Annotated in this window: 99 protein-coding genes and 2 pseudogenes (1 of these 101 cut by a window edge); 58 read left to right on the forward strand and 43 right to left on the reverse strand. The window is 73.1% G+C overall.

Going from position 1 to position 114,271, the window contains the following annotated elements; genetic code table 11:
* The 4 genes from JK361_RS30605 to JK361_RS30620 form a co-directional block, all read left to right on the forward strand.
* Positions 1-544: alpha-glucosidase C-terminal domain-containing protein (locus tag JK361_RS30605; protein ID WP_236053840.1), on the forward strand; the 544-nt coding region annotated here is incomplete at its 5' end.
* 32 nt (positions 545-576) lie between these two features.
* Positions 577-1,941 carry a maltokinase N-terminal cap-like domain-containing protein gene (locus tag JK361_RS30610; protein WP_201824352.1) on the forward strand — a complete coding sequence of 455 codons (1,365 nt, stop codon included), beginning with the start codon at positions 577-579 and terminating at the stop codon, positions 1,939-1,941.
* Positions 1,942-1,944: 3 nt separating this feature from the next.
* Positions 1,945-4,146 (forward strand): 1,4-alpha-glucan branching enzyme, encoded by a 2,202-nt coding sequence (gene glgB / locus JK361_RS30615; protein WP_201824354.1) that lies wholly within the window; start codon positions 1,945-1,947, stop codon positions 4,144-4,146.
* 92 nt (positions 4,147-4,238) lie between these two features.
* On the forward strand, positions 4,239-5,327 hold the full coding sequence (locus tag JK361_RS30620; protein WP_201824679.1) for a glutamate--cysteine ligase 2: 1,089 nt from the start codon (positions 4,239-4,241) through the stop codon (positions 5,325-5,327).
* A gap of 19 nt (positions 5,328-5,346) precedes the next feature.
* Here JK361_RS30620 and JK361_RS30625 read toward each other — a convergent pair whose 3' ends face one another.
* Positions 5,347-5,580 (reverse strand): DUF6480 family protein, encoded by a 234-nt coding sequence (locus tag JK361_RS30625; RefSeq protein ID WP_201824356.1) that lies wholly within the window; start codon positions 5,578-5,580, stop codon positions 5,347-5,349.
* A 149-nt stretch (positions 5,581-5,729) separates the two neighbouring features.
* Here JK361_RS30625 and JK361_RS30630 point away from each other — a divergent pair, with 149 nt between their 5' ends.
* The 5 genes from JK361_RS30630 (at position 5,730) to JK361_RS30650 (ending at position 12,456) form a co-directional block, all read left to right on the forward strand.
* A complete protein-coding gene (locus tag JK361_RS30630) occupies positions 5,730-7,628 on the forward strand; it encodes an AMP-dependent synthetase/ligase (protein ID WP_201824358.1) in 1,899 nt (632 codons plus the stop codon).
* Positions 7,629-7,777: 149 nt separating this feature from the next.
* A complete protein-coding gene (locus tag JK361_RS30635) occupies positions 7,778-8,212 on the forward strand; it encodes an ATP-binding protein (protein ID WP_201824359.1) in 435 nt (144 codons plus the stop codon).
* Between the two features lie 213 nt (positions 8,213-8,425).
* Entirely contained in the window at positions 8,426-9,802 is a 1,377-nt protein-coding gene (locus tag JK361_RS30640; protein WP_201824360.1) for an NAD(P)/FAD-dependent oxidoreductase, read from the forward strand.
* A 125-nt stretch (positions 9,803-9,927) separates the two neighbouring features.
* On the forward strand, positions 9,928-10,137 hold the full coding sequence (locus JK361_RS30645; RefSeq protein WP_201824362.1) for a DUF4287 domain-containing protein: 210 nt from the start codon (positions 9,928-9,930) through the stop codon (positions 10,135-10,137).
* Positions 10,138-10,233: 96 nt separating this feature from the next.
* The gene (locus JK361_RS30650; protein WP_201824681.1) at positions 10,234-12,456 is read left to right on the forward strand and encodes an FUSC family protein; all 2,223 of its coding nucleotides are present in this window, start codon (positions 10,234-10,236) and stop codon (positions 12,454-12,456) included.
* A 34-nt stretch (positions 12,457-12,490) separates the two neighbouring features.
* Here the strand turns inward: JK361_RS30650 and JK361_RS30655 are convergent, their stop codons facing one another.
* Positions 12,491-13,357: a SigB/SigF/SigG family RNA polymerase sigma factor gene (locus JK361_RS30655; protein WP_201824364.1), complete on the reverse strand. Its 867-nt coding sequence runs from the start codon at positions 13,355-13,357 to the stop codon at positions 12,491-12,493.
* Between the two features lie 232 nt (positions 13,358-13,589).
* Complete coding sequence (locus tag JK361_RS30660) at positions 13,590-14,024, reverse strand: ATP-binding protein (protein WP_201824366.1); 435 nt, start codon at positions 14,022-14,024, stop codon at positions 13,590-13,592.
* A gap of 126 nt (positions 14,025-14,150) precedes the next feature.
* Between JK361_RS30660 and JK361_RS30665 the strand changes: the two genes are divergently transcribed.
* Together JK361_RS30665 and JK361_RS30670 are read left to right on the forward strand one after the other, a co-directional pair.
* Positions 14,151-14,393 (forward strand): hypothetical protein, encoded by a 243-nt coding sequence (locus JK361_RS30665; protein ID WP_201824368.1) that lies wholly within the window; start codon positions 14,151-14,153, stop codon positions 14,391-14,393.
* A 268-nt stretch (positions 14,394-14,661) separates the two neighbouring features.
* Positions 14,662-15,120: a cyclic nucleotide-binding domain-containing protein gene (locus JK361_RS30670; protein WP_201824370.1), complete on the forward strand. Its 459-nt coding sequence runs from the start codon at positions 14,662-14,664 to the stop codon at positions 15,118-15,120.
* 38 nt (positions 15,121-15,158) lie between these two features.
* Here JK361_RS30670 and JK361_RS30675 read toward each other — a convergent pair whose 3' ends face one another.
* Together JK361_RS30675 and JK361_RS30680 are read right to left on the reverse strand one after the other, a co-directional pair.
* Positions 15,159-16,460: an MFS transporter gene (locus JK361_RS30675; RefSeq protein WP_201824372.1), complete on the reverse strand. Its 1,302-nt coding sequence runs from the start codon at positions 16,458-16,460 to the stop codon at positions 15,159-15,161.
* 82 nt (positions 16,461-16,542) lie between these two features.
* Positions 16,543-17,157, reverse strand: coding sequence for a LysE/ArgO family amino acid transporter (locus JK361_RS30680; protein WP_201824374.1), 615 nt, complete (start codon positions 17,155-17,157; stop codon positions 16,543-16,545).
* Between the two features lie 65 nt (positions 17,158-17,222).
* On the opposite strand from JK361_RS30680, the gene JK361_RS30685 reads away from it, so the two are divergent.
* A complete protein-coding gene (locus tag JK361_RS30685) occupies positions 17,223-18,110 on the forward strand; it encodes a LysR family transcriptional regulator ArgP (protein WP_201824376.1) in 888 nt (295 codons plus the stop codon).
* Between the two features lie 698 nt (positions 18,111-18,808).
* Positions 18,809-19,060, forward strand: coding sequence for a WhiB family transcriptional regulator (locus JK361_RS30690; RefSeq protein ID WP_201824378.1), 252 nt, complete (start codon positions 18,809-18,811; stop codon positions 19,058-19,060).
* Positions 19,061-19,366: 306 nt separating this feature from the next.
* On the opposite strand, the gene JK361_RS30695 is transcribed toward JK361_RS30690, so the two are convergent.
* The 4 genes from JK361_RS30695 to JK361_RS30710 form a co-directional block, all read right to left on the reverse strand.
* Complete coding sequence (locus JK361_RS30695) at positions 19,367-21,205, reverse strand: sensor histidine kinase (protein ID WP_201824683.1); 1,839 nt, start codon at positions 21,203-21,205, stop codon at positions 19,367-19,369.
* Between the two features lie 113 nt (positions 21,206-21,318).
* On the reverse strand, positions 21,319-22,026 hold the full coding sequence (locus JK361_RS30700) for a response regulator (RefSeq protein ID WP_201824380.1): 708 nt from the start codon (positions 22,024-22,026) through the stop codon (positions 21,319-21,321).
* Positions 22,027-22,179: 153 nt separating this feature from the next.
* Positions 22,180-22,914: a L,D-transpeptidase family protein gene (locus tag JK361_RS30705; RefSeq protein ID WP_201824381.1), complete on the reverse strand. Its 735-nt coding sequence runs from the start codon at positions 22,912-22,914 to the stop codon at positions 22,180-22,182.
* A 92-nt stretch (positions 22,915-23,006) separates the two neighbouring features.
* Positions 23,007-24,416 carry a M1 family metallopeptidase gene (locus tag JK361_RS30710; RefSeq protein ID WP_201824383.1) on the reverse strand — a complete coding sequence of 470 codons (1,410 nt, stop codon included), beginning with the start codon at positions 24,414-24,416 and terminating at the stop codon, positions 23,007-23,009.
* Between the two features lie 168 nt (positions 24,417-24,584).
* Here JK361_RS30710 and JK361_RS30715 point away from each other — a divergent pair, with 168 nt between their 5' ends.
* A complete protein-coding gene (locus JK361_RS30715; protein ID WP_201824385.1) occupies positions 24,585-24,932 on the forward strand; it encodes a DUF488 domain-containing protein in 348 nt (115 codons plus the stop codon).
* Between the two features lie 2 nt (positions 24,933-24,934).
* Here the strand turns inward: JK361_RS30715 and JK361_RS30720 are convergent, their stop codons facing one another.
* A complete protein-coding gene (locus JK361_RS30720) occupies positions 24,935-26,608 on the reverse strand; it encodes an FAD-binding dehydrogenase (RefSeq protein WP_201824387.1) in 1,674 nt (557 codons plus the stop codon).
* A 47-nt stretch (positions 26,609-26,655) separates the two neighbouring features.
* On the reverse strand, positions 26,656-27,285 hold the full coding sequence (locus JK361_RS30725) for a TetR/AcrR family transcriptional regulator (RefSeq protein ID WP_201824389.1): 630 nt from the start codon (positions 27,283-27,285) through the stop codon (positions 26,656-26,658).
* Between the two features lie 129 nt (positions 27,286-27,414).
* Here JK361_RS30725 and JK361_RS30730 point away from each other — a divergent pair, with 129 nt between their 5' ends.
* From JK361_RS30730 to JK361_RS30740, 3 genes are all read left to right on the forward strand, one after another.
* The gene (locus JK361_RS30730) at positions 27,415-28,047 is read left to right on the forward strand and encodes an alpha-ketoglutarate-dependent dioxygenase AlkB (protein WP_201824391.1); all 633 of its coding nucleotides are present in this window, start codon (positions 27,415-27,417) and stop codon (positions 28,045-28,047) included.
* A gap of 120 nt (positions 28,048-28,167) precedes the next feature.
* On the forward strand, positions 28,168-28,914 hold the full coding sequence (locus JK361_RS30735) for an MBL fold metallo-hydrolase (protein WP_201824393.1): 747 nt from the start codon (positions 28,168-28,170) through the stop codon (positions 28,912-28,914).
* Positions 28,915-29,074: 160 nt separating this feature from the next.
* The gene (locus tag JK361_RS30740) at positions 29,075-30,310 is read left to right on the forward strand and encodes a DUF4032 domain-containing protein (RefSeq protein WP_201824395.1); all 1,236 of its coding nucleotides are present in this window, start codon (positions 29,075-29,077) and stop codon (positions 30,308-30,310) included.
* 1 nt (position 30,311) lies between these two features.
* Here the strand turns inward: JK361_RS30740 and JK361_RS30745 are convergent, their stop codons facing one another.
* On the reverse strand, positions 30,312-31,178 hold the full coding sequence (locus JK361_RS30745) for a universal stress protein (RefSeq protein WP_201824397.1): 867 nt from the start codon (positions 31,176-31,178) through the stop codon (positions 30,312-30,314).
* Positions 31,179-31,529: 351 nt separating this feature from the next.
* On the opposite strand from JK361_RS30745, the gene JK361_RS30750 reads away from it, so the two are divergent.
* From JK361_RS30750 to JK361_RS30770, 5 genes are all read left to right on the forward strand, one after another.
* Positions 31,530-33,206, forward strand: coding sequence for an NAD(P)/FAD-dependent oxidoreductase (locus JK361_RS30750; protein WP_201824399.1), 1,677 nt, complete (start codon positions 31,530-31,532; stop codon positions 33,204-33,206).
* On the forward strand, positions 33,203-34,654 hold the full coding sequence (locus JK361_RS30755; RefSeq protein ID WP_201824400.1) for an ATP-binding protein: 1,452 nt from the start codon (positions 33,203-33,205) through the stop codon (positions 34,652-34,654). Before JK361_RS30750 ends, JK361_RS30755 begins: the two co-directional genes overlap by 4 nt.
* A complete protein-coding gene (locus tag JK361_RS30760) occupies positions 34,651-35,001 on the forward strand; it encodes a UBP-type zinc finger domain-containing protein (RefSeq protein ID WP_201824402.1) in 351 nt (116 codons plus the stop codon). Before JK361_RS30755 ends, JK361_RS30760 begins: the two co-directional genes overlap by 4 nt.
* A gap of 446 nt (positions 35,002-35,447) precedes the next feature.
* Positions 35,448-38,450, forward strand: a complete 3,003-nt coding sequence (locus JK361_RS30765) for a helix-turn-helix transcriptional regulator (RefSeq protein WP_201824404.1) — start codon at positions 35,448-35,450, stop codon at positions 38,448-38,450.
* 331 nt (positions 38,451-38,781) lie between these two features.
* Complete coding sequence (locus JK361_RS30770) at positions 38,782-40,647, forward strand: SpoIIE family protein phosphatase (RefSeq protein WP_201824406.1); 1,866 nt, start codon at positions 38,782-38,784, stop codon at positions 40,645-40,647.
* 64 nt (positions 40,648-40,711) lie between these two features.
* Here the strand turns inward: JK361_RS30770 and JK361_RS30775 are convergent, their stop codons facing one another.
* Positions 40,712-42,499, reverse strand: coding sequence for a M4 family metallopeptidase (locus JK361_RS30775; protein WP_201824408.1), 1,788 nt, complete (start codon positions 42,497-42,499; stop codon positions 40,712-40,714).
* A gap of 310 nt (positions 42,500-42,809) precedes the next feature.
* Between JK361_RS30775 and JK361_RS30780 the strand changes: the two genes are divergently transcribed.
* From JK361_RS30780 to JK361_RS30830, 11 genes are all read left to right on the forward strand, one after another.
* On the forward strand, positions 42,810-44,087 hold the full coding sequence (locus JK361_RS30780; protein ID WP_201824409.1) for a serine hydrolase domain-containing protein: 1,278 nt from the start codon (positions 42,810-42,812) through the stop codon (positions 44,085-44,087).
* Positions 44,088-44,458: 371 nt separating this feature from the next.
* On the forward strand, positions 44,459-45,994 hold the full coding sequence (locus JK361_RS30785) for a CAP domain-containing protein (RefSeq protein WP_201824417.1): 1,536 nt from the start codon (positions 44,459-44,461) through the stop codon (positions 45,992-45,994).
* A gap of 56 nt (positions 45,995-46,050) precedes the next feature.
* Positions 46,051-46,728: an AIM24 family protein gene (locus JK361_RS30790; protein WP_201824419.1), complete on the forward strand. Its 678-nt coding sequence runs from the start codon at positions 46,051-46,053 to the stop codon at positions 46,726-46,728.
* Positions 46,729-46,965: 237 nt separating this feature from the next.
* A complete protein-coding gene (locus JK361_RS30795) occupies positions 46,966-48,006 on the forward strand; it encodes a tetratricopeptide repeat protein (RefSeq protein WP_201824421.1) in 1,041 nt (346 codons plus the stop codon).
* Entirely contained in the window at positions 48,003-49,028 is a 1,026-nt protein-coding gene (locus tag JK361_RS30800; RefSeq protein ID WP_201824423.1) for a polyprenyl synthetase family protein, read from the forward strand. The genes JK361_RS30795 and JK361_RS30800 overlap by 4 nt, the downstream gene beginning before the upstream one ends.
* 98 nt (positions 49,029-49,126) lie before the next feature.
* Positions 49,127-50,086 carry a threonine/serine dehydratase family protein gene (locus JK361_RS30805; protein WP_201824426.1) on the forward strand — a complete coding sequence of 320 codons (960 nt, stop codon included), beginning with the start codon at positions 49,127-49,129 and terminating at the stop codon, positions 50,084-50,086.
* A 144-nt stretch (positions 50,087-50,230) separates the two neighbouring features.
* Positions 50,231-51,811, forward strand: coding sequence for a serine/threonine protein kinase (locus tag JK361_RS30810; protein ID WP_201824428.1), 1,581 nt, complete (start codon positions 50,231-50,233; stop codon positions 51,809-51,811).
* 49 nt (positions 51,812-51,860) lie between these two features.
* On the forward strand, positions 51,861-52,832 hold the full coding sequence (locus JK361_RS30815) for an LLM class F420-dependent oxidoreductase (protein WP_201824429.1): 972 nt from the start codon (positions 51,861-51,863) through the stop codon (positions 52,830-52,832).
* Positions 52,833-53,083: 251 nt separating this feature from the next.
* On the forward strand, positions 53,084-53,509 hold the full coding sequence (locus JK361_RS30820; RefSeq protein WP_201824432.1) for an SsgA family sporulation/cell division regulator: 426 nt from the start codon (positions 53,084-53,086) through the stop codon (positions 53,507-53,509).
* 121 nt (positions 53,510-53,630) lie between these two features.
* Entirely contained in the window at positions 53,631-54,254 is a 624-nt protein-coding gene (locus JK361_RS30825) for a DUF2238 domain-containing protein (protein ID WP_201824685.1), read from the forward strand.
* Between the two features lie 171 nt (positions 54,255-54,425).
* Positions 54,426-54,839, forward strand: coding sequence for a VOC family protein (locus JK361_RS30830; protein WP_201824434.1), 414 nt, complete (start codon positions 54,426-54,428; stop codon positions 54,837-54,839).
* A gap of 83 nt (positions 54,840-54,922) precedes the next feature.
* Here JK361_RS30830 and JK361_RS30835 read toward each other — a convergent pair whose 3' ends face one another.
* The 5 genes from JK361_RS30835 to JK361_RS30855 form a co-directional block, all read right to left on the reverse strand.
* Positions 54,923-55,417: a DUF6328 family protein gene (locus JK361_RS30835; protein ID WP_201824436.1), complete on the reverse strand. Its 495-nt coding sequence runs from the start codon at positions 55,415-55,417 to the stop codon at positions 54,923-54,925.
* 52 nt (positions 55,418-55,469) lie between these two features.
* Positions 55,470-56,453 (reverse strand): aldo/keto reductase, encoded by a 984-nt coding sequence (locus JK361_RS30840; RefSeq protein WP_201824438.1) that lies wholly within the window; start codon positions 56,451-56,453, stop codon positions 55,470-55,472.
* Positions 56,454-56,465: 12 nt separating this feature from the next.
* On the reverse strand, positions 56,466-57,080 hold the full coding sequence (locus tag JK361_RS30845) for a TetR/AcrR family transcriptional regulator (protein WP_201824687.1): 615 nt from the start codon (positions 57,078-57,080) through the stop codon (positions 56,466-56,468).
* 217 nt (positions 57,081-57,297) lie between these two features.
* Positions 57,298-58,791, reverse strand: a complete 1,494-nt coding sequence (locus JK361_RS30850; RefSeq protein ID WP_201824440.1) for an MFS transporter — start codon at positions 58,789-58,791, stop codon at positions 57,298-57,300.
* A 299-nt stretch (positions 58,792-59,090) separates the two neighbouring features.
* Positions 59,091-60,281: an FAD-dependent monooxygenase gene (locus JK361_RS30855; protein WP_201824442.1), complete on the reverse strand. Its 1,191-nt coding sequence runs from the start codon at positions 60,279-60,281 to the stop codon at positions 59,091-59,093.
* 332 nt (positions 60,282-60,613) lie between these two features.
* Here JK361_RS30855 and melC1 point away from each other — a divergent pair, with 332 nt between their 5' ends.
* On the forward strand, positions 60,614-61,000 hold the full coding sequence (gene melC1 / locus JK361_RS30860; protein ID WP_201824443.1) for an apotyrosinase chaperone MelC1: 387 nt from the start codon (positions 60,614-60,616) through the stop codon (positions 60,998-61,000).
* A 34-nt stretch (positions 61,001-61,034) separates the two neighbouring features.
* Positions 61,035-61,856 (forward strand): tyrosinase MelC2, encoded by an 822-nt coding sequence (gene melC2, locus JK361_RS30865; RefSeq protein WP_201824445.1) that lies wholly within the window; start codon positions 61,035-61,037, stop codon positions 61,854-61,856.
* Here melC2 and JK361_RS30870 read toward each other — a convergent pair whose 3' ends face one another.
* Both JK361_RS30870 and JK361_RS30875 read right to left on the reverse strand, forming a co-directional pair.
* Positions 61,857-62,552: a ribonuclease H family protein gene (locus JK361_RS30870; RefSeq protein ID WP_201824447.1), complete on the reverse strand. Its 696-nt coding sequence runs from the start codon at positions 62,550-62,552 to the stop codon at positions 61,857-61,859.
* 34 nt (positions 62,553-62,586) lie between these two features.
* Positions 62,587-63,381: a VOC family protein gene (locus JK361_RS30875; protein ID WP_201824449.1), complete on the reverse strand. Its 795-nt coding sequence runs from the start codon at positions 63,379-63,381 to the stop codon at positions 62,587-62,589.
* 316 nt (positions 63,382-63,697) lie between these two features.
* Between JK361_RS30875 and JK361_RS30880 the strand changes: the two genes are divergently transcribed.
* From JK361_RS30880 to JK361_RS30895, 4 genes are read left to right on the forward strand one after another with little or no spacing between them, the layout of a single operon-like run.
* Entirely contained in the window at positions 63,698-65,140 is a 1,443-nt protein-coding gene (locus JK361_RS30880) for a family 2B encapsulin nanocompartment shell protein (protein ID WP_201824451.1), read from the forward strand.
* A gap of 16 nt (positions 65,141-65,156) precedes the next feature.
* Positions 65,157-66,209, forward strand: coding sequence for a family 2 encapsulin nanocompartment cargo protein terpene cyclase (locus JK361_RS30885; protein ID WP_201824453.1), 1,053 nt, complete (start codon positions 65,157-65,159; stop codon positions 66,207-66,209).
* A 58-nt stretch (positions 66,210-66,267) separates the two neighbouring features.
* Positions 66,268-67,146 carry a geranyl diphosphate 2-C-methyltransferase gene (locus JK361_RS30890; protein ID WP_201824455.1) on the forward strand — a complete coding sequence of 293 codons (879 nt, stop codon included), beginning with the start codon at positions 66,268-66,270 and terminating at the stop codon, positions 67,144-67,146.
* A 55-nt stretch (positions 67,147-67,201) separates the two neighbouring features.
* Entirely contained in the window at positions 67,202-68,107 is a 906-nt protein-coding gene (locus tag JK361_RS30895; RefSeq protein WP_236053843.1) for an aminoglycoside phosphotransferase family protein, read from the forward strand.
* A gap of 60 nt (positions 68,108-68,167) precedes the next feature.
* On the opposite strand, the gene JK361_RS30900 is transcribed toward JK361_RS30895, so the two are convergent.
* Positions 68,168-68,650: a VOC family protein gene (locus JK361_RS30900; protein ID WP_201824457.1), complete on the reverse strand. Its 483-nt coding sequence runs from the start codon at positions 68,648-68,650 to the stop codon at positions 68,168-68,170.
* Between the two features lie 134 nt (positions 68,651-68,784).
* On the opposite strand from JK361_RS30900, the gene JK361_RS30905 reads away from it, so the two are divergent.
* A complete protein-coding gene (locus JK361_RS30905; protein WP_201824459.1) occupies positions 68,785-69,981 on the forward strand; it encodes an epoxide hydrolase family protein in 1,197 nt (398 codons plus the stop codon).
* 67 nt (positions 69,982-70,048) lie between these two features.
* Here the strand turns inward: JK361_RS30905 and JK361_RS30910 are convergent, their stop codons facing one another.
* The gene (locus tag JK361_RS30910) at positions 70,049-70,441 is read right to left on the reverse strand and encodes a helix-turn-helix domain-containing protein (RefSeq protein ID WP_201824461.1); all 393 of its coding nucleotides are present in this window, start codon (positions 70,439-70,441) and stop codon (positions 70,049-70,051) included.
* Positions 70,442-70,718: 277 nt separating this feature from the next.
* Here JK361_RS30910 and JK361_RS30915 point away from each other — a divergent pair, with 277 nt between their 5' ends.
* Positions 70,719-71,609 carry an RNA polymerase sigma factor SigF gene (locus JK361_RS30915; RefSeq protein WP_201824691.1) on the forward strand — a complete coding sequence of 297 codons (891 nt, stop codon included), beginning with the start codon at positions 70,719-70,721 and terminating at the stop codon, positions 71,607-71,609.
* A gap of 65 nt (positions 71,610-71,674) precedes the next feature.
* Here JK361_RS30915 and JK361_RS30920 read toward each other — a convergent pair whose 3' ends face one another.
* Together JK361_RS30920 and JK361_RS42705 are read right to left on the reverse strand one after the other, a co-directional pair.
* The gene (locus JK361_RS30920; protein ID WP_201824463.1) at positions 71,675-72,127 is read right to left on the reverse strand and encodes an ATP-binding protein; all 453 of its coding nucleotides are present in this window, start codon (positions 72,125-72,127) and stop codon (positions 71,675-71,677) included.
* A 940-nt stretch (positions 72,128-73,067) separates the two neighbouring features.
* Positions 73,068-74,390: pseudogene (locus tag JK361_RS42705) on the reverse strand (DUF6777 domain-containing protein); the annotation flags it as partial.
* Positions 74,391-74,567: 177 nt separating this feature from the next.
* Between JK361_RS42705 and JK361_RS30930 the strand changes: the two are divergent.
* Positions 74,568-75,857 carry a streptophobe family protein gene (locus JK361_RS30930; protein ID WP_201824467.1) on the forward strand — a complete coding sequence of 430 codons (1,290 nt, stop codon included), beginning with the start codon at positions 74,568-74,570 and terminating at the stop codon, positions 75,855-75,857.
* Here JK361_RS30930 and JK361_RS30935 read toward each other — a convergent pair.
* The 5 genes from JK361_RS30935 to mgrA form a co-directional block, all read right to left on the reverse strand.
* A complete protein-coding gene (locus tag JK361_RS30935) occupies positions 75,854-76,864 on the reverse strand; it encodes a serine/threonine-protein kinase (RefSeq protein ID WP_201824469.1) in 1,011 nt (336 codons plus the stop codon). The two genes, JK361_RS30930 and JK361_RS30935, sit on opposite strands and share 4 nt — an antisense overlap.
* Positions 76,861-77,409 carry an SH3 domain-containing protein gene (locus JK361_RS30940; protein ID WP_201824471.1) on the reverse strand — a complete coding sequence of 183 codons (549 nt, stop codon included), beginning with the start codon at positions 77,407-77,409 and terminating at the stop codon, positions 76,861-76,863. Before JK361_RS30940 ends, JK361_RS30935 begins: the two co-directional genes overlap by 4 nt.
* A 7-nt stretch (positions 77,410-77,416) precedes the next feature.
* The gene (locus JK361_RS30945; RefSeq protein WP_201824478.1) at positions 77,417-79,756 is read right to left on the reverse strand and encodes an FHA domain-containing protein; all 2,340 of its coding nucleotides are present in this window, start codon (positions 79,754-79,756) and stop codon (positions 77,417-77,419) included.
* 59 nt (positions 79,757-79,815) lie between these two features.
* Entirely contained in the window at positions 79,816-80,226 is a 411-nt protein-coding gene (locus JK361_RS30950) for a hypothetical protein (protein WP_201824480.1), read from the reverse strand.
* Between the two features lie 402 nt (positions 80,227-80,628).
* The gene (gene mgrA, locus JK361_RS30955; RefSeq protein WP_201824487.1) at positions 80,629-81,621 is read right to left on the reverse strand and encodes an L-glyceraldehyde 3-phosphate reductase; all 993 of its coding nucleotides are present in this window, start codon (positions 81,619-81,621) and stop codon (positions 80,629-80,631) included.
* A gap of 112 nt (positions 81,622-81,733) precedes the next feature.
* Here mgrA and JK361_RS30960 point away from each other — a divergent pair, with 112 nt between their 5' ends.
* On the forward strand, positions 81,734-82,660 hold the full coding sequence (locus tag JK361_RS30960) for a LysR family transcriptional regulator (protein WP_201824488.1): 927 nt from the start codon (positions 81,734-81,736) through the stop codon (positions 82,658-82,660).
* Between the two features lie 79 nt (positions 82,661-82,739).
* A complete protein-coding gene (locus tag JK361_RS30965) occupies positions 82,740-83,255 on the forward strand; it encodes a mycothiol transferase (RefSeq protein WP_201824491.1) in 516 nt (171 codons plus the stop codon).
* Here the strand turns inward: JK361_RS30965 and JK361_RS30970 are convergent.
* The 4 genes from JK361_RS30970 to JK361_RS30985 form a co-directional block, all read right to left on the reverse strand.
* Positions 83,237-84,307: an adenosine deaminase gene (locus JK361_RS30970; protein ID WP_201824493.1), complete on the reverse strand. Its 1,071-nt coding sequence runs from the start codon at positions 84,305-84,307 to the stop codon at positions 83,237-83,239. The two genes, JK361_RS30965 and JK361_RS30970, sit on opposite strands and share 19 nt — an antisense overlap.
* A 49-nt stretch (positions 84,308-84,356) precedes the next feature.
* Positions 84,357-84,749, reverse strand: a complete 393-nt coding sequence (locus tag JK361_RS30975; protein WP_201824495.1) for a VOC family protein — start codon at positions 84,747-84,749, stop codon at positions 84,357-84,359.
* A 108-nt stretch (positions 84,750-84,857) separates the two neighbouring features.
* The gene (locus tag JK361_RS30980) at positions 84,858-85,784 is read right to left on the reverse strand and encodes a M48 family metalloprotease (protein ID WP_201824502.1); all 927 of its coding nucleotides are present in this window, start codon (positions 85,782-85,784) and stop codon (positions 84,858-84,860) included.
* Complete coding sequence (locus JK361_RS30985; protein ID WP_201824504.1) at positions 85,781-86,161, reverse strand: BlaI/MecI/CopY family transcriptional regulator; 381 nt, start codon at positions 86,159-86,161, stop codon at positions 85,781-85,783. Before JK361_RS30985 ends, JK361_RS30980 begins: the two co-directional genes overlap by 4 nt.
* A gap of 170 nt (positions 86,162-86,331) precedes the next feature.
* Between JK361_RS30985 and JK361_RS42210 the strand changes: the two genes are divergently transcribed.
* Both JK361_RS42210 and JK361_RS30995 read left to right on the forward strand, forming a co-directional pair.
* On the forward strand, positions 86,332-86,859 hold the full coding sequence (locus JK361_RS42210) for a serine hydrolase domain-containing protein (protein ID WP_307787362.1): 528 nt from the start codon (positions 86,332-86,334) through the stop codon (positions 86,857-86,859).
* A 218-nt stretch (positions 86,860-87,077) separates the two neighbouring features.
* The gene (locus JK361_RS30995) at positions 87,078-87,809 is read left to right on the forward strand and encodes an alpha/beta fold hydrolase (RefSeq protein WP_201824506.1); all 732 of its coding nucleotides are present in this window, start codon (positions 87,078-87,080) and stop codon (positions 87,807-87,809) included.
* Positions 87,810-87,943: 134 nt separating this feature from the next.
* Here the strand turns inward: JK361_RS30995 and JK361_RS31000 are convergent, their stop codons facing one another.
* Together JK361_RS31000 and JK361_RS31005 are read right to left on the reverse strand one after the other, a co-directional pair.
* Positions 87,944-89,266 carry an aldehyde dehydrogenase family protein gene (locus tag JK361_RS31000; protein WP_201824508.1) on the reverse strand — a complete coding sequence of 441 codons (1,323 nt, stop codon included), beginning with the start codon at positions 89,264-89,266 and terminating at the stop codon, positions 87,944-87,946.
* Positions 89,267-89,538: 272 nt separating this feature from the next.
* Positions 89,539-89,715, reverse strand: a complete 177-nt coding sequence (locus JK361_RS31005) for a DUF8839 family protein (RefSeq protein ID WP_201824510.1) — start codon at positions 89,713-89,715, stop codon at positions 89,539-89,541.
* Between the two features lie 191 nt (positions 89,716-89,906).
* On the opposite strand from JK361_RS31005, the gene JK361_RS31010 reads away from it, so the two are divergent.
* Both JK361_RS31010 and JK361_RS31015 read left to right on the forward strand, forming a co-directional pair.
* Positions 89,907-91,418 carry an SDR family oxidoreductase gene (locus JK361_RS31010; RefSeq protein WP_201824513.1) on the forward strand — a complete coding sequence of 504 codons (1,512 nt, stop codon included), beginning with the start codon at positions 89,907-89,909 and terminating at the stop codon, positions 91,416-91,418.
* A gap of 404 nt (positions 91,419-91,822) precedes the next feature.
* On the forward strand, positions 91,823-93,199 hold the full coding sequence (locus JK361_RS31015; RefSeq protein WP_201824515.1) for a cryptochrome/photolyase family protein: 1,377 nt from the start codon (positions 91,823-91,825) through the stop codon (positions 93,197-93,199).
* A gap of 15 nt (positions 93,200-93,214) precedes the next feature.
* On the opposite strand, the gene JK361_RS31020 is transcribed toward JK361_RS31015, so the two are convergent.
* Entirely contained in the window at positions 93,215-94,246 is a 1,032-nt protein-coding gene (locus JK361_RS31020; protein WP_201824517.1) for a MerR family transcriptional regulator, read from the reverse strand.
* A 252-nt stretch (positions 94,247-94,498) separates the two neighbouring features.
* Here JK361_RS31020 and JK361_RS31025 point away from each other — a divergent pair, with 252 nt between their 5' ends.
* Together JK361_RS31025 and JK361_RS31030 are read left to right on the forward strand one after the other, a co-directional pair.
* Positions 94,499-95,149: a sigma-70 family RNA polymerase sigma factor gene (locus tag JK361_RS31025; protein ID WP_201824519.1), complete on the forward strand. Its 651-nt coding sequence runs from the start codon at positions 94,499-94,501 to the stop codon at positions 95,147-95,149.
* Between the two features lie 88 nt (positions 95,150-95,237).
* Positions 95,238-95,672 carry an SPW repeat protein gene (locus tag JK361_RS31030; protein ID WP_201824521.1) on the forward strand — a complete coding sequence of 145 codons (435 nt, stop codon included), beginning with the start codon at positions 95,238-95,240 and terminating at the stop codon, positions 95,670-95,672.
* Between the two features lie 228 nt (positions 95,673-95,900).
* Here JK361_RS31030 and JK361_RS31035 read toward each other — a convergent pair whose 3' ends face one another.
* The gene (locus JK361_RS31035) at positions 95,901-97,346 is read right to left on the reverse strand and encodes an APC family permease (protein ID WP_201824523.1); all 1,446 of its coding nucleotides are present in this window, start codon (positions 97,344-97,346) and stop codon (positions 95,901-95,903) included.
* A gap of 114 nt (positions 97,347-97,460) precedes the next feature.
* Here JK361_RS31035 and JK361_RS31040 point away from each other — a divergent pair, with 114 nt between their 5' ends.
* Entirely contained in the window at positions 97,461-98,645 is a 1,185-nt protein-coding gene (locus JK361_RS31040; protein WP_201824525.1) for an ROK family protein, read from the forward strand.
* 110 nt (positions 98,646-98,755) lie between these two features.
* Entirely contained in the window at positions 98,756-101,476 is a 2,721-nt protein-coding gene (locus JK361_RS31045) for a glycoside hydrolase family 2 protein (RefSeq protein ID WP_201824695.1), read from the forward strand.
* Positions 101,477-101,619: 143 nt separating this feature from the next.
* Here the strand turns inward: JK361_RS31045 and JK361_RS31050 are convergent, their stop codons facing one another.
* A complete protein-coding gene (locus JK361_RS31050) occupies positions 101,620-103,062 on the reverse strand; it encodes a hydrolase (protein WP_201824526.1) in 1,443 nt (480 codons plus the stop codon).
* Positions 103,063-103,292: 230 nt separating this feature from the next.
* On the opposite strand from JK361_RS31050, the gene JK361_RS31055 reads away from it, so the two are divergent.
* A complete protein-coding gene (locus tag JK361_RS31055) occupies positions 103,293-103,556 on the forward strand; it encodes a GlsB/YeaQ/YmgE family stress response membrane protein (RefSeq protein ID WP_201824528.1) in 264 nt (87 codons plus the stop codon).
* 31 nt (positions 103,557-103,587) lie between these two features.
* Here the strand turns inward: JK361_RS31055 and JK361_RS31060 are convergent, their stop codons facing one another.
* The gene (locus JK361_RS31060; RefSeq protein WP_201824530.1) at positions 103,588-103,959 is read right to left on the reverse strand and encodes a MerR family transcriptional regulator; all 372 of its coding nucleotides are present in this window, start codon (positions 103,957-103,959) and stop codon (positions 103,588-103,590) included.
* 60 nt (positions 103,960-104,019) lie between these two features.
* On the opposite strand from JK361_RS31060, the gene JK361_RS31065 reads away from it, so the two are divergent.
* Both JK361_RS31065 and JK361_RS31070 read left to right on the forward strand, forming a co-directional pair.
* Positions 104,020-105,315: an MFS transporter gene (locus JK361_RS31065; RefSeq protein WP_201824532.1), complete on the forward strand. Its 1,296-nt coding sequence runs from the start codon at positions 104,020-104,022 to the stop codon at positions 105,313-105,315.
* 46 nt (positions 105,316-105,361) lie between these two features.
* Positions 105,362-105,544 (forward strand): annotated as a pseudogene (locus JK361_RS31070) (hypothetical protein); the annotation flags it as partial.
* 3 nt (positions 105,545-105,547) lie between these two features.
* On the opposite strand, the gene JK361_RS31075 reads toward JK361_RS31070, so the two are convergent.
* Together JK361_RS31075 and JK361_RS42450 are read right to left on the reverse strand one after the other, a co-directional pair.
* Positions 105,548-106,402, reverse strand: coding sequence for a GNAT family N-acetyltransferase (locus JK361_RS31075; protein ID WP_201824534.1), 855 nt, complete (start codon positions 106,400-106,402; stop codon positions 105,548-105,550).
* Positions 106,403-106,962: 560 nt separating this feature from the next.
* Entirely contained in the window at positions 106,963-107,646 is a 684-nt protein-coding gene (locus JK361_RS42450; RefSeq protein ID WP_201824536.1) for a chaplin, read from the reverse strand.
* Between the two features lie 280 nt (positions 107,647-107,926).
* Here JK361_RS42450 and JK361_RS31085 point away from each other — a divergent pair, with 280 nt between their 5' ends.
* Positions 107,927-109,531 carry an alpha/beta hydrolase gene (locus tag JK361_RS31085; RefSeq protein ID WP_201824544.1) on the forward strand — a complete coding sequence of 535 codons (1,605 nt, stop codon included), beginning with the start codon at positions 107,927-107,929 and terminating at the stop codon, positions 109,529-109,531.
* 145 nt (positions 109,532-109,676) lie between these two features.
* A complete protein-coding gene (locus JK361_RS31090; RefSeq protein WP_201824546.1) occupies positions 109,677-110,201 on the forward strand; it encodes a DUF4232 domain-containing protein in 525 nt (174 codons plus the stop codon).
* An 8-nt stretch (positions 110,202-110,209) separates the two neighbouring features.
* Here JK361_RS31090 and asnB read toward each other — a convergent pair whose 3' ends face one another.
* Both asnB and JK361_RS31100 read right to left on the reverse strand, forming a co-directional pair.
* Positions 110,210-112,051: an asparagine synthase (glutamine-hydrolyzing) gene (gene asnB / locus JK361_RS31095; RefSeq protein WP_201824548.1), complete on the reverse strand. Its 1,842-nt coding sequence runs from the start codon at positions 112,049-112,051 to the stop codon at positions 110,210-110,212.
* 410 nt (positions 112,052-112,461) lie between these two features.
* Positions 112,462-113,241: an alpha/beta fold hydrolase gene (locus tag JK361_RS31100; RefSeq protein ID WP_201824556.1), complete on the reverse strand. Its 780-nt coding sequence runs from the start codon at positions 113,239-113,241 to the stop codon at positions 112,462-112,464.
* Between the two features lie 168 nt (positions 113,242-113,409).
* Between JK361_RS31100 and JK361_RS31105 the strand changes: the two genes are divergently transcribed.
* Positions 113,410-114,271 carry the 5' portion of a baeRF3 domain-containing protein gene (locus tag JK361_RS31105; protein WP_201824558.1) on the forward strand. Its footprint extends 233 nt past the window's final position, so the window shows 862 of its 1,095 coding nt (coding positions 1-862); the start codon lies at positions 113,410-113,412; the stop codon falls past the right edge of the window.

Genomic DNA, 114,271 nt, shown 5'->3' on the forward strand with positions numbered 1-114,271 from the left:
CTACTACGGCGACGAGATCGGCATGGGCGACAACATCTGGCTCGGCGACCGCGACGCCGTGCGCACCCCCATGCAGTGGACACCCGACCGCAACGCCGGCTTCTCGACGTGCGACCCGGGACGCCTGTACCTGCCCACCATCATGGACCCCGTCTACGGCTACCAGGTCACCAACGTGGAAGCGTCCATGTCCTCGCCCTCGTCGCTGCTGCACTGGACCCGCCGCATGATCGAGATCCGCAAGCAGAACCCCGCCTTCGGACTGGGCTCGTACACGGAACTCCAGTCCTCCAACCCGGCGGTCCTGGCGTTCCTGCGCGAGTACGGCGACGACCTGGTGCTGTGCGTGAACAACTTCTCCCGCTTCGCCCAGCCCACCGAACTCGATCTGCGGGCCTACGACGGACGGCACCCCGTCGAACTGATCGGCGGAGTGCGCTTCCCCGCCATCGGCGAACTGCCCTACCTGCTGACCCTCCAGAGCCACGGTTTCTACTGGTTCCGGCTCACCCGAGTCGCATCCCGCATCGGCCGCCGCCGCTGACCCGTCCGGCGCCGAGGAAAGGACGCGTCACCATGCCGAAGACCATCACCCCCCGCCCCCGCACCGCGACCGGCACCGACGGGCCCCTGGCCTCGTTGGGCGGTCTGCTGCGGGAATGGCTGCCGAGGCAACGCTGGTTCGCGGGCAAGGACCGGCCCGTCACCGATCTGACGGTGCTGTCCATGACCGAGCTGTTCCCGGGATGCCTGCACCTGCTGGTGAACGCCTCGCACGTGCCGGTGCCCACACCCGGCGGCACTCCCCCGCCCGGGGACTGCTACCAACTGCTCCTGGGCCTGCGCCGGCACCTCGCGCCGCGCCTGGAGCGGGCGTACATCGGGCGCGCCCAGGAGGGCCCGCTGGCCGGGCTCGCGGTGTACGACGCGCTGCACGACCCGCGCTCGGCCGACCTGCTGCTGGAGCGGCTGCGACAGCCCGGCACGGCGGGTCCGCTGCGGTTCGGGGCGGCCCCGGACGCCCAGGTGCCCGGCGGTCTGCCGCCGCGGCTGCTGGACGCCGAGCAGTCCAACACCTCGATCGTGTACGGCGACGCCTACATCCTGAAGGTGTTCCGGCGGATCCAGCCGGGCGTCAACCCGGACCTGGAGGTCCCGGCGGCGCTGGCCGCGCAGGGCTGCGCCCGGGTGCCCGCGCCGGTGGCCTGGTTCACCACGACCGCCCCGCGCCGGGCCACCCTCGGGGTGCTCCAGCCGTTCCTGCCGGACGCCACCGACGGCTGGTCGCTGGCGCTCAGCGCGCTCGCCGCGGGCGACGACTTCACCGCCGAGGCCCGCGCGCTGGGCCGGGCCATGGCCGAGGTGCACCTGGCGCTGGCCGAGGCCTTCCCGCCGGCCGGGCCGGGCGAGAACGGCCGAACGGCCGAGGCGATGTGCGCGCGGCTGGACGCCGCCGCGCACGCGGTACCCGGGCTGCTGCCCTTCGTGCCCGGCCTGAAGGCCGCGTTCGGGGCGCTCGCCACGTGCGACACCGGTCCGCCGGCCCAGCGCATCCACGGCGACCTGCACCTCGGGCAGGTGCTGCGGGCCGGCCGCGACTGGTTCGTCATCGACTTCGAGGGGGAACCGTCGCGTCCGCTCGCCGAGCGCCGCGCCCCGCAGTCACCCGTGCGCGACGTCGCCGGGATGCTGCGCTCCTTCGACTACGCGGCCCGGCAGCGCCGCCCCTGGCGACCCGAGTGGGCGCGCCGCTGCCGGGAGGCGTTCTGTGCGGGCTACGCGGCCCGCGCGGGCTGGGACCCACGCAAGAAGCACGCGCTGCTGCGCGCGCACGAGACGGACAGGGCGGTCTACGAGGTGCTGTACGAGGCGAGACACCGGCCGGACTGGCTGCCGGTTCCGATGGCGGCGATCAAGCGGCTCGCCGTGTGGGGAGGCTGATCCATGGCACTGCGTGACACCACAGGTCCCGAGAGCGCGGGCCCCGTGCCGCCCGCGACCGTACCGCTGGACCCCGCCGACCGCGGCCGGCTGCTGGCCGGCGCGCACCACGACCCGCACGGCCTGCTGGGCGCCCACCCGGTGCCGGGCGGCACGCTGTTCCGGGCGCTGCGCCCGAACGCCCGGGCGGTGAGCGTGGTCATCGACGGCACGCGCACCGAGATGTGGTCGGAAGGCGACGGTCTGTTCGCGACCGTCCTGCCCGGTACGGAGATCCCGTCGTACACCCTCCTCGTGGCGTACGGCGACACCGAGCAGGAGGTGCACGACCCGTACCGCTTCCTGCCCGCCCTCGGCGAGCTGGACCTGCATCTGATCCGGGAGGGCCGGCACGAGCAGCTGTGGCGGGCGCTCGGCGCCGAGCCGATGGTCCACCAGGGCGTGGCCGGCACCCGCTTCACCGTCTGGGCGCCGAACGCCCAAGGGGTGCGGGTGGCCGGTGACTTCACGTACTGGGACGGCACGCAGTACCCGATGCGCTCGCTCGGCGCGTCCGGGGTGTGGGAGCTGTTCCTGCCCGGTATCGGCGAGGGCACCCGGTACAAGTTCGAGATCACCTCCCGGTACGGTCACCGGTTCCTGAAGGCGGACCCGATGGCCCGGTGCACGGAGGTGCCGCCGGACACCGCGTCGGTCGTGACGGCCTCGCGCTACGAGTGGGGGGACGCCGAGTGGATGGCGCACCGCGGTGACACACCCGTGCACCAGGCCCCGCTCTCGGTGTACGAGGTCCACCTGCCGTCGTGGCGGCCGGGCCTGACGTACCGGCAGCTGGCCGACGAACTGCCGGCGTACGCCAGGCAGATGGGCTTCACGCACGTGGAGCTGATGCCGGTGGCCGGGCACCCCTTCAGCGGCTCCTGGGGGTACCAGGTCACCTCCTACTACGCGCCGACGCCCCGGCTCGGCTCACCGGACGACTTCCGGTACTTCGTGGACGCCTGTCACCGGGCCGGCCTGGGTGTGATCATGGACTGGGTGCCGGCCCACTTCCCGAAGGACGACTGGGCGCTGGGCCGGTTCGACGGGGACCCGCTGTACGAGCCCGGCAACGCCCTGCGGGCGGAGCACCCGGACTGGGGGACGTACGAGTTCGACTACGGCCGTACCGAGGTGCGCAATTTCCTCGTCGCCAACGCGGTGTACTGGTGCGAGGAGTTCCACATCGACGGGCTGCGCGTCGACGCCGTCGCCTCGATGCTCTACCTGGACTACTCGCGGGACTCGGGCCAGTGGGAGCCGAACGTGTTCGGCGGCCGGGAGGACCTGGACGCGGTGGCCTTCCTCCAGGAGATGAACGCCACCGTGTACCGGCGCTGCCCGGGCGTGGTGACCATCGCCGAGGAGTCCACCGCCTGGGACGGGGTGACCCGGCCGACGGACGGCGGCGGTCTGGGCTTCGGGCTGAAGTGGAACATGGGCTGGATGCACGACTCGCTGGAGTACATCCAGAAGGAGCCGGTGCACCGCAAGTACCACCACGACGAGATGACCTTCTCGATGGTGTACGCCTACAGCGAGAACTACGTCCTGCCCATCTCCCACGACGAGGTGGTGCACGGCAAGCAGGCGCTGGTGTCGAAGATGCCCGGCGACTGGTGGCAGCGGCGGGCCAACCACCGTGCCTATCTCGGCTTCATGTGGGCGCACCCGGGCAAGCAGCTGTTGTTCATGGGGCAGGAGTTCGCCCAGGGTGCGGAGTGGTCCGAGGCGCACGGTCCGGAGTGGTGGCTGCTCGGCGACGACTACCACTCCGCGGGCGACCACCGGGGCGTCCAGGACCTGGTGCGGGACCTGAACACGGTGTACCGCGGGACGCCGGCGCTGTGGCAGCGGGACACCGACCCGGCCGGTTTCCGGTGGGTGCTGTGCGACGGGGCCGACGACAACGTCCTGGCGTTCCTGCGGTTCGCCGCCGACGGCGGCCCGCTGCTGGCGGTGTCGAACTTCTCCCCCGTCGTGCGGCACGGCTACCGCCTGTGGGCGCCCGACGACGTCCCCGCCTGGCGGGAGGAACTGAACACCGATGACGTCCGCTACGGCGGCAGCGGGGTCGGCACCGGGGCGCCGGTCAAGCCCGAGGACGGTTTCCTGGAAGTGACCCTGCCGCCGCTCGCCACGGTCTGGCTGACGCCGGAGCGCTGAAAGCCGCGGGTGTCGGCGGCCCTCCGGGGGGCAGTCGGGGTCGTACAGATCCTCGACTGCCCCTCGTGGCACGGACAGAAGGGCGGCATCAGGTGCGCACCGTCGGAGTGGAGGAGGAACTCCTCCTGGTCGATCCGGACAGCGGCGAGCCGAAGGCTCTGGCGGCGGCCGTCCTCGCCCGCGCGGCCCAGGACGATCCCGGGCAGGACGTGTTCGAGAAGGAGCTGTTCGGGCAGATGCTGGAGTTCGCCACGCATCCGCAGTCGGACATGGGGGACCTCGGCGCGGAGATCGTCCGCTGCCGCAAGGAGGCGGCCCGGCACGCCGGGCAGATCGGCTGCGGCGTCGCCGCGCTGGCCACCTCGCCCCTGCCGGTCAGTCCCTCCCTCAGCGTGAACGAGCGCTACCAGTGGCTGGCCGAGCGGTACGGGATACCCACCTGGGACCAGTTGGTGTGCGGCTGCCATGTCCATGTGTCGGTGGAGTCCGACGAGGAGGGCATCGCGGTCCTCGACCGGCTCCGCCCGTGGCTGCCGATCCTGCGGGCGATCAGCGCGAACTCCCCGTTCTGGCAGGGCCGGAACACCGGGTACGCCAGCTATCGCAGCCGGGTGTGGGACCGCTGGCCGTCGACCGGGCCGACCGAACCCTTCGGGTCCGCCGAGCGGTACCACCGGCAGGTGGCCGACATGGTGGCGACCGGGGTCATCCTGGACGAGGGGATGGCCTACTTCGACGCGCGGCTGTCCGCCCGCTACCCGACGGTGGAGATCCGGGTGGCGGACGTCTGCCTGTGCGCGGACACCGCCGTGCTGATCGCGACGCTGGTCCGTGCCCTCGTGGAGACGGCCGCACGCGAGTGGCGGGCCGGACGGCCGGCGCCCGACCCCCGCGTGAGCCTGCTCAGGCTGGCCGACTGGCAGGCGGCCCGGTTCGGTCTGGAGGAGGACCTCCTGGACCCGGTCACCCTGCGGCCCCGGCCCGCCGCGCAGGTGCTGGACGCGGTGCTGGAGTACGCCGGGGACGCGCTCGCCGGCAGCGGCGACGCGGATCGCGCCGCGCGCACCGTCGAGGAGTTGCTGCGGCGGGGCAACGGCGCGCGGGAGCAGCGCCGGCTGCTGGAGCACACCGGCAGCCTGCGGGACGTCGTCACCGAGTGCGTGCGGCGTACGCAGGGGTGAGCATCTCGCCCGGCGGAGTTCAGAGGATCAGGATCAGGGCGTAGACCAGGAAGAACGCCGCTATCAGCACGGCCAGGAGCAGGATCAGCGTCATCGGTGCCTTGGCCCAGCCTCTGCGCTGGGCGTCCGGCTCGCGGGGTCCGGCTTCGGGCATGCTGCTCTCGGCGGGCGGGGTCTCACCGGGTGGAACTCCCCCGCCTGGCTCGAGTCCGGTCGTACGCTCTGGTTCCGGATCGGGGTTCACATGGCTCATGGCTACCGAGTCCCCAGGACACGCCCACATCATCAGCCGATCACGACTTCTCCGTTCCTCTCACCGAACGCGCTTACCTGGGCTACATTCGAGCACCGCCGACACCGAGCCGATCGGCGGAGTCACCCTCCGTAGACCAGGAGCAGCGCATGCGCAACGTCGCTTTCGCTCCGGCATTCACCACGCCGCTCACCGGCGGCCTCGCCGACAGCGTCTTCGCGACGGCGGACCGGGATCCGACGCTGCCGGTGCTGGCCCGCCGCGCGGGTCCCGCCGCGTCCGGATGGGAGGAGGTGACGGCGGTCGAGCTGCGGGACGAGGTGGTCGATCTGGCCAAGGGCCTGATCGCCGCCGGGATCTCGCCCGGCCACCGGGTGGCCCTGATGGCCCGGACCCGCTACGAGTGGACGGTGCTGGCCCACGCGCTGTGGGCCGTGGGCGCCGAGGTCGTGCCGATCCATCCGGCCTCCTCGCGGGACCAGGTCGAGTGGATCCTGCGGGACGCCGGCTGCGTGGCCGTGGTCGTGGAGGACGAGCAGGGCATCATGACCGTCGGCACCGTGTGCACCCGGCTGCCGCGGCTGCGGCACGTCTGGCAGCTGGACGCGGGGGCCGTGCCCGACCTCGTCGAACGGGGCACGGTGGTCCCCTACACCACGGTGGAGTCGCTGCGCCGGATCGTGCTGCCGGACTCCACGGCGGCCATCGTCTACACCTCCGGCACCTCGGGGCGTCCGATGGGCTGTGCGCTCAGCCACCGGGGCCTGGCCTACCCGTGCGACACCCTGCTGGCCGGCTGGGCGCACACCGCGGCGCCTGCGGGTGAACAGCCGTCCGTGCTGGCCTTCCTGCCGTTCTCGCACGTGTACGGCATGATGATCATGCTGATGTGTGTGCGCGGCGGAGTGCTGATGGCACATGAGCCGGAGCCGACCGAGACGGCGCTGGCATCGGCCCTGAGCACCTTCCGGCCGACGTACCTGTACGGCGTGCCGTCGGTGTTCGAGCGGCTGTACAAGAATTTCCTGCGCACCGCACAGCAGTCGGGCCGGGGCGCCCTGTTCGAGCGCGCGGCGCAGACGGCGCGGGACTTCGCCGAGGCCGAGGAGCGCCGGCGGCTGGGCACCGGACCGGGCCCGGGGCTCGAACTGCGGCTCCAGCACGCCCTCTACGAGCGGACGGTGTACCGCAGGCTCCGGGCCGCGCTGGGCGGCCGGGTGCTGCGGGGCACCTCCGGCGGCTCCGCGCTGGGCCGCGAACTGTGCCTCTTCTACGAGGGCATGGGCATCTACATCCACGACGGATACGGGCTCACCGAGGTCTCCGGCGGGATCACCATGCAGCCCCTCGGGCGGGAGAAGTCCGGGACCGTGGGGCTGCCGCTGCCGGGCACCGAGGTCCAGGTGGCCGACGACGGGGAGATCCTGGTGCACGGGCCCTCGGTGTTCCAGGGCTACATCAGCGACGAGCCGGCGACCCGGGCCGCGCTGCGCGGCGGCTGGCTGGCCACCGGGGACATCGGCCGGCTGGACTCCGAGGGCTATCTGACGATCACCGGGCGCAAGAAGGACATCATCGTCACCAGCGGCGGCAAGAGCGTGGCACCGGCGCCGCTGGAGCAGCGGCTGCGCATGCATCCGCTGGTCCACCAGGCGGTGGTGATCGGCGACGACCGGCCCTGCGTCGGCGCCCTGATCACGCTGGACCCGGACTTCCTCGCGCACTGGCGGGGCGCCCTGGCACTGCCGGGCGATCACGCCGGCCGGGAGGCCCGGGAGGAGAACGCGCTGCGCGACGAGATCGCGCGGGCCGTGGCCTCCGCGAACAGCGCGGTGTCCCGCGCGGAGTCCATCAGGGTCTACCGTGTCCTCCAAGAACCGTTCGCCCCCGACAACGGGCTGCTGACGCCGTCCCTGAAATTGCGCCGGGACGCCGTCGTGCGGCATTACGCGGCCGAGATCGAGGCGATGTACGAGGCGCGTTCCCGGTCGCGGCCGGTCGTGCCGGAGCCCGCCGAGTGGGACGAGGCGGACGACGTCTTCCGCTGAGGAGGTGCACCGAGTGACCGCCGGGCCCGGGGGAGCCGGATAGTCCGCGCGGCTGGGGGAACCCGCAGCGGTGCAAGAGATCAGCAACGACGACCGTCCTGGTCAAAAGGGCCGAGCGGCCCTCCACGGCCGGGGCCGGGGAATGCGAGATGGTGACGAAGCCGCGTGGGGACGACACACCACCCTCGGAGGAGAGCTACGAGCGCACGTTCTCCTTCCCCGGTGAGCTGCGCAACGTCACGGGAGCGCGGCTCGCGGCCGAGGACTTCCTGCGCTCGCTCGCCCGGCACGCCCCGCCCGGCGCCCACGAGTACTGGGACGACATCCTGCTGGTCGTGACGGAGCTGGCCGCGAACGCGATCCAGTACGCGCCGGGCCCGTTCGATCTGCGGCTGCGCCGCACCTTCGACGGGGTGCACGTGACGATGCGGGACACGAACCGGACGGAGCCGGAGCCGCGGCCCTTCCACCCGCGCACGGGCGGCGGCGGCATCGGCTGGCACCTGGTGCACACGCTGTGCACCCAGGTCAGTGTCGTCGTGCACGACACCGGCAAGGACATCCACGCGTTCCTGCCCTGGTGATGTCGCCGGTGATGTGACGGGTGTTCGACGTGTAGGTGTGCGTCAATCGGTTACTCCACCCGCCAGTGGGGGCATGCTGGTCCCCACGCGTTCGTCTGCCCGCCGCGCCCAGTCGGCGGGACGGCTGCGGGCACGGTGGGACCGGTGTGGGTGCTCAGCGATCCGGGGCAGGCGGACGGCGTCGATTCGGACCGCCTGGAGCCGCAGAGAGGGATGGACACCGTGACACGACCCAGGATCCTGGTGGTTGGCGCCGGCTTCGCCGGAGTCGGGTGCGTTCGCCGCCTGGAGCGGAAACTCGCCCCTGACGAAGCCGACGTCACGCTGGTGACGCCGTTCGCCTACCAGCTGTATCTGCCGCTGCTCCCCCAGGTCGCCTCCGGCGTGCTCACGCCGCAGTCGATCGCCCTGTCCCTGCGCCGGAGCAAGAAGTACCGCACGCGGATCATCCCGGGCGGCGCGATCGGCGTGGACCTGAAGTCCAAGGTGTGTGTCGTCCGCACCATCACCGACAAGATCGTCAACGAGCCCTACGACTACATCGTGCTGGCACCGGGCAGCGTGACCCGCACCTTCGACATCCCCGGGCTGACCGAGCACGCCTTCGGGATGAAGACGCTCGCCGAGGCCGCCTACATCCGCGACCACGTCATCTCGCAGCTCGACCTGGCGGACGCGAGCGACGACCCGGCCGAGCGGGCCGCGCGTCTCCAGTTCGTGGTGGTCGGCGGTGGGTACGCGGGCACCGAGACCGCGGCCTGCCTCCAGCGGGTGACGCACGCCGCCGTGAAGCGCTATCCGCGCCTGGACCCGGGCCTGATCAGGTGGCATCTGATCGACATCGCGCCCAAACTCATGCCCGAGCTGGGCGACAAACTCGGCCGCAGCGCGCAGGAGATCCTGAAGCGGCGCGGCATCGAGGTCTCGCTCGGCGTCTCGATCGACAAGGCCGGCGCGGAGGAGGTCACGTTCACCGACGGCCGGGTGGTGCCGACGCACACCCTGATCTGGACGGCCGGTGTGGTCGCCAGCCCGCTGATCGCCACGCTCGGCGCGGAGACGGTCAAGGGGCGGCTGGCGGTCACCGCCGAGATGTGCCTGCCGGGACACGACGGGGTGTTCGCGCTCGGCGACTCGGCCGCGGTGCCGGACCTGGCGAAGGGTCAGGAGGGCGCGGTCTGCCCGCCCACCGCGCAGCACGCCATGCGGCAGGGCAAGAAGGTCGCCGACAACGTCGTCTCCGCACTGCGCGGCCTGCCGCTCCAGCCGTACGAGCACAAGGATCTGGGGCTGGTGGTGGACCTGGGCGGCAAGGACGCGGTGTCCAAGCCGCTCGGTGTCGAGCTGCGCGGGGTGCCCGCACAGGCGGTCGCCCGCGGCTACCACTGGTCGGCGCTGCGCACCAACGTCGCCAAGACCCGTGTGATGACCAACTGGCTGCTCAACGCGGTCGCGGGCGACGATTTCGTCCGGACCGGCTTCCAGGCCCGAAAGCCCGCCCGGCTGAAGGACTTCGAGTACACCGACTCGTATCTGACGCCGGAACAGGTACGGGCGCAGGTGGAGGGCACGGCAGTTGAGCGGTCCTGACGTGACACGGACCGGAGCAGTCTCCTGATGTGACCGGCATCACCATGGGACCGCCGATCATTTCGCACGGGTCCGGCGGTCTCATCAGGTGATCGGCACACGTCACACGGATGGGACACACCACGATGACCGAGAAGACCGTGAAGGGCCCGGCGAGCTACTTCCCCTCGATCGAGAAGAAGTACGGCCGCCCGATCGCCGAGTGGCAGGAGCTGATCCGTTCCTCGCCGCTGACGAAGCACATGGAGCTGGTCGCCTGGCTGAAGTCGGAGCACGGTCTCGGTCACGGGCACGCCAACGCCCTGGTGGCCGCGACCCTGGCCGAGGCCCGGTAGCCCGCACCCTCGTGCGATGCTGGGGCGGAGATCGTTTTCCGGCACGGGAGAGAGCACGGCGGCGTGAGCGCAGCGGCACGGTCGGGACGGGTACGGATGTGGGACCGGCTCGCGGCGTCGGACCCGGGACTGCTCCGGCTCACGGCGGGACTGCGCACGGTCACCGCCATCGCCCTGACCCTCGCCGTCCTCGCCGCGCTGCGGGTCCCGGTGTCCCAGCTGGTCGCCGGGGCCATGGCGGCGATGGTCGCCACCTTCGCGATCCGGGAGAAGCAGCGGGGCCGGCAGGCCGTCACGCTCGCGCTCGGTCTGCCGGTGGCGCTGGCCTCGGTCTCGCTGGGCGCGCTGCTCAGCCAACGGGTCGTCGCCGGGGACCTGTTCTTCGTCGTCCTCATCTTCTGCGCCGTCTACGGCCGCCGGTTCGGCGACCGGGGCACGGCGCTGGGGCTGATCGGCTTCCAGGTCTATTTCCTGTCCCTGTTCGTGCGGGCGGCGGTCTCCGGGCTGCCGGAGCTGTACGACGTCATCTGCGTGGCGTTCGCGTGCAGCGCCGCCGCCCGGTTCGTACTGCTGCCCCAGACCCCGGCGGGCACCCTGGACCGGCTGCGGCGCGCCTTCCGCGCCCGCCTCGCGCAGCTGATCGCCGCTCAGACCGAGTTGCTGGACGCCGGGCCCGACGACGTGGAGAAGGTGCTGGAGGATCTGCGCACCGGCACCGCGCGGCTGCACGAGACGGCGCTGATGATCCAGGGCCGGCTGGAGGACGGCACCTCGGACCCTGCGGTGGCCCGGCTGCTCCAGCGCCGCATCGCCGACGCCGAGATCGCCGCCGAGCGGCTCGGTCTGCTGCTGCTCACCGCGCGCAGCGCCGAGCGGACCGACACCCTCACCCTGCATCTGCCGGGTGCCCCGCTGCCGTCCGGGGGCGAGCTGCCGGTCAGGGACGAGGCGACGGCCGCGCTGCGCCGGGACCTGAAGGCGCTGCGGGTGCTGATGCTGCGGCCGGCCGGCGAGGCGTCGGGGACCGCGCTCGCGCAGGTGCGCAACCGGCTGCTCGGGTACCGCGAGGAGGAGAACCTGCCCGACGCGGCCCCGGCGGTCCAGGACGTCTTCCGCGGACTCGGTGAGGCCGCCCGGGCCTCGCTCGGTCTGCGGGTCGCGCTGGACGGCCCGCAGGACGAGTCCGACGACTCCCCCGCGACCGCCCGCTCCCGGGAGGAGCTGGACGCGGAGGACGCCGCGATCGAGACAAGCGAGGAGAGCGAACCGGCGGAGGCGGAGCCGGCCGGTCTGAAGCGGCCCACCACCCGGGCCGCGGTCCAGGTGGCGGTCGGCTCCCTGCTCGCCATCGCCGGCGGCGAGCTGCTGTCCGGCCAGCGCTGGTACTGGGCGGTGCTGACCTGCTGGATCGTGTTCATCAACACCGCCTCCACCGGGGAGATCCTGGTGAAGGGCTACCGGCGGCTGCTGGGCACGGTGCTCGGGGTGGTGGCCGGCATCGGGCTCGCCGGGCTGGTCGGGCACCACACCTGGACGGCGTTCGCGCTGGTGCTGGTGTTCATCTTCGCGATGTTCTACACCGCGCCCCTGTCGTACACGCTGATGTCGTTCTTCGTCACGGCGATGCTGGGGCTGCTGTACACGCTGCTGAACACGTACAGCACGGCGGTGCTGGTGCTGCGGATCGAGGAGACGGCGCTCGGCGCGGCCTGCGGGGTGTTCGCGGCGGCGGTGGTGCTGCCGGTCCACACCGACCGCCGCACCAACGACCTCCTCGTGGCGGCCCTGGACCGGCTGGCCGAGGTCACCCGGGGCGCCGTCGACCAGCTGAGCGGCGGAGCCGGCGGCGACCTGGTGGAGCAGGCGCGCGAGCTGGACCAGGCGCTGGCCGATCTGCGGGCGGCCACCCAGCCGCTGACCCATCCGATCACACCGCTGCGCTCACGCCGGGACACGGCCCGGTACGTGGTGGCGCTGCTGGAGACCTGCGCGTACCACGGACGTTCCCTCGCGGCCACGGCCGAGCTGCTGCCGACGCATCCGTCGATCGCCGCGGATCCACGGCTGCGCGGGGCGTGCGGGCGGATCGTGCACAACATCGAGGCGATCGCCGCGCACGTGGCGGACCCGCGGTCCACGGCGGAGATCGAGACCGGCCCCAGCATCGCGTCGATGCTGGAGCCGGGCAGCCTGCGCACGCCGCGCTACGGCCGGGTGACCGACCGGGTGCTGCGTCATCTGCAACGGCTGGACGAGGCGGTCTCCGGTCTGGCCCGTCCGCTGGGCGTCGCCGGCGGGCCGGCGCAGCCGCGGGGGTGAGCGCTCCCCGCGGGCCGGTACCGGAGTGGGGCGCTCACCTCGGGTCGGTACCGGGGTGGCGGCCGCCGAGCACCTCGTCGCGGACGCGGGCGCAACTGCGGCTGATCAGCCGGGAGACGTGCATCTGGGAGATGCCGAGCCGGTCTGCGATGCGGCTCTGGGTCATGTCCTCGAAGAAACGCATGTAGAGAATGGCCCGCTCGCGCTCGGGCAGCCGGCGCAGCCCCTCCTTCGCGGCCTCGCGGTCGACCACGACGTCGTAGGAGGTGTCCGTCTCGCCGAGGGTGTCGGCGAGGCTGTAGCCGTCGTCGCCGGCGGACAGCTCGGCGTCCAGCGACAGGGTGCTGAAGCTCTCCAGGGCCTCCAGGCCGGCGTTGACCTCTTCGTCGGTGAGGCCGGTGTGGGCGGCGATGGCGGCGACGGTCGGTTCGGGGCTGCCGGGGTGCTGGGTGAGTTCGCGCCGGGCCACCCGGACCCGGTTGCGCAGTTCCTGCACCCGGCGCGGCACCCTGAGGGCCCACATCCGGTCGCGGAAGTGCCGCTTCACCTCTCCGGTGATCGTCGGCACGGCGTAGCTCTCGAAGGCGCCGCGGGACGGGTCGAAGCGGTCGATGGCCTTCACCAGTCCGAGCGCGGCCACCTGCCGCAGGTCCTCCACGGACTCGCCGCGGTCGCGGAACCGTCCGGCGATCCGGTGGGCCATGGGCAGCCACGCGGTGACGAGCTCGTCGCGTACGGCGTCCCGCTCGGGGCCGTCGTCCATGTCCGCCAGCCGGGCGAACTGCTCGGCGGTGTGCGGGGCGTCGTCGTGGTTCCGCCGGCTGGACGCCGGGGCGGCACCGGCGGGGGCGCCGGCGGGGGCGGTAGTGCCGGGACGGCTTGTCGACATGTCGGTCAGCATGCGGAATCGCTCCTGAACGGGGGTTTCAGGGCATGGCCGGAACGCAGGTTCCGGGTATGGGCCCGAACGGTGGTGTCAGGGGTCGCCGCGGGGGCCTCCGGACCCGCGGGAAGCGGGCCCGGACGGCGGTTGTGTACCCCGCTGGGCGCGCGCCTCCGGTCCGAAGCACGAGGTTCCGTCTGCCCCCCGGCCATGCGGGCAAACGCCGCTCGGCGGAACTTCCGAAACCGCTTCAGCGCAGCGGTACGACGGCCGTGATGCGCTTGCCGCCGCAGGGCAGCTCCGCGACCCGGACGTCGCGGGCCAGCCGGCACACGATGGGCCAGCCGCGGCCGCCCGGCCGGGTACGGCCGCGCTCGTCCACGGCCTGGAGGGCCACCGGGAGCTCGTCGCTGCGGTCACTGACCGAGACCCGGACGCCGCCGGAGTCGACGTCGACGTCGAAGCCGGTGATGCCGCCGCCGTGCAGCAGGGCGTTGGTGGTGAGTTCCGAGGTGACCAGCAGGGCGTCCTCGACCGCCTCGGGCGGACACGGGAGGGCGCGGGCCCGGCACCGTTCGTTCATCACCCGCTCCACCGTTCTGCGGGCTTCGGCCGGCCGGCCCGGCACCCGGCGGTGCGCGTCCGGCACGGTGACGGAGGAGCTGGTCCGGTGCTTGTCGAGCATCCTTTCCTCCTTGTACGGTGCCCGGCTTGCGTTGCTCTCTTCCTCTTTCGGCTGACCTCTCGGGGCGCTGTCAAACACGATCGGTGCCCGTGCCATTACCTGGATTCCGCCGGGTACTCGTCCCGCATGACCGATGTGGTGGACGCGGACGAGTTGTTGCGGCGGATCCGGCGGGGCCGGGAGCACGCGGCCGAGGAGGAGCGGGCCTGGCGGGAGCGGGCGCAGAGCCTGACGGCGACGGATCCGGAGGGCGCGCGGGAGGCTGCGGACCGGGCTCGGGCGTTCGAGGCGGTGCTGCGGGTCCTGGAGGAGATCGTGCGCCCGGGCGGGGCACCGAATCGGGCAGACGGCGTGAAACAGGTCACCTGACCGCCTTCTTGGTTACCCGCCAGTGCACAAGATGGTTTATTATTCATACATACGTGATGCGGGAGCGGCGCGGAACCGTCCTTCCCCCTCCCCTGCGTCACCGCATACGGCCCTGGCTGGCTTCCCCCGTCCAGCCAGGGCTTTTTGCCGCCCGGAAGGCGACACGACGGCGACAGGCCGCTTCCCTCGAGGTGCCCGGGGCGGCGGCAGCGGCTGAAATGGGCTTAAGCACAGCACCGCAACCGCCGCCGGCGAGGAGCCCCGCGCCATGACCAAAGCGATCAAACTGCTCACCGCCCTCCCCCAGGCACAGCGCGAGCGCCTGATGGAGGTGGCCAAGGAGGTCTCCTTCCCGGAGGACACCCGCATCTTCGAGGCCGGCGGCACGGCCGACCGGTTCTGGGTGATCCGCTCGGGCGCGGTCCATCTCGACCAGCAGGTCACCTCCCGGCAGCGGGTGACCGTGGCCACGCTCGGCGCGGGGGACCTGCTCGGCTGGTCGTGGCTGTTCCCGCCGTACAAGTGGGACTTCGGCGCGGCGGCCTTCAGCAACGTCAGGGCCTACGAGTTCGACGGGCCGTCGGTGCTCGCGCTGTGCGTGGAGGATCCGCTGCTCGGGCTCTCGGTGGTCCGGACCGTGGCCGAGATCCTCGCCCACCGGCTGGAGACGACCCGCGGAAAGCTGATGGACCAGTACACGATGCGTCGGGCGCGGGGGCCGCTGTAGTCCGAAAGCTCCCGTAGGCAGGGGGCCGCTGCAGGCCGTCAGATGCGGTAGCGGCGCAGTGCCGGTACGGCGCAGGCCAGGACCAGCATCAGCACGACGACCAGGGCGCCGCCGCCCGCGACGGCGGCGCGCGGGCCGAAGGCCGCGCCGGCGGTGCCGTGCAGCACGTCGGCCAGGCGCGGCCCGCCCGCGACGACCACCGTGAACACCCCCTGCATCCGGCCGCGCATCTCGTCCGTGGCGGCCGACAGCAGGATGGCGCCGCGGAACACCATCGAGACCATGTCGGCGACCCCGGCCGCGGCGAGGAAGACCACGGCGACCCAGAGGTTCCCGCTCAGCCCGAACCCGGCGATGGCCACGCCCCAGCCGACGACCGCCCCGATGACCATCCAGCCGTGCCGGCGGGCCCGCGAGAACGCGCCGGAGAACAGGCCGCCGAGCACCGCGCCGACCGGGATGCCGGCGAACAGCACCCCCAGGGCGAGGCCCTCGCCCCAGGAGCCGTACGTCTGCGCGGACAGCTGCGGGAACAGGGCGCGGGGCATGCCGAACACCATGGCGACGATGTCGGCGAGGAAGGACAGCAGCAGCACCTTGTGCCGGGAGATGTACCGGAAGCCGGCCGCTATCTCGCGCAGGCCGGCCCGGCGGGCGGCGGTCCCGTCGAGCGGCGGCAGCGCGGGCAGCCGGTGGACGGCCCACACCGTCACGCACAGCGCCAGCGCGTCGATCAGATACAGCTCGGGCAGCCCGATCACCGGGATGAGCACGCCGGCGAGCAGCGGGCCGGCCACCAGACCGGTCTGCATCACCGTCGAGCCCAGGGCGTTGGCCGCGGGCAGCTGCTCCCCCGGCACCAGGCGGGCGATGGAGGCGGTGCGGGCGGGCGCGTTGAGCCCGAAGAACGCCTGTTGCAGCGCGAGCAGGACCATGAGGACGACCACCGAGTCCAGACCGGTGACGGCCTGCGCCCAGAACAGCAGCGAGGTCACCGCGATGCCGGTGTTGGTGACCAGCAGCAGCTTGCGGCGGTCCACGGTGTCGGCGACCGCCCCGCCCCACAGCGCGAAGGCGACCATGGGCACCAGCCCGGCCAGGCTCGCGTAGCCGACCCAGGCCGAGGAGTGGGTGATGTCGTAGATCTGCTTGGGTACGGCGACGGCGGTGAGCTGGCTGCCGACGGCGGTGACGATGGTCGACGACCACAGGCGCCGGTAGGCGGGGATGCGCAGGGGGCGGGTGTCCATCGCCCAGCGGCGCCAGCCGCGCCGGGGCGGGGCCTCGTCCGCCGGCGTCTCGGTACCGGTCTCGGTGCTGCTGCTCTCGCTGGTGTCCACGAATGTCCTGGTTGCTCGTTACATCTTTTCGCTTCGCGAACCTGACTATCGCAGCAACACCCGTGTGCGACGAACGGATTCCTCAGGACCCGGCGATCAGAGTCGCGCCCAGGGCCAGCATGGTGACCGCGACGAGGCCGTCCAGGACCCGCCAGGCGCCCGGCCGGGCCAGGAACCGGCCGAGCAGCCGGGCCCCGAACCCGAGCGCGGTGAACCAGCACAGGCTGGCGAGCCCGGCGCCGAGCCCGAAGGTCCAGCGCAGCGGGCCCCGGTCCGCGGCCAGTGAGCCGAGCAGGAACACGGTGTCCAGATAGACGTGCGGGTTCAGCCAGGTCATGGCCAGACAGGTGAGCACCGCCCGGCGGCGCGAGCCGGCCGCCTCGCCCTCCGCGCGCAGTCCGGTGCCGGGCCTGAGCACCCGGCGCGCGGCCAGGGCGCCGTAGCAGAGCAGGAAGGCGCCGCCGACGATCCCGATCGCCCGGAGCGCACCCGGCCAGGCCACGACGACCGCGCCGACCCCGCCGACCCCGAGTGCGATGAGTACCGCGTCGGACAGGGCACAGATGCCGACCACGGCGAGGACCGCGTCCCGGCGCGCCCCCTGCCGCAGGACGAATGCGTTCTGGGCGCCGATGGCGACGATCAGGGAGAGACCGGTGCCGAATCCGGCGGCCGCGGCGGTCAGGGCGTGGTTCATGCCTCGACGCTAGAAAAGGTCCGGTGACAAGTACAGCTAAAGATTTTTACGTACCCTTAGCGTTCGTGATGACAGAGCTGCCCCTGGAGCAGGTGCGGACGCTGCTGGCCGTGGTGGACGAGGGCACCTTCGACGCGGCCGCCACCGCGCTGCACGTGACGCCGTCGGCCGTCAGCCAGCGGGTGAAGGCCCTCGAACAGCGCACCGGCCGGGTGCTGCTCCAGCGCACGAAACCGGTCCGGCCCACGGAGTCCGGCGCGGTGCTGGTGCGGTACGCGCGACAGCTGGCCCGGCTGGAGCGGGACGCCTGGGGAGAGCTGGGGCTGGAGGGCACCGGCGAGCCCACGCGGGTGTCGGTCGCGGTGAACGCGGACTCGCTGGCGACCTGGTTCCTGCCGGCCCTCCACCGGGTCGCGGACCTCTGCTTCGAACTGCACCGGGAGGACGAGGACCACACGGCGGCGCTGCTGCGGGAGGGCCTGGTGATGGCGGCGGTGACGTCCTCGCCCGATCCGGTGCCCGGCTGCACCGTCCGTCCGCTCGGCCGGATGCGCTACCTGCCGGTCGCCGCCCCGCGGTTCATCGCGGCCCATATCGACGGGCGGCCCCTGCCGGAGGCGCTGTCGCGGGCGCCGGTGGTGGTCTTCGACCGCAAGGACGACTTCCAGGACGGCTTCGCACGCCGGCTCGGCCGCAGGTCCGCCGGCCCGTTCCGGCACCACGTGCCCACCTCGGAGGGCTTCCTGGACGCGGTCGCGGCGGGGCTCGGCTGGGGCATGGTCCCGGAGGTGCAGGCCGGACCGCTGCTGGACCGGGGGCGGCTGGCCGTGCTCGCCGCCGGTGAGTACATGGACGTCGCACTCCACTGGCAGCAGTGGAGGCTCGACTCCCCCGCGCTCGCGGCCCTGGCCGACGCGGTGACCGCGGCCGCGGCGGAGTCCCTGCGCCGCTGACCCACCGGGGACGCGCGGCGCCGCACCGCCTCCGGCGCGGTGAGCGTGCGGCGGGCGGGGCCGACGACGCAAGGGGGCCACCACGCGATAACCCCGCAGCCGAAGGGTCCGGAACGCTGACGCCCCTCGACGCGAGGACACACACGACACCACGCGACGAGCCGGCGCCGCGAACTGACGACACGGGAAACCCAGGCAGGCGGCAGGACCACGGCACGCGAAACCCAGGCGGGCGGCAGGACCACGGCACGCGAAACCCAGGCGGGCGGCAGGACCACGGCACGCGAAACCCAGGCGGGCGGCAGGACCACGGCACGGGGGACCCACGTCCCAAGTGAGCATGGCGGGACGGGTTGCGGCGTTCTGGTACAAGACGGGCGCTCGGTGCTCCGTTGCGGAGTACCGTGGTCGCGCGGTGGCGCGGCAGCCGCCGGGCCCGTGCTCCGTCTGCCCGAACTCCACGTCACCGGTGCCCGGTCGGGCGGCCCCGCGCTCTGCGCGCCGCGCTTCCCGGCCTGTTGACCGCCCACGGCCCCGCGGGGTGCCGGCGTCCCGCGGCGGCCGGTGAGCGATCGTCGCCCGATCGCCCGCCGGTTGTTCCGTTTCACGTCGTCCCGACCGGTCACCCGAACCAGGAGAACGCATGCGGGACGCATGCGACAGGCACGGACGACTTCGATCCGATCCAGGAGACTCCGATGGACAACTGGCGCGAGCACGCCGCGTGCCGCCACGAGGACCCCGACCTGTTCTTCCCGATCGGCACCACCGGGCCTGCGCAGGTGCAGGCCCAGCAGGCCAAGGCGGTGTGCGGACGATGCCCGGTCCGGGAGCAGTGCCTCGACTGGGCGCTGGACACGGGCCAGAGCATCGGCATCTGGGGCGGTACGACGGAGCTGGAGCGGCGCGCGCTACGGCGCCGGGCACGCTCCCGGCCGCGCTCCGGCTGACCGCCGTCCCGGGTGCCGGCCGACCGGCACCCGGGACGGCGGCCCGGGGCCCCGCCCGGCGCAGGGCACCCCACTCCCGCCTCAAGTCCGCTGGGCCACCTCGCCCTTGGCCGTGTCCCGCGGCCCACGTCTCGGGGCTCACCGGCAGGCGGCCCCACGGCCGGCACGAGGATTCACCGGCAGGCGGCCTTGCAGCAGGCGCGAGAACTCACCGGCAGGCGGCCTTGCAGCAGGCGCGAGAACTCACCGGCAGGCGGCCCCACGGCACGCATGAGGGCTCACCGGCAGGCGGCCCCGGGGCCCGCGTCACGGCTCGTCGGCCGGCGGTGCCATGGCCGGCAGCCGCAGGGTGAACACCGCGCCCGCGCCCGGCTCGCTCGCGGCCGCCGCCGTGCCGCCGTGGGCGGCGACCAGGTGGCGGACGATCGCCAGCCCCAGGCCGCTGCCGCCGGTACGGCGGCTGCGGGACTTCTCCGCGCGCCAGAACCGCTCGAAGACGTGCGGCAGGTCCTCGGGCGCGATGCCCGAGCCGGTGTCGGTGACGGCCAGGACGACGTCGTCCCCGTCCCGGCGGGCGGCGAGCGTGACGGTTCCGTCGGCGGGGGTGTGCCGCAGCGCGTTGGAGACCAGGTTGCCGAGGGCCTGCCGCATGCGGACCGGGTCGGCGTCCAGCCATGCGGCGTCGCCGGTCCGGGTGCGCAGGGCGACCCCGGCGGCGTCGGCGGCGACGCGGTGGGCGGCGGCGACCTGGTCGAGCAGGTCACCCGCCCGCAGCGGCTCGCGGTGCAGGCGCAGCGTGCCGGCGTCGGCCGCGGAGAGGTCCTGGAGGTCGTCGATGATCCGCTGAAGGACGAGCGCCTCCTCGTGCAGTGAGTCCAGCAGCGCCGGGTCGGGGTCCACGACACCGTCCCGGACGACCTCCAGCCAGCCCCGGATGTTGGTGAGCGGACTGCGCAGCTCGTGCGCGATGTCGCTGACCATGGCCTTGCGCTGCGCCTCCAGACGCTCGCGCCGCTCGGTCAGGTCGTTGAACGCCTCGGCGAGGATGCCGGTCTCGTCCCGGGTGGTCACCGGCACCCGCACATGCAGTTCGGGTGGCTGCTGCGCGGCCGCGGTGAGCGCGCGCAGGGGCCGTACCAGCCGGACGGCGACGAGGGCGGTCACGGCGACGGTCACGGCGAGGACCAGACCGGCGACGCCGACGACCTTGCCCTTGTTGGCCGTTGACATGTCGAACCGGGCCGGGTTCTGGTCTCCGATGCCGAGGAACAGCTCGGCCTCCGGGGCGACGTAGGGCTCCAGCTGGGCGCGGCGGGCGTCCTGGACGCAGCCCCGGGCCACCCGAGCGGGCTCGCCGCCGGCGACCTTGGCGTACTTGCCGAGCAGGTAGCCGCCGCCGAACGGATCCTTGCCGCTGGGATCGAAGGTGAGGAACAGGCGTCCGCCGCCGAGGTGCAGCCCGGCCCGCCCCAGGCAGGGCCGGGCGAGGTCCGACAGCGCGTCCAGGGCCCTCTGTTCCGTCGGCGTGGGCGTGTTGAGCTGTCCGTCCTCGCACTCCAAGGCGCCGTAGGCGGACGGGTCGGTGCCGTCCGGGGTGGTGACCACCGGACGCCCGCTCACGGACCGTACGACGGTGGGCTGCATGCCGAAGCGCTGGTAGCAGTGCTTGCGCTTGGCGGCCAGCGCGTCCAGCTCGGCGCGTTCCTTCGTGGGGAGCCGGTAGGGGCCCACCACGCGCGGGTCGATGCCGCTGAGCTGGGCGCCGCTCTCGGTGTAGGTGTCGGTGCGCAGCGGGTCGACGGTGGCGGCGGGCCGGGGCGGCAGCGGGGTGCCGCGCGCCGCGGAGTCGGCGACGAAGGTGCGGTCGGCGGTGGTGAGGGCGATCCGGCGTCCGGTGCGGGCGGCCAGGTCCCGGACGGCGTGCCGGACGCCCGACCAGTCGGGGTGGGTGGCGGCGTAGCCGCTGAGTTCGGCGAGGATGCGGTTGTCGGCGGCCAGGTCCTGGCCCTGCTCCTCCTTGAGGGCGCTGGTGGTGGTGGTCACCGCGAGCCAGGCGGTGGCCGCCACCGAGCAGACCGCGATCAGCGCGGAGACGGACAGCAGCCGGACGACCAGACGCTTGCGCAGCGGGATCCGCCGCTTCACCGGAGCCGGGCGGCCGGCTCCCGTGCCGCCGTCCGGCTCCGCGTCCGGTCGGTCCGCGCGCGGGCCGCCGCTCCGCTCGGCCGCCCGCCCCTCGGCCCCGGACCGCCGGCGCCTCACGGCCGGGCGCCGCTCAGCTTGTAGCCGACGCCGAACACGGTCAGCAGCCGCACCGGGCGGCGCGGGTCGGCCTCGATCTTGCGGCGCAGGTTCATAATGTGCACGTCGACGGCCCGCTCGGTGGAGGCCCGGTCGAAACCGCGGGTGCAGTGCAGCAACTGCCGCCGGGTGAAAACCCGTTCCGGCTCGCTCGCCATGGCCAGCAGGATCTGGAACTCGGCGGGCGTGCACTCCACGAGTGCGCCGTCGCAGCGCACCTCGTGCCGTACCGGGTCGACGCCGATCCCGCCCGCGCGTACGGCGGGTTCGTCGTCCCGGGCGCCGGCGCCCCGTCCGCTGCGCCTCAGGACCGTACGGATACGGGCCATCAGCTCGCGCGGGCTGTACGGCTTGGTCATGTAGTCGTCGGCGCCCAGTTCGAGGCCGAGCAGCACGTCGTCCTCGGCGGAGCGGGCGGTGAGCATCACGACCGGTGTGCCGGGGTGTTCCGCGCTCGCGCGCAAGGCCCGGCACACTCCGAAGCCGTCGACGACCGGGAGCATGAGGTCGAGGACGACGAGGTCGGGGCTCAGCCGGCGGGCCGCGTCGATCGCCGCGGCGCCGTCGTGCACCACCGTCGCGGTGTGCCCCTCGGCCAGCAGCGACCGGCGGATGAGTTCGGCCTGCTTCTCGTCGTCCTCGGCGACCAGTACGTGTGCGCACATGAGTTCGGATCCTAGGGTGTCTGACATGCGGCGGGATCGCCCGAATGGCGGCGGGCGGGACGTCACAGGCCCTCAGCCCCTCGGCGGGGCCGGGCCGCGAGCCCCTCGGTAGGGACGGGCCCTGTGCCCCGCGGCGGGTGCGGGCCCGGGGCCTCAGCGGGCGAGCCAGTCCGCGTGGCCCATGACGACGGCCGGGTGCCGGGCCGGGTCCAGGGTGCGCAGGAGTTCCTTCATGTGGGCCTTGGCGACGCTGACGCAGCCGTGGGTGGGCCCGCCGTGGTCGACGTGCAGCCACACGCCGCCGCCGCGCTTGGGACCGAGGGGCCGGGTCCAGTCCAGGGGCGAGGTGCCGGGCTTGCGGTTGTAGTCGATGGCGACGACGTAGTCGAAGGAGCCCTCCAGCAGTTCGCCCTCGAAGCCGGTGCCGGGCGAGTGGAAGCCGCCGGAGTGGTGGTACGGGAGCCTGCTGCCGGGGTCCGGGAGCAGGCCGCCGGCGTCGGAGAGGGTGTAGACGCCGAGCGGGGAGCGCAGGTCACCGATCATGTGGTGGGCGCTCCAGCCGCGCAGTGCGTTGTGGGCCGGCCAGGCCGGGCCCGCCTGCCAGCCGGTGGCGGTGCGCTGGTGCAGGACGGCCGTGCAGAGCGGGGAGTTCGGGCCGCGCCCGGTGACGACGACGGCCTGGCCGCAGCGCTCGGGTATCTCCGCCAGCCGCTCGGGGCCGAGCCCGGGTATGCCCCGCGGCGCCGGCTCCGTGGGCGTCCCGGGAGTGGGCGCCGGCGCCGGGCGGCGGGCGGGTGTCCGGCGCTCGGTCGCCTCGGCTCCGCCGCCGCAGCCGGTGAGCAGCAGCGGGGAGGCGAGGAGTGCGACGGCGGTTCTGCGTTGGATCACGGGTCGACCTTGGCCGACAGTTGTTTGGAAGTGGTCAGGGCCCGGGTCGCCCGGCGGCGGCCGGGGCCGAGGCCCGCGGAAGTGGTCGGCGCTCAGGCGGTGTTCGGCTTGCCCGGCGTGTACAGCCAGGTGTGGAACAGCCCGTCGAGCCGCTTCCCCGACTTCTCCTCGGCAAGCCTGACGAACTGTGCGGTCGTACCGTGCCCGCCGCGATGGCCGCCCGCCCAGGCGCGCAGGATCCGGAAGAAGTCGCGGTCGCCGACGGCCCGGCGCAGTTCGTGCAAGGCCATCGCGCCGCGGGCGTAGACGGGTGTGCCGAAGATCCGGGCGCCGCTGCCCGGATCGCCGGGCGGGTAGGCCCACAGGCCGTCGCTCGCGGGCCGGGCGTACAGGGCGTCGAACGTCCGCTGGGCGCTGTCACCGCCGTGCTGCTCGGCGTAGAGCCACTCGGCGTAGGTCGCGAAGCCCTCGTTGAGCCATATGTCCTTCCAGGCGGTGAGGGAGACGGAGTCGCCGAACCACTGGTGGGCGCTCTCGTGGACGAGGGTGTCGAGAGTGGGCGCCGAGTCGTAGAGCGGCCGGGTCTGGGTCTCCAGGGCGTAGCCGACGTCGGGGGCGTGGTCGACGATCGCGCCGGCGGCCCGGAACGGGTACGGCCCGAACAGCCTGCTCTCCCACTCCAGCACGGCGGGCAGCCGCTTCAGGACGGGCGCGGCGGCGCGCGCCTCGCGGGCGTCCACGGCGTTGTACACCTGGATGCCGTCGCGGGTGGTGTACCGCTCGACCCGGAACCTGCCGATGGTGGCGGTGGCCAGGTAGGCGGCCATGGGCCGGGTCTCCCGCCAGCGGAAGGTGGTCCGGCCGTGGGCCGTGCGCCGTCCGAGCAGGACGCCGTTGGCGACGGCGGTGCGTCCCTGCGGCACGGTGATCGTGAAGTCGTACGACGCCTTGTCCTTGGGGTGGCCGTTGACCGGGAACCAGGTCATGGCACCCTGCGGCTCGCCCGCGACGAACGCGCCGTCGTCGGTGGGGATCCAGCCGTCCGCCGAGCCGTCGGGGTCGGTGACCGGCTTCGGGGTGCCGTGGTAGGCGACCCCGACGCGGAACCGCTGTCCTGCGCGCAGGGCCCGGCGCGGGGTCACGACCAGTTCCTGGCCATCGCGCCGGAAGGCCGCCGCCCGGTGGTCGACGGTGACGGCGGTGACCGTCAGGCCCTTCAGGTCGAGGTCGAAGCGGGTGAGCCGTTCGGTGGCGCGGGCGGTGAGTTCCGCCGTGGCGTCCAGGCGGCGGGAGCCGGTGTCGTAGCGGAGCGTCAGACCGTAGTGGCGGACGTGGTATCCGCCGTTGCCGCTGAGCGGGAAGTACGGGTCGCCCGCTCCGGACCCGCCGGTGCCGCCCGGCGCCGCGGGTCCGGCGGCGCCGAGGAGGGCCGCCACGGCGACGGGGACGGTGGCGAGTGCGGTGGTACGGCGGCGCGCGGGCTGTCTGCGGGGTGGCGTCACATGCGCTCCTCGGGGAGTGACCGGTGATCGACTGGCCGTCAGACTAGGGGTGGCGGCGGCCGGGATTCCCCCTTGTTCCGGTCAAGTCGTGCCGCGTCGCCGCCCGGTGGGCGCGGCGGAGCGCAGTACGCTCGCAACCACCGTCCCCAACCCGGAAGGTCCCCGACCGTGAGTGTGCGCGTGCGCCGGATCTACGACCCGCCCGAGTCCGACGACGGCCTGCGTGTGCTGGTCGACCGGCTGTGGCCGCGCGGCCTGGCCAAGGACGCGGCGCGGATCGACGAGTGGCCCAAGGGGCTCACGCCGTCGAGCGAGCTGCGCACCTGGTATCACGGGGGCGGCTCGTACGACGAGTTCCGCGCCCGGTACGAGGCGGAACTGGACGCGCCGGAGGCCGCCGAACTGCTCGACGGCCTCCGGAAGTCGGCCCACGAGGGGCCCGTGACACTGCTGACGGCGTCGAAGAGACCCGAGCAGAGCCACGCGACGGTGCTGGCGGAGTTGCTGAAGGGCTGAGGTCAGGCGGTCTGCCGGGCCGCCGCACGCCCCGCGGCCCGCCCCGAGAACAGGCAGCCGCCGAGGAAGGTGCCCTCCAGGGCGTTGTAGCCGTGGACACCGCCGCCGCCGAACCCGGCCACCTCACCCGCCGCGTACAGCCCCTCGATCGGGGTGCCGTCGGCGCCGAGGGCGCGGGAGTCCAGGTCGGTCTGGATGCCGCCGAGGGTCTTGCGGGTCAGCACACGCATCCGGACCCCGATGAGGGGGCCCGCGGCCGGATCGAGGATGCGGTGCGGGGCGGCGACCCGGCCGAGCCGGTCGCCGATGTAGCGGCGGGCGTTGCGGATGCCCTGGACCTGGGAGTCCTTGCTGTAGGGGTTGGCGATCTGCAGGTCGCGGGCCTCGATCTGGCGGCGCACCTCGGCCGCGTCCAGCAGCGGCTTGCCGGTCAGGCCGTTCATCTTCTCGACCAGCTGCTCCAGGGTGCCCGCGGTGACGAAGTCCGCGCCCTTGTCGAGGAAGGCCCGCACGGGTGCCGGGGCGCCCTTGCCGAGCAGCCGGTCGCGCAGTACGGCCTTGCGGTCCTTGGCGGTGATGTCGGGGTTCTGCTCGGAGCCGGAGAGCGCGAACTCCTTCTCGATGATCTTCCGGGTGAGGATGAACCAGGAGTGGTCGTGTCCGGCGATGTCGTCGGTGGTGCGCAGGTACTCGAGCGTGCTCAGGGTGTCGTATCCGGGCAGGCAGGGGTCGGGGAGCCGGCGGCCCAGGGCGTCCAGCCAGACGGAGGAGGGGCCGGGCAGGATGCGGATGCCGTGGCCGGGCCAGACCGGGTCCCAGTTCTCCAGGCCCTCGGTGTAGTGCCACATGCGGTCGCGGTTCACGAGCCGGACTCCGGCCTCGGCGCTGATGTCGAGCATGCGGCCGTCGACGTAGGCCGGGACGCCGGTGACCATCTCGGCAGGGGGCGTGCCGAGCCGCTCGGGCCAGTAGCGGCGGACGATGTCGTGGTTGGCGCCGATGCCTCCGGTGGTCACGACGACGGCCTGGGCGGTCAGCTCGAAGTCGCCGACGCGGTCGCGGCTGGAGGAGACACCGCGCGGGGAGTCGTCGGGGGCGAGGACGGTGCCGCGGACGCCGCGCGCCGTGCCGTCCTCGACGACCAGCTCGTCCACCTGGTGGCGGTGGTGGAAGGTGAGCAGCCCGTCCCGGGCGGCCTGCCGCGCGTACCGGACGAAGGGCTCGACCACTCCGGTGCCGGTGCCCCAGGCGATGTGGAAGCGGGGCACGGAGTTGCCGTGTCCGTCCGCCCGCAGGTCGCCGCGCTCGGCCCAGCCGACGGTGGGCAGCAGCTCGATGCCGTGCCCCTGGAGCCAGGACCGCTTCTCGCCGGCCGCGAACTCGACGTAGGCGCGGGCCCAGCGCACCGCCCAGGAGTCCTCGTCGGCGAGCCGGTCGAACCGGGCGCTGCCCTGCCAGTCGTTCCAGGCGAGGCCGAAGGAGTCCTTGATGCCGAGGCGGCGCTGTTCGGGCGTGTCGACGAGGAAGAGCCCGCCGAAGGACCAGAACGCCTGGCCGCCGAGGTTTGCGGCGTTCTCCTGGTCGACCAGGGCCACCCGACGGCCCCGGCTGGTGAGTTCATGCGCTGCGACCAGGCCGGCGAGGCCCGCTCCGACGACGATGACGTCCGCGTCCATGGCGTCCGTGTCCTTCCTGACGGTGCTCGTGACTGGCCCGCTGCGGGCTATGAGGGGATGCGGCTGCCGTCCGTCAGCAGCGCGGTGAGCAGCTGTTTGAGCCAGGCCCGGGCGGCCTCGACGTCCCGGTCCAGCAGCAGTTGGGTGGTGACTCCGTCGTACGCGGCGACCACGGCGTGGGCGGCGCCCTCGGCGTCGCCCAGGACGGCGGGCAGTGCGGTGTGTCCGCGGGCCCGGAAGAGCCGGTCGGCGATGGCTTCGCGGAGCCGGGCGCGGTGGTCGAGGAGGGCCCGGGCCACGTCCGGGGCACGGGCGGCGTGCACCAGGAAGTCGGTCTTCACCAGCAGCCAGTCCACGTCGAGCAGCAGTACCTCGGTGACCCGGTCCACGGCGGCGGGCACGTCCAGGCCGGGGCCGTCCTGGGCGAGCGCGTCGGCCACCTGGGCCGCGATGAGGTCGGCGCGCTCCTGGTACAGGGCGAAGAACAGCTCGTCCAGGGTGGCGAAGTTGGAGTAGAAGGCGCCCCGGCTGAACCCGGCCGCCTCACAGATCTCCTCGATGGAGACCCGCCCGAAGCCCTTGGCCGCGAACACGGCGAACGCGGCGTCGAGCAGCCGGGCCCGGGTGCGGACCCGGCGCCGGGTGACGCGTCTGGGTGTCTCTTCGGTCGCTTCCATCGGTGCCCGCCTCCGTTTCGATACACGAACGTATCGGATACACCGTTGTATCGAAAGCCCTCGGGAACCTGATCGGGCACACCTTCAGCCGAATGGAACGTATTTTCGATTCGGGGGTACGCTGGGTTCATGGCCACGCACCTCCAGGGCTCCCTGTTCGACCAGACCGACGAGCTGCGGCTCGGCCCGCTGCACGGGCTGCGCCGGACCGAGCTGGGCGCGGGTGCCTGGATCGACGTCCTGCCGGGCTGGCTGAGCGGTGCCGACGCCCTGTTCGAACAGCTGGCCGCCGACGTGCCGTGGCGGGCGGAGCGGCGCAAGATGTACGACAACGTGGTCGCCGTGCCCCGGCTGCTGGCCTACTACGGGGCGCTGGACCCGCTCCCCCACCCGGTGCTGGACGAGGCCCGCGCCGCCCTGTCCCGGCGCTACGCGGACGAGCTGGGCGAGCCGTTCGCCACCGCGGGGCTGTGCTTCTACCGCGACGGCCGGGACAGCGTTGCCTGGCATGGGGACCGCATCGGGCGGGGCGCCCGCGAGGACACCATGGTCGCGATCCTCTCCGTCGGCGCGCCCCGGGACCTGCTGCTGCGCCCGGCCGGCGGAGGCGGCGGCGGCACGCTGCGCCGGCCCCTCGGCCACGGCGACCTCCTCGTGATGGGCGGCTCCTGCCAGCGCACCTGGGAGCACTGCGTCCCGAAGACCAGCCGGGCCACGGGCCCGCGCATCAGCATCCAGTTCCGGCCGCACGGCGTGCACTGACGCCACGCGGGCCCGGGCTACGGCAGCCTGGTCCCCGACACCACCGCGTCCCTTGCGCGAGGCGTCGCCCCGTCTGGTTGGCTGTCCCCGACGATTCGCCGCTCAGGGCTCGGAGACATCATGCGGGTTGAGGTAGTCCAAGTCGCCGACGGCACCTACCTGGTGCACGGCCACAACACCAACTGGGTGATCCTGAAGGACGGCGACGCCGTCACGCTGGTGGACACCGGCTATCCCGGTGACCGGCCGGGGCTCCTGGAGTCCCTCGCCGCGGTGGGAAGTTCACCGGACGCGGTGGCCGCCGTCCTGATCACCCACGCGCACAACGACCACCTGGGCTCCGCCGAACACCTGCGTGCCGTCCACGGCACCCCGGTCTATCTGCACCCGACCGAGGTCCCGCACGCCCGGCGGGAGTTCCTCCAGCAGGCCGACATCGCCGGCGTGGTCCGCAACGCCTGGCGGCCCGGTGTCCTGCCCTGGGCGGTGCACGTGATGCGCGTGGACGGCCTGAAGAGCTATCCCGTCGCGGCGCCCGAGCCGTTCCCGGCCGACGGGCCGCTCGACCTGCCGGGCCGGCCGGTTCCCGTGCACACGCCCGGTCACACGGACGGCCACTGCGTCTTCCACCTGCCCGGCGCCGGGATCGTGATCTCCGGGGACGCGCTGGTCAGCGGGCACGCCACCACCCGTGTCAAGGGCCCGCAGATGCTGCTCGACTTCTTCCACCACGACCGCGCGCGGGCCCTGGACTCCCTGGAGCTGATCGGCGCGCTCGACGGCGACACCCTGCTGCCCGGACACGGACCGGTCCACCGGGGTTCCGTACGGGCGGCCGCCGACCAGGCCCGGGAACGGGCTTCGTAGAACGGAGGCCCGCAACTCCGGCCCTCCGGCGGACCGGGCCTCGCAGAACGGGCGGGCCCGGAAATCCTGCCCCGGCGGGCCGGGCCCCACGGAGCGGGCTTCCGGTCCCCGGCGGACCATGCCTGCTGGAACACGCGCGCACGGCCTTAGGGTTCGTGCCATGGCCTTGCAGATCAGCGCCACGAATCCGGAGCATCCCGCGCTCCTGCTCGCCCTGCCGTGGGACACCCCGCTGGAGGAGTGGCCCGAGGAGTACCTCGTGCCACTCCCCCGCGGCATCTCCCGGCACGTGGTGCGCTACGCGCACGCCGGCGACGAGGTGATCGCCGTCAAGGAACTGGCCGAGCGGCCCGCGCTGCGCGAGTACCAGCTGCTGCGCGACCTGGACCGGCTCGGCATCCCCGCCGTCGACGCCCTCGCCGTGGTCACCGGCCGCACCGACGGCTCCGGCGCCCCGCTGGAGCCGGTGCTGGTCACCCGGCATCTGCGCGGCTCGATGCCGTACCGGTCGATGTTCGAGACGACCATGCGCCCGGCGACCATGCACCGGCTGATGGACGCCCTCGCCGTGCTGCTGGTGCGTCTGCATCTGGCGGGGTTCGCCTGGGGCGACTGCTCGCTGTCGAACACCCTGTTCCGGCGGGACGCGGGAGCCTACGCCGCCTATCTGGTCGACGCAGAGACGGGTGACCTCCACCCCCGGCTCAGCCCCGGGCAGCGGGATTACGACCTGGACCTGGCCCGGGTGAACATCAGCGGCGAGCTGCTGGACCTGGAGGCGTCCGGCGCGCTGCACCCGTCCGTCGACCCGGTCGAGTTCGGCCACGAGATCTGCACCCGCTACCAGGGACTGTGGCAGGAGCTGACCCGCACCTCGGTGTACCCGGCGGGCAAGTACCACTACATCGAGCGCCGGATCCGCCGGCTGAACGACCTCGGTTTCGACGTCGCCGAGATGCAGATCGAGCGCTCCTCCAACGGCGACACGGTCACCTTCGTGCCGAAGGTCGTGGACGCCGGCCACCATCAGCGTCAGTTGCTGCGGCTGACCGGTCTGGACACCGAGGAGAACCAGGCGCGGCGGCTGCTGAGCGACCTGGAGAGCTGGATGGCCACCCAGGACGACTACGCCCCCGGCGATCCCCTAGCGGCCCGGCCGGAGGTTCTGGCCCACCGGTGGGTCCGGGACGTGTTCCGGCCCACCGTGCGCGCGGTTCCGCCCGAAGCGCGCGGTGCCGTGGACCCGGCCGAGATCTACCACCAGCTGCTCGAACACCGCTGGTACCTGTCCGAGCGCGCGCAGCACGACATAGGACTCGGCACCGCCGTCGAGGACTACGTCGCGAACGTCCTGCCCGACGCCCGCGCCCCCCTGGAGCCGGACGGCCCGGAGTGATTCACTCGTGCGGGATCACGGCCACCGGGCATTCGGCGTGGTGCAGCATCCCGTGCGCGACCGAGCCGATCCGGGCGCCGACCGCCGTGCGGCGCGCCCGGCGCCCGACGACCATCAGCTGGGCGCGCCCGACGACCGACAGCAGCACCTGGGCGGCGCTGCCCATCTCGACGTGCTCGGCCACGGGCACCTCGGGGAACCGCTCGCGCCAGGGCTGGAGGGCCTCGGCCAACGCCTGCTTCTCGTACGGTTCGAGACCGCCCGCGTCGTCGAGGAGCTTGAGCGAACCGGGGCTGTAGGCGAAGACGGGCGGCAGGGTCCACGCCCGGACGGCCCGGACGGCCGCGCCGCGGGCCGCCGCCGTCTCGAAGGCGAACCGCAGCGTCGCGGCGCTGTCCTCGGGGCCGCCGTGCTGGCCCACCACGACGTCCCGGCCGGCCGCCTCCGCGGCGGGTGCGGCCCCGGCGCGCACCAGGACGACGGGCCGGGCCGCCTCCGCGACCACCTGCTGGCCGACGGAGCCCAGCAGGAACCCGACGACACGCCCGTGCCCGCGCGAACCGAGCACCAGCATCTCGGCCTCGGCCGCCGTCGCGGCCAGCGCGTGCGCGGCCGCGCCCTCGACCACGTCGGTGGTCACCGTCAGCCCCGGATGCCGCTCGGAGACCGCACGCACCGCCTCCGTCACCCCCTCCGACACCCACCGGTGCTGGGTGTCCCGGTCGGCGGCGGCGAGCGTCTCGGCGTACCGCCAGGCGTGCACCACGCGCAGCGGCAGGTCCCGGCGCACGGCCTCGCGGGCCGCCCAGTCCAGCGCGGCCAGACTCTCCTCGGTACCGTCCACCCCTGCCGTGATCGGGCGTGTCATCCCTGGGCCTCCTCGAGAAAATCCATGAAGTCGCGGAGCCAGTCTTCACCAGGCTGCGGCCATGACCCCGCAATGGGAACAGGTGACCGTCGACGCGGCCGGCCCGGTGGCCATGGGGCACCGGTGTGCCGAGGCGCCGGACCGGGCGTCGGCCGGGGCGAACAGCCGTGGGGGCCGCTCGCGGATCCGGAGGGCGACGAGTTCTGCCTGCTCGGCGAGCCGCGCGGCTGATCACGGCCGGTTCCTGATCCCGGAGCGAACCCGGGCGATCGAACATACGATGGGCTGGAACCGGTGCGGTGGTCCCCACGACACCGTCCCGCGGGATCCGACACTCGGGTGGGGAGAGGCATGGCACAGGCCGCCGACGCTGCGCGGACCGTCATCCTGACCGTGGACGACGACCCGGGGGTCTCCCGCGCCGTCGCGCGCGACCTCCGGCGCCGCTACGGCGAGTCCTACCGGATCGTGCGCGCGGAGTCCGGCGAGTCCGCGCTGGACGCGCTGCGCGAGCTGAAGCTGCGCGGCGACCTGGTGGCGGTGATCCTGGCCGACTACCGCATGCCGCAGATGAACGGCATCGAGTTCCTGGAGCAGGCGCTCGACGTGTACCCGGGGGCGCGGCGGGTGCTGCTGACCGCGTACGCGGACACCAACGCGGCGATCGACGCGATCAACGTGGTCGACCTGGACCACTATCTGCTCAAGCCCTGGGATCCGCCGGAGGAGAAGCTCTATCCGGTGCTGGACGACCTGCTGGACGCCTGGCGCAACAGCGCCTACCGGCCGGTGCCCGCCACCAAGGTCGTGGGCCACCGCTGGTCGGCGCGGTCGTCGGACGTGCGCGAGTTCCTGGCCCGCAATCAGGTGCCGTACCGCTGGTACTCGGTGGAGGAGCCGGAGGGGCAGCGGCTGCTGGCGGCGGCCGGTGAGGACGGCCGGCGGCTGCCGCTGGTGATCACCCCGGACTGCACCGTCCTGGTCGAACCCGAGGCGCCCGAACTGGCCGCGCGGGTGGGCCTGGCCACGAGTCCGGCGGCCGACTTCTACGACCTGGTCGTGATCGGCGGCGGTCCGGCCGGACTGGGTGCCGCCGTGTACGGGGCCTCGGAGGGGCTGCGGACCGTGCTCGTGGAGCGGTCGGCGACCGGTGGCCAGGCCGGGCAGAGTTCGCGGATCGAGAACTACCTGGGCTTCCCCGACGGCGTCTCCGGCGCCCAGCTCACCGACCGGGCGCGGCGGCAGGCGGCCAAGTTCGGCGCCGAACTCCTCACCGCCCGCGAGGTGACGGGACTCGAGGTCAACGGCGCCGCACGGATCGTACGGTTCGCGGACGGCTCGTCGATCGCCGCGCACAGCGTGATCCTCGCGACCGGGGTGCAGTACCGGCAGCTGGAGGCCACCGGCTGCACCGACCTGACCGGCTGCGGGGTGTTCTACGGCTCGGCGCTGACCGAGGCGGCCTCCTGCCAGGGGCACGACGTGTACATCGTCGGCGGCGCCAACTCGGCGGGCCAGGCGGCGATGTACCTGTCCCGGTTCGCCAAGTCGGTGACGCTGCTGGTGCGCGGCGCCGACCTGTCGGCGTCGATGTCGTACTACCTGATCCAGCAGATCAACGACGCCCCGAACATCTCCGTGCGCTGCCGCACGGTGGTCGACGCCGCGCACGGCACCGATCGCCTGGAGCAGCTGACGCTTCGTCATATGGCGTCGGGTGAGACCGAACAGGTCGACGCCCAGTGGATGTTCGTGTTCATCGGTGCGGCCCCGCTGACCGACTGGCTGGGCGAGACGGTGCTGCGCGACGAGCGCGGCTTCATCCTGGCCGGGCCCGACCTGACCGCCGACGGACGGCCGCCCGCCGGCTGGGAGCTGGACCGGCCCCCGTACCACCTGGAGACCAGCATTCCCGGCGTGTTCGTGGCGGGCGACGCGCGCGCCGAGTCCGCCAAGCGTGTCGCGTCCGCCGTAGGAGAGGGAGCCATGGCCGTGATGCTCGTCCACCGGTATCTGGAGCAGTCATGAGCGGGCAGGTCATGCCCTGCAGCCCCAAGGAGATCGGCTCGCTGTTCCTCTTCGAGAAGCTGAGCCCCGAGCAGCTCGGCCGGCTGTGCGCGGCGGGGCGGGTGGAGCTGTTCCAGCCGGGCCCGGTGTACACCGAGGGCGACCCCGCCACCTGCTTCTTCGTGATGATCGAAGGCACGGTCGTGCTGTCCCGGCGGGTGGGCGGTGACGACGTCGAGGTCACCCGGGCCTCGCAGCGCGGGGTGTACGCGGGCGCGATGCAGGCCTATCTCGGCGACCGGGTGCGGCAGGTCTACAACAACTCCATGCGGGTCACGGTGCCGACGCGGTTCTTCGTGCTGCCGGCCGATCTCTTCGCGGACGTGATGCGCGAGTGGTTCCCGATGGCCGTGCACCTGCTGGAGGGCCTGTTCTTCGGTGCGAAGAACACCCAGGCGATGATCGGCCAGCGGGAACGGCTGCTGGCGCTGGGCTCGTTGTCGGCGGGGCTCACGCACGAGCTGAACAACCCCGCCGCGGCCGCGGTGCGGGCCACCGCGACGCTGCGGGAGCGGGTCGCGAAGATGCGGCACAAGCTCGCCCTGATCGCCGAAGGGCGGTTCACCCACGAGGTGCTGGCGAGCCTGGTCGAGATCCAGGAGCGCACCGCGGAGCGGGTGGCGAAGGCGCCGGTGCTCAGCCCGCTGGAGGCCAGCGACCGGGAGGACACGCTCACCGACTGGCTGGAGGACCGCGGCATCGACTACGGCTGGCAGGTGGCGCCCACCTTCGTGCAGGCCGGGCTGGACGTCGACTGGCTGGAGCAGGTCGCGGCGACGGTGGACGAGGAGATCCTGCCCAACGCGGTGGGCTGGCTCAACTACACCATCGAGACCGAGCTGTTGATGAACGAGATCGAGGACTCGACCACCCGCGTCTCGCACCTGGTCGACGCGGCCAAGCAGTACTCGCAGCTGGACCGGGCCCCGTACCGGGAGGTGGACGTGCACGAACTCCTCGACAGCACGCTGCTGATGCTGTCCGGGAAGATCGGGCCGGGCATCGAGGTCGTCAAGGAGTACGACCGCTCGCTCCCGCCGGTCCCCGCCTACCCGGCGGAGCTGAACCAGGTGTGGACGAACCTCGTCGACAACGCCGTCTCGGCCATGAACGGCGCGGGCGGCCAGGGCACGTTGACCGTGCGGACGGGGCTCGACCACGAGCGCCTGCTGGTGGAGTTCCGGGACACCGGGCCCGGCGTCCCGCCGGAGATCAAGGACCGGATCTTCGACCCGTTCTTCACCACCAAGCCGGTCGGCGAGGGCACCGGGCTCGGTCTGGACATCTCCTGGCGGATCGTCGTCAACAAGCACCACGGCAGCCTGCGGGTCGCGTCGGAGCCCGGCGACACCCGCTTCCAGGTGCTGCTGCCCCTGACCGCGGAGACCCCCGACGAGGAGCCGGTATGAACAGCGCCGACGGTATCGATCCGCACGTGCCGCCCAGCGGCCCGGGCTGCGTGGAGTGCGAGGAGGCGGGCGGCTGGTGGTTCCATCTGCGCCGCTGTGCGCAGTGCGGGCACATCGGCTGCTGCGACGACTCCCCCGCGAAGCACGCCACCGCCCACTACCGGGCGACCGGACACCCGGTGATCCGCAGCTTCGAGCCGGGCGAGGGCTGGTTCTGGAACTACGTCACCGCCGAGACGTACGCCTCCGGTCCCGAACTCGCCGCTCCCGCCAGCCACCCCGCCGACCAGCCGGTCCCGGGCCCGGCGGGCCGGGTGCCGGAGGACTGGGCCCGCACACTGCGCTGAGTCCGGACGGGCCGCGGGACCGGTGAGGGCGTGCCCGTGCCGAGGCCCTGCCGGCACGCGACGACGGGAAGTGCAGCGGGCGCGCGTCGGCGATGCCGAGGTCCGTCGGGCGTGAGGTGGCGGGGGTACCGGGACCCGGCGGCCCGCAAGGGCGGGAAGTGCAGCGGGCGCGCGCCCGCGATGCCGAGATCCGTCGGGCGTGAAGGTGCCGAGACCCGGCGGCCCCGCGAGGGTGGGGAAGCCCGGCGGCCCCGCGAGGGTGGGGAGGCGCGGCGGGTGCGCGTCGGCGATGCCGAGGCGGCGGGCGTGGGGGTGCGGTCGTGGCAGGGTGCGGGGGTTCGGTCGTGGCAGGGGTGCGGGGGTGCGGTCGGCGCGCGAACGTGGGGGCGCGGTGCCGGGGCGCAGGTCGCGGGGGCGTGCTCGGTGCCGCGTGACAGGATGGGGCCGTGTCGCAGACCGCCTTCACCACAACGCCGTTGATCGGCCGGAACGAGGAACTGGCCCGGCTCATGGGCGTGCTGGAGCGTGCCCGGAGCGGCGCGGCGGGTGCCGTGCTGCTCGCCGGGGACGCCGGGGTCGGCAAGACGCGGCTCCTCGACGAGGTCGCCGGGCGGGCGGCGCGGGCCGGCACGACCGTGGTCACCGGGCACTGCGTGGACCTCGGGGACGTCGGCCTGCCGTACCTGCCGTTCACGGAGATCCTCGGCGTCCTCGCCGCCGACGAGCGGTTCACGGCCGTCCTGGCCGCGCATCCTGCGGTGCACCGGCTGCTGGGCTCCGGCCCGGACCCGGCCGGCGGCCCGGACGGACGGCTCCGGCTCTTCGAGGACGTCGCCGGGCTGCTGGCCGACCTGGCCGCCGTGGCCCCGCTGCTGCTCGTCCTGGAGGACCTGCACTGGGCCGACCAGTCCTCCCGTGACCTGCTGCGCTTCCTGTTCAGCCGGGGCGTGCTGCACCGGCCGGGCGGCGGCCCCGACCGGCGGCTCGCGGTCCTCGCCTCCTACCGCGCCGACGATCTGCACCGCCGCCACCCGCTGCGGCCCCTGCTCGCCGAGCTGGTCCGGCTGCCGGGCGTGGAGCGCCTGGAGCTGCGGCCGCTGCCGGATCCGGAGGTCGCGCGGCTGGTGCGGGCCCTGGAGGACCGGCCGCTGCCCGACGCCGTCGTGCACGGCATCGTCGCCCGCGCGGAGGGCAACGCGTTCTACGCGCAGGAGCTGTTCGCGGCGGCCGAGGGCGGTTCCCCCTGCACGAACGGCGCCGGGAACGGCGCGGTGGACGCCGACGGGGTGCCCAGCGGCCTCGCCGACCTGCTGCTCATCCGGGTCGAGCAGCTGTCCGAGACCGCCCAGCAGGTGCTGCGGACCGCCGCCGTGGCCGGGCGGCGCGTGGAGCACGCGCTGCTGCGCGAGGCGGCCGGGCTGCCGGAGGACACGCTGGAGGCGGCCCTGCGGGCGGCCGTCGGCCACCAGTTGCTCCTCGCCCGGGACGACGGCACCTACGCCTTCCGGCACGCTCTGACCCGCGAGGCGGTCTACGCCGACCTGCTGCCCGGCGAGCGGTCCCGGCTGCACGGCGCCTACGCCCGGCTGCTCGCGGCCCGCGGTCGGACCCCGGAGACCGCGGCGGAACGCGCCCACCACTCCCGGGAGAGCCACGACCTGCCGGAGGCGCTCGCGGCCTGTCTGGAGGCGGCCGACCACGCCCGGCGGCTGGGCGCACCCGCCGAGGAGCTGCGGCATCTGGAGGCCGCCCTGGACCTGTGGGCGTCGGTGCCGGCGTCCGACCGGCCCGCCGGGCAGGAGCTGGACCGGATCACGCTCACCCTGCGCGCCTCGGCCGCCGCGGCCCACGCCGGCGAGTTCCACCGCGCCGTCTCGCTGACCCGGGCGGCGCTCGCCGGGGTCGGCCAGGACGCCGACGACGAGCTGGCCGCCCGGGTCCGGTACACGCTGGCCGGGAACCTGCTGACCGTGGACAGCCTGGCCGCCGCGTTCCGCTACAGCAGCGAGGCGCTGGCGATGATCCCCGCCGAACCGCCGTCGCGGACCTGGGTGTGGGCGGCGGCCACCCATGCCTCGGCCGCCCGGCAGGTCGGCGAGGAGGCCACCGCGCTGCGCGTCGGCCGGCAGGCCCTGCGGGCGGCGGAGCAGCTGGGCATGACCGCCGCCCGGGCCGACCTGCTGGTCTCCCTGGCGAACGCCGAGGGCGGCGGCCGGCGCTCCCGGGAGGGCCAGGAGCGGCTGCGGCAGGCCCGGGACCTGGCCCGCACCGCCGGGAACGCCCCGGTGGAGCTGCGCGCCCTGTTCAGCCTGGCGATGGGCGCCTTCGAAGCCGGTGACCTGCCCGCGTGCCTGCCCGTGCTGACCGACGGCCTCGACCGGGCCCGCCGGGCCGGGCTGCTGTCCTCGGCGTATCCGCTGGAGATGCGCTACCTCCAGCTGCTGGCGCTGTACACGCTGGGCCGTTGGGACGAGTGCCTGCGGGTAGCGGCCGAAGCGGCCCCCGCCCTGCCCGCGGCGGGCGGCGCCTTCGCCACCAGCCCCGCCCTGTACGTGGCACTGGCCCGCGGCGACGAGAGCGCCGCCGACCGGGCCCGTGCGCTGCTCAAGGGCCCGTTCGACTGGATGGGCGCGCTGGTCGCGGGGATCGTGCTCACCGACGACGCCGCGCGTCGCGGAGACGTGGAGGAGGCCGTGGCGCGGATGCGGGAGGCGGTCGCGGCGCTCGGTGACGGTACGGCGCGCCGGCCGGGTGTGACGGTCCGGCTGGCCGCGCTCTGTCTCGCGGCGGTCGCCGACCGGGCGGTGGAGTCGCGGCGTGCGGGCGACGCCGGCGGCGACCCGGCCCGCTGGGCGGACACGGCGACCGAGCTGGTGGAGCTGGCGCGGGCCACGGCCGGCCGGGACCACGAGGGCAGGGCGCAGGGTCCGGAGGGCCAGGCATGGCTGGCCCGTGCCGAGGCGGAGTGGGCGACGGTCGTGTCGGGGCCCGATCCGGCGGCCTGGGAGAAGGCGGTCGTCGCGTTCGAGCACGGCGACGCCTACGAGCAGGCGCGCTGCCGGCTGCGCTGGGCGTGGGCGCTGCTGGCCGTGGAGCGGCGGGCGGAGGCGGCGGAGCAGGCGCGGCGGGCCCGCGAGACGGCGGCCGCACTCGGCGCGGCACCGCTGCTGGAGCGGATCGACACACTGACCCGCAGGAGCCGGCTCGGGGCCGGCGCGGACGGGGGTGACGCCGCGCCGCTGACCGCGCGGGAGCGGGACGTGCTGCGGCTCCTCGCCCTGGGCCGCAGCAACCGGCAGATCGGTGAGGAGCTGTTCATCACCGGCAAGACGGCGAGCGTGCACGTCTCCAACATCCTCGCCAAGCTGGGCGCCGCGAGCCGCACGGAGGCGGTCGCGGTCGCCCATCGCCGCGGTCTGATCGCACCGCAGCCCGCCGCGCCCGTGTGACGGCGCCGGGAAGGCCCGACGGCCCGGCCGGTGCCGGTCCGCGGCTCCACCGGTCCGCGCACGTGTGCCGCGTTTGGGCACGCACAGCACGCCGCCGGCTCCCCGCGGTGTGACCGCGCCGGGTGCGGGCCTCGACCGTGACGGTGCCGGTCCGGCTCGCCCGGACGGCGATCGCCCGGACGGCGGTCGGCCGGTCGGCGATCGCCCGGACGGACGGTCACAGGACTAGAGGGGCGGTCGGCGGGCACGCAGACAGACGGGACAGCTGTGGCAGCGCTCGCTCCCCGCGGCGCCGCCACAGCCGAACCGACCACTGAGGAGCGGTGGGCGCATGACGGGACCGGATGACGCCGTGGACCCCGGCTTCGCGGGTGCTGTCCTGGACAGCGTCGGCGCGGGCGTCTTCACCATGGACGCGGACGGGCTCATCACGTACGTCAATCCGTGGGCGGAACGGCTGCTGGCGCGGGCGGCGGCGGAGATGCTGGGGTGCGACGGGCACGACCTCCTGCACCGTCGTCCCGACGGCGGGACGGTCCCACGGGAGCAGTGCCTGATGCAGGCGCCGTTGCTGGGCAGCCGGGACGCCGAGGAGGGCAGCGAGGAGTACTTCCTGCGGGGCGACGGCACCACCCTGCCGATCATCTGGTCGACGACACCCCTCGTGCTGGGCGGGCAGAAGAGCGGGCTGGTGGTCGTCTTCAGCGACTTCAGCCTCCATCGTGACGCCGAGGAACGGGCCGCCGCCCACACGGCCGCCCTCGAAGCGCTGACCGGCCGGCTGAACCTGCTCGCGGACATCTCATCGGTGCTGATGTCGAGCATGGACGTCGCCACCACGGCGCGTCGGCTGCTTCCCCTGCTGGTTCCGGCCATCGGGGACTGGGCCGCGGTCGACCTGGTCGACGCGCGGTCCGCCGTACTGGAGCGCGTAGCGGTGCGCCTCGCCGGCCCCCCGCACCGGGCGGAGCACCTGGAGGGCCCGCTGCCGCCGCCCGCGGGCGCGTATCCGCCTGGAGGCGCGTCCGGTGACCGGCCGGTCCTGCTGAGAGCCGCAGATCTGCGGGATCCGAGCGCGCCCTTCGCCGCCACGCACCGGATCCTGTTCGACACGCTCGGCGGCCGGCACGCCGCGGTGGTCCCGGTCCGTTCCCGTCACCGCGACTACGGAACGCTGACCGTGGGCCGGCGCGCGGACGCCCCCGGCCTCGCCGAACCCGAGGTCCGGCTGCTGGCGGACATCGGCCGGCGCCTGGCCCTCGTACTGGACAACACGCGGCTCTACGACGAGCAGCGCAACGTCGCCGAGACCATGCAGCGCCAGCTGCTGGCACCGCTGCCCCAGGTCGACCACCTGCGGATGACCGCGCGCTACCTGCCCGCGCAGAGCGCCATGGAGATCGGCGGCGACTGGTACGACGCCTTCCTGCTCCCCGACGGCGTCATGGCCCTGGTCATCGGCGATGTGGTGGGCCACGATCTGCAGGCCGCGGTGCACATGGCGGAGGTCCGCAACATGCTGCGCGCGCTGGCCTGGACCCATGTGGAACCGCCCAGCATGATCATGCGCCGGCTGGACGAGGCGGTGACCCACACCAGCGACGCGCCCATGGCCACACTGGTCTTCGCCCGTGTCGAAGGCCCCGACGGGGGCCCTTGGCGGCTGCACTGGGTCAACGCCGGCCACCCACCGCCGCTCCTCGTCACAGCCGACGGGGACACCCGCTTCCTGACCAGCGGGCACGGACCGCTGATCGGTATGAGCGCCACCCTCCACCTGGGGCTGAGCTGGCCGGACGCCTCCGAGGAGCTGCCCGCCGAAGCCACCCTGCTCTTCTACACCGACGGCCTCGTCGAAAGCAGGGACCGCCCCATCGACGCGGGCATGGACAAGCTCCGCCACCACGCCTCCGCCCTCGTCCGGAGCCTTTCCGGGCAGAGCGTGGACGTCTTCTGCGACGAGCTGCTGCGACGCCTCATGCCCTCCGGCGACGACACCGCCCTGCTCGCCCTGCGCCTGCCGACGGCCGGCGCCGGTGCGCCCGGCGACGAGAGGCCGCCACCGCCCCCGCAGACCTCCCGCAGCCCCGCCGCTCCGGACAGGGCCGCGCCCGGCTCGCTGGAGGAACAGGCCCCGGTGAAGGACCCCACACGGCGATCGCCGGGCGCCGGGGGCCCGGAGTGGCCCGGCCTGTAGGCGGACATGCGGATGCCCCGCGCGGGGCGGGGCATCCGGTGGTGCTGGTGTGCGCTGCCGTCCGTCAGTGACGGGCCTGCGGCGTGTTGGCGGCGGTCACGTTGACCGCGGCCCACGACCTGTTGACCGTCTTGTACTCGGTGCTGTTCGCGCCGTACAGGTCCTTGGCCGCCTTCAGGGTCGCGATGCGCGCCTGGTGGAAGTCGGTCGTGGAGACCATGTAGCGGGTGAGCGCACGGTAGTAGATGGCGGTCGCCTTGGTGCGGCCGATGCCCTTGACCGTGAGGTTGTGGTACGTCGGCGAGTTGTAGGTGACGGTGCCGATCTTCTTCTTGCCGCTGCCCTCCGCGAGGAGGTAGTAGGCGTGCGAGGAGACACCGGAACCGGCGTGCACCTCGGTGTAGTAGGTGTCCGGCTTCCAGTAGTCGATCGTGCCCTCGAGCTTGTCGAGGGACGGGTGGTCGAGGCGGCGCAGGAACTTCTGCGCGAGGCCCAGCTTCTCACCGACCAGGTAGTCCGGCGTGTCCTTCGTGTTCTTGGCGTAGAACTCGACGTTGGAGCCGAAGATGTCGGCGAGCGACTCGTTGAGCGAGCCGGGCTCGCCGTACTGGTTGCCCTCCGAGTCGACGATGGTCGGCTGGAGGTTGGCGGTCGCCTCCACCACGCCGTGGGTCAGCTCGTGACCGGTGACGTCGAGGACCACGAGCGGCTTCTTGAACATCTGGCCGTCGCCGTCGCCGTACAGCATGCAGTTGCAGGTCGGGTCCCAGAAGGCGTTGGCGACCTTCTTGCCCCAGTGGACCATCGCCTGGGCGGGCTTGCTGTTGTTGGCGATGCCCTTGCGCTTGAACGTGGACTTGTAGAAGTCCAGCGTCTTGGTGATGCCGTACTGGGCGTCGGCAGCGGCGCTGACCCGGCTGGTGGTCTTGTTGTTGCCCCACACGTTGGTCGTGTTGGTGAGCTTCGCACCGGCGCTGAACTTCTCCGTGTACGAGCCCTTGGCGTCCCGCGTCTCGGTGCCGTACCGGCTCGGGTCCTTGAGCTGGTAGTGGCCGCGCGAGGTCGCGGTGGTGGTGAGGCTGACGTTGCCCACGAAGAGGGTCTTGCCGGTGCCCCTGGCGGACGTCGGGTAGTGCGTGACGCCGGACAGGCCGGAGCCGGTCAGGCCGGACGCGGCGGAGCCGGACTCGATGCCGGTGGCCGGGTCGGCGGTCTCGCCGCGCTCGCGCAGGGTGTCGAGCAGCTTGGGCGACAGGAACTCGTCCCGGTCGGGCGTGTTGCTGCGCACCTTGCCGGTCACCGCGTCGACGACGACCGTGCGGGAGCTGTCCTGGCCGGTGACGGTGACCTGGTAGGCGAGGGCGGAGGCGCCGCTGCGGGCGTCCACCACGAGCTGGGCGCTGCCCGCGTCGCCCTTGGCGGCCTTGGCTGCCTTGGCGGCGGCCTGGTCCGCGGTCAGCTCGGCCTTGGCGGCGGCCGGCTTGACGGCGTGGTCGGCCGCACGGGTCACGCCCGTGTAGGCCAGGGTGCGGTCGAGGTGGACGACGAGGTCGCCACCGAGCACCGGCATGTCGTTGTGGGTGCGGACGAAGCGAACGTGCCGGGCGCCCTCGGGGTCGATCATGACGTCCTGGGCGTGCAGTGCATCGCCCTTCGAGACGCCGGTCGCCGAGGCGTGCGCGAAGGCCGCGGTGTTCGCCGCCTCCACCACCGCCGCGGCGTTCGTGGCGGCGGAGGCGGAGGTCCGCTCCACCTCCTCGGAGGGACCCGCGAAGGCCGTACCGGCCAGGCCCGTGGCAGCCGTCGCCACCGCGACGGCGACCGCCACGGTGCGTATGTGCGGTCTACGCAATCTGATCAGGGTTCCTTCGTTCGAAGGCGGCTGGGGTCACCAACCGTCTTGAGGCATGGCGCAGTTGGGCGCCAAGGGGGCTGTTCTGGCCCCGAGGGGTAACCCTTGCGGATCAGTCATGGGCACGTAAAGCCGGAATGATCCATTTCGCGAACTTCTATGACAATCCTTTACGAATGGGAGCCACGGAGTGATCGCGAGATGACCCGCTGTGTGTCGGCTGTGGAGACGTCACCTCCATCCCCTAGGTTCCCTGGACGGAATGTGACCGAAATCGCATCAGAAGCCGACCCGACAGGAGTGATAGGCGATGGTCCCAACAACGGTGGTGCGGGGAGCGGTACTCGGAGCGGTGGCACTGTCGCTCCTCGCGGTCCCCGCGCAGGCCGCGACGCCGCAACCGGACGCCCCGGCTGCGCCGTCGGACGCCCCGGCGGCGCCCTCGGCGCCCGGCGCCGCGGCGGCAGACCGAGCGCCCGACACGGGGACGGCACTCCCGGCGCCCGACACGGGGACGGCGCTCCCGGCGCCCGACACGGCGGGTCTGGCCGCGGTGTTGCGGTCGGTGGTGGCTCAGGGCGCACCTGGGGCGATGGCCCGGATCGAGGACCACGGCCGGACATACCGGGCCGCACAGGGCGTTGCCGACCGCGGCACGCAGCGGGCCATCTCCACGGACGACCGGTTCCGGGTCGGCAGCATCACCAAGACCTTTTCGGCCGTGGTGCTGCTTCAGCTCGTGAACGAACAGCGGCTCGCGCTCGACGAGCCGGTCAACCGGTACCTGCCGGGTCTGCTGCCGGACGACCGGATCACGGTCCGTCAGGTGCTGAGCCACCGCAGCGGCCTGTACGACTACACGAACGACATGTTCGCCGACAGCGTCGCCGGCTTCGAGGCGGTCCGGAAGAAGGTCTTCACCTACCGGCAACTGGTCGCTCTCTCCCTGCGGAAGCCCCCCACCAACGCACCCGGCGCCGCCTACTCCTACTCCAACACCAACTTCGTCGTGGCCGGACTGCTCATCGAGAAGCTGACCGGGCAGCCCGTCCAGACCGCTTACCGGAACCGCATCATCGAACCGCTGGGACTGGACGACACGTTCTACGTCCATCCGGACACCGCGATTCCGGGCCGGTACGCGCGTGGGTACCTGACCCCGGACACGGCCGGTGCCCCGCTCGTCGACGCGACGACGCAGACCGTGTCCTGGGCGCAGAGCGCGGGGGCCGTCATCTCCAGCGCGCGGGACCTCGACGTCTTCTACAGCGCCCTGCTCGGAGGGAAGCTGCTGCCGGCGGCGCGGCTCGCGGAGATGGAGCGGTTCACCAAGGTCGACGCCACGACGGCGTACGGGCTCGGGCTGCGGCGGCGCGACCTGTCCTGCGGGATGTCGGTGTACGGGCACACGGGGGCGGTGCAGGGCTATTACTCGTACGCGTTCACCACGAAGGACGGCGGGCGGAGCGTCACGGCCGTGGCCAACACGTCGAACAACGGGAAGGTGCTGAGTGCGTTGGCGGGGACGTTGGAGTCGGCGTTCTGCGGCAAGCCGAAGAGTGGGGCGCCGAAGGCGGGGACGGAGTAGGGGGGTCACGGTCCGTCGCCGGGTGCGGGGGCGTGGGGGGGGGCCGGTCGCGCAGTTCCCCGCGCCCCTTGAGTCGGACCACGGGAACTCGACTGCGAACGGCCGGCGATGTACGACCGGTCACTGACGTCCGTCGCCGGGTGCGGGGGCGTGGGGGGGGCCGGTCGCGCCGTTCCCCGCGCCACTTCAGGGCGGGATGCGGGAACTCGGCTGCGAACGGCCGGCGATGTACGACCGGTCACTGACGTCCGTCGCCGGGTGCGGGGGCGGTCTCGCGGTTTCCCGCGCCCCCTTTCGGGGCGGGATGCGGGAACTCGGCTGTGGATGTGCGGCGTTGTGTGGGTGACGAGTGTGGACGCCGGGTGGTGGGGATGGGTGAGCTGGTGCCCGGGGGGAATGCGGTCCTCCCGGACGGGGCCGTGCGGCTGCGTGTGGCCGGTGCCTTCGATGTGTCCGCCCTGGTGACCGGGGGCGACGGAAAGGTCGGCGGGGACGCCGACTTCGTGTTCTACAACCAGCCCGACGCGCCCGGGGTCCGGTTGCGCGGTGACACCCTGACCGTCGATCCGGCCCGGCTGCGCCGCGGCGCGTGCCGGGTCACCGTCGTGGTGAGCGCGGCCGAGCCCGGCACCCCGCTCGGCCGGCTGCCGGCACCCCGGCTCGACGTCACCGACGGAGCCGGACGTGCCGTGGCCGGCTTCGCGCCACCCCGGCCGGGCGCCGAGACCGTCCTGCTGCTCGCCGAGCTGTACCTCCGCCCGGGCATCGGCTGGAAGCTGCGGGCGATCGGGCAGGGGTACGCCGACGGACTGGCCGGACTCGCCCGGGACTTCGGTGTGGACGTGTCCGACGACGGCGAGCGGACCGCTACGGCGACACCCCGACACTCCCCCAGTTCCTCCGGTGCCTCACCAGCCGACCGGAACCTGTCTGGCGGAGCATCACCGGCCGACGGCCTCCCCCGCGGGGCCACACCGGCTGACAACAGCTTCACCCGCGGGACCTCACAGGCTGACGCCGGCTTCCGCCGCAGGGCCTCACCGGCCGACCGGAACCTCTCTGGCGGAGCCTCACCAGCCGACGGCCTCCCCCGCGGGGCCTCACCGGCCGACCGGAACCTCCGTCGCGGGGTCTCACCGGTCGACGACGGCTTCATCCGGGTCGTCAACGCCGCCCGTGCCGAAGTCGGTTCACTTCCCGTCGTACCCGACCCCCGCCTGGTCTCCGCCGCGCGGGCGCACGCCCGGGCCATGGCGGGCGCGGGCCGGCTCGGCGCGGAGGGGCCGGACGGCGTGTCCGTGCACCAGCGGATATCGGCGGCCGGATACACGTACCTCGCCGTCGGCGAACACCTCGTCTCCGGCCCGCGCACCCCGACCGGGTTCGTGGAGTACTGCCTCGGTACCGAGCGGACCCGCCGCACCCTGCTCGACCCCGCCTTCCGGCATGCCGCCCTGGCCCACGCCGACGCCGGCGACCGGTTCTGGACCGCGCTGTGGGCCTCTCCCCTGACGCCGGCCGGCCTGACGCGTACGGCCGCCGAGGTCCTCGCCCTCACCAACACCGAGCGCGGCCGGGCCGGCTTGCCCCCGCTGGCCGCGGACCCGCTGCTGACCGCCGCCGCGCAGGCGCACAGCGCGGACATGGTGGCCCGGGACTTCTACGCGCACACCGCTCCCGACGGCAGCGAGCCCTGGGACCGGGCCGCCGCCGCGGGGGCCCGGCGGCGCACGATCGGCGAGAACATCGCGTGCGGCCAGCGCTCCGCCGCGGAGGTCGTGACGGACTGGATGAACAGTCCCGGTCACCGCGCCAACATCCTCAAGCGGGACTTCACGCACCTCGGCGTCGGGTTCGCGGGCGGCGGCCGGGCGGGCACGTACTGGACGCAGCTGTTCGGTGGCTGAACCGGTACCGACCGTGATCTTGGCGGAATGCCATCCTCCGGGACACCATGCCCCGCATGAAGGGTGATCTCTTTTCCAGTCAGCACGTGGTGCAGCCGGCCGTGCAGCCGGGCATGTCCGTGGAGAACGCCAAGTGCATCCGCTACACGGTCGACGGCGAGATGCACGCCCGGCAGGGCGCGATGGTCGCCTACCGCGGCAACCTCCAGTTCGAGCGCAAGGGGCAGGGCGTCGGCGGCATGCTCAAGCGTGCGGTCACGGGTGAGGGGCTGCCCCTCATGGCGGTACGCGGGCGGGGCGAGGCGTGGTTCGCGCACGAGGCGCAGAACTGCTTCGTCGTCGATGTCGAGCCCGGCGACCAGTTCACCGTCAACGGCCGCAACGTCCTGTGTTTCGACGCCTCGTTGTCGTACGAGATAAAAACGGTGAAGGGGTCGGGCATCGCCGGCGGTGGCCTGTTCAACAGCGTGTTCAGCGGGCAGGGCCGGCTCGGCCTGGTCTGCGAGGGCAACCCGCTGGTCATCCCCGTGTCCGCGCAGGCACCGGTGTACGTCGACACGGACGCGGTGGTGGGCTGGACCGCACACCTCCAGACCTCGCTGCACCGGTCGCAGTCCATCGGTTCGATGCTGCGCGGCGGTTCCGGCGAAGCCGTCCAGCTGATGCTCCAGGGAGAGGGCTTCGTCGTGGTGCGGCCGAGCGAGCTGACACCCCAGAAGCCCCAGCAGCACTGAACCATCAGCGACACCGAACCTTCAGCAGCACTGAACCATCAGCGGCACCGAACCTTCAGCAGCACTGAACCTTAAGCAGCACTGAACCTTCACATGTGATCCGTACCCCAGGGCAACCCCCGCGGTCGTACCGGCGTCTTGATCGACAACAGACCGGGCCCCGGCCCCTCAGGGCCGGGGCATATTTTCGAGATGCTATACACGGCATGTATACACTCCGTGTATAGAAGGGTACGCATGTACGGCAAGGCTTCCGCCCCGGAGTACCAGGGCGCCCTCACCACCCTGTCCGTGAACTCCTCGCTGGTCGACGTGCTGGCCGAGGGCACCGAGCGGCTGCGCGAGGCCGAGCGCGCCGGGCGACCCGGCGAGGCGGCGCGCTGCGGGCTCGCCGTCGCCGAGGCGCACCGACGGCTCGGCCACGTACAGGACGCCGACCGCGCCTGGAAGGCGAGTTACCGCGCCGCCCGCGAGGCCGGCGACACCGCCGCGATGGCCTGGGCGCTCTGGAGCGGCGGCACGCTGGCCCGGCAGCGCGGGGCGTTCCCGCTGGCCTGGCGGCTGCTGGGACTCGCGGCCGAACTCGGCGAGCGCGGCGGGGACGTCGTCGTCCGCGGCTACTCGCTGGCCGGTCTCGCGGAGACCGGCCGGATCCAGGGCGACTACGCGGCGGTCGGCCGGCTGCACGAGCAGCTGCTGGCCGAGGCACGCAGACGGGGCGAGGCCCGGCACACGGTGTGGGCGCTGGAGGGCATCGCCCAGATGCACCGCAACACGGGCGACCACGACAAGGCCTACGCCCTGTTCGAGGAGGCGGCGGAGATAGCCGGCCGCGCCGACGACCGGCGCGGGCACGCCTGGGCGCTGCGCGGACTCGCGGACGTCCTCTCGGTGCGCGACGGCGCCACCGGGCGGGCGCTGGAGCTGCTGGCCGAGGCGGAGGCGACCTGCCGGGAGATGAACCTCTCCAGCGCCCTCGCCTACAACCACAAGATGCAGGGCAACGTCCTGTACCGCGCGGGCCGTTACGCCGAGGCCCGCGACCGGTACGAGCTGGCCCTCACGGAGTTCCGGACGATGAGCGAACCGCGCGGCGAGGCGCTGTCCCGGCTGGGCCTGGCCAAGTCCCTCGCCCGGCTGGGCCGCGACCGCGCCGAGACCGCGGCCGAACTCGCCGGTCTGGCACGCACACTGGAGCGCAGCGGGCTGCGGCACGCGACGGAGATGGTGGCCCGGGCCCAGCGGGAGTTCGGCCTCGACGCGGAGGTCGTACGGTGACGGCGCTCACCTCGCCGGTGCGGGAGTCCGCCCCGCAGGTCCTCGACCGGTGCCGGGAGCTGGTGCGGCCCCGGCTGCGCGAGGCGGTGGAGCGGCTGCACCCGTGGGTGGCCGAGATGGCCGCGTACTCCTTCGGCTGGTGCGAGGTCGGCGGCGCGCCCGCGGACGCGCCGGGCGGCAAGGGGGTGCGGCAGGCGCTCGCCGTGCTCGGCGCCGAGGCCTCCGGTGCCGACGGGGCGGCCGGTGTCCCGGCGGCGGTCGCGGTGGAGCTGGTGCACGCCTTCTCGCTGCTGCACGACGACATCATGGACGGCGACGCGACCCGGCGCCGCCGCCCCGCCGTGTGGCGGGCGTACGGCACCGGGCCGGCCGTCCTGGCCGGGGACGCCCTGTTCGCGCTGGCGGTGGAAACGCTCGCCGCCGCGCCCGAGGGTCCCGGCGCGGTGCGGCTGCTCTCCTCCGCCCTCGCCGATCTGGTGCGCGGCCAGGCCGACGACCTGCTGTTCACCACCCGGCCCTGGACCGGTCCCGACCGGGTGACACCGCGGGAGTACCGGGCGATGGCGGAGGGCAAGACGGGCGCGCTGCTGGGCTGTGCCGTCGCGCTGGGTGCCACGCTCGGCGGGGCACCGCGCGAGACGGTCGACGCGCTGGACCGGGCCGGGCGGCACCTCGGGGTCGCCTTCCAGCTGGTCGACGACGTGCTCGGCATCTGGGGCGACCCGGCCGTCACCGGCAAGCCCGTGGGCGGCGATCTGCGGGAGCGCAAGAAGACGTTCCCGGTGCTGGCCGCGCTCGGCTCCCCGGCGGCCCGTCAGCTGCCCGCACTGCTCGGCTCCGCGGAGCACGCGGAGGAGGCCGCCGCGCTGATCGAGGCGGCGGGCGGCCGTGCGGCGGCGCTGGCCGAGGCCCGCAGCCGGACGGTCGCCGCGCGCCGGCTGCTCGGCACCGCACCGCTGGCCGCCGGAGCCGCCGGCGAGCTGAGCCGGTTGCTCGACCATCTGGTGGGCCGCGCGCTGTAGCGTCGATCCATGATCCGGAACGGCGTTGACCTCCACCCTCCCGGCAGGCCAAGGTGCGAGCGGCGCGGTTCCCGTCCGCGCCGGGAGGGGGAAACGCCTTGATCGGCATCTCGGACATCGAAGCCGCCGCACGGCGGATCGCCGAGCACGTCGTACGGACACCGACCGTGCCGAGCCCCGGCCTCGGAGCGCTGCTCGGCGTCCCGGTCACCGCCAAGCTCGAACTGCTCCAGCGCACCGGCTCGTTCAAGGCGCGCGGGGCCACGGCGAAACTGCTGTCGCTGAGCGAGGCCGAGCGGGCGGCGGGCGTGGTCGCGGTCAGCGGCGGCAACCACGGGATCGCGCTCGCGGTGATGGCGGCGGCCCTCGACGTGAAGGCCACCGTCGTCATGCCGCGCACCGCGCCCGCGCGCTCCGTCGCGCTCGCCGAGGACGCCGGTGCCTCGGTGCGGCTGACCGACGGCATGGACAGCGCCTTCCGGCTCGTGACGCGGTTGCGGGACGAGGGCCTGACCCTGGTCCACCCCTTCGACGACCCGGTCGTGATCGCCGGACAGGGCACCGTGGGGCTGGAGTTGGCCGAGGACGCCGGGGAGCTGACGGACGTCGTCGTCAGTGTCGGCGGCGGCGGCCTGATCGCCGGCGTCGCGGCGGCCCTGCGCGCCCGCCGCCCGGGGGTGCGCGTGTGGGGGGTGGAGACCGAGGGCGCGGAGGCGATGTCCGGCGCGCTGAGGGCCGGCGGCCCGGTCCCGGTGCCGCTGTCCTCACTCGTCACCACCCTGAGCGCCCCCTCCGTGTCGCAGCTGACGTACGACCACGTGTCCGCGCTCGTCGAGGAGGTCCTGGTGGTCCCGGACCGGGACGCGGTCCAGGGCTGCCTGGACCTCGCCGACCACGCCAAGGTGTGGGCCGAGCCGGCCGCCGGCTGTCTGCTGCCGGCGGCCCGGCAGGTGGCGGCACGGGCCGGTGAGGGCGCCCGGATCGGGCTCGTGGTGTGCGGAGGCAATACGACACCTTCGGAACTCAACGGCTGGGCCGACCGCTTCGGGCTGCTGTGAGCCACGGCGGGCATCCCGAAATCGCAAGCTCCTTCGAACGTTTGAATAAAAGGCAAGAACGGGCTTGAATCTGGGATTCTTTGAACGCTCCCCCGCGGGCCCCGCGTACCTCTGGGAAAGTCGAGGCAGGGGTTTCAGCGAGGGATGACCATGGTCAAGGCGCACGTCTCCGCACACGAGTTGGTCGCCGGACGGTACCGGCTCCTGGAGGTCTTCTCCCGCGAGACGAACCGTCTGTGGTGGTACGCGGAGGACGTGGTGGCGCAGCGGCCCCGTCTGGTGGCGCAGACCGCCCTGCCGGAGCCCACCGCCGAGGACACCGCGCACCGCGCCACGGCGCGGGTCGTCCGCACGTCCGAGACCATGCGGTCGCTGCGCCCGGGTCAGGTCGCCGTGGTCGTCGACGCGGCGGTGGAGGCGGGCACCCTGTGGACGGTGACCGAGTGGATCGAGGCCACACCCCTCGGTGAACTCCTGGCACGGGACGGCTCGTTCGGTCCGGGCCGGGCGGCCCGGCTCGGCCTGGAGCTGCTGGACGTGCTCCAGGCAGCGCACGACGAGGGCATCACGCACGGCGAACTGAGCCCCGGCCAGGTCTTCGTACGGGACGACGGCCCGGTCGTCGTCACGGGATTCGGGCTGGCGGGCGCGACACTCGTGCCGCGGCTCACGGCACCGTCGTACGCCTCACCGGAGCAGGCCCGCGACGAGCGCATCGGTCCGGCCGCCGATCTGTGGGCGCTGGGCGCGCTGCTCTACACGATGGTCGAGGGCCGGCCGCCGTTCCGGGACCGCGGCCGTCCCGAGGCCACGCTGAAGGCGGTGGACCGGCTGCCGCTGCGGACTCCGCTGCGCGCCGGCCCGCTCGCTCAGGCCGTGCAGGGACTGCTGCGCAAGGACCCGCGGGAACGGCTGACCCGGCCGGTGGTCCGCGAGGCGCTGACCCGGGCGCTGAACGAGGACACCGACGCGGACCGGCGGCCGGATGCCGGACCCCGGCTGCGCGGCGCGAGCGCGGGCGTGCGCCGTGCCGTGCCGATGAGGAGCAAACGGGTCATGGCCGCCGGCACCGCGCTGGCCGTGGTCACCGTGGCCGCCGCGGTGCTGGCCGCGACCGGCGCGCTGTCCGGCACGGACCCGGCGGACACGGACACGGCCGGGGCCTCGCCGCGGGCCACCGCGCCGGCCGCCCCCACCGGCCGGCACACCGGCGGCACCGCGCCCACCCCGGCCCCGACCGCCTCGTCCTCCCCCGGCCTGCCGGCCGGTTACCACCGGTACAACGCCCCCGAGGGGTTCTCGGTGGCGCTTCCCGACGGCTGGAAACGGCTGGCCACCGCCCGGGCGACCGACCTCGCCTACCGCGTCACCTTCGGCCGGGGCGGCGACGCGGCCACGCTCGCCGTCACCTACACCGAGCGCGTCGACCGCGACCCGGTCGCCGTCTGGCGGGACGACGTCGAACCGGAGCTGGCGAAGGAGCCGGGCTACCGCCGGGTCGGCACGCTCCGGGCCACCACCTACCAGGGCCGCGAGGCCGCCGACCTGGAGTGGCTGGCGGGCTCCGGCGACGCCCGGGTGCACACCTTCGGACGCGGTTTCCTGCTGGGCGGCCGGCGGGGATTCTCCCTGCGCTTCACCACCCCGGCGGCGGCCTGGGACGACGCGGCCAGCCGGCAGGCCCTTCAGACGTTCCTCCGGACGTTCCAGGTGCCGAAGGACTGACCGGGCCCGCCGCCCGTTTTCCCTCCGTCCAGCCGGGGACTCGCCCGTTATGGTGCAAATCGGATACACGATGATGACCGAGCAGGCCGGCCCCCGGGACCTCGTGGATCACGTGGTGGGAGCCGAGGACGCGGGGTTCGACTTCTCGGTGATCTCGGACCACTACTTCCCGTGGCTGCGCTCCCAGGGACACTCCTCGTACGCGTGGAGCGTGCTGGGCGCCGCCGCCCAGGCCACCTCGCGGATCCCCCTGATGACCTACGTCACCTGCCCCCTCCTGCGGTACCACCCGGCGATCGTGGCCCAGAAGGCGGCCACCGTGCAGTTGTTGTCGCAGGGCAGGTTCCGGCTCGGGCTGGGTGCGGGCGAGAACCTGAACGAGCACGTCGTGGGCGGCGGCTGGCCGCCGGTGGACGTCCGCCACGACATGCTCGAAGAGGCCGTGGAGATCATCCGGGCGCTGTTCGAGGGCGGCCACGTCACCCACCACGGACAGCACTACGACGTGGAGTCGGCCCGGCTGTGGGACCTGCCGGACGAGGCGCCGCCGATCGGCATCGCCGTCTCCGGCGACCAGTCCTGCAAGCTCGCCGGCCGCCTCGCCGACCTGGTGATCGCGACGGAGCCGAAGGCGGGCCTGCTGGAGGCCTTCGACCGGCACGGCGGCAGCGGCAAGCCCCGGGTAGGCCAGCTGCCCGTGTGTTACGACCCGGACCGGGACACGGCCGTCAAGCGCGCCCACTCCCAGTTCCGCTGGTTCGGCCTGGGCTGGAAGGTGAACGCCGAACTGCCGCACCCCGACTCCTTCGAGGCCGCCACCCAGTTCGTGACCGAGGACGACGTCGCCACCTCCATCCCGTGCGGTGACGACCCCGACGCCTTCGTGGAGGCCGTACGGCCCTACGCGGAGGCCGGGTTCGGGGAGATCGCCCTCGTCCAGATCGGCGGCGAGTCTCAGCGGGACTACCTGGACTGGTCGGCGAAGACCCTGCTGCCCGCGCTGCGGGAGGCGTTCGCCTGACACACCTGCGGCACGGCGGCACGGGCTCGCCCGAACCCCTCACGGCGCTGTGACACGGGCTCGCGGCACTGCGGCGCGTGCTCCCGGCGCCGCGGCACAGCCTCGCCGCCTCTGCGGCACAGCCTCGCCGCAATCGGCGGCTGCCTGGCCGCGCTGCGCCGAGTCGGCGGGAATCAGTCGCACGGGTGAGCATCCCGGCGGCTGCCGGGGTACTAGAGGGCCCTACAGCGATTGTTGCCGGAGGCCCCCGCGTGAATTCGTTCGTGCACAAGACCCTGGTGGTGCAGCTCCTCGCGCCCGGCACCGGACGGTGTCCGGTGCTGGTCCATCTCGGCTACGACGCCGACGACCCGTTCGCCGTCACCGCCGTCTTCGCCCACGACGGCCATGTGCTGGCCTCCTGGCGGCTGGACCGGGAGATGCTCTCCGCCGGTCTGTCCGGGCCGGTCGGCGTGGGTGACGTGCGGCTGCGGCCGGCCGGCACCGGACCCTGGCAGGAGCTGCGCATGGAGTTCCTCGGGGACGCCCGGCCGGGCGGCGGCCGGCACCACGCGGTGGTGCTCGTCTGGGCGCCCGCTATCGCGGCGTTCCTGCTCGAGACCCACCAGGTCGTCCCGCCGGGGCAGGAGCGCGTGCCGGTGGACGAGCTGCTGGCGGAGATCCTCTCCACGGGCTGAGTAGCCGTACTCATGCCCGCGGAGCCGGCCCGGCGCCACGATGGGGCCCTACGACGCCCTTGAGGCAAGGAGCCCCGCCGTGACCGCAGTGCACCCCGCCCCGCTCCGCACGCCGCGCCGCGTGCCGCCCGCCCTCTTCGCCGGCGTGGTGGCCGTGGGGCTGGCCGTGTCGGCGTGGGGCGCACGCGACCGCACCACCTGGTTCCTGGAGACGGTGTGGGCGCTGGCGGGCCTGCCCCTGGTGGTGCTGGCCTGGCGGCGCTTCCCGCTGACGGGGCTGCTCTGCGCGCTGCTGACCGTGCACGCGCTGGTCCTCGCGCTCGGCGGGCACTACACCTACGCGCAGGTCCCGCTGGGCGACTGGGCGCGCGACACGTTCGGCCTTGACCGCAATCCGTACGACCGTTTCGGGCACCTGATGCAGGGCTTCGTGCCGGCGGTGCTGGTCCGTGAACTGCTCAGCCGTACCTCGCCGTTGCGCGGCAGCCGCTGGCTGGCGCCGCTCACCGTGTGCGCCTGTCTGGCCTTCAGCGCCTGCTTCGAGCTGCTGGAGTGGCTGGCGGCCGAGATCGGCGGGCACGGCGCGGACGCCTTCCTCGCCACCCAGGGGGATGTGTGGGACACGCAGTGGGACATGTTCTGCGCGCTGATCGGTGCGGTGCTGTCCCTGCTGCTGCTCAGCCGGGTGCACGACCGTCAGCTGCGCGCCCTGGCGGGCGTTGCCGACACGGACCGAGATGGGTAATGTCGTCCGGGTGACTGCCGGGTCGGCCATGGGCCATACACGAGTGAGGGTCCCGGCCTCGGCGTGAGCGCGAGGCGGGCGAGAAGCCCGCCGTCGTCCCCGAGTTCCTGCCCCCGCGCCCGCGAAGGCGCCCCTCCAGCAGACCTCACGAACCGGAGACACACCCCACTCATGCAGACCTTCCCGCAGCACGCCCCGACGACCGCCGTCCGGCTCGACCACACCGCCGTCCTCGCCCGGGACCGGCGGCTGTCGGCGGAATTCCTCGCCGCCGTCCTCGGACTGACGGTCGGCGCCCCGTTCGGACCGTTCCTGCCCGTCGACCTCGGCAACGGCGTGACGCTCGACTACTACGAACAGCGCGAGGAACCCATACAGTCGCAGCACTACGCGTTCCTCGTGCCCGAGGAGCAGTTCGACACCATGATCGCCCGGCTGGAAGCGCTCGACGTCACGTACTACGCCGACCCGCACCACGGCGAGCCGGGCCGGATCAACCGGCTCTTCGGCGGCCGCGGCGCGTACTTCACCGACCCGTCCGGCCACAACATGGAAATCCTGACCCGCCCGTACGTCCGCCCCTAGACCCTGCCGACGGGCGGCCGCGGGACCCGGCACGGGGCGTCTCCTGCCGGGCTCGCTCGGCCGGGCGGGTCCGGGAGGACGGTCTAGCCACCCGACCGGGTCGTGTGCCTGCGGCGGGCCCACAGGGGCAGGCCGTACCAGCACACGAGGTACCAGGCGACGACGGCCGACACCAGATACGGCACATAGCCGTCGTGCGTGGCCACCCTGAGGATCAGCAGCAGCGACGACGTCATCGTGGCCAGCAGCAGGACCAGACCGACGAAGGTCATCCGGGAGGCGAGCCGCACCGCCTGCGGCTTGACCCGGCGGCCGGAGACCAGCCGGTGCAGGGACACCGGCCCGATGAGGGCGCCGGTCGCACAGGCGCCCAGGACGACGGTCACGATGTAGATGGCCTGGTCGGTGGTGGTGAGCCGGCCGTACTTCGGCTGGAAGACGACGGTCAGCAGGAAGCCGAACAGGATCTGCACGCCCGTCTGGGCCACCCTGACCTCCTGGATCAGCTCGCCCCACATCCGGTCGGCCCGTTCTTCCTCGGACTCGTTGCGCCCCCTGCGCCGCCCTTCCTCCGTCATGCGGTGCGTGTAACCGCCCGGCCGTTCGTTCAAACGGTCGGCGGTCGCCCGCTCACCAGCGGTGCTCGACCTGGTCCTTGATCCGGCGGTCGTACAGCTCCCGGATCGCGGTGAAGGTCTCCTCCGGCAGCGGCGGCAGCTTGGCCGCGGCGGCGTTGGCACGGGCCTGCTCCGGACCGCGGGCGCCGGGGATCACCGTGGTCACCCCGTCCTGCTCGATGATCCAGCGCAGCGCCAGCTGGGCCGGGGTGTACCCCTCGGGGGCGAGCGCGGCGAACTCGGCGGCGGCCTCGACACCCGTGCCGTAGTCGACGCCGGAGAAGGTCTCGCCCTGGTCGAAGGCCTCGCCGTGCCGGTTGAAGGTGCGGTGGTCGTCGGCCGCGAACACCGTGTCCCTGGTGTACTTGCCGGACAGCAGCCCGGAGGCCAGCGGCACCCGCGCGATGATGCCGACACCGGCCTCACGGGCGGCGGGCAGCACCTCGTAGAGGGGCTTCATGCGGAACGGGTTCAGGATGATCTGCACGCTGGCCACGTGGGGGCGGGCGATCGCGGTGAGCGCCTGGGCGCAGGTCTCCACGCTCACCCCGTACGCGGCGGCCCGCTGCTCCTCGACCAGGGTGTCCAGGGCGTCGAACACCGCGTCCGAGGAGTAGACCGGGGTGGGCGGGCAGTGCAGCTGCACCAGGTCGATGCGGTCGACGCCGAGGTTGCGGCGCGAGCGGTCGTTCCACTCGCGGAAGTTGTCCAGGACGTAGTTCTCGGGGATCTGTTCGACCCGGCGGCCCATCTTGGTGGCCACGAGCACGTGCAGATCGGGACGGCCGCGCAGGAACGAGGCGATGGTCTCCTCGCTGCGCCCGTCGCCGTACACGTCGGCCGTGTCGAAGAAGGTGACCCCGGCCTCCGCCGCCGTCTCCAGGACGGACAGGGCCACCTTGTCGTCGACGTCGCCCCAGTCGGCGCCCAGCTGCCAGGTGCCGAGACCGACGACCGATGCCCACTGACCCGACCTGCCGATTACACGTTCGTCCATGGCGCCAGTCTGTCATCCGGAACCGGTGGCCGTGGGCCCGCCGGGCGTCAGCTGGGCCTGTACGACGGGCCCGTAGCGGTCGGCGACCGCGTCGGCGTCGGTGCCGCGCAGGTGCGGGCCGCGGGCGACGCCGTACATCACGCCGAGGCCGACGACGGCGGCGACCGCGAGTTCGGCGCGCAGGCCGGCGTCGGGGCCGGTGAGCCGGGCGGCGAGACGTTCGGTCACCTGGGTGCGGAAGTTGGCGCGCAGCACGTCACCGTGGTCGCCGTGCAGCGGGGCGAACGCGATGCGCAGCAACGGGTCGGTGCCCTGGTCTCGCTGGCTGCACAGCACGTGCCGGACCATGTGCCGGCCGAGGTCGTCCAGCGGGGCGTCGAGCAGGTCGTCGGCGTCGGTTTCGAAGGACATCACCCGGGCGAAGAGGGCGTCCTTGTTGCCGAAGTACTTCAGGATCAGCGGCGGGCTGACACCGGCCCGGTCGGCGACGGCCTTGAGGGTGATGTCGGCTTGCGCGTGCCGGGCCAGCAGGAAGCGGACAGCCTTGAGGATGGCGGCCTTGGTGGCCTCGGCGTCCCGGCGTGCGGGTGCGGGCGCCTGACCGGGTTGCGTGGTCATGCTCCTCATCCTCCCCGCGTCGTCGCCATGGCCCTCACCGACCCCCGTCACCGTGGTCACCATGGTCCTCCCGGACCCCCGTCACCGTGGTCCTCCCAGGCCCTCCCGGGTCCTGGTCCTCACGGACCCTCCCCGGTCTTGGTCCTCCCGGACCCTGCGTGCCGCGGTTCTCACGGACCCTCGTGGCCATGGTCCTCGGTCGGGTTCCCTCTCGGCGCCGGGGCCCTCATGCCCCCTCTATCGCCTCGTCGCGTGCGCCGCGGGTGGCGCCCCGGGCCCGCCGGGTGGTCCCGGCGCCGCCGTCGGCCGGGATGCACAGGGCCGCCGCGCAGGCCGCGAGGGCGATGACGCCCGCCATGGCGAAGGCGAGCCGGTAGCCGTGCAGTGTGGGCACGGGAACCCCGCCGAGGGGGCTGCTGTGGTGGACGAGGACGGCGGCCACGGCCGCACTGGAGACGGCCTGGCCGATGGTGCGCATGAGGACGTTGACGCCGTTGGCGGAGGCGGTCTGGGCGGCCGGGACGGCGCGCAGGATCAGCGTGGGCAGCGCCGAGTAGGCGAGCGTGGTGCCGGTCGTCACCACGGAGGCGCCCAGGATGATCATCCACAGATCGCGGCTGTCGGCGATGCGCAGCGCGTACCCGCAGGCGATGACGGCCGCGCCCAGCGCCAGCGTGATCCGCGGGCCGCGCGCGGCCGAGATACGGGCCGACAGCGGGGAGAACAGCAGCATGGTGACGCCGCCGGGCAGCAGGCAGAGCCCGCTGTCGACGATGGACAGGCCGAGGCCGTAACCGGTGGACTTCGGCGCCTGCACCAGCTGGGCGGTGACCAGGGAGTTGGCGTAGAAGGCGAACCCGGCCAGCAGGCCCGCCACGTGGGACAGGCCGACGCGCGGCCGGCTGACCAGCCGCAGGTCGACCAGCGGATGCGGGGTGCGCAACTGCTGCCACCACCAGAGGGCGAGGACGACGACGGCGCCGAGGAACAGCCCGAGGACCCGTGCGCTCCCCCAGCCCCAGGTACCGCCCTGGGAGACGCCGAGCAGGAGGCAGACCAGCCCGGCGGCGAGACCGAGCGCGCCGAGGACGTCGAACCGTCCGGGCTCCCGGACCGGCGACTCCTTCACCGCCCACCAGGTCGCCGCGCCACCCGCCGCGCCGAGGGCGCTGGTCAGCCAGAACATGGTGTGCCAGTCGGCGTACTGCACGACCAGCGCGGCGAGCGGCAGGCCGAGCGCGGCGCCGATGCCGACGGTGGAACTCATCAGTGCCACCGCGGAGCCCCGGCGCTCCGGCGGGAGTTCGTCGCGCAGGATGCTGATGGAGAGGGGGACGACGGAGGCGGCGGCGCCCTGGAGGGCGCGGGCGGCGATGAGCACGCCGATGTCGGAGGAGAGCGCGCACATGACGGAGCCGACGGTCATCAGGGCGAGCGCGGCGATGAGGACCCGGCGCTTGCCGTACATGTCGCCGGCCCGGCCGAGCACCGGGGTGAGGACGGCGCCGGAGAGCAGGGTCGCGGTGACGGTCCAGGAGACGGCGGCGGCCGACGCTCCGGTGAGCCGGGGCAGGTCGGGCAGCAGGGGCACGACCACGGTCTGCGTGACCGCCATGAGGATGCCGCCCGACGCCAGCACCGGGATGGTGAGCCGGTCGCGCAGGCGGGGCGCCGGCGTTCCGGTGCCGGGCGGCGGGGATGTCAGGGCTGGCTGGTCCATCGGCGCTCCTGCGGACGGCACGGATACGAGGTGAATATCAATTCACCTTATCCAGTGAATGACCATTCACCAACCGGCGCCGGGAGCACGGGGTGACGGCTCAGGCCGGGTTCTGTTCCAGGACGGCCGGGCAGCTGTGCATGAAGGGGTCGCGGACGCCGTCGGAGGGCGGGCGCGAAGGGATCGGCGGTCGGCCCGCGGCCCGGTCGCCCGGCGCCGACGGCATCGGCATCGGCTCGTGCGGCCTGCCCTTGGAGCCGGCGTGGCGCAGGGACCTGACGGCTGGTGCGGGCAACGGGCTAGCGCCGGCGGGCGTGCAGGGCGCGGGCCGCGCGGGGGCCGAGCCAGCGCTTGAACCTGCGCAGCGGTTCCAGCTGGCCGGCCGCCTTGTCCAGGCCGTAGTACAGCTGCGGCGGGACGTACGGCAGCAGCGGCGAGTGGCGCTGGCCGAGCAGGGCGAACATCCGGTGCGGCGGCAGGTGGATGTAGCGGGGCAGGCTCTCGTACCACTGGGCGCTGTAGCGGGCCGCGCTCTGGACGGACAGCAGCTCGGCCTGGCGCCGGCGCTCGTAGGCGGCGAGGGCCTCGGGCAGGCCGGCGTGCTCGCGCAGGGCACCGGCGAGGCACATGGCGTCCTCCAGGGCGAGGGTGGTGCCGGCGCCGATGGAGTAGTGGGTGGTGTGCGCGGCGTCGCCGAGCAGGACCAGGTTGCGGTGGTGCCAGGTGCGGTTGGTGAGGGTGCGGAAGTTCTGCCAGGAGGCGCCGGGGCGGGCGATGAGAGGGTGGCCGTCGAGGACGCCGGCGAAGAGCTTCTCCAGCAGGGCGAGGCTCTCCCCCTCGTCGGCCCGGTCCAGGCCGAGGCCGGTGAACGTCTGCGCGGAGCACTCGACGACGCAGGTGCTGTGGTCGCCGCTGTAGCCGTAGCCGTAGGCCCAGATCCAGCCATGCGCGGTCTCGGTGAAGGCGAAGGTGAAGGCGTCGAAGACCTTGGTGGTGCCGAGCCAGATGTAGTGGTTGCGGCCGGCGGTGATCCGGGTGCCGAAGTGGCCGGCCCGGCCGGTGCGCAGGGTGCTGTGCACACCGTCGGCGGCGACGACCAGGTCCGCTCCGGCGGGCGGTTTTGTGAGTTCGCTCTCGAACTCCACCCGGACACCGAGGGCGCGGGCGCGGCCGGCGAGCAGGCCGAGCAGCCGGTGCCGGCCGATCCCGAAGCCCTCGTCGCCGTGGTGGCGGGTGGTCAGGTCCCCCACGTGGGCGACGCCGTCGCTCCAGCGGACGGAGTGGGTCTCGATCAGGTGCGCCGACTCGGGGTCGTACGCCTGGAGCCTGTCGAGGAGGCCGCGCCAGTACGTCACACCCCAGCCGTAGGTGGAGCCCTCGGGGCTGCGTTCGTGGACGGTGACGTCGTGGGACGGGTCCTGCCGCTTGAGCAGGATGGCGAGGCAGAGGCCGGCGGGCCCGCCTCCGACACAGACGACCTTCACGCGCACACCCCTGACAGTCACCTTACGTGGTCGATCCGCACCGGAGAGTAGCAGCACGGCGGACCGCCCGATCGCGTCAGTCTGCCGCGGTGAGCCGCGCCACTCGGACGGGCGGCCGCCGGAAAGGATGACGTGAACCGGGGCGCCCCGGGCAAGGAATTCCCCGTTCCGGACAGGATCCGCCCACCGTCACAGCAAGATCATCTTTGTTCAACTCTGTATGACTTGTGGTTAATTGTCCGGATCATAGCCAACCCGTTCCGGGCGATTTCTTCCGCTCCGGGACATCCCGATAGGCATGCGTCGTCACCACTGGATCACCCTTATGGAGGACCCGCATGCCCGACATCACCCGGCGCCGCGCGCTCACCGCGGCAGCCGCCGTCGCCGCGACGGCCTCGGCCGTCGCCCTCGCCGGCCCCGCCGCGTCGGCCGCGCCGGCCGCCGGCCATCACGACCACACCGCGCCGGGATCGTTCGACGAGGTCTACAAGGGCCGCCGAATACAGGGCGGCCCGGCGAGCGGCGGCGGACACCACCACGAACACGGCGGTGGCTACGAGGTGTTGGTCGACGGCGTGCAGCTGCACGTGATGCGCAACGCCGACGGCACCTGGATCAGCGTCGTCAGCCACTACGACCCGGTGGCCACCCCGCGCGCCGCCGCCCGTGCCGCGGTGGACGAACTGCAGGGCGCGCCGCTGCTGCCGTTCCCCGCCAACTGACCGCCCACGCACGACTTCCGGAGCACCGCGCACCATGACCGTACGCAAGAACCAGGCCACCCTGACCTCCGACGAGAAGCGCCGGTTCGTCGCCGCCCTCCTCGAACTCAAGCGCAACGGGCGTTACGACGAGTTCGTCCGCACGCACAACCAGTTCATCATGGCGGACACCGACAGCGGCGAGCGGACCGGCCACCGCTCCCCCTCCTTCCTGCCCTGGCACCGCAGATTCCTGCTGGACTTCGAGCAGGCGCTCCAGTCCGTGGACTCCTCCGTCACGCTGCCCTACTGGGACTGGAGCACCGACCGCACGGTGCGTGCCTCGCTGTGGGCGCCGGACTTCCTCGGCGGCACCGGGCGCAGCAGCGACGGCCGGGTGATGGACGGCCCGTTCGCCGCGTCCGCCGGCAACTGGCCGATCAACGTGCGCGTCGACGGCCGTACGTTCCTGCGCCGCTCGCTCGGCACGAGCGTGCGCGAACTGCCGACGCCCGCCGAGGTGGACTCGGTGCTGTCGATGGCGACGTACGACATGGCGCCCTACAACAGCGCCTCGGACGGCTTCCGCAACCACCTGGAGGGCTGGCGCGGGGTCAACCTGCACAACCGCGTGCACGTCTGGGTCGGCGGGCAGATGGCCACCGGTGTGTCCCCCAACGACCCGGTGTTCTGGCTGCACCACGCCTACATCGACAAGCTGTGGGCGGAGTGGCAGCGCCGGCACCCGGGCGCCGGCTATGTGCCGACGGCCGGCACGCCGGACGTGGTGGACCTGAACGACACGATGAAGCCATGGAACGACGTGCGCCCGGCGGACCTGCTGGACCACACCAAGCACTACACCTTCGACGTCTGATCAGACCTCGGCGGTACGGCACTCCGGGTGGCCCCAGCCCTGCGCGTTCTTGGCGATCTTCTCGCCGGCCGCGTAGGACCGGCCGCACGGGCAGCGGCCGGGGAACTTCGCCTTGATGGTGCGGGAGGACGCGCCGCCGCCGGTGCGGCGGGGCGCCTTCCCGCGCGGCGCCCCGGCCGCCTTCGGCGTGTCCGGCGACGGCGGGGGCACCGGCGAGCCGAGCGCGCTGCCGGCCGGCTCCTGGACGGAGGCCGCCTGGCTGGCCGCGCGGTCGGCGAAGTCGTTCAGCGGGTCGCCGTCGACCTGGTGGGCGGGAACGTAGCGGAACTCGACCGTCCGGCCGTCGAGCAGCTCGTCGATGCGGACCACCAGGTCCTGGTTGGCGACGGGCTTGCCGGCGGACGTCTTCCAGCCGTTGCGCTTCCAGCCGGGCAGCCAGGTGGTGACGGCCTTCATCGCGTACTGGGAGTCCATCCGGATCTCCAGCGGCACGTCCGGGGCGACGGCCGCAAGGAGCCGCTCCAGCGCCGTCAGTTCGGCGACGTTGTTCGTGGCCCGGCCGAGCGGGCCGGCCTCCCAGCGGGCGGGCGTCCGCTCGTCGTCCGAGACCACCCACGCCCATCCGGCCGGTCCGGGGTTTCCCTTCGAAGCCCCGTCGCACGCGGCCACCACACGTTCACGCATGCGCTCGATCATGCCATGGCCACGGGAAGCGCTGTTCCGGGACGGGTCACACGTCCTTGATCTTCGGCATCTCGCCCTCGGTGGTCGTGATGTCGATCACCGAGAAGTTCGCGCCCTGCGGATCGCTGAGCGCCGCGAACCGGCCGAAGGGACTGCTCATCGGCCCGAAGCGGAGGATCCCGCCGAGCTTGGTGGCCCGCTCGACGGCCGCGTCGCAGTCGTCGACGGTGAAGTAGACGTTGATGTACGACGGCACCTCGGGCGGGAAGTCGTCGGTCATCCGCATCCGGCCGAGGACCGTGTCCTCGCCGATGACGAACATCCGGAAGTCCACCGCGTCGTCCTCGATCTCCTTCATCCGGTACGGGAAGACGGCGGAGAGGAAGGCGTCCGCCTGCTCGGGCTCACGGGTGAACACCTCCGCCCAGCAGTAGGCACCGGGCGTGGCCGTCGCCTCGAAGCCCTCGTGGGTGCCCGCCTGCCACACCCCGAACACGGCTCCGCTGGGCTCCCGGGCCAGGCACATCGTGCCGAACCCGCCGACCTGCATCGGCTCCATCAGCACCTCGCCGCCGTTCTCCCGGACCTTGTCCGCGGTGGCCGCGGCGTCCGGCGAGGCGAAGTACAGGCACCACTGCGACTGGCCCTCCTGGCCGGGCATGGGCGGGACGACGGCCGCGACGGCCTTGCCGTCCGCGTAGGCCTGCGTGTAATTGCCGTACTCCGACGACGACTCGCCGAAGGTCCAGCCGAGAACGTCGCCGTAGAACCTCTTGGCTCCCTCGACGTCGCTGAACATCGCATCGGCCCAGCAGGGCGTTCCCTCGGGTTGCACAGCCATGGTCGGAGCCCTCTCGGTCAGCTGGATGGTCCCGCTACCTCACGCTAGCCATCCTGCGGTCGCGCCGCCCGTCGAACGCCGGGCTGCCGGAAACCCGGGCGCCCCAGGGCATGGAGGCGCAGCACCGGCGCGCGATCACGCCCCCTCCCGCCGAGCGCACTCAACGGCCTGTTTACGCGACGCAGTGATCGAAACCGCCCCTTTCACGCTGTACCCGGAGATCACGCGCCCTGTTTGGCTGGTCCGAGCGCACCGGCACCCTGCGCACCGCCGACCGATCCACATCACCCCTGTCCGCCTCTCCGCAGGAGGGAAAGTGTCCACTCCGGACATCGCCACCGGCTCCGCAGTCGACGAACCCGATCCCGGCCCCCCGGCACAAGCTCCGCTCACCAGCCTGAGCACGCGGGCGGCCCGCCAGCTCACCACCACCACCAAGTCCGAACCGCAGATGCAGGCCATCACCTCCCGGTGGCTGCTGAAGACCCTGCCGTGGGTGGACGTCAAGGGCGGCGCCTACCGGGTCAACCGGCGTCTGCAACTGCGCACCGGTCGCGGACGCGTGCACTTCGAGCAGAACGGCGCCGACGACATCCGGGTCATCCCCGAGACGCTGACCGAGCTGCCGATCCTGCGCGGCTATCCCGACATCGACGTCCTGCGGGAGATCGCCACCCGCTTCCAGCCGCGGGAGGTGCGCCCGGGCCAGGTGCTGTTCGAGGCGGGACAGCCGGTCACCGAGGCCTATCTCGTGGCACACGGACGCTTCACCCGCTACGCGAGCGGCAAGTACGGCGACGAGGAGATCATCGGTGTCGTCACGAGCGGCGACCAGATGGGCGACGAGGCGGTCGGCCAGAGCGATCCGCTGTGGCTGACCTCCGTCCGGGCGGAGACCGCCGGTGTGGTGCTGGCCCTGCCCTGGGCGGTCGTGGAGGAGTTCACGGGGCGCGTGCCGTCCCTCGCGGCCCACCTGACGGCGTACGTCGAGCGGCAGCACCGCCCCATGAACCGCAAGGGCGAGGCCGAGGTGCCCGTACAGGCCGGCCATGTCGGCGAGCCCACCCTGCCCGGCGGCTTCGTCGACTACGAACTCGCCCCGCGCGAGTACGAGTTGTCGCTGACCCAGACCGTGCTGCGGGTACACAGCCGGGTGGCCGACCTCTACAACGATCCGATGGACCAGACCGCACAGCAGCTGCGCCTGACCGTCGAGGAGATCCGTGAGCGGCAGGAATGGGAGCTGGTCAACAACCGGGAGTTCGGACTCCTGCACAACGTCGACTACGGCCAGCGGATCAGCACCTTCACGGGACCGCCGACACCGGACGACATGGACGAACTGCTGGCGATGCGGCGCAAGACGAAGGTCTTCCTCGCCCACCCGAAGGCGATCGCGGCCTTCTTCCGGCAGTGCAACAAGCGGGGCCTGGTGCCCGGCACGGCGAGCGTGGACGGTCACGAGGTGCCCGCCTGGCGGGGCGTGCCGATCTACCCGTGCAGCAAGATCCCGATCAGTGAGAACCACACCAGCAGCATCATCGCGCTGCGCACCGGCGAGGCCGACCAAGGGGTGATCGGTCTCTACCAGACCGGCATCCCCGAGGAGTACCAGCCGGGCCTGAACGTCCGCTTCATGGGCATCGACACCGCCGCGATCATCAACTATCTCGTCACGGCCTACTACTCGCTCGCCATCCTGGTCCCCGACGCGGCGGGGATCCTGGAGAACGTCCAGCTCGGGCGGACGGCCGAGTGACGGCCCGGAGCACCTCATGAGCGCACCGACCCACGCCTACCGGCTGCCCGGACCTCCCGACATCGCCCGGAGCATGCGCAGGGACCGGCGCACCGGGACGATTCCCGGACTGCGCCACCGGCCGGCCGTCCCCGCCGACCCGCAGAAGGCCGCCGAGGTCGACCGCCGGCTGGAGACCTGGGCCCGCGGTCTGGACCTGTTCCCGGAGGCGTGGAAGGGGGACTTCTCCGGCTTCCAGTTCGGCCGGGCCGTCGTGCTTCAGCATCCGGGCGCGCTCGACCTGGACCGCCTGACGGTCGCGGGCCAGCTGCTGCTCGCCGAGAACGTCGTCGACTCCTGCTACTGCGAGGAGGACGAGGGCCGGGGCGGCGAACGCCGTGGCCTGGGCGGGCGGCTCGTCATGGCCCAGTCGGCGATCGACCCCTACCACGGCATCCCGGAGCTGGAGGAGGAGTGGCGCGAGGGCGTACGGGCCGACGGTCCGCTGCGCTCGTACCACTTCGCCCTCGCGGACTACGCAGCCTTCGCCACCCCCAGCCAGACCGGCCGGTTCGTGCACGACATCGCCCGGCTGCACCTGGGCTACCTGGCCGAGGCCGCCTGGGCCGAGACCCGGTACGTGCCCCGGGTGTGGGAGTACCTGGTGATGCGGCAGTTCAACAACTTCCGGCCCTGTCTGTCGATCGTCGACGCGGTGGACGGCTACGAACTGCCCGAACAGGTCTACGACCGGCCCGAGATCCAGCGGATCACGGCCCTTGCCTGCAACGCCACCACCATCGTCAACGACCTGTACTCCTTCACCAAGGAGCTGGCCAGTGACCCGGCCCACCTCAACCTGCCGCAGGTGGTCGCCGCCAACGACCGCTGCGGGCTGAAGGCCGCCTATCTGAAGTCCGTGGAGATCCACAACCGGATCATGGAGGCCTTCGAGGAGGAGTCCGCCCTGCTGTCCGCCACCTCGCCCCTGGTGGAGCGCTACGCCGAGGGGCTCGCCGCCTGGGTGTCCGGCAACCACGAGTGGCACGCCACCAACACCCACCGCTACCACCTGCCCGACTACTGGTAACCGCACCCACCGCTTTCCCGGAACGAAACACCGTCACATGCGCACCAAGGAGTCACCGTTGACGACCGTGCCCGCCGCCCGGACCGCATCCGTTCCCGTGCCGGCCCAGTCCACGTACCAGAGCCGCGTGGCCGACTACTGGAACGCCGAGGAGAACCCGGTCAACCTCGAACTCGGCAAGATCGACGACCTGTATCACCATCACTACGGCATCGGGGCGGCCGACCGCACGGTGCTCGACGAGCCGGATGCCGCCCTGCGCCGGGACCGGGTGACCACCGAACTGCACCGGCTGGAGCACGCCCAGGCCGAGCTGCTCGCCTCCCACCTCGGGCCGCTCTCCCCCGCCGACCGGGTCTTCGACGCCGGCTGCGGGCGCGGCGGCGGCAGCGTGGTGGCACACCTGCGGTACGGCTGCCACGCCGACGGGGTCACCCTCTCGACGAAGCAGGCGGAGTTCGCCAACGAGCAGGCCCGCGCGCGGGGCATCGACGACAAGGTGCGCTACCACCACCGCAACATGCTCGACACCGGATTCGAGACCGGCGCGTACGCGGCGTCCTGGAACAACGAGTCCACCATGTACGTCGAGCTGGACCTGCTGTTCGCCGAGCACGCCCGGCTGCTGCGCCGCGGCGGACGCTACGTGGTGATCACCGGCTGCTACAACGACACCTACGGACAGGCCTCCCGCGAGGTGTCGCTGATCAACGCGCACTACATCTGCGACATCCATCCACGGTCGGAGTACTTCCGCGCGATGGCGAAGAACCGGCTGGTACCGGTCCATGTGGAAGACCTGACGGAGGCCACCATCCCGTACTGGGACCTGCGCAAGGACGCGGACCACCTGGTCACGGGCATCGAGGACACCTTCCTGTCCGCGTACCGCAACGGCAGCTTCCAGTACCTGCTCATCGTGGCCGACCGGGTCTGAGCCCGGCGTAAATTCCGTCGACAGCGCGGGCGTCGAGACGCTGGGATGGGCTGCGATGAGTGCCTTCGACAGTCAGCAGCCGCAGAGGATGCACCCGGACGAACTCGACCTCGACGCCCCGCTGGTCCATCGCCTGATCGCCCGCCGGTTCCCGCAGTGGGCCGCCCTGCCCGTACGGCGGCTCGCGTCCTCCGGGACCGAGAACGCCATGTTCCGCCTGGGCACCGGCCTGGTGGTACGGCTGCCCCGGCGCCCCGCCGCCGTACCGGACGTGACGCGCGAGCGGCACTGGCTGACCGTGCTCGCTCCGCTGCTGCCGGTGGCGGTGCCCGAACCGCTGGGGGTGGGCGAACCGAATGAGGAGTACCCGTGGCCCTGGGCCGTCTACCGCTGGCTTCCGGGCCGCAATCCGGTGGCGGGTGCCGTGGAGGAGCCGGAGCGGCTCGCCGAGGATCTCGGGGCGTTCGTGCGGGCGCTGCGCCGGATCCCCCGGCAGGACGGGCCGGCCGGTTACCGGGCCGGTCCGCTGGGGGGCCGGGACGAACCCACCCGCGCGGCCGTCGCCGAGCTGGCCGCGCGGGTCGACACCGACGCGGTCACGGCATGCTGGGAACAGGCCCTGCGGGCTCCGGAGCACACCGGCCCGGTCTGGGCCCACGGGGACCTGTCCCCCGGGAACGTGCTGGTCGACGGCGGACGGCTGAGTGCGGTGATCGACTTCGGCACCGCCGGGATCGGCGACCCCGCCGTGGATCTGATCGTGGCCTGGAACCTGCTGCCCGCGACCGCCCGGGACACCTTCCGCAGGGCCGTCGGCGCCGACGACGCGGAGTGGGCGCGCGGGCGGGGCTGGGCCCTGTCGGTCTCGCTGATCCAGCTGCCGTACTACTGGCACACCAACCCGGCCCTGGCGGAGAACTCCCGGCACGTGATCGCGGAGATCCTCGCCGAGACCGGCTGACGGCGACCACAACCGCAACCGCAATCGCAATCGCAATCGCAATCGCGGCCGGGTGGCGCGCTACTCGCCCGCGTACGCCTGTTCCAGCGCGGCGGCGTCCAGCTTGCCCATGCCCATCATGGCCCGGGTGGCCCGCGCGGCCTTCTCGGGATCCGGGTCCGCGATCATGTCGATCAGCCGGGCGTAGACGACCTGCCAGGAGACGCCGTACTTGTCCTTGAGCCAGCCGCAGGGCCCGGCCTCGCCGCCGTTCTCGGTGAGCTTCGTCCAGTAGTCGTCGATCTCCTGCTGGTCGGAGCAGAGGATCTGGAAGGAGACCGCCTCGTTGAACTTGAACTCGGGGCCTCCGTTGAGCGCGACGAACCTCTGCCCGTTGGCCGTGAAGTCCACGGTCAGCACGGAGCCGGCCGGGCCGGGCCCGGACTCCGTCCACCGGACGACGCGTCCGATGCCGGAGTTCTTGAAGACCGACACGTAGAAATGCGCGGCCTCCTCCGCCTGGCCGTCGAACCAGAGACACGTGGTGAATCCGTCGGTGGTCATGGAGCGCCTCCCGGGCGTGGAACTGGGGCGTGGAACACGGTCATGTGTGTCGACCGCTCCGCGGCGCGAAACTCATCGGTCCCGACGCCGTTTCATCCGAACGGGTGAGGCGTCTTCCGCCTAGCATCCGGATCATGACCTCAACGCCCGAAGAGAGCATCCGGCCCTTCCGCCTCTCGGTACCGCAGAGCGACCTCGACGACCTCCACGACCGCCTCGACCGCACCCGCTGGCCCGCCGAGCTGCCCGGCGCCGGCTGGGAGTACGGCGTCCCGGCCGGCTATCTGCGGGAGCTGGTCTCCTACTGGCGGCACGAGTACGACTGGCGCGCCGCGGAGGCGGGGCTGAACGCCTGGCCGCAGTTCACCACCACGATCGACGGAGCGCACATCCACTTCGCGCACCTGCGCTCCCCGGAGCCGGACGCCACCCCGCTGGTGCTGACCCACGGCTGGCCGGGGTCGCTCGTGGAGTTCCTGGACGTGGCCGGACCGCTCGCCGACCCGGCGGCGCACGGCGGCGACCCGGCCGACGCCTTCCACGTCGTCGTACCGACCATCCCCGGCTTCGGGCTCTCCGGGCCCACCACGGAGCCCGGCTGGGAGGCGGGCCGGGTCGCCGACGCCTGGGCGGAGCTGATGCGCCGGCTCGGCTACGAGCGGTTCGGCGTCCAGGGCGGCGACTGGGGCGCGGCGATCTCCAGGGAACTGGGCCGCGCGCACCCCGACCGGGTCATCGGCGTCCACCTCAACCTGCTGCCGGGCGCGCAGGCGGCCACCGAGCCGACCGAGGAGGAGCTGACCGGGCTCGGGCCCGAGGACCGGGAGCGGACGCTGCGGTCGTGGCGCGGCTGGGCCGAGTGGTCGCGGGAGGGCACCGGTTACGCCGTCCTCCAGTCCACCCGGCCGCACACCCTCGGCTACGCCCTGACGGACTCGCCGGTCGGCCAGCTCGCGTGGATCGTCGAGAAGTTCCGTGAGTGGAGCGACTGCGCCGAGCTGCCGGAGGAGGCCGTCGACCGGGACCGGTTGCTGACCAACGTGATGCTGTACTGGCTGACCGGTACGGCCGCCTCGTCCGCCCGCATCTACTACGAGCGGGCGCACGCCTCCGGCCGGGCCGCCCGCCCGGCCGAGCCGTCCACCGTGCCGACCGCGCTCGCCCTGTTCCCGGCCGAACCCCAGATCGCCCTGCGGCACAAGGCAGAGCGCACGGAGAACCTGGTGCGCTGGACGGAGTACGACCGTGGCGGGCACTTCGCGGCCATGGAGGAGCCGGACCTCCTGATCGGCGACGTGCGGGCGTTCTTCCGGCAACTGCGGCAGGGCTGAGCCCACGGGGGAGCTGCGAGGACCTGGTGTCCGGGCGTTCTCCGGGCGGCCGCGGGAGGCGCTCGTCTCAGGCGGCCAGGCAGAGCCCCTGGTACGGCCGGTGCGACACGGTGGCGGGCCGGCGCCGCTCGGCCGTGCGCCGGCTCAGCTCGCCGTGCGCCAGCGACAGCAGATCCCCGAGGCCCAGGCCGAGCGCGTGCGCGGCGGCGGCGAGGACCTCGGAGGACGCCTCCTTACGGCCCCGCTCGATCTCCGACAGGTAGGGCAGCGAGATCCGGGCCTCGTCGGCCACGTCCTTGAGGGTGCGCTCCTGCGCCTGCCGCTCGCGGCGCAGCACCTCGCCAACCAGGTCCCGCCACAGGGGCTCCCTGGGAGCGGGCTCGGGTTCCGGTGTGCGCGGGCGGGCGGGCGCCGGTCGCAGGGGGATCACTCGGGCTTCGTCGCTCATCGGGTGCGTCATCCCGTCAGCCTAGGAGCGCTGCGGTCCGGGACAAGGGCGCGGCTTTGCGCCCTGAGGGAAATTCCGGCACCGTACCGTTGATCCGAACGGCTGTTTCACGCCAGTGCGGCGCCGCGGGTGCATGCGCCGCGTCACGGGGGGTACTCGCGCGGTGAGCGGCTCCATGGGCGCATGACCCACCCACTATCGGGTACCCGGAGAGACGCATCATGCACAGGGATTCGGAGACAGAGGCCGTAGAGGCACCCGTCGCACCGTGACTTTCGTGGGAGAGGTAATGAACACCGCCGCCGAGATCCGGTCGGAAGCAGAGGTCGTCGAGCAGACCGAGCAGGACAGGACGGGCGAGGGATCACTGCCTGGTATCGCGGACCCGACGTCCGTCGCCCCGCGGGACGCGCGGGAGCTGTCCCGTCAGTTCTTCCGCCGGCTGGCCGAGCTGGAAGAGGGCACGCACGAGCACCAGTACGCGCGCAACACCCTCATTGAAATGAACATGTCGCTGGTGCGGTTCGCGGCCGGCCGGTTCCGGGGCCGTGGCGACGACATGGAGGACATCGTCCAGACCGGCATGATCGGCCTGATCAAGGCCATCGACCGGTTCGAACTCTCGCGCGAGGTCGAGTTCACCTCCTTCGCGCTGCCGTACATCGTCGGCGAGATCAAGCGCTTCTTCCGGGACACCACCTGGGCCGTCCATGTGCCCCGCCGGCTCCAGGAACTGCGGGTCGAGCTGGCCAAGGCGCGTGAGGAGCTGTCCAGCCGGCTGGACCGGGACCCGACGGTCGCCGAGCTGGCCACGTTGATGAACATCTCCGAGGACCAGGTGGTCGAGGCGCAGCTCGCCTCCAACGGCTACAACTCCGCCTCCCTGGATGCCGCGCTCACCGGTGACGGCCGCGAGGACGGCGAAGCGGTTCTCGCCGACTTCATCGGCGTGGAGGAGGAGGGGCTGCGGCTCGTCGAGGACTTCCACGCGCTCGCCCCGCTGATGGCGGAGCTGAGCGACCGTGACCGGCAGATCATCCACCTGCGTTTCGTGGAGGAGGCCACCCAGGCGGAGATCGGGGAGCGGCTCGGATGCTCCCAGATGCACGTCTCCCGGCTGATCAAGCGGATCATCACCCGGCTCCGGCAGGGGATGCTCGGCGAACTGGGCTGCGCCTGACACGGCACCGTCGGGGGGGCTCCCGTCCCGGGAGCGCCCCGACGATTCCGCGGGGCCGGCTTCGCTCAGTGGTTCAGGCGGAAGACCGCCCGCACCCGCTTGCCCACGGGGACGCGCTCCACGGTGACCTCCGCGGCCAGGGCGTGCACGATCTCCAGCCCGTGCCGTCCGACGCGCTGGGGGTCCCGTGGGTAACGGCGTGGCAGGGCGGTGCTGCTGTCGTACACGGACACCGCGACCGACGTGTCCGTGCCCTCCAGCTCCAGGATGTAGGGGCCGTCGCTGTGCTGGTCGGCGTTGGTGACCAGTTCGCTCACCATCAGCAGCAGTTCGCCGGCGGCCCGGCCGTCGGCGGTGGCGTACCACTCGGTCCGCAGTTGCTGGAGAAACCGGGACGCGAAGGCACGTGCCTCGGCGATGCATCCGGGTTCGCCGGTGTAGTGCGCCGCGCGTCGCAGCGGCTCCACGGGAACGTCGAAACCAGTCGGTATCACTGCCCCGCCCAGGTGCTCGGTCATGCTGTCTCTCTCGGAAAGCCCGGTCCGGCCGGTCGCTGTTGCACCAGTCCTCGTACCCCGAGCCCGGCCCGCCAGTCCACCGGATCCGTTCGCCGAGCGCGCACAGTGGTGAGGGTCACGGTGCCGGGCGCGGGGACCGAGAGCCGCGCGCCGCTCACGACCCCCCACCGCCAGGCTCCTGCTGCTGGCCGCCGCCCTGCTGCTGGCCACCGTCCTGCTGCTGGCCACCGTCCTGCTCCTGCTGCTGATCGGCGGTCTCCGCCGGCTGTTGTTCCGCAGTCCGCCGGGGCTGCTCGGAAGTCCGCTGGGGCGGCTGGGAGGTCCGCTGCGGCGGCTGAGAAGTGCGCTGGGGCTGCTCGGACGTCCGCTGTGGCCGCTGAGAAGTGCGCTGGGGCTGCTCGGACGTCCGCTGCGGCGGCTCGGAGGTCCGGCCCGGCCGGCCTGCGGTCCCGGAGGTCTGTGCGCCGGGTGCGGATTCCCGCGGGGAGCCCGCTGACGGCGCCGGCGCCCGGCTGGTGGGGGCCTCGGCCGACTGGGACGTCCTCGACTCCGACGGCGGCTTGGCCGACTCCGGCTTGGAGGACTCCGGCTTGGACGACTCCGACGGCGTCTTGGAGGACTCCGGCTTGGCCGACTCCGGCTTCGACGGCTTGGAGGGCTTGGCGGACTCCGACCTGGGCGACTCCTCCTTCGACGGCTTGGAGGGCTTGGCGGACTCCGGCTTGGACGACTCCTCCTTGGGGGGCTTCGAGGACTCCGACTTGGGCGACTCCTCCTTGGGGGGCTTCGAGGACTCCGGCTTGGCCGACTCCGGCTTCGACGGCTTGGAGGGCTTGGCGGACTCCGACTTGGACGACTCCTCCTTCGACGGCTTGGACGTCTCCGTCTTGGGCGACTCCCCCTTCGACGGCTTGGACGTCTCCGGCTTGGACGACTCTTCCTTGGAGGGCTTGGACGGCTCCCCCTTGGACGGCTTGGACGATCCCGGCTTCGACGACTCCGACGACGGCTCGGACGACTCCGGTTTCGACGACTCCGACGACGGCTTGGACGACCCCGGCTTGGGCGACCCCGGCGAGGACGGCGGGAGCCTGGAGGGTGATGTGGAAGGCATCGGCGGGAGCGTCCGGCCCGAGGTCGACGGGCACGGCTTCGACGAGGAGCCGGGCCGTCCGGTCGCGCCGGGAGCCACCGCGCACGGCGTCGGCTGGTTCCACGGTTCCGGGTGCTTGGGCGGCCTGACCCCGTGATCGCGGCGGCCCTGCTCGTCACCGCGGTGACGGCCCACCCACTCGTCGCGGTGCGGGTCGTAGATCACGAATACGGGCACCGGTGCCCGTGCCGGCGTCACCACGACGACGTTGCCGGGCCGGTACGCCGACCAGCTCTTGCCCACCACCTTGGGCGTGGTGCGCTGCGCGACGGGCGAGGTCAGCGGGTTGCCGCAGGCACAGCGCACGCGGGGCACACCGTGCCCGTCGACCATGACGGCGGTGCCGGCCTGGAGGACGGCCTGGTAGCTGGTGGCGGCGCCGTTCCGGAACCCGTGGTTGGTCACCCAGGTGTCCGTGCGCAGCTGCAAGGGCGTGAGCGAGCGCAGGAAGGACGGTACGTCGGCGGGCCGCACGCCGGCCGCCTCGGCGAACGCCCGGTTCTTGGCCGGGTCGGCCCGCAGGTACTTGATCTGCTTCTCGACGTCACAGCTCGCCGTCCGCCGGGTGCCGCCGTACAGGCCGGGCGCCCCGCCGGGCACCCCGCGGACCTGTTCGGCCCCGCCCGTCGTCCCGCCGGGGGTCGCGGTGGAAGCGGAAGGTGTCGGCGGGGCGGAGACCCGCCGCGCGGTCGTCTCCGTGAAGGGGTCCTGCCCCACACTGTTGACCGACTGGAGGAACACCTCGCCGCCCTTGGCGGATCCGCCCGGGCGGGTGAAGACCACCGCGAGGGCCACGGCGGCGGCGAGTGCCGCGGTGAGCGCCGCCAGGCGGGGCACCGACTGCCACCACGGCCGCTCCGGTCCCCCCGGCCCCACACCGCTCGACGGCGGCTGCGTGGGCGGCGGTCCGGACGGGGGCCGCGAAGAGCCCGACAGGGGGCCGGTGGGAGGGCCGCTGGGCTCACCGGAGGGAGCGCCGCCGGACCGGCCCGAGGGAGGACCGTCGGACCGGCCGGAGGAAGGGCCGTCGGACGGGGCTGAGGAAGGGTCGCCGGACCGGCCTGAGGGAGGGCCACTGGACCGGCCGGAGGACGGAGGTTCGTCGCTCACGAGCCCTCCTTCCCATCACCGTGTGCGGCATTCAAGAATGAACCTTCTTAAACCACTTTTGGTGCATTTGGCCGCACTTTGACCCCATTGTGTGTCGCAGCACCGCGTGACCCGCAAGCCGACGCGGACGGCCCACCCGGCGCGCGGGGCACGCGACCGCTGCTTAGCGTGGCAAGGGTGAGCCCTCCGACCGTCCCCGCGCGGCCCTCCGCCCGTCACGGCTGGGCGCAGGCCGTGGCCGCGGTGCTGACCGGGCTGGCCGTCATGGTCCTGGTGGCGGCGCTGGGGCTGTGGGCGGCCGGTGCCGCGGATCTGCCGGACGGCGCGTTCCCGCGTGTGGTGGCCGCGACCGTCGTCACGGCGGTCGGCGGCAGCGTGCGGCTCTCCGGCGACGCGGGCGTGTTCGCCCGGACCCAGGCCTCTCTCACCGTGCTCCCGCTGTCCGTGTCACTCGCCGGTGCCCTGGTGATCGGGTCCGGCTTCCTGCGCCCCCTGCGGCACCGGGCGGTCGCCTCGGCCGGGGAGCTGGCCGGCTGGGCGGCCCGGCTGGCGGTGCTGTGGCTGCCGGCGCTGATCGGTCTGGCCTTCGCGGCCCGGCAGACGTTCGCCGTGGACCTGGGCAGCGGCACCCTCGACGATCTGGCCGACCTGTTCGAGGCGGCGCCGAGGATCGGCTTCACCACGGACGTGCCGTCGACCGTGCTGTTCGGGCTGCTGTGGCTGGCCGGGGTGCTGCTGCTGGCCCTGCTGGTCGCGCGCGGGGCCCCGCTGCCGGGGCGCCTGCTGCGCCGCCAGGAGGCGGTACGACCCGCGGCCCACGCGATGATCGAACTGCTGCTGGCGTACGTCGTCATCGGCGTGGTCACCGCTCTGGTCACGGCCGTCACCAGGGGACATGTCGCCACGGTGTGCGCGCTGGTCCTGCTCGGCCTGCCCAATCTGGTGTGGCCGGCCCTCACCCTGGGTCTGGGGGCGACCTGGAACGGCCGGGTGGAGGGCCCGTTCGGCCTGCCGATGCCGCATGTACTCGACGCGATCCTGCGCACTCCGGACGTCTCGGCGCTCAACCTGCGTTCCCTCACCGAGTACGACGGCCGGATGTGGTGGCTGCTGGTCGCGGCCGTCGTCCTGCTGCTCGCCGTGGCCTTCCGGATGGCCGTGCGGTCACCGGCCCGGGTGCGGCTGTGGCAGCACGCCGTGCACCTGGCCGTCGCACTGGCGGCGACGGTGCTGATGATCTGCCTGACATGCCGTGTCTCCGCGCACTACGGGCTGTCCGTGTTCGGCATCGGCGACCTCGGGGGCGGGCTGGTCGGCGAGGTGCTCCTGCGGCCCCGGTTGTGGCAGGCGGTGGGGCTGGGTGCGCTGTGGGGACTGGTGGCCGGCTTCCTGGGTGGTCTGCTGGCCCGGCCGGTGCGCCGCGCGGGCCCCGTGGACACCTCTCGGTCGCGGCCGGGACCGGACTAGGGCCGGTCGGGACCGGAGCGGTCGCGGTCGGGGCCGAAGGCCGGCGCGGCCCAGTCCGGGGGCCGGGGAGGAGCGGGCCGGGCGGGCGTGGGGGCGTCCGGTTCCGGGTCGGTGCGCGGGGGCGCGGGTGCGGCGGTCAGGGCCGCGCGCAGGGCCGCGACGAAGGCGAGGCAGGTGTCGTGGCGGGCGTCCGGGCTCTTGGCCAGGGCGGTGGCGAAGACGGGGTCGACGGCCGGGGCGAGCCCGGGGCGTGCCTCGCTCGGCGGGGGCGGTTCGTCGTACTGGTGGGCCCACAGCAGGGCCATGTCGTCATCGCGCTGGAACGGGGGGCGGCCCGTGAGGGTCTCGTAGACGACGCAGGACAGGCCGTAGACGTCGCAGCGGCCGTCGACCGGGCGGCCGGAGATCTGTTCCGGGGAGACGTAGTCGAGGGTGCCGACGAACTGGCCGACACTGGTGAAACCGGTCAGGGACAGCGACTTCTTGGTGAGTCCGAAGTCGGTGAGGTACACGTACTCGGGGTGGTCGCTGTCGGTGCCCTCGGCGACCAGGATGTTGCCGGGCTTGACGTCCCGGTGCACCAGTCCGTGTTCGTGCGCGGCGTCCAGGGCCGATGCCACCTGGGCGGCGATCCGCACCGCGTCGGACGGCGGCAGCGGGCCGCGCACGTCGAGGAGGTGGCGCAGGTCGCTGCCGGAGACGTAGCGCATGGCGATGTAGAGCACTCCGTCGGTCTCGCCGGCCTCGAAGACGGGCACGATGTGCGGGTGGTCGAGCGAGGCGGCCACCTGGGACTCGTGGATGAAGCGCCGGCGGAAGGTGTCGTTGCGGGCCAGTTCCGGGGCGAGCAGTTTGAGGGCGACCGTGCGGCCCAGCCGCAGGTCGTGGGCGCGGTACACGACGGCCATCCCACCGCGGCCGATCTCGCTCTCGATGCGGTAGCCCGCCACCTGCCGGCCGATCAGTTCCGAGGGACGGCCGGAGAACAGACCGGTCCCGCTCCTCATCGGCGCTCACCCTCGGGCGCGACCAGCCGGGTGGGGGCGTGCCCGGTGTCCCCCGCACCGGTGACCGTCCGGTCGGTGGCGTAGGTGCTCAGCCGCCGTCCGTCGCCGTACAGCCACCGGCCCTCCTCCGGGTCGTACAGCCACATGGACTCGCCGTCGACCACGAGCCCGATCCTCAGGTCCCGGGTGCGGGCCTCGAAGTCCTCGCCGTCCAGGGCGCCGGACGCCAGCGCCTCCACGGCCGCCCGGTAGTCGGCCAGCGCCTGTTCGGCTCGGGCCAGCAGGGGCCGCGGGTCGGCGGTTCCCTCCGGGGCGCCGTCGGCGGCCGGCGGGTCGCCGGGTACGGCGACCAGGACGCGGCCGTCGACCCAGGCGGCCCAGCCGTTGGCGCAGCGGATGTACGCCCAGTCGCCGCGCCGATCCATGAGTTCCACCGGAAGCAGCGGGTCCAGGGGCACCGTGGGCCGCGCCGGGTCCGGGGTCTCCCAGGCGGGCATGCCGCGCGGCGGTACGACGTGGGTGGGCCGGAATCCGCGAGAGGTCATCGCCTGCCTACTTCCGCATCACGGCCGGCTCCTGCCGGCGCAGCAGCCGGGCGACCACCAGGCCGTAGAGCACGGACAGCACCAGCAGCATGGCCATGTCGAGCAGCCAGACGCCCGGCGTGTGCCGGAACAGGGGGTCGGCGGACAGGCTGCCCGGGACGAGCCGGGACAGGCCGACGGTGCCGGCCATGGCGCCCAGCGCCCAGCGGGAGGGCACGAGCCAGGACAGCTGCTCCAGGCCGGGCACTCCGTTCAGGGTGAGCAGGGCCCCGCAGAAGACGACCTGGACGATGGCGAGCAGCACCAGCAGCGGCATCGTCACCTCCTCCTTGCGCACCAGCGCGGAGACCAGCAGGCCGAGCATCATCGCCGTGAACGCCAGCAGGGCCACGGCCAGGGTGATCTCGGTGAGCGGTGGCAGCAGGACGCCCCGGCCGTCCGGGGCGCTGAGATCGACGCCGAGCAGGGCGACCAGGGTGAGCACGACGGCCTGGGCCACCGTGACCGTGCCGAGCACGATGATCTTGGACACCAGGTACCCGGACCTGGGCAGGCCGACGGCGCGTTCGCGCCGGTAGACGGCACGTTCCTTGACCAGTTCGCGCACGGCGTTGGCGGCGCCGGTGAGGACCGCGCCGACGCACAGGATGAGCAGCGCGTTCATCGCGGTGTCCCGGGTGAGCCGGCCGCCGGCCAGGGCCCGGGCCATGGCGCCCATCACGAACGGCAGGCCCACCATCACGATCAGGAAGGTGCGGTCGGCGCTCAGGACGGCCGTGTACCGGCGGACCAGGGTGGCGACCTGGGCGGCCCAGCGGCGCGGGCGGGGCGGCGGCACCGGGGGCACCGGAGCCGGGCCGGGGTGGTGCGGCTGGGCGGTGGCCTCGCTGACGTAGCGCTGGTGGAACCCCGAGTCGCGGTACTCCTTGCCCCAGTCGCGGTCCCGGTCCCGGTCGAACGCCTCGAAGGCTTCCGGCCAGTGCGCGAAGCCGAAGAAGGCGAGGGTGTCGCCGGGTGGCCCGTAGTAGGCGACCTTGCCGCCGGGGGCCAGGACGAGGAGCCGGTCGCAGATGTCCAGGCTGAGCACACTGTGCGTGACCACGACGACCGTGTGACCGTCGTCGGCGAGGCCGCGCAGCATGTGCATCACGGAGCGGTCCATGCCGGGGTCCAGGCCGGAGGTGGGCTCGTCCAGGAAGAGCAGCGAGGGCTTGGTGAGCAGTTCCAGGGCCACGCTGACCCGTTTGCGCTGCCCGCCGGAGAGGATGTGCACGGGCTGGTCGGTGCACTGTTCCAGGCCCAGTTCGCGGATGACCTCGGCGGCCCGGGCGCGCCGCTCGGCTGGGGCGGTGTCCTCGGGGAAGCGCAGTTCGGCGGCGTAGCCGAGGGCGGCGCGGACGGCGAGCTGCGGGTGCAGGATGTCGTCCTGCGGGACCAGGCCGATGCGCTGGCGCAGCTCGGCGTAGTCCCGGTACAGGTCCCGGCCGTCGTACAGGACGGTGCCGCGGTCGGCGGGCCGCTGGCCGGTGAGCGCGTTGAGCAGCGTCGACTTGCCCGCACCGCTCGGTCCGACCACCGCGAGCAGGCACTTCTCCCGCACCGGGAAGGACACGTTGTCCAGCAGGACCGTCCGGCCGCCGTCGGCGGTGACGGTGAGGTCCTGGACGTCGAGGCAGATCTCGCCGGTGTCGACGTACTCCTGGAGTTCGTCGCCGACCAGGCAGAACGCGGAGTGCCCGATGCCGATGATGTCGCCGGGGCCGACGGGGGCCACGGTGACGGGCCGGCCGTTGAGGTAGGTGCCGTTGTGGCTGCCGAGGTCGGCGATCTCGTAGGTGCCGTCATCGTGGGTGCGCAGTTCGGCGTGGCTGCGGGAGACGACCAGGTCGTCCACGACGAGGTCGTTGTCGGGGTCGCGGCCGATCCGGACGGTCCGTGCGGGCAGCGGGCGGACGCTGGCGGGCCTGCGGAAGGTGCCGGTCAGTGCGGGCTGGGAGACGGCGGCGGGGCGGTCCGGGTCGGGTTCCGGGGCGTCGGCCAGGACGGCGCGGGGGCCGTCGGCGGGGTTGCCGAAGCGGATCACGCTCCCGGGCCGGACCTCGTGCTCCTGGATCCTGTGTCCGTCGGTGTAGGTGCCGTTGGTGCTGTCCCGGTCCACCACGGTCCAGTGGCCGTCGTCGCAGCGCAGGACGGCGTGGTGCCACGAGACCCGGACGTCGTCGAGGACGATGTCGCTCAGCGGGTCGCGTCCGATGAGGTAGTCGTGGCTCGGAGTCATCACCGTGGCGCCCGTCTCGGTCTCGAAAACGAGTTCGGGCGCAGTCGGTATGACCGGCCGCTCAGCCATGCGGGAAATTCTACCGATTCGGGTACATGTGTGCCCCGTCCGACAGCCGGGGCCGCCGGTCAGGCGACGGGTACGACGAGCACCGGGACGGTCCGCTGCATGCGCAGGGCGTCGATGGACTCCGCGAGCAGCTCGTACTCGGTGGTGTCGTCGCCGATCGCGATCCGCACCAGCCTTCCCGCGGCCAACTCGTCGGCGACCAGTTCCTGTTGACCGGGGTCGCCGCACCAGGCGCGCAGCACGGCCGGTACGTCGGGAACGGTGTCGGCGACCGGGACGAGCGAGCTGGGCGGGAAGTGTGCGGCCTCGGGTTGCGGGTCGAGGCGGTCGGCGATCCAGCTCGCCCGGTCGCGCAGCCACCACAGGGCGAGGGCGAGGGTGGGGGCGCGGTAGGTGCCGAGGGGCACTCCGATGCGCTGTCCGCCGCAGGTGCCGTACGCGGTGACATGGCACAGGAATTCGTCGTGCATGCGCACTCCCCCGTCGCGTCGTTCGCCTGCCTTCCGGCCTCGCTTTCGGTGCGGCTCGTGTGCGGTGCGTGATCGGAACCTCGCTGGAAGTGAAGCCCTCACTGTCGAGTATGTTCACTACTGAACCACTGTCACCATGTCTTTCCGGCCAGTCTCTTGGCATATTCAGGGCGACGGTTGGCCGAAATGCTGCGACCGGGGGCATGACCTCGGGACGACCGGAGCGCGGGACCGTGACGGCCCCGCTTCGGCGGCGTCTCCGGCGAGAACCGCGGCACCGGTCTCCCGGTGACCCGCCGGGGCCGGGGCCGCCCGGTGCACCGGGCATCAGCCGTTCGGCGCACCGGACCCGCGCGGCCGGTCCGCGGGCGGCGGCCCCGGCGAGGGAGGTGGGCGTCCGTCCTACGGCTTGACGATCGCTTCGATCCGCGCCAGCTCGCCGGCGTCGAAGTCCAGGTTGCGGATGGCCGCCACACTGTCCTCGATCTGCCGCGCGCTGCTCGCGCCGACCAGGGCGGACGTCACCCGGCCGCCGCGCAGCACCCAGGCCAGGGCCAGCTGGGCGAGGGTCTGGCCGCGGGACTTGGCGATCTCGTCGAGCGCGCGCAGCCGGGCGACCAGGTCCTCGGTGACCGCGACCGAGTTCAGGAACGGGCTGTCGCTCGCGGCCCGGCTGCCCTCGGGGATGCCGTCGAGGTAGCGGCCGGTGAGCAGGCCCTGCTCCAGCGGCGAGTACACGATGGAGCCCACCTGGAGTTCGTCCAGGGTGTCGAGCAGGCCCTCGTCCTCGGGGCGGCGGTCCAGCATCGAGTAGCGCGGCTGGTGGATCAGGAGCGGGGTGCCGAGGCCGGCGAGGATACGGGCGGCCTCACGGGTCTGCTCGGCGGAGTAGTTGGAGACGCCGACGTAGCGGGCCTTGCCCTGCTGCACCGCCGTGTGCAGGGCGCCCATCGTCTCCTCGAGCGGGGTGTCGGGGTCGTGGCGGTGCGAGTAGAAGATGTCGACGTGGTCGAGGCCCATCCGCGCGAGGCTCTGGTCCAGCGAGGACAGCAGGTGCTTGCGCGAGCCCCACTCGCCGTACGGACCGGGCCACATCAGATAGCCGGCCTTGGTGGAGATCACCAGCTCGTCGCGGTAGCGGGCGAGGTCCGCCCGCAGTGCCTCGCCGAAGGCGGACTCGGCGGCGCCGGGCGGCGGCCCGTAGTTGTTGGCGAGGTCGAAGTGGGTCACGCCGAGGTCGAAGGCGCGGCGCAGGATGGCCCGCTGGGTCTCCACGGGCCGGTCGGGCCCGAAGTTGTGCCACAGGCCGAGCGACAGGGCGGGGAGCTTGAGGCCGCTGCGGCCGGTGCGCCGGTAGGGCATGTCGGCGTAGCGGTCGGGGTGTGCGGTGTACAACGCGACTCCAGAGGGGTGGGCACACGGTCTACCGGTGACCACTCTTCCCTCGACCACGGACAGTGGTCCAACAGGAGAATCCGATGGAATTCAGCGGCTAGGCTTCTCAATCATGGAATTGCGCCATCTCCAGCACTTCGTCGCGGTCGCCGAGGACCAGCATTTCACCCGGGCCGCCGAACGCCTGATGGTGTCCCAGTCGGGCCTGTCGGCGTCCATCCGGGCTCTGGAGCGGGAGCTGCGGGCACCCCTGTTCGTGCGGACCACCCGCCGGGTGACGCTCACCGAGGCGGGGCGGGCGCTGCTGGCGGAGGCCGAGCGGATCCTCGCCCAGGTACGGGCGGCGCACGAGGCCGTGGCGGCGGTGCAGGGCGTGCTGCGCGGCACGCTCGCCCTCGGCACCGAGCAGTGCATCGCCGGGGTGCACGTGGCCCGGCTGCTGGCCGCGTTCCGGGGACGGCACCCGGACGTGGAGATCCGGCTGCGGCAGACCGGCTCCGGCGCGCTGGCGGAGGAGGTCGCGGCCGGACGCCTCGACCTGGCCTTCGCCTACCGCACCCAGGCCGACACCGACCAGCTGCGGTCGGTGTCGCTGACCAGCGAGCCGATGACCGTGCTGTGCCACCCGAGCCACCGCCTCGCCACGGCTCCGGCCGTGCTCGGCCCGGACGACCTGGCGGGTGAGGTGTTCGTCGACTTCCACCCCGACTGGGGGCCGCGCCGCGCCACCGACGCCGCGTTCGCCGCGACCGGTGTGCGGCGCACGGTAGCGCTGGAGGTCAACGACGTGCACAGTCTGCTGGACCTGGTGGACGAGAACCTCGGGATCGCCGTCGTACCGCGGCACTTCCGGCACAAGCGGCCGTCGCTCACCGCGGTGCCGCTGAAGGGTGTGGGCGGGACGGAGTACGAGACGGTGGCCCTGCTGCCGCCGGACCGCGCCACCAGCCCGGCCGCCCGGGCGCTCGTCACCCTCCTGGAAACCGGGGGCGGGGCGGGGGACCAGGCACCACCCCGGGACGGGCTCCAGTACGGCTGACCGGGCCGGACGCGGCCGGACCTCGGCAGAAGCCGGATTCCGGACGCGTGGGCGGCGGCGGTTTGCGATGGTGGACGGTATGCATGCAAAGGACATCCTCATCGACGGCTTCGGCCGCATCCAGGAAGAAGTCCGTGCCGCCCTCGAGGGCCTCGGCCCCGACGCACTGCACCATCGCCCGGCCCCCGACGCCAACTCCGTCGCCTGGCTGGTGTGGCATCTCACCCGGGTGCAGGACGACCACATCGCCGACGCCTTCGACCTCGACCAGGTCTGGCTCTCCCAGGACTGGGTGAAGCGCTTCGGCCTCGACCTGCCCCGGCACGACACCGGCTACGGACACAGCCCGGCCAAGGTCGCGAAGGTCCGCGTCGAGTCGGCCGACCAGCTGACGGGGTACTACGACGCCGTCCACGAACAGACCCTCGGCGTCCTGCGCTCCCTGGCCGCCAAGGATCTCGAACGCGTCGTGGACGAACGCTGGGACCCCCCGGTCACCCTGGGGGTCCGCCTGGTGAGCGTCCTGTCCGACGATCTTCAGCACGTCGGACAGGCCGCCTACCTCAGGGGGCTGGTTCAGAGCGCTGCCGCGTAACCCGGCAGGACCACGTCCTCGATGAGGGCCTTGCGCTCGTCGAACGGGATGAACGCGCTCTTCAGGGCGTTCACGGTGACCGTGCGCAGGTCCTCGACCGTCCAGCCCGCCTCCTCGACCAGCAGGGACATCTCCCGGGTCATCGTCGTGCCCGAAACCAGCCGGTTGTCGGTGTTCAGGGTGACCCGGAAGCCGAGGTCCTTCAGGGCGGTGATCGGGTGCTCGGCGATCGAGGTGGCGCACCCGGTCTGGAGGTTGGAGGTGGGGCACATCTCCAGGGCGATCCGGCGGTCGCGCACCCAGGACGCGAGACGGCCGAGCTTGCCGTCCACGATGTCCTCGGTCAGGCGCACGCCGTGGCCGATGCGCTGGGCGCCGCAGACCTGGAGGGCCTGGTGGATGCTGGGCAGGCCGTGCGCCTCGCCCGCGTGAATGGTGAAGGGCACGCTCTCCCGGCGCAGGTGCTCGAAGGCGTCGAGGTGGTCGGCGGGCGGGAAGCCGTCCTCGGCGCCGGCGATGTCGAAGCCGACGACACCGGCGTCGCGGTAGGCGACGGCCAGGTCGGCGGCCTCGCGGACCCGGTCGAACATGCGCATGCCGCACAGCAGGGTGCCGACGCGGACCGGGGTGCCGGCGGCCGCCGCCTTGGCCATGCCGGCGGCCAGGCCCTCCTGCACGGTCTCCACGACCTCGGCGAGCGCGAGGCCGCCGTTGGTGTTCAGCTCGGGGGCGTAGCGCACCTCGGCGTAGACGACACCGTCGGCGGCGAGGTCGAGGACGTACTCCTCGGCGGTGCGCAGCAGGCCCTCGCGGGTCTGCATGACGGCGAGGGTGTGCTCGAAGGTGGCGATGTAGCGGACGAGGTCGCCCGAGTTGGCGGCCTCGAAGTACCAGGCGGCCAGCTCGTCGGGGTCGGTGGTGGGCAGCTGGTGGCCGACCGCGGCCGCGAGCTCGACGACGGTGGCGGGGCGCAGGCCGCCGTCGAGGTGGTCGTGCAGGACGGCCTTGGGGAGCCGGCGGAGGGTCTCGGTGTCGATGCGGGGCGCGGTCATGGCAGGGCTTTCCTCGGCAGGTGGGTCGGAGCGGGTGGTTCGTGCGTGGTCAGGCGGCCGGCTGGAGCAGGTCCCAGCGGTTGCCGTACAGGTCCCGGAAGACGGCGACCGTGCCGTACGGCTCGTGGCGCGGCTCCTCCAGGAAGGTCACGCCGGCGGCCGTCATCCGGGCGTGGTCGCGGGCGAAGTCGTCGGTGTGCAGGAAGAAGCCGACGCGCCCGCCGGTCTGGTCGCCGACCCGCGTCCGCTGGTCCTCGTCCTTGGCGCGGGCCAGGAGGAGTCCGGTGCCGTGGCCGTCGCCGCCCGGCTCGACGACGACCCAGCGGGAGCCGTCGGGGCGCGGGGCGTCCTCGGCGAGACGGAACCCGAGGGCCTCGGTGTAGAAGCGGATGGCCTCGTCGTAGTCGTCGACGACGAGGGTGACCAGGGCGACGCGGCGCATGGAGACCTTCCGGTGAGGGCGATTAGCCGGTGAGGTTATACGTAAAACTACGCAGGCGCCAGTCCCGGTTCTACGCGCGTCAAGGAGCGGTCGGAGGGCAGGCTCCCGTCAGGGCCTCTCCTCGCCCTGCGCGACCTCCACGCGGTGGTGGACGTCGGCCGTCCCGGTGACCGAGGCCACGCAGGACACGGCGGCGCAGGCGACGAGGAGCGCGGCGACCGCACGGCCGGCGCGGGGTGACCGCGGAGCGGCCAGCAGGGCCTGGACGCGCTGCGGGACGGGACCCGTGGCCGCCCCCGGGGCGAAGCCGGGGCGCGCGGTGCGCGCCGCCCGGCCGGCGAGCGCCGCGCGGGCGATGGCCCGGGCGGTCAGCCGGCGGTCGCCGACCGCGACGGCCGCGGCCTCGTCCGCGGCGCGCTCGGCCGCGAGGCCGACCGTGTCGCGGACCCGGCGCAGCGCGGGGTGGCAGTGCGCCGCGAGTTCGGCGGCGACGAGCGCGTAGTGGTGGCCGCCCGCGAGGTGGGCCCGCTCGTGGGCGAACAGCACCTCGCGCTCGGATCCGTCCAGGCTGCGGAGCATGGCCGTGGTCACGACGACCCGGTGCGGCCGGCCGGGCAGGGCGTAGGCGTCGGGGTACGGCGAGTCCACCACGCGCAGGTCGCCGGCGGCGGGCCCGCGCCCGGCCTCCGCACGGGCCGCCCGGAAGGCGCGGACCTGACCCGTGGTCGAGCGGACCAGGGCCCAGCCGCACACGGCGAGCGCCCCGGCCGAGGCGGCCGCGGCCGGGACGACGAAGGCGTCGGAGGCGGTGCGCAGCGGATGGACCAGCTCGCCGAGCGCGGCGAACAGCGGCAGTTCCAGCAGGCCGAGCAGGACGAACAGGCCGAGCGCCGCGGCCGAGCAGCCGGCGAGGAGCACCGCGCAGCCGGTGACGGACCACAGCGCGGCGACGGGAGTCAGCCGGTCCAGGGCCCGGCGGGCCAGGGGCGGCAGCGCGAACGGCAGCAGCAGGGGGAGCAGGAGCAGCGCGGTCATCGGCCGTCGGATTCGAGGAGGTTGCGCAGGATGCGTTCGTCGCCCGGGCTGAGCTGGGCGACGAAGCGGGCGAGGACCCGCTCGCGGTCGCTGTCCCGGTCCAGCTCGCTGTGCATCCGGCGGGCGGTGAGACCGTGGGCGTCCTGGACGTCCTGGACGGGGAAGTAGGCGTAACCCCGGCCCTCGCGCCGGCGGCCGATCACCCCTTTGTCGTACAGGCGGGTCAGGATCGTCGTCACAGTCGTACGGGCGAGGGACGCGCCGAGGCTCAGCTGGACCTGGCCGGGGGTCCGGGGCGCGTCGGCGGCCCAGAGCGCGGCCAGGACGCTCGCCTCGAGTTCACCGGCCGGCCGGCGTTCATCCTTGGCATCGGTCATGGGGACGTCCCTCACCCCGCCTTGTCTGCTGTCCGAAAGCTCCGTCTACACGATTGTAGTTGGCCGCGGGATCTCGACAGGGCCGAACCCGGCCACGACGACCGACGCAGCGGACCGCGCTCGCCGGCACACCCGGCCGCCACGCACGGCGAACCCAGCCGGCACGACCGGTGGACCGAGCTGCCACGCGCGGCTCCGCGGAGCCGACGGGCGTCGCCGTCCCCGGCCCGTCGGCGCTGAAGCCCGTCGACCCGGCCGCGTTCCGGGCGGCCGTGGAGCGGGCGGCGAGGAAACTCATGGTTCCCGGCGCCGTGGTGCTGCTCCGCACCCCGCAGGGGACCTTCCGGGCGACCGTCGGCACCACCGAGTCGGGCACGGCCGAGCCGCCCACCACGGGCGACCACTTCCGGATCGCCTCCAACACCAAGACGATGACCGCGGCGCTGATCCTCGCCCAGGACGGCAGGCTCCGGCTCGGCGACCCGGTGTCCGCCTACGTCCCCGGAGTGCCGGGCGGCGCCCACATCACCCTCGCCGAACTGCTGGAGATGCGCAGCGGCCCGTACAACTACACGGCGGCACCCGAACTCGCGGCCTCGCTGGACGCCGACCCGGGCCGGGCGCGCACCCCGCAGGAGATGCTCGCCCTCGCGTTCCGGCACCCGCCGGACTTCGCGCCCGGTACGGCCTACGCGTGATCGTACGAAGCCGGCGCGCGGCGGATGCCCTGAGCGCCTCCGCGAGGGTGTCCAGGTTCGTCGCACGATGATCTGCGACGCCAACGCCCCTGCCTCCACGGACATGTGACGGAGCACCACACGGCCGGCCGTTCGGGCAGCCTCTGCCATGCCCCTTGATCGCGAGGAGGAGCCCGCCGGTAGAGTCGGCCCGAGGACGGTGTCACTCGGGGGGTCAGATGACGGCAGCGGATGCGGTGCCCGTGGTCTTCGTGCACGGGACGCGCTTCAGCGCGGGACAGTGGAGCATGCAGCTTGCCGCACTCCGGGACGAGTTCCCGGTGGTCGCCGTCGACCTGCCCGGCCACGGAAAGCGCTCGGCTCAGCCCTGGAGCCTGACCGCCGCGACAGAGATCATCGCTTCCGCAGTCGACTCGCTCGATCACGGGCCGGCCCTGGTCGTCGGGCACTCGCTCGGCGGATATACCGCGCTGGAGTTCGCGCGGCGCCGTCCGGAACGACTGCGCGGCCTGGTCCTGGCGGGAGCCAGTGCCTCCACCCGCGGCCTCTGGGCAGCGCCCTACCGGGCGGTCGGCAGGCTGGTCCCTCGTGTGCCCGAGGATCGCCTGACCCGGTGGAACGACCGATTTCTGCGGCGGCTCTACCCACGGGAAGTGGTGGAGGCGACCATCCGGTCCGGCTACGCCTTCCACACCCTGCCCGCAGCCTGGGACGAGGTGCTCGGACGGTTCGACGCGGGTGCGATGCGTCATGTGAAGGCTCCGGTCCTCATCCTGAACGGCGAGAAGGACACCGTCTTCCGGGCCGGGGAGGCGGACTTCGCCCGCGCGCATCCGCAGGCTCGCGTCGAATTGATCCCGCGGGCTCGGCACCTCGCCAACTTCGACGACCCGGCGGCCTTCACCGATGCCGTCCGCCGCTTCGCCCGCGGGCTCTCCGCCGTCGGCTGAACGCGCCGGAGGCCGCGGTCCGGCCGGGCATCGGCAGTTCAGGTCGGCGCCCGGCGCGGCCCCGAGGAACCGGGCGAAGCGCCGGCAAAGACCCGGCTCCGCTCCTGCGCGGGGTTCTTCCCAGCAGTGCGGGGTCAGGACAGCGGCTTCGCCAGGACCGCCTTGCGGTGGCTGAACGTCTCGATGGAGTAGCGGCCGTGGTAGCTGCCCATGCCGCTCTCCCCCACTCCTCCGAACGGCAGGTCGGAGACGGTGAGATGGGCGAGCGGAAGGCCGAGGCCGAGGCCGCCGGAGGAGGTCTCGGCGGCGATGCGGTCACGGGTCTCGTCCGACTCGCTGAAGACGTAAAGGGCGAGCGGCTTGTCGCGGTCGTTGATGAAGCGGATGGCCTCGTCCAGGCCGGGCACGGTGACGATCGGCAGGATCGGGCCGAAGATCTCCTCCCCCATGACGGGCGACTCGGGGTCGACGTCCGCGAGGACGGTGGGCGCGATGTACCTGGCCTCCCGGTCCGCGGCGCCGCCGACTGCGACACGGCCCGAGCCGAGCAGCGCGGACAGCCGGTCGAAGTGCCGCTCGTTGATGATCCGGCCGTACTCCGGCGAGCGCGCCGGGTCGGCGCCGAACACGCCCTCGACCGCGCGGACCAGCGCGGCCTCCAGGGCGGGCGCGGTCTCCGGGTCGGTCAGGACGTAGTCGGGCGCGACACAGGTCTGCCCGGCGTTGAGGAACTTGCCGTGGGCGAGCCGGTCCGCGACCGCGTCCAGGTCGGTGCCGCGGTCCACGAACACCGGTGACTTGCCGCCCAGTTCCAGGGTGACCGGGGTGAGGTGCTCGGCGGCGGCCCGCATGACGATGCGGCCGACGGTGCCGTTGCCGGTGTAGAAGACATGGTCGAAGCGCTCGGCCAGCAGGGCCGTGGTCTCCGGGACACCGCCCTCCACGACGGCGACCGCCTCCGTGTCCAGGTAGGCCGGGATCAGCTCGGCCAGCGCGGCCGAGGTGGCCGGCGCCAGCTCGCTCGGCTTGGCGACGACCGCGTTGCCGGAGGCCAGCGCGCCGACCATGGGGGCGAGCAGGAGCTGCGCCGGGTAGTTCCAGGGGGCGATGACGAGGACGACGCCCAGCGGGTCGTACTGCGTCCAGGCCGTGGCGTCGGCTCCGAGGTGCGCCGGGACGGGCGCGGGCTCCGGGCGCAGCCAGTCCGCCAGGTGCTCCAGGGTGTGGTCGATCTCGCGGACGGTGAAGTCGATCTCGGTGCGGTAGGCCTCGGCGCTGCTCTTGCCGAGGTCGGTGTGGAGGGCGGCGGCGAGGTCGGCGCCGCGTTCCGTGAGCATCGCGCGCAGCCGGCGCAGCTGGCCGGTGCGCCACTCGACGGGCTTGGTGCGACCGGTACCGAAGGTGGCGCGCAGCCGGGCGACGACGTCGGCGGGCTGCTCGGGCAGGGAGTGGTTCACGGATGCCTCGCTGGTGGTGCAGGGCCGGTTCGGCCGGACATGAAGTCGGATGTAGATGCCAACCTTTCATGTCCTCAAGTTCATTCCGTGGGCACCCCTGAGTGACGAGGGTCACGCGTCGGAGCGGGCCGTCACCCACGGCGTTCGTCCTGCGGAACGTCCGCCCCTGCGCAGGGCGCCGTGCGTCGGTGCGTCTTGGGTCGGTGCGTCGGTGCGCCGTGCGTCGGCCGGTGCGGGCCCGCACCGGCCGACGCACGGCGCACGCCCCGGACTCAGGCGCGGCCGTCGTCCTCCCGTCCCTCGACCACGACGAGGAACGCGTCCGACTTCAGGTCCATCACCACGGTCGCCGGTTCACCCTCGGCGCGTCGGGCCGCCGCGTACTCCTCCGCCGGCCAGGATCCACGCGGGGCTCCAGCGGGAAATCGCTCCAACACCTTCGCACTCATGGCGGCGGCCACCTCCTGCGTCGGGGACGACGGAATGTACATGTTGTACCGATCCGGCTGCCCCCGATCAGCGCAGACATGTCACCGCTCCCGGCGCCCGTTCCGCCGCCGTTGCGGTGAGGTGCGCATCCGCCGGTCCGCCCCGGCGGGAAGTCTTCCGAGGGGGCCACCGACACGAAGGACCTGTCTCGATGAACCACGACGACCCAGCGGGCGGCCTGCGCTGCCTGGTGACCGGAGCCACGGGCTACATCGGCGGCCGGCTGGTGCCCGAACTGCTGGACGCCGGGTACCGGGTGCGCTGCCTGGCCCGTTCCCCCGGCAAGCTGCGCGACCACCCCTGGGCCGCTCAGGTGGAGACCGTACGGGGGGATGTCACGGACGCCGACTCGGTCGCCGCCGCGATGCGGGACGTCGACGTGGCGTACTACCTGGTACACGCGCTGGGCAGCGGCGGGGACTTCGAGGAGACGGACCGTCGCGCGGCCCGCGTCTTCGGGGAGCGGGCGAAGGCGGCCGGTGTGCGGCGCATCGTGTACCTCGGCGGTCTCGCGCCGGCCGCCGTGCCGGAGGACCGGCTCTCCCCGCACCTCAGGTCCCGGGCGGAGGTCGGCCGCATCCTGCTGGCCTCGGGGGTACCGACCGCCGTACTGCGGGCCGCCGTCATCATCGGCTCGGGCTCGGTCTCCTTCGAGATGCTGCGGTACCTCACCGAACGGCTGCCGGTGATGGTCACGCCGAGCTGGGTGCGCACCCGGATCCAGCCCGTCGCCGTGCGGGACGTCCTGCGCCTCCTCGTCGGCAGCGCGCGCCTGCCGGACGACGTCAACCGCCGCTTCGACGTCGGCGGCCCGGACATCCTGACGTACCGGGACATGATGATCCGGTACGCGCGCGTCGCCGGGCTCCCCCGGCGGCTCATCGTGCCCGTGCCGGTCCTGACCCCCGGCCTCTCCAGTCTCTGGGTGGGGCTCGTCACGCCCGTACCGGCGTCCATCGCGCGACCGTTGACGGAGTCGCTGCGCCACGAGGTGGTCTGCCACGAGCACGACATCGCCGGGTACGTGCCCGACCCGCCGGGCCATCCGCTCCGTTTCGACGACTCCGTGCGGCTGGCCCTGTGCCGGGTGCGCGAGGCGGCGGTGAGCACGCGCTGGTCGTCCGCGGCGGTGCCCGGCGCGCCCAGCGAGCCGTTGCCCACCGACCCCGACTGGGCGGGCGGCAGCCTGTACACCGACCGGCGGGAGGCGGTGGTGGACGCGCCGGCGCCCGCGCTGTGGCGGGTGATCGAGGGGGTGGGCGGGGAGCACGGCTGGTACTCCTTTCCGCTCGCCTGGAGCCTGCGCGGCTGGCTGGACCGGCTGATCGGCGGGGTCGGCCTGCGCCGGGGCCGCCGGGACGCCGAGCGGCTGCGGGTGGGCGACTCGCTGGACTTCTGGCGGGTGGAGGAGATCGAGCCGGGTCGCCTGCTGCGGCTGCGGGCGGAGATGCGGCTGCCCGGCCTGGCCTGGCTGGAGATGCGCGCCGTCCCGGACGGCGACGGTCGCAGCCGGTACCGCCAGCGGGCCCTGTTCCACCCGCGCGGGCTGCTGGGCCACGTCTACTGGTGGAGCGTGTCGCCCTTCCACGCCGTGGTCTTCGGCGGCATGGCCCGCAACATCGCCCGGGCGGCGGCCCGGCAGACCCCCGGCACCGGCCGCTGAGACACGCGTCCCCCGACACCGCCGACGACGCCGCCGACGCCGCCAGGGGCACCCGCCCGCCGAGACGCGCCTCGGCCGGCGGCCCCGCCATGCCGTGCCCTGCCCTGCCCTGCCGGCACGAACGACCGTCCGCCCATCCGTGCCTCCCCCGGTCCGCCCGTCCGCCGAGGCGCTTCAGCCCGGCCCCGTCACGCCGTGCCTTGCCCCGTCATGTCATGCCTTGCCGTGCGGTGCCGGTACGAACGACCGTCCGCCCATCCGTGCGTGCGCTGAACCGCCCGTCCGTCGAGGCGCATCCACCCGGCCCGCCACGCCCGGGACCCCCGCCCACCGGGACGCGCATCCGCAGGGCCCCTGGCGCCGGAAGTGCCAGGTGTCCGCATCCCTCGCCCCGGAGCCGCACCATGTCCGTCTCGGTCGTCCTGTTCACCGCCGACCTGCGCCTGCACGACCACCCGCCCCTGCGGGCCGCACTGGAGGGCCGCCGTCAGGTCGTCCCGCTGTTCGTCCGCGACCGGGCGGTGACCGCCGCGGGCTTCGCGGCGCCCAACCGGCTGGCGTTCCTCGCCGACTGCCTGCGTGACCTGGACGCCGGGCTGCGCGAGCGCGGCGGGCAGCTGGTGGTGCGCTCGGGCGACGTCGTCGAGGAGGTCTGCAAGGCGGCCGCCGAGGCCGATGCCGACGAGGTGCACCTGTCGGCCGATGCGAGCGCCTACGCCCATTCCCGGGAGCGGCGGCTGCGGCGCGCCCTGGAGGCCGACGGGCGGCGGCTGTACGTCCACGACGCGGTGACCGCCGCGGTGGCTCCCGGCACGGTGACCCCGGCCTCCTCGGACCACTTCGCCGTGTTCACGCCGTACTTCCGGCAGTGGTCGGGCCAGCGGCTGCGGGACGTCCTCACGGCCCCCCGGGCGGTGCGTCTCCCGCCGGGCATCGGATCGGAGGAACTGCCCTCCCGGGCCGCGCTGCCGGGGCTGTCGCCGGGGCTGGCCGAGGGCGGCGAGAGGGCCGGCCGCAAGCGGCTCACCGCCTGGCTCCGCTCCGGCATCGCCGCCTACGCGGACCGGCACGACGACCTGGCCGGGGACGCGACCTCCCGGCTCTCGCCGCATCTGCACTTCGGCACGCTGTCCCCCGTCGAGCTGGTCCACCGGGCGCGCCGGGCGGGCGGTCCGGGAGCGGAGGCGTTCGTGCGGCAGGTCGCCTGGCGGGACTTCCACCGCCAGGTGCTGGCGGCCCGCCCCGCCGCGGCCCGCGCGGACTACCGCGCCAAGCACGACCGCTGGCGGTCCGAGCGCACGGCCCGCGACGACATCGAGGCGTGGCGGGAGGGCCGTACCGGCTATCCGGTGGTCGACGCGGCGATGCGCCAGCTGCTGCACGAGGGGTGGATGCACAACCGGGCCCGCCTGCTCACGGCGTGCTTCCTGGCCAAGACGCTGTACGTCGACTGGCGGATCGGGGCCCGGCACTTCCTGGACCTGCTGGTCGACGGGGACCTGGCGAACAACCAGCTGAACTGGCAGTGGGTCGCGGGCACCGGCACGGACACCCGTCCCAACCGGGTCCTCAACCCCGTCACCCAGGCCGTACGGCACGACCCCGACGGCGCATACGTCCGGCGCTGGGTGCCCGAGCTGGCGGAGATCGCGGGAGCGGCGGTCCACGAGCCGTGGAAGCTGCCGGCACCGGACCGGGCGCGGGCCGCGGCGTATCCGGACCCGATCGTCGGCCTCGCCGACGGACTGGCCCGTTTCAAGCGGGCCCGCAGCCGGGACTGAGCGGGCCCGGCCCCGTCAGGAAGGCTCGGCGGGCGGTGCGGCGCGGTAGGTGACCGCCAGGATGTCGAGGGCCTCGGACAGGGAGGCCGGGCGGAGCATGCCGCGGGCGGGCCGGCCGGACCAGCCGGGTCCGCCGAGCAGCATCAGCGGCCTGGCACGAGCCCCCTTGACGCCCCACTCCATCGCGGTGACGTGCTCGGCCAGCGGCAGGCTCGCGGTGGAGCGGGCCTGCGCCCACAGCACCACGGCGACCGGGCCCAGCCGCCGTACCGCCGCGAGGAGCGCCTCCGCCGGAACCGCGGCGCCGAACATCCGGGCCGGGACATCGAGCCGGCCGAGGGCGGCGTTGAGTGCCTCCAGCGGCAGGGTGTGCTGTTCGCCGGGCACGCAGGCCAGGAGCACGGGCCCGGCTCCCGTGGCCCCGGCGGCCGCCATGGGGTGCCGGGTGTGCCGGCGCAGCGCGGTGGACACGTGCCAGGACAGCAGGTGCTCCACCTCGACGTACCGGTCCCCCGACGAGGCCCACTTGCGGCCCACGGCGTGCAGGGTCGGTGCCATCACCTGCTGCCAGGCGACGACGAGGCCGTGGCGGGCCAGGGCGGTCTCCAGCCGCTCGTCGAGTGCCACGGCGTCGAGCCGGACGGCCGCCCTGGCCAGTCCCCGGCCCTCCTGCCGGGCGTCGCCGGGCGACGGTGTGCCGTCGGCGGCCGGTGCGGGGAGTCCGGCCGGTCCTCCCGGTGCGTGCGGTGTCTTCGGCGGTCGCCGCTGCGCTGCCGGGTACGCCCGCTCCCGCGCGGCCCGGGCGGCCTCGGCGGGCGGCACCCCGGACGCGGTCAGCCGGCACATCGTCTCCAGCGTCGTCACGTCCTCGGGCGTCCAGCGCCGGTGCCGGCCGTCGGTGCGTGCGGCGGGGCCGATGCCGTAACGGCGGTCCCAGGAGCGGAGGGTGGTGGGCGAGACACCGAGCCGGCGGGCCAGCGCGCCGGTCGTCAGCGCCGGCTCGGCCGCACCCGGCCGCGGCGGCTCCACCGTCTTCCTGACGTCCATGCGACGACGATACGACGCAGAAACGATGCGAGTTGTCCCGCCGCCGCACCGGATCACACGATCGAACGGATCGGGGCGACACCCGGCAGGTCCCGGTCCGCCGACCGGACGGATCGGGGTGGCTGTCACGGCAGGCCCTGGTCCGCCGGAGCGGCGAGGGGCCGCCGGGCTCGCGGGTCCGCCGGGCGCGGCGGGGGCCCGCCGCGCCCGGCACGTCCCGGCCGGCCCGTCCGACACGAAGGAGCCGTCGTCATGAGCCCGCATCCGACCGCCGCCGCCACCGTCTCCCGGGTTCCGGCCGGCCGGCTCCCCGGCGCACCGCCGTGGCCCGGCGCCGGGGAGCCGCTCAGCGACGAGCGCCTCATGCGGGGGCTGGCGGCCGGCGACGCCGCCTGCCTCGCCGCCGTCCACCAGCGTTGGGCACGCATGGTGCACATGCTGGCGTGGCGCACGCTGGGCGACGCCGCGGAGGCCGAGGACGTCACCCAGCAGGTGTTCCTCGGCGTCTGGCGCGGATGCGGCGGCTACCGGCCCGATCGGGGGACGGTGGCCGGGTGGATCGTCGGTATCACCCGGCGCAGGATCGCCGACGCCCTGTCCGCCCGGACGCGTCGTGGCGAGCTGGTCGCGGCCGCCGGTGCGGCCCTGCCACCGGACGAGCCCGGCGCCGGCCGGCCCGAGGCCGCCCTCGACCGTGTCCTCCTGGGGCAGGCACTGGCCAAGCTCCCCACGTCCCAGCAGCGGGTGCTGCGGCTGGCGTACTACGAGGACCTCACCCAGACCCAGATCGCGGAGCGGACGGGGTGGCCGCTGGGCACGGTCAAGAGCCACGCGCGAAGGGGACTGCGCCGGCTGCGCCACGATCTGGAAGGACGGACCGGAGCCGACCACCTCTACACATAAAGACCGGATAAGGGCAAACTGGACTATGCGGCGCTTACCGCACCCGTACCAGACGCGGTCCGTTCTGCAAAGCCAAAGGAGACGGCTCATGGCCAACCTGCACAGGGGTGACATAGCGAGTCACCCTGATGTCTCCGAAATGCGGGAACGCTACGCCCGCATGCTCGGCGGTCGTGATGTGGCGCTCGTGGACGGGCCGGTGTTCCTGCTCGGCCTGTACTGTGCGGCATCCCCGTGGATCGTGCACTACTCGGCCGGCCAGCCCTCACTCATGGTCCACAACCTGATCATGGGCATAGCGATAGGCCTCCTGGCTCTCGGATTCACCCGGGCCCCCGAGCGGATGTACGGCCTCAGCTGGGCCATGTGCGCCCTCGGAATCTGGATGATCATCGCTCCGTGGATCGTGGGCAGCAGCCCGGACGCGGGCGTCATCGTCAACAACATCGTCATCGGCGCCCTCGCCCTGGTCCTCGGACTGATATGCGCCGGCACGGCGGCGAAGAGCGTCCCCAAGCCGTAAAAGAGGAGACCGAGGAAAGGAAGCAGGGAACAGTGCGGCCGGTCCGCCTCGGCGGACCGGCTCGCGCTTGCCCGCCGCCGCTCAGCGGGACGGCACCAGCCACGGTTCCTGCGGCAGGGTCCGGCCGGTCTCCGGCAGCGACTTCAGGTACGACTACCACCGACCCCGCACCGGAATCGGTGGCCACACCCGAGCCGGCCGCGTCACCGACCTCTCCGGACAGCACACCTAGCCCACTTCGACGGGTGCCGGGCTCGCGTCGTACTCCTCACTGATCTCCTTCGGTCCGAACGGCCACACCCTCTCCAGCCGCGCCCACACCAGGAAGGCCACACAGCCGAGAGCCAGCCAGGCCAGGGACCACTCGACGGGACGGCGGCCCGGGGAGTTCCTGTCGGCGTACCCGTAGATCACGCACCAGCCGGCGAAGGCGACGACGCCCGGCAGCGGATAGAGCCACATCCGGTACGGGCGGGACAGCGTCGGCCGGCGCCTGCGCAGGACGGTCAGCGCGACGATCTGGGCGAGCGCCTGGACGATGACCATCACCGTGGTGAGCAACTGGATCAGGGTCGCGAGGTCGGTGTGGCGGCCGATCAGGAAGCCCACGGCGGTGATCACCCCCATGGTGGCCAGGCCGAGCACGGGGAAGCGGTGCCTGGGGTGCAGCTTCTCGTACGGGCGGAAGAAGACCCGGTCGCGGGCGGCGTCGCAGGGCACCCGGGAACCGCCGAGCAGGCCGGCGAAGACGGAGGCGAACGCGGTGATCAGGATGAGCACGGTCACCACGTCGGCCGCGCCCCTGCCCCAGGTCTCCTCCAGCACCGCGGAGGCCACGGAGGTGGAGGCGATGTCCTGCGGGTCGGTCATCCGGCGCCAGTCGACGACCCCGAGGGTGCCGATCTGGAGCAGGAGGTAGATCGCCATGATGCCGAGGATCGAGAAGACGATGGAGCGCGGGAGCGTACGGCCGGGGTCCTTGATCTCGGCGCCCATGTAGGCGGTCGTGTTGTAGCCGAGGTAGTCGTAGATGCCGATGGTCAGGCCCGCGGCGAAGCCGGGCCAGAAGTGGCCGCTCGTCGGGTCGAAGGCCTCCGCCGGATAGGTGAAGGCCAGGTGCGGGCTGAAGTCGGTGGCCGCGGCGGCGATCACCAGCAGCACGGAGGCGATCATCACGACCCACATCACGGCGGTGATCCGGGCGATGTGCTCGATGCCGCGCCACAGGAGGACCACCACCAGGGCGATCACCCCGAGGCCGATCAGGTCACCGGCGGTCCGGTCCAGGCCGGGCGCGAGATAGCCCAGGTACTGGACGAAGCCGACCACGCCCGTGGACATGATCAGCGGGATGAAGAGCATCGCCGTCCACACGAACAGGAACGGCATCAGGCGGCCGGTGCGGTACTGGAAGGCCTGGCGCAGATAGACGTAACTGCCGCCGGAGCCGGGCATGGCGGCGCCCAGCTCGGCCCAGACCAGCCCGTCGCACAGCGCCAGCACCGCGCCGGCGACGAACCCGACGACCGCCTGCGGTCCACCGAACGCGGCGACCATCAGCGGGATCGTCACGAACGGGCCGATGCCGCACATCTGGCTCATGTTGATCGCGGTGGCCTGGAACAGGCCGACGCGGCGGACGAAACCACCCGTGGGTGGCGGGCTACCGGACATGGGGGCTCCTGACGCGACGCTCCACGGCACCCGGCGGGGCCGACGTGGCCGATAAAGTTAAGGAGACTTACTAGAGGCGTCAAGTACGCGTCAGAAATGCACGAGAATGGTGCAATGCCCGCCAGCGACGCCGTAGAGGCGCAGGAACAGACCTGGAGCCGCCGACGCCTGCGCAGCACCAACGAGCGCTTGCTCCTGGACCGGCTGCGCCGCCTCGGCGCCGCCTCGCGCGCCCAACTCGCCCGGGAGACGGGCCTGTCGAAGCCGACGGTGTCCAGCGCGCTCGCCTCGCTGGCGGCGGCCGGCCTGGTGCACGAGGTCGGCACGCACGCCCCGGAGCGCGGACGCACCGCCGTGCTCTACGCGCCCGACCCCGCGGCCGGGTACGCGCTCGGCGTGGACATCGGCCGGGGCTGGCTGCGCGTGGCGCTGGCCGATCTCGACGGCACACTCGTCGCCCGGGCCGACGTCCGCAACCGGGCCCGCGCCTCCGCCGCCCTGACCGGCCTGGTCGTGACCACCGCCCGCCAGGTCGTGGCGAACTCGGGCGTGGACCCCGCACGGGTGGTGCACGGGGTGATCGGCACGCCGGGGGTGTACGACGAGCAGCAGCGGCGGGTGCGGTACGCGATGCATCTGCCCGGCTGGGGACGGCCCGGGCTCGTGGACCGGATACGCACGGACCTGGGCGTGCCGCTGGAGGTGCACAACGACGCCAATCTGGCGGCACTCGGCGAGTACGCCTTCGGTGTCGGCGCGGGCAGCCGGCTCTTCGCCTACATCATGATCGGCACCGGCCTCGGGATGGGGATCGTCAGCGAGGGCCGGCTGTTCACGGGCGGCCACGGGCTGGCCGGGGAGATCGGTTTCCTGCCGTGGCACGGCCGGCAGAAGCCGGAGCGGCTGGAGGACGCGGTGTCGGGGGAGGCCGTGGTGGAGGCCGCCCGGGAATTCGGGATGCGCGGGCAGCTCACGGCGAAGGCCGTGTTCGACGCGGCCCGGCAGGGGAATCCGGACGCCGTGCGGGCGGTGGAGCTGGAGGGCGAGCGGATCGCGCACACCGTGGCGGCGGCCGCCGCCGTCCTCGACCCGGACCTCGTGGTGCTCGGCGGCGGTGTCGGCCACAGCGTCGACCTGCTGCTGCGGCCGGTACGGGAGCACGTGCGCACGCTCACCCCGCTGCGCCCCCGGATCGCCCCGAGCCGGCTCGGCGAGGACGCCGTCCTGCTGGGCGCGGTGGCCACCGCACTGGACACGGCCCGGGATCTGGTCTTCGAGCGCCGGACGGCCGGAACCTGACCCGTCATCACGCCGGCCACGGCCACGCTCGTTGACACGGCTCCCGGCGGACCCTAGCTTGAACCAGATTTGTAAGGTTTCCTAACTTTACGAGCCTGGAGACCCTCGTGTTGCTCCCCCGCCCCGCTCCCGCCCGCCGGTACACCGCCACGACGCTCGTCCTCGGGCTGCTCGCCACGCTGGCCTCCGGCGCCTGGGCCGGGGAACGCCGGCCGGCCGCGCCGCACGGGCGGGCCGAGACCACCCGGGTCTCCGGCGCCGCCGGCGCGAGCACGCCGCTCGCCGGCTTCGCCGTCCAGTCCACGGCCAAGGTGAGCGACTCCGCCGCGGCCGTCTCCTCCCCCGGCTATCCGGCGACCGGCTGGCACCCGGCGGGCCCGCGTTCGACGGTGCTGGCCGCGCTCCTCGCCGACGGCGTCTACGCCGACCCGTTCTACTCCACGAACCTTCGGAAGATCGCGCGGGCCGACTTCGAGGTGCCCTGGTGGTACCGCTCCGACTTCACCGTCGAGGACACCGCCCGGCGCACCTTCCTCGACTTCAGCGGCGTCGTCTCGGCGGCCGACGTCTACGTCAACGGCCGGCAGGCGGGGTCGGCCACGGACGTCAGGGGCGCCTACACCCGTCACGAGCTGGACATCACCTCACTGGTCCGGTCGGGCACGAACACGGTCGCCTTCCGCGTCCGGCCCAACGACCCGAACAAGGACCTCACGATGGGCTGGCTCGACTGGCTCCAGCCGCCGCCCGACCGGAACATGGGCATCGTCCGGGACGTCGTGGTCCGCAGATCCGGCCCGGTCGCGCTGCGCGACGTCCACGTGACGACCGAGCTGGCCGTACCCTCCCTCGCCACCGCCGACCTGACCGTCAAGGCCCGGGCCCGCAACGACACGGGCGCGCCCGTCACGGCGGACATCGGCGGCAGCATCGGCGGGACGGAGTTCCGCACCACCGTGTCGCTGGCCGCCCACGAGACCAGGACGGTCACCTTCTCCCCCGCCGGCACCCCGGGACTGCACCTCACCGAACCGAGGGTGTGGTGGCCCGCCGGGATGGGCGGACAGCCGCTGTACGACCTCGACCTCACCGCCACCGTCGCCGGTCAGACCTCGGACACCGCGCACGAGACGTTCGGCATCCGCGACGTGCGGGCCCCGTTGAACTCCGACGGCGCCCGTCAGTACCGGATCAACGGCCGGGCACTGCTGGTCAAGGGCGGCGGCTGGTCCCCGGACGAGTTCCTGCGCTGGGACCGCGCGTACGCCGAGGACCGTCTGAAGTACGCCGTCGACCTGGGCCTGAACACCATCCGCCTGGAAGGCCATCTGGAGCCGGACGAGTTCTTCGACCTGGCCGACCGCCACGGCGTGCTCACCCTGCCGGGCTGGGAGTGCTGCGACAAGTGGGAAGGTGAGGTCAACCCAAGCGGGTCCGGCGAGAAGTGGAACGACGCCGACCACGCCGTCGCGAAGGCGTCCATGGCCGCCGAGGCAGCCCGGCTGCGCGACCACCCGAGCGTGCTGTCCTTCCTGATCGGCAGTGACTCCGCCCCCGACGCCGCGATCGAGAAGGGCTACCTGGACGCGCTGCGGGCGGCCGACTGGCCCGTCCCCGTGGTCCCCGCCGCCTCCGACGCCTCCTCCCCGCAGCTCGGCGCCTCGGGCATGAAGATGACGGGCCCCTACGACTGGGTGCCGCCCGGCTACTGGTACGCCAAGCGCGAGGGCGGGGCCACCGGCTTCAACTCCGAGACCAGCGCGGGCCCGAGCATTCCCACCCTCGACACCCTGCGCCGGATGATGACCCCGGCCGAACTGGACACCCTCTGGAGGAACCCCGACGCCAAGCAGTACCACCGCTCGCCGTCCTCCACCTTCGGCACGCTGCTGATCTACGGCAAGGCGCTCACCGGCCGCTACGGCGCCCCGACGGGCCTCACCGACTACGTGCGCAAGGCCCAGCTGGCCCAGTACGAGAACGTGCGCGCCCAGTTCGAGGCGTACGGGCGCAACGCGACCGACGCGAAGCAGCCGGCCACCGGGGTGATCCACTGGATGTTCAACAGCGGCTGGACCTCGCTGCACTGGCAGCTGACCGACCGCTACCTGGACCAGAACGGCGCCTATTTCGGCGCCAAGAAGGCGAACGAACCGCTGCACGTCCAGTACTCCTACGACAACCGGTCGGTCGTCGTGGTGAACAACAGGCCCGAGGGCGCACAGGGACTCTCCGCACGGGCCACGCTGTTCGACCCCGACGGCACGCGGAAGTACGACAAGACCGTCACCGGGATGACGGTCGCGGGCAACGGCGCCCACGCCTCGGCCCTCACCCTGCCGTCCTCGGTGAGCGGGCTCTCGCGCACGTACCTGCTCCGGCTGGCGCTGACGGACGCGGACGGCAAGGAGGTGAGCCGGAACGTGTACTGGCTCTCCACCGAGCCCGACGCCCTGAACTGGGACGGCACCACCTGGTACTACACGCCGACGACGCGTTACGCCGACCTCGGGGGGCTCGCCTCGATGGCGCAGACGCCGGTGTCGGCGACGGCGACCACGCGCTCGTCGGACGGCACGTCGACCACGACGGTGACCCTGCGCCACGCCGGCGGCGGGACGACCCCGGCGCTGCTGACGGACGCCCACCTCGTGGACGCCGGAGGCAAGCCCGTGCTGCCGGTGCGCTGGTCGGACAACGAGGTGAGCCTGTGGCCGGGCGAGTCGGTGACAGTGACCGCGACCTACCGGACGGCCGATCTGCACGGCTCGGCGCCGGGCGTGCGGGTCTCCGGCTGGAACACGCCGGAGCGGACGGTGCCGGCGGCCTGACGGCGGCGGGGGCGGGCCCGGACCGGCGGCCTGACGGGAGCGGGCCCGGACCGGCGGCCTGACGGGAGCGGGTCCGGGCCGGCGGCCTGACGGGGCGGGCCCGGGCGGCCCGCCTCCCTGTCACCGGGACCGGCTCACGCCGCTCAGCTCACGTCGAGCGCGGTGTCGTCCACGACGAACGAGGTCTGGTACTTGGAGCCCTCGGTGCCGGTGAACTTCACGGTGACGGTCTGGCCGGCGTAACCGCTGAGGTCGAAGCCGCGCTTGGTGTAGCCGGAGGCCGCGTTCAGGTTGGAGTACGTCGCCAGGGTGCCGAGGACCGTGCCGGAGCTGTTCAGCACCTGGACCTTGAGGGTGTCGTAGGCCGTGCTGGTCGTGGTCTCGGCGGTGTCCACGTGCAGATAGAAGCCGAGTGCGGCCGAGCAGCCGGAGGGGATGGTCACCGACTGGGAGAGCGTGTCGGTGGTGGCGGTGCCGTTGCCGTCGAGCCACGCGTAGTACGAGCCGGAACGCGCCGCCCTGCTCGCCGAGTCGGTGATGACACCGCTCGTGGCGCTCCAGGTGCCGCTGCCGGACTCGAAGCCGCTGTCGCCGAGGAGCTGTGCGGCGGTGCAGGACGTCGAGCCGCCGCCTCCGCCGCTGCCGCCCGCGCCGGCCAGCCACTCGGTGGCGTTGAGCGCGAGGGCGGCGTTGGTGGCGCCGGAGTCGTTCCAGCCGTCGTAGAGGGTGTTGCCGGACTGGCCGGTGCCGTCGTCGATCGGGGAGCTGTCGCCCCAGAACGCCACCCGGCCGCTGCCGAAGGTGCTGGTGGCGAAGAAGGCGCCGGTGTTGCCGGAGTAACCGGTGCGGTAGAGCAGACCCTTGACGGAGGAGTTGTCGGCGGGCTTGAGGGTGGCGGTCGTACCGCTGGCGATCAGGCTCTTGCCGACGGTGCCGAAGGAGCCGTGCAGCACCGGGTCGGTGCTGTCGCCGATCGCCGCGGGGTGGTCGGAGCCGATGCTCAGCGAGTCGACGGAGAAGCCGAACGGGTCGGTGGAGTCGACGCTGTTGTTCGACATCAGGTCGTTGAAGATCTCGACGGCGTCCTCGCCGTCGTTGTTGCGGTCGGCGCCGGTGTGGTCGGAGATCATGAACAGACCACCGCCGTTCTTGACGAAGTTCATGATCGCCGTCTTCTCGGCGCTGGTGAACAACGTGTTGGGCTCGGGCAGGACCAGTGTGTCGAAGTTCGACAGGTCGGTCGCGGGCGAGCCGCCGTAGGCGAGCGCGGAGCCGGACGGCAGGCTCTTCAGGCTGTAGCCGCCGGTCTTCTGGAGCGCGACGCCCCAGGAGGACAGGGCGCCGGTCCAGTCCGTCTCGGCGGACGGGGAGGAGTCCTGGCCGAGGGGGTCGGGCTGGCTGGTGGAGATGATCCAGTCGGCGTTGCCCGCCGTCTCGGCGTGGGCGTTGTCGAACAGGATGCGGTGCGTGGCCGCCGCGTGGGCGGGGGCGCCGGCGCCGACCTGGACGGCGGCCCCGGTGAGCAGCAGTCCGAATCCGGCCAGGGCGGTGGTGCATCTGCGGCGGGCTCTCCTGGATCCGAGCATCCGAACAAACCTCCATGAGGGATGGGGAGAGGCGGTGCGGGCGCCAAGTCTGCGCGCGTAGAACCCGCTTGAGGGTTTCGGCCACGCGTCGAATGGTTGAAAGGTACATGGCATCCAGGTGTGGTGAACAGAGGCTTCCGGCCGCAACCGGTGCGGAGTGGCTCCGCCTTGGCGCGGGCAGATTCCATGGCAGCGGGGTTCACCCGCGGGAGCGTCGAAGAGGCAGGGCCATGGAGATCTCAGGCTTCGTCAGTGCCGTCGTGATCGGCATCGTCATCGGTGTGCTGGGCCGGCTGGTCGTCCCCGGACGGCAGCGCATCGGTGTCCTGTGGACCATCGCCGTCGGCATCGTGGCCGCACTGCTGGGCTCGGCCATAGCCGCCGGGTTCGGGGTCGCCGACACCGACGGCCCCGACTGGATCGAGTGGTTCGTCCAGATCGCGCTGGCCGCCCTGGGAGTGGCCGCCCTGGACCGGGGCCGGACCCGGCACTGAGCCGGCGCTCAGCGCGGGCCGGTGCGGAGGTTCAGCGGCCTTCCGTGCGGACCGCCGCCAGATAGGCGGTGAGGCGGTCGCGGTTGCGGGCCAGGCAGTCGATGCGGGCCTGGATGCGGTCGATGTGCCCCTGGAGCAGCGCGGCCGTCTCCACCGGCACGCTCTCGGGGGCCGGCACGAGCCGGCCGGTACCGCAGAGGTACGGCAGGATCGCGTGGATCATCCCGGTGGTCAGGCCGGAGTCGAGCAGGCCGCGGATCTGCTGCACCTGCGCGACCGCGGACTCGGGGTAGCTGCGGTAGCCGTTCCCGCCGCGCTCCGGGTGGAGCAGCCGCTGTTCCTCGTAGTAGCGCAGCAGCCGGGCTGGGACGCCCGTACGCCGGGACAGCTCACCGATCCGCATGCCGGCCTCCTGGATCCACGCTTGACCTTCACACTGATGTGAGGCTTCGACCATGGTCGCATGACCCTGTCCTCCCAGGTCAAGGGCGGTCGCCTGCCGTGGTCGGGGCTGCTGGCCCTGTCCTGTGCCGCGTTCACCGCCGTACTGACCGAACTCCTCCCGGCCGGCCTGCTGCCCGCGATGGCGGCCCCGCTCGGCGTCGCAGAATCCCGGATCGGTTTCCTCGTCACCGCGTACGCCGCCGCCTCCTTCGTGGCCGCGGTCCCGGTCACCGCCGCGCTGCGCTCGCTGCCCAGGCGGCCGGTGCTGTGCGGTGCGCTGCTGGGGTTCGCCGTCAGCAACGCGCTGGTCGCGCTGTCCTCGTCGTACCCGCTCACGGTCGCGGCCCGGCTGCTCGCCGGGGCGATGGGCGGCACGCTGTGGGCGATGCTCGCGGGTTACGCGGCCCGCATGGTGCCCGCGGAACGGCGCGGCCGGGCCATCGCCGTGGTGCTGGCCGGGATCACCCTGGCCCTGGCGCTGGGCGTGCCCGCCGGTACCGCGCTGGCCCAGTTGGTGGGCTGGCGGGCGGCGTTCGGCACGCTGGCCCTGCTGGCCGTGCTGCTGGTGGGCTGGGTGCGGCTCCGGGTGCCCGGCTTTCCCGGTGAGCCGCCGCACGCGCGCGTGCCGCTCGTCCGGGTCGCGGTCCGCCCCGGGGTCCGTCCGGTGCTGTGCGTGACGCTGTTCCTTCTGGTGGGGCACCAGGTGATGTACACGTACGTCGGTCCGTTCGGCGCGCATGCCGGGTACGGCCGTACGGGCGTGCTGCTCGCGGTGTTCGGCATCGCGACGGTGGGCGGGATCTGGCTCACCGGTGTGCTGATCGACCGGTTCCCGCGGCGCACGCTGCTCGTCGCGCTGGCGCTGGTCGCGGGCGTGCTGCCGGCCATTGGCCTGGGGGCCGGGGCGCACGGGCTGCTGGTCGGCGCGGTCGGGCTGTGGGGCGTGGCCTTCGGCGGGGCGCCCACGCTGATCCAGACGGCGCTGGTGGACGCGTCGGGGCCGGCCGACGCGGACGTGGCGACCTCGTTGCAGACCACGGTGTACAACGCGGGTATCGCCGCGGGTTCGCTCATCGGCGGCCTGGCGCTGGACGCGCTGGGCGCCGGGGCGGTGCCGTGGACCGCGTTCCCGCCGGTCCTGCTGGCTCTCGTGACGGTCGCGGCGGGCCGCCGGCACGCCTTCCCGGCCGGGCGGCGCGCTGTTGCCCGGGAGGCGCGGCACGCCGTTGCCCCGGGGGCGAGGTCGGTGGCCGAGGCGGGCGCGGTGGCCGTAACCTGCCGGGCCGGAGATCATGAGGTGCGGAGAGGCCGATGACGCGGGACGGTGAGCTGCGCCGCTGTCTGGAGCTGGCGGTGGAGGCGCCTCCTCCGCACAGCTCGCCGGCTGGCTGGCCGAGTGGGGCGTGCCCGCCGCGCCCGTGCGCGCCCTGTCCGTGCCGGAGGTCGCCCCCGGCGTGACCGCGGAGGGGCCGGTGCCGGAGCTGGTGGACGAGGTACGGGAGCTGCACCGCCGCTGCCACACCGGGCGCGCCCACCGCGGCTGAGCGTCAGCCGAGTTCGAGTGTGGTGACGCCGAACACGCGGTCCCCGGCGTACCCGCGCACCGGCCCGGTGTACATGCGGGCGGTCTCGAACGAGGGGCGCAGGCCCGCCTCTTCGGCGAGGGCGACGCCGGCCGCGTTCGGTTCGGGCACGTCGATCGCGACCTCGCGGCCGGCCGAGTCCTCGGTGAGGGCGGCGAACAGGGCCCGGGCGTCGTCGGCGGTGTCCGCGAAGAGGGGGCCGATGCGCAGGCTGTCGTGGCCGGGGCGGATCACGCCGTAGCCGGTGAGGCGCCCGCCGTCCTCGCGGACGACGGCGCGGTGGCCGGGGCCGGTGAGCCACTCGGCGAGGAACCGGGGGCGGTCGGCGGGGTGGCAGGCGCTGTCGTAGGCGGTGAGCGCGGCCAGGTCGGCGGGTCCGGCCGGGCGCACGCCGGCGGGCGTCGCGCTCTCGGGGGCGGCGCCGGTGTACCGGACGGTGCGGTGGGCGAGCCGGAAACCGGACTGCCGGTAGTTGTCCTGCTGGGCGACGACTCCGTCCAGGCCGACGGTCCGGCTGCCGGCGTGGGCCAGGGCGGTCTTCCAGGTGGTGAGGCCGTGTCCCTGGCCTCGCAGGTCGGGGCGGACGAGGTAGCAGCCGAGGAAGGCGTAGTCGGCGCCGTGGTTGACGACGGAGATGGCGGACACCGGTTCCCCGCCGAGCCGGCCGAGGAAGAACCCCTCGGGATCCTGGGCGAAGAAGGCGGGACCGTCGGACAGCCCGGGATTCCAGCCCTCCGCCGCCGCCCACGCGCTGATCACCGGCCAGTCGGCGAGGGTGGCCTGCGTGACGACGAGTTCGTGGGGGGCCGCAGGGGTCATCGGTGCGCTCCGTTTCCTTCGGGTCGGGCTGTCGTACGGCACGGCTCTCGGCCGGGCCGCCCGCAGCATCCTTCCGGATCAACGGGGGCCGCACCATGGGGAGATCGGCCGATGCCCGGCGCGTCCGACGGCCGACACCGCGGCGTGGGACGGAAGTCCGGCCGACACCGCGGCGTGGGACGGAAGTCCGGCCGACACCGCGGCGTGGGACGGAAGTCCGGCCGACATCGCGGCGTGGGACGGAAGTCCGGCCGACGTCGCCACACGGCACGGGAGTCGACCGGGGGGGCCGTGCGGCACGGAAGGTCGACCGGGGTGGCCGTGCGGCGCAGGAGTTCGGCCGGGTTCCTCGGTCCGGGCCGGCGCCTTTCTTCCGGGTCCCGGATCGGGCCCACGGTGCCTTGCGGCCGACCCGGGATCCGGAAGAGAGGTCCTGGTCCTCCCCTCGACCACCTTGTCGAAGGAGGTCACGAACTCCGTGCACCGTGGCGCCGGAGTCGGCCGGCTCGGCCCCGCCGGTGCGCTGCGGTGCGCTCCGGTGGGGCCGTGCGGGCGCCGGATCAGTCGGTGCGCCCCGGGCGGAAGCGGCGGTACAGGGTCGCGCCCGCGACCAGCAGCGCGGCACTGCCGGCGACGGCGGGTGCCGTGAGGTCGGCTCCCGTGTGGGCCAGCGCGGCCGTCGCCGGGCGCGCGGCGTGGGACCGGGCGTGCGCCGGCGGCTTCGGGGCCCGCGGCTCGGGGACGGCCGGGGTGCGCGGGGGCCGGCGGGGCTGCTCCACGGGGCCGTTGACCGACTCGTTGCCGATGGCCGGATTCCCCACCCCGATCACGTTGGCGCTGTTGCCGGTGACGTTCACCGGGAGGTCGACCGGGAGCTGGACGCCGTTGCCCGAGAGCACGCCGGGCGAGTCGGTGGCGGCGCCGTGGGCGGACGCACCGCCCGACGCGTCCGATCCGCCGCTCTTCCCCGCGCCGCCGGCCTTGGCTCCGCCGGTGTTGGCACAGGCGTTGCCCGCGGCCGGGTTGAGCAGCCCCACGACGTTCACCGTGTTGCCGCAGACGTTGACCGGCACGTGCACCGGGAGCTGGATGCCGTTGCCGGAGACCAGCCCGGGCGAGCCGGCCGCCGTACCGTCTGCGCCGGCCCCGTCGGCCGCGAAGGCCGCGGACACCGGGAGCGCCACGGCCATCGCGCCGGACGCGGCGGCGACGGCGATCACACCGTTTCGGGTAGCCCGTCTCATAGGTTCCCTGCCTTCCAGACTTCGTCGCGGGCACTCACCCGCACCCCGTAAAACGCAGGCGAACCATCAGAGTTATGGCTTATCGGTCTTTCACCCCATCGAGCGGCAGTGTTATCGAACTGCGTGTAAAGCCACTGAATGATCACCAACCGGGCACGGAGGGTGCGCAGGGTACGACAGAGGGTGCCGCCGCGCTCGCCCGCAGGCGTGCCGACCGGGAGCCGCTTATGGTGATCCGAGGGCGCCGTCCCCGGTCCGCGGCGCGCCCGGGAGGCAAGCGATGCTGGCCATGCTGTCCACACGGCCCGCCGTGCGGCGCTGCGCGGGTGCCTCGGCGCTCACCCTGGCGCTGCTCGGAGCCGGGCTGCCCGCGGCCGCCGCCGACCGGCCGCAGCCGGACCTGTCGCGGTTCTACCGGCAGAAGCCGGTCTGGGGCGCCTGCGAGGGGCCGGACATGCCGAAGGACCTCCAGTGCGCCAGGGTCACCGTCCCGCTCGACTACGCGAGGCCCGGCGCGGGCACGCTCGACCTGGCGCTGGCCCGCTACCGCGCCACCGGGACGTCGCAGGGCTCGGTGCTGCTGAACTTCGGCGGCCCGGGCGGGGCGGGAATCTCCGAGCTGGCCTCCGGGGGCCGGCAGTTCATGGACCTCACCAACGGCTACGACGTGGTCACCTTCGACCCGCGCGGCGTCGGCCGCTCGTCCCCCGTCAGCTGCGGCGAGGGCAGTGAAGAAGCCTCCCTCGTGACGGAGGAGCACACCGACATCGGTCATCCGCAGGCGCTGTTCAAGCAGCTGCGGCAGGCCGCCGACCTGTGCGCCCGGAACTCCGGACCGGTGCTGCCGCACATCGGCACCATCAACGCCTCCCGCGACATGGACGTGATCCGCCAGGCGCTCGGCGACAGCAAGCTCAACTACCTCGGTTTCTCCTACGGCACCCGGCTCGGCGCGGTGTACGCGGCGCAGTTCCCGGGCAAGGTCGGCCGGATCACCCTCGACGGCGTGGACACGCTGACCGAGTCCCTGGCCGAGCAGGGCGTGGCGGGCGCCGAGGGGCAGCAGACTGCACTGGACGACTTCCTGGACTGGTGCACGACGGACATCGGCTGTCCGTTCGGGCAGGACCGGCGCATGGCCGGCGACGGGGTGCTCCGGCTGGTGCGCTCGCTCGACGAGAACCCGGTGCCCACGGGCTTCGGCGGCTCGCTCTCCGGCCAGGACCTGGTGGGCGCCATCGGGCAGGCCCTCTACAGCAAGGAGCTGTGGCCGTCTCTGGAACGCGCGCTGGTCTCGCTGGTCGAGGACGGGGACGCCCGGCGTGTCCTGGCCTTCTCCACCGGCGGTGTGGCCCTGCCCGGCGACCGGCGCCGGACGGACGGCGGACTGGTCGACGCCGAGGACGTCCCGGCGGACAACCTGTCGTCCGCGCTGATGGCGATCAACTGCGCGGACGACCCCGACCGGCCCACCGCGACACGGCTCGCCAAGGACCTGACGGACCTGCGGTCCGCGTACGACCAGGCCTCGCCGGTCTTCGGCCGCTACCGGCTCACCCAGCTGCTCATGTGCTACGGCCGCCCCAAGGGCACCGATTTCATCCGCGACCGCGTGAAGGACGTGCACTCGGCGAAGATGCTGCTCGTGGGCACCCGCGGCGACCCGGCGACGCCGTACCGGTGGACCGAGGAGACCGCCCGCCGGCTCGGCTCGTCCGCGGTGGTGCTCGACAACAAGGGCGAGGGCCACACCGGGTACTCCTCGTCCAAGTGCGTGCACCGCAAGGTCAACGACTTCCTGCTCTACGGCACGCTGCCCCCGGGTGGCGGCTCCTGCCCGGCGGACGCGCCGGCCGACCGCCTGACCTCGGGCGGCAGCGGCTGACGGCCCCGTCCGCCCCAGGCCGGTGGCGAAAGTGGCGCAAGCGGGTATCAGCCACGAACCGGGGCAGCCTCCGGGACATGACGGCCGTCACACTGGGCAGGCGCCCTTCGCCGTATCCCACACGTCCACGACAGGGGGACACCTCATGCGCATCCGCGCCGCCATCGCCGTACCCGCCGCCTCGGCCGCCGTGGCGGCCCTGCTGCTGACCTCGTCGCAGAGTCAGGCCGCCACCGGACAGACCCGGACCGCCCGCTGCGCCGAGAAGTCGCTCACGATGCGGGCGAAGGCCGCGGACGGCGATCCGACCGTGCTGCGGGTCAGCGTCACCAACCGCGGCGCCCGCGCCTGCGTCGTCGACCGCGTGCCCACGGTGACCTTCGGGAACCTGGACGGGGCCGCGCTGCCGGTACCGCTGGGCGGCACCGGCGGCCACCGGCTCGCGGCGGGCGGCACCGGCTACGCCGACGTCCGGACGATCGCCGACCCGGCGGACCCCGAGGCCCGCCGGGTGGGCACGGTCACGGTGGCGGCGTCGACCACGCACTGGGGCCGGTCCTTCAGTGCCGCGCAGCTCGGTACCGGGCGGCAGGCTCTCGTCTGGGAGCCGGTGACCACGTGGTGGAAGCCGTCGGCGGCGGCCGCGGACCGGGCCATCGGCCTGGGCTGAACGCCGGCTCAGTCGAGGACCAGTTCGGGCGAGTAGAGGTCCAGCCACCGGGCGAGGTCCAGGGTGCGTTCCAGACCGCGCCGGGCCGCCTGGGTGCTGACCGGTGCGGTGCGTCCGGCGGCGTCGCGGACCCGGTCCCGGTCGACCAGGTCGAAGACGGGGTGGGAGGGCGTGGCGAGCACCTCCTTGACCTGCTCCTGAAGCGCGCGGGCGTACCGCGGGTCCTGCGTCGACGGGTAGGGGCTCTTCACCCGGTCGTACACCGAGCGCGGCAGGACGTCCGCCGCCGCCTCCCGGAGCAGGCTCTTCTCGCGGCCGTCGAAGGACTTCAGCGCCCAGGGCGCGTTGTAGACGTACTCGACCAGCCGGTGGTCGCAGAACGGCACCCGGACCTCCAGGCCCACGGCCATGCTCATCCGGTCCTTGCGGTCGAGGAGCATGCGCACGAAGCGGGTCAGGTGCAGGTGGCTGATCTGCCGCATCCGGTACTCGAAGTCGCTCTCGCCGTCCAGCCGGTCGATGCCGGCGACGGCGGTCCGGTAGCCGTCGGCGGCATAGCCCTCCAGGTCCAGGGACTTGGTGACGTCGGCGCGCAGCACGCCGGCGTCCTCGCCGAAGTGCCGGCCCATGTTCGCCAGCCAGGGGAAGCCGTCGGCGCGGCGCGCCTCCTCGTCGAAGAACTGGAGGTAGCCGCCGAAGACCTCGTCGGCCGACTCGCCGGAGAGGGCCACCGTGGACTTCTCCCGGATGGCGCGGAAGAGCAGCAGCAGCGAGGTGTCCATGTCACCGAGGCCGGACGGCAGGTCGCGGGCCCGGATCACCTGGTCGCGCACGGCGGGGTCGGCCAGGGAGTCGGAGTCGAGCACGAAGTCCTGGTGGTCCGTGCCGGCGAGCCGGGCGACGTCGTGCACGAAGGGCGTGTCGGGGGTGCCGCGCAGTTCGTCGGCGACGAAGTGCTCGGTCCGGCCGGCGAAGTCGACCGCGAAGCTGCGCACCCTCTCGCCCTGCGCGGCGAGTTGACGGGCGGCGATCGCGGTCATGGCGGAGGAGTCGAGCCCGCCGGAGAGCAGGGTGCAGCGCGGCACGTCGGCGACCAACTGGCGGCGCACGATGTCGTCGAGGAGCGAGCGCACGGTGGCGATCGTGGTGTCGCGGTCGTCGGTGTGCGGGCGGGTCTCCAGGCGCCAGTACACGCGGGTGGACAGGCCGGAGCGGTCGACGGTGACGACGGTGCCCGGCTCCACCTCCCGCATGCCGTCCCAGACGGCGTGTCCCGGCGTCTTGACCATCACGAACAGCTCACGCAGACCGTCCCGGGTGACGCGGGGCCGGGCCAGCGGGTTGGCGAGGATCGCCTTGGGCTCGGAACCGAACAGGACTCCGTCGGCGGTCGGATGGTAGTAGAACGGCTTGATGCCCATGCGGTCGCGGATCATCACCAGCTTGTCGTGCCGGGCGTCCCACACGGCGAACGCGTACATGCCGTTGAGCCGTTCGGCGACCGCGTCGCCCCACTCCAGGTAGCCGTGCAGCACGACCTCGGTGTCGGAGTCGGTGCTGAACCGGTGCCCGCGGTCCGTCAGTTCCCGGCGCAGCTCCGTGAAGTTGTACGTCTCGCCGGAGTAGACGAGGGCGACGGGGCCGTCGGGTGTCGGCACGGACATCGGCTGCCGGCCGCCGGGGAGGTCGATGATGGCGAGCCGGCGGTGCCCGAGGGCGGCGGGGCCCTCGGTCCAGGTGCCGCGGTCGTCCGGGCCCCGGCAGGCCATGGTCTCGGTCATCGCGTGCAGTGTGGCGGCCTCGGCCGTCAGCTCACGGTCGAAGGAGACCCATCCGGTGATGCCGCACATGCGCTGCCTCCCGCCTCCGGTTCCCGGCGGGCCCGCGCTCACCTGCGCTTTCTCGGCGGGCGGGGGCCGACCGGCAACCAGTTGTATCGAGCACCTATATGACGAGCGTCCGTCAGGTGCCCGGCCGAGTCAACGCGGGAGCGGCGCGGCGGGGCCGGCCGCCCCACGGTTTCGGCCGGGTTTTGCCTCGGCGAAATCCATGGAGGGGCCTGCTGCCGCCGCCCCGGCCGCAGGAACCGGCCACGGGCAAAATCTTCCCCAAGCACACCGCGCCTCCGGTGCCTCGCCCGGCTCACGGAGTCCGGCTGCCGCTCCCCCGCAGCCGTCCGATCCCGGAGAGGCGACCGTTCGCCGGGCCCCGGCGGCACCCCGGAGACGTCACACGGCCCCGGCTCGCACCGGGAACGGCCTCACGGCTTCGCGGTCAGGAACGAGTCGAGGGCGCCGGTGAGTTCGGCCGGCTTCTCCAGTGGCAGTTCGTGGCCCGCGTCCAGGACGCGCACGACCGCGTCGGGATAGGCCCTGGCCATCCGGAGCATCTGGCGCACCGGGAGCTGGACGTCGTGGTAGCCGTGCACCATCAGGGTCGGCACGGAGATCTCGCCGGCCCGGTCCAGGACGTCGAAGGCCCGCATCGCACCGTAGAGCGTCATGACGACCTCGCGCGGGGTGGCGGCGGAGGCGCGGATGTGCGCGCGGATCTCCTCGCGCGGGTAACCGGGCGCGAAGGCCCGCTGGATGTTGGCGGCCACGAACAGCTTGTACGGCACCAGCGTGGAGGCCGCCATCAGCAGCCCCCGGCCACGGCTGTAGGTCATCCGGCCGATGGAGCCCACCAGCACCATCCGCTCCACCCGCTCGGGGTGCGCGAGGGCGATCGTCTGCGCGATCATCCCGCCCATCGAGTGGCCGACCAGCACGCACCGCTCGACCCCGAGGTGGTCGAGCAGCGCGAGGACGTCCCGCGCCAGCTCGGCGATCGTGCGCACGCCGGCCCCCGTGCTCTCGCCGTGACCGCGCAGGTCCAGCCGGACCACCCGGCGCCCGGCGCAGAAGTGCGCCATCTGGTGGTCCCAGCGGTGCCGGTTCGCGGTCCAGCCGTGCACGAACACCAGGGGCGCGTCCGCCGCGTCGCGGGGGCCCTCGTCGTCGTATCTCAGCGTCGCTCCGTCGACGTCGAGCTGTGGCATGAGGGCCTCCTGGGGTGCGGCACGGTCCGGTTACTGACGGGTACGGTAACCGGCCGCGCGGTCCCGCGTCACCGGCGTCCGGCGAGGAATCCGGCGGCGGCCGGGGAAGTCACCGAGGTCCGGATTACCCCGAATGCCGCAAAGGTGATTCCGCCCTATCGTGCTGTCATGGAGCACGCACTGAGTCCCGCGACCCTCGCCGAACTGCGGCGCCCGCGCCCCTACCCGGCGGTCTCCGTACTGACCCCGACGCACCGTGGGGAACGTGGAGGCGGCCAGGATCCGGTCCGCCTGCGCAACATGGTGACCAAGGCACGCAAACGCCTGGAGTCCGACCCCGCCGTCACCCGCGAGCGGCGCGCCGACGTCGTGGCACACCTCGACCGGGCCCTGGCCGAGGTGGACCTGGCGCACGCCGAGGACGGCCTGGTGATCTTCGCCGCACCGGGTGAGCACCAGGTGTGGTCCCTGGCCCGCCCCGTCCCCGAGCGGGTGGTGCTCTCGGACACCTTCCTCACCCGCAATCTCGTCGCCGCACAGGCCGCGGAGCGGCCGTTCTGGGTGCTGTCCGTCTCCGCGGACCGCGCCACCCTGTGGAGCGGCGGCGAGGACCGTGTGGTGCAGGACCGCTCGGGCGGCTTCCCGCTGGAGCGCCGGCAGGAGAACTTCGACCCCGAGCGCCAGATGCGTACGGGCGGCCTGCCGAGCATCTTCAGCGACGAGGGCACCAGGCAGTTCCTGCGCGAGGCGGACACCGCCATGGGCGCGGTCCTGCGCGAGCAGCCCCGGCCGGTGTACGTCACCGGCGAGCAGGCGGCACTGTCCCTGCTGGACGAGGTCGGCAGCGTGGCCAAGGCCGCCGTCCACGTCCCGCACGGCGGCCTCGCGCAGGCGGGCCCCGACGCGGTGTGGCAGGCGCTGCGGCCGGTGCTGGAGGCCGAGGCCCACAAGGACACCACGGCCGTGGTGCGCGAACTGACCTCGGCGCGCGGTCACCGGACGTTCGCGGCCGGTCTGGACGAGCTGTGGC

Origin of the sequence: Streptomyces musisoli, from assembly GCF_016741855.1 — a bacterium.
GTDB lineage: Bacteria > Actinomycetota > Actinomycetes > Streptomycetales > Streptomycetaceae > Streptomyces > Streptomyces musisoli.

Coding starts and splice junctions, on each gene's coding strand:
- JK361_RS30610 (WP_201824352.1), top strand. CDS start 577: ATGCCGAAGACCATCACCCCCCGCCCCCGCACCGCGACCGGCACCGAC.
- JK361_RS30700 (WP_201824380.1), bottom strand. CDS start 22,026: ATGTGCGCACACGTACTGGTCGCCGAGGACGACGAGAAGCAGGCCGAA.
- JK361_RS30850 (WP_201824440.1), bottom strand. CDS start 58,791: ATGGACCAGCCAGCCCTGACATCCCCGCCGCCCGGCACCGGAACGCCG.
- JK361_RS30835 (WP_201824436.1), bottom strand. CDS start 55,417: ATGACGGAGGAAGGGCGGCGCAGGGGGCGCAACGAGTCCGAGGAAGAA.
- JK361_RS30750 (WP_201824399.1), top strand. CDS start 31,530: ATGGCACAGGCCGCCGACGCTGCGCGGACCGTCATCCTGACCGTGGAC.
- JK361_RS30840 (WP_201824438.1), bottom strand. CDS start 56,453: ATGGACGAACGTGTAATCGGCAGGTCGGGTCAGTGGGCATCGGTCGTC.
- JK361_RS31005 (WP_201824510.1), bottom strand. CDS start 89,715: ATGAGTGCGAAGGTGTTGGAGCGATTTCCCGCTGGAGCCCCGCGTGGA.
- JK361_RS30935 (WP_201824469.1), bottom strand. CDS start 76,864: ATGAGGAGCGGGACCGGTCTGTTCTCCGGCCGTCCCTCGGAACTGATC.
- JK361_RS31100 (WP_201824556.1), bottom strand. CDS start 113,241: ATGCCACAGCTCGACGTCGACGGAGCGACGCTGAGATACGACGACGAG.
- JK361_RS30905 (WP_201824459.1), top strand. CDS start 68,785: ATGACCTCAACGCCCGAAGAGAGCATCCGGCCCTTCCGCCTCTCGGTA.
- JK361_RS30900 (WP_201824457.1), bottom strand. CDS start 68,650: ATGACCACCGACGGATTCACCACGTGTCTCTGGTTCGACGGCCAGGCG.
- JK361_RS42450 (WP_201824536.1), bottom strand. CDS start 107,646: ATGAGACGGGCTACCCGAAACGGTGTGATCGCCGTCGCCGCCGCGTCC.
- JK361_RS30785 (WP_201824417.1), top strand. CDS start 44,459: ATGGGTGAGCTGGTGCCCGGGGGGAATGCGGTCCTCCCGGACGGGGCC.
- JK361_RS31085 (WP_201824544.1), top strand. CDS start 107,927: ATGCTGGCCATGCTGTCCACACGGCCCGCCGTGCGGCGCTGCGCGGGT.
- JK361_RS31065 (WP_201824532.1), top strand. CDS start 104,020: ATGACCCTGTCCTCCCAGGTCAAGGGCGGTCGCCTGCCGTGGTCGGGG.
- JK361_RS30965 (WP_201824491.1), top strand. CDS start 82,740: ATGCATGCAAAGGACATCCTCATCGACGGCTTCGGCCGCATCCAGGAA.
- JK361_RS30950 (WP_201824480.1), bottom strand. CDS start 80,226: ATGCACGACGAATTCCTGTGCCATGTCACCGCGTACGGCACCTGCGGC.
- JK361_RS30985 (WP_201824504.1), bottom strand. CDS start 86,161: ATGACCGATGCCAAGGATGAACGCCGGCCGGCCGGTGAACTCGAGGCG.
- JK361_RS30760 (WP_201824402.1), top strand. CDS start 34,651: ATGAACAGCGCCGACGGTATCGATCCGCACGTGCCGCCCAGCGGCCCG.
- JK361_RS30635 (WP_201824359.1), top strand. CDS start 7,778: ATGGTGACGAAGCCGCGTGGGGACGACACACCACCCTCGGAGGAGAGC.
- JK361_RS30830 (WP_201824434.1), top strand. CDS start 54,426: ATGCAGACCTTCCCGCAGCACGCCCCGACGACCGCCGTCCGGCTCGAC.
- JK361_RS30770 (WP_201824406.1), top strand. CDS start 38,782: ATGACGGGACCGGATGACGCCGTGGACCCCGGCTTCGCGGGTGCTGTC.
- JK361_RS30690 (WP_201824378.1), top strand. CDS start 18,809: ATGGACAACTGGCGCGAGCACGCCGCGTGCCGCCACGAGGACCCCGAC.
- JK361_RS30885 (WP_201824453.1), top strand. CDS start 65,157: ATGAGCGCACCGACCCACGCCTACCGGCTGCCCGGACCTCCCGACATC.
- asnB (WP_201824548.1), bottom strand. CDS start 112,051: ATGTGCGGCATCACCGGATGGGTCTCCTTCGACCGTGAGCTGACGGCC.
- JK361_RS30745 (WP_201824397.1), bottom strand. CDS start 31,178: ATGACACGCCCGATCACGGCAGGGGTGGACGGTACCGAGGAGAGTCTG.
- JK361_RS31075 (WP_201824534.1), bottom strand. CDS start 106,402: ATGACCCCTGCGGCCCCCCACGAACTCGTCGTCACGCAGGCCACCCTC.
- JK361_RS30665 (WP_201824368.1), top strand. CDS start 14,151: ATGACCGATGTGGTGGACGCGGACGAGTTGTTGCGGCGGATCCGGCGG.
- JK361_RS30640 (WP_201824360.1), top strand. CDS start 8,426: ATGGACACCGTGACACGACCCAGGATCCTGGTGGTTGGCGCCGGCTTC.
- JK361_RS30670 (WP_201824370.1), top strand. CDS start 14,662: ATGACCAAAGCGATCAAACTGCTCACCGCCCTCCCCCAGGCACAGCGC.
- JK361_RS30660 (WP_201824366.1), bottom strand. CDS start 14,024: ATGCTCGACAAGCACCGGACCAGCTCCTCCGTCACCGTGCCGGACGCG.
- JK361_RS30910 (WP_201824461.1), bottom strand. CDS start 70,441: ATGACGCACCCGATGAGCGACGAAGCCCGAGTGATCCCCCTGCGACCG.
- JK361_RS30645 (WP_201824362.1), top strand. CDS start 9,928: ATGACCGAGAAGACCGTGAAGGGCCCGGCGAGCTACTTCCCCTCGATC.
- melC2 (WP_201824445.1), top strand. CDS start 61,035: ATGACCGTACGCAAGAACCAGGCCACCCTGACCTCCGACGAGAAGCGC.
- JK361_RS31060 (WP_201824530.1), bottom strand. CDS start 103,959: ATGCGGATCGGTGAGCTGTCCCGGCGTACGGGCGTCCCAGCCCGGCTG.
- JK361_RS31010 (WP_201824513.1), top strand. CDS start 89,907: ATGAACCACGACGACCCAGCGGGCGGCCTGCGCTGCCTGGTGACCGGA.
- JK361_RS30735 (WP_201824393.1), top strand. CDS start 28,168: ATGCGGGTTGAGGTAGTCCAAGTCGCCGACGGCACCTACCTGGTGCAC.
- JK361_RS30780 (WP_201824409.1), top strand. CDS start 42,810: ATGGTCCCAACAACGGTGGTGCGGGGAGCGGTACTCGGAGCGGTGGCA.
- JK361_RS31025 (WP_201824519.1), top strand. CDS start 94,499: ATGAGCCCGCATCCGACCGCCGCCGCCACCGTCTCCCGGGTTCCGGCC.
- JK361_RS31030 (WP_201824521.1), top strand. CDS start 95,238: ATGGCCAACCTGCACAGGGGTGACATAGCGAGTCACCCTGATGTCTCC.
- JK361_RS31020 (WP_201824517.1), bottom strand. CDS start 94,246: ATGGACGTCAGGAAGACGGTGGAGCCGCCGCGGCCGGGTGCGGCCGAG.
- JK361_RS30995 (WP_201824506.1), top strand. CDS start 87,078: ATGACGGCAGCGGATGCGGTGCCCGTGGTCTTCGTGCACGGGACGCGC.
- JK361_RS30975 (WP_201824495.1), bottom strand. CDS start 84,749: ATGCGCCGCGTCGCCCTGGTCACCCTCGTCGTCGACGACTACGACGAG.
- JK361_RS30810 (WP_201824428.1), top strand. CDS start 50,231: ATGACCATGGTCAAGGCGCACGTCTCCGCACACGAGTTGGTCGCCGGA.
- JK361_RS30870 (WP_201824447.1), bottom strand. CDS start 62,552: ATGATCGAGCGCATGCGTGAACGTGTGGTGGCCGCGTGCGACGGGGCT.
- melC1 (WP_201824443.1), top strand. CDS start 60,614: ATGCCCGACATCACCCGGCGCCGCGCGCTCACCGCGGCAGCCGCCGTC.
- glgB (WP_201824354.1), top strand. CDS start 1,945: ATGGCACTGCGTGACACCACAGGTCCCGAGAGCGCGGGCCCCGTGCCG.
- JK361_RS30755 (WP_201824400.1), top strand. CDS start 33,203: ATGAGCGGGCAGGTCATGCCCTGCAGCCCCAAGGAGATCGGCTCGCTG.
- JK361_RS30915 (WP_201824691.1), top strand. CDS start 70,719: ATGAACACCGCCGCCGAGATCCGGTCGGAAGCAGAGGTCGTCGAGCAG.
- JK361_RS30940 (WP_201824471.1), bottom strand. CDS start 77,409: ATGACCTCTCGCGGATTCCGGCCCACCCACGTCGTACCGCCGCGCGGC.
- JK361_RS30845 (WP_201824687.1), bottom strand. CDS start 57,080: ATGAGGAGCATGACCACGCAACCCGGTCAGGCGCCCGCACCCGCACGC.
- JK361_RS30970 (WP_201824493.1), bottom strand. CDS start 84,307: ATGACCGCGCCCCGCATCGACACCGAGACCCTCCGCCGGCTCCCCAAG.
- JK361_RS31015 (WP_201824515.1), top strand. CDS start 91,823: ATGTCCGTCTCGGTCGTCCTGTTCACCGCCGACCTGCGCCTGCACGAC.
- JK361_RS31050 (WP_201824526.1), bottom strand. CDS start 103,062: ATGCTCGGATCCAGGAGAGCCCGCCGCAGATGCACCACCGCCCTGGCC.
- JK361_RS30720 (WP_201824387.1), bottom strand. CDS start 26,608: ATGGACGCGGACGTCATCGTCGTCGGAGCGGGCCTCGCCGGCCTGGTC.
- JK361_RS30740 (WP_201824395.1), top strand. CDS start 29,075: ATGGCCTTGCAGATCAGCGCCACGAATCCGGAGCATCCCGCGCTCCTG.
- JK361_RS30650 (WP_201824681.1), top strand. CDS start 10,234: ATGTGGGACCGGCTCGCGGCGTCGGACCCGGGACTGCTCCGGCTCACG.
- JK361_RS31040 (WP_201824525.1), top strand. CDS start 97,461: ATGCCCGCCAGCGACGCCGTAGAGGCGCAGGAACAGACCTGGAGCCGC.
- JK361_RS30795 (WP_201824421.1), top strand. CDS start 46,966: ATGTACGGCAAGGCTTCCGCCCCGGAGTACCAGGGCGCCCTCACCACC.
- JK361_RS30725 (WP_201824389.1), bottom strand. CDS start 27,285: ATGGAAGCGACCGAAGAGACACCCAGACGCGTCACCCGGCGCCGGGTC.
- JK361_RS30655 (WP_201824364.1), bottom strand. CDS start 13,357: ATGCTGACCGACATGTCGACAAGCCGTCCCGGCACTACCGCCCCCGCC.
- JK361_RS30945 (WP_201824478.1), bottom strand. CDS start 79,756: ATGGCTGAGCGGCCGGTCATACCGACTGCGCCCGAACTCGTTTTCGAG.
- JK361_RS30815 (WP_201824429.1), top strand. CDS start 51,861: ATGGTGCAAATCGGATACACGATGATGACCGAGCAGGCCGGCCCCCGG.
- JK361_RS30920 (WP_201824463.1), bottom strand. CDS start 72,127: ATGACCGAGCACCTGGGCGGGGCAGTGATACCGACTGGTTTCGACGTT.
- JK361_RS31055 (WP_201824528.1), top strand. CDS start 103,293: ATGGAGATCTCAGGCTTCGTCAGTGCCGTCGTGATCGGCATCGTCATC.
- JK361_RS30875 (WP_201824449.1), bottom strand. CDS start 63,381: ATGGCTGTGCAACCCGAGGGAACGCCCTGCTGGGCCGATGCGATGTTC.
- JK361_RS31035 (WP_201824523.1), bottom strand. CDS start 97,346: ATGTCCGGTAGCCCGCCACCCACGGGTGGTTTCGTCCGCCGCGTCGGC.
- JK361_RS30790 (WP_201824419.1), top strand. CDS start 46,051: ATGAAGGGTGATCTCTTTTCCAGTCAGCACGTGGTGCAGCCGGCCGTG.
- JK361_RS30625 (WP_201824356.1), bottom strand. CDS start 5,580: ATGAGCCATGTGAACCCCGATCCGGAACCAGAGCGTACGACCGGACTC.
- JK361_RS30630 (WP_201824358.1), top strand. CDS start 5,730: ATGCGCAACGTCGCTTTCGCTCCGGCATTCACCACGCCGCTCACCGGC.
- JK361_RS30680 (WP_201824374.1), bottom strand. CDS start 17,157: ATGAACCACGCCCTGACCGCCGCGGCCGCCGGATTCGGCACCGGTCTC.
- JK361_RS30730 (WP_201824391.1), top strand. CDS start 27,415: ATGGCCACGCACCTCCAGGGCTCCCTGTTCGACCAGACCGACGAGCTG.
- JK361_RS30960 (WP_201824488.1), top strand. CDS start 81,734: ATGGAATTGCGCCATCTCCAGCACTTCGTCGCGGTCGCCGAGGACCAG.
- JK361_RS30895 (WP_236053843.1), top strand. CDS start 67,202: ATGAGTGCCTTCGACAGTCAGCAGCCGCAGAGGATGCACCCGGACGAA.
- JK361_RS31090 (WP_201824546.1), top strand. CDS start 109,677: ATGCGCATCCGCGCCGCCATCGCCGTACCCGCCGCCTCGGCCGCCGTG.
- JK361_RS30980 (WP_201824502.1), bottom strand. CDS start 85,784: ATGACCGCGCTGCTCCTGCTCCCCCTGCTGCTGCCGTTCGCGCTGCCG.